At 46.6% G+C, this 115,343-nt stretch carries 100 protein-coding genes and 1 tRNA gene (1 of these 101 running past the window's edge); 57 read left to right on the top strand and 44 right to left on the bottom strand.

All coding sequences use genetic code 11. The features are described 5' to 3' along the window. The 4 genes from BMY60_RS03185 to BMY60_RS03170 form a co-directional block, all read right to left on the bottom strand. A protein-coding gene (locus tag BMY60_RS03185) for a DUF2182 domain-containing protein (RefSeq protein WP_090331152.1) crosses the window boundary here: on the bottom strand, positions 1-509 show its 5' portion. It extends 247 nt beyond the left edge of the window; the window shows 509 of its 756 coding nt (coding positions 1-509); it begins with the start codon at positions 507-509; its stop codon lies beyond the left edge, outside the window. An 88-nt stretch (positions 510-597) separates the two neighbouring features. After that, positions 598-1,206, bottom strand: a complete 609-nt coding sequence (locus BMY60_RS03180; RefSeq protein WP_090331151.1) for a DUF1326 domain-containing protein — start codon at positions 1,204-1,206, stop codon at positions 598-600. Between the two features lie 61 nt (positions 1,207-1,267). Further along, the gene (locus BMY60_RS03175; RefSeq protein WP_090331149.1) at positions 1,268-2,002 is read right to left on the bottom strand and encodes an SDR family NAD(P)-dependent oxidoreductase; all 735 of its coding nucleotides are present in this window, start codon (positions 2,000-2,002) and stop codon (positions 1,268-1,270) included. Between the two features lie 3 nt (positions 2,003-2,005). Next, entirely contained in the window at positions 2,006-2,659 is a 654-nt protein-coding gene (locus tag BMY60_RS03170; protein WP_090331148.1) for a DUF938 domain-containing protein, read from the bottom strand. 553 nt (positions 2,660-3,212) lie between these two features. Between BMY60_RS03170 and BMY60_RS16560 the strand changes: the two genes are divergently transcribed. The 3 genes from BMY60_RS16560 to BMY60_RS03160 are packed head-to-tail and all read left to right on the top strand — an operon-like array spanning position 3,213 to position 4,382. Continuing rightward, the gene (locus tag BMY60_RS16560) at positions 3,213-3,386 is read left to right on the top strand and encodes a CDP-alcohol phosphatidyltransferase family protein (protein WP_371264182.1); all 174 of its coding nucleotides are present in this window, start codon (positions 3,213-3,215) and stop codon (positions 3,384-3,386) included. Beyond that, positions 3,332-3,571, top strand: coding sequence for a hypothetical protein (locus BMY60_RS15945; protein WP_218141607.1), 240 nt, complete (start codon positions 3,332-3,334; stop codon positions 3,569-3,571). Before BMY60_RS16560 ends, BMY60_RS15945 begins: the two co-directional genes overlap by 55 nt. After that, positions 3,564-4,382: a hypothetical protein gene (locus BMY60_RS03160; protein WP_090331145.1), complete on the top strand. Its 819-nt coding sequence runs from the start codon at positions 3,564-3,566 to the stop codon at positions 4,380-4,382. Before BMY60_RS15945 ends, BMY60_RS03160 begins: the two co-directional genes overlap by 8 nt. A 388-nt stretch (positions 4,383-4,770) precedes the next feature. Here BMY60_RS03160 and BMY60_RS03155 read toward each other — a convergent pair whose 3' ends face one another. The 10 genes from BMY60_RS03155 to BMY60_RS03110 all read right to left on the bottom strand — a co-directional run bounded on the left by BMY60_RS03155 (position 4,771) and on the right by BMY60_RS03110 (position 16,015). Continuing rightward, positions 4,771-5,052, bottom strand: a complete 282-nt coding sequence (locus BMY60_RS03155; RefSeq protein ID WP_090331143.1) for a hypothetical protein — start codon at positions 5,050-5,052, stop codon at positions 4,771-4,773. An 18-nt stretch (positions 5,053-5,070) separates the two neighbouring features. Further along, positions 5,071-6,063, bottom strand: a complete 993-nt coding sequence (locus BMY60_RS03150) for a polysaccharide deacetylase family protein (RefSeq protein WP_256250646.1) — start codon at positions 6,061-6,063, stop codon at positions 5,071-5,073. After that, positions 6,056-6,817 carry a class I SAM-dependent methyltransferase gene (locus BMY60_RS03145; protein ID WP_177166558.1) on the bottom strand — a complete coding sequence of 254 codons (762 nt, stop codon included), beginning with the start codon at positions 6,815-6,817 and terminating at the stop codon, positions 6,056-6,058. Before BMY60_RS03145 ends, BMY60_RS03150 begins: the two co-directional genes overlap by 8 nt. A gap of 29 nt (positions 6,818-6,846) precedes the next feature. Beyond that, entirely contained in the window at positions 6,847-8,067 is a 1,221-nt protein-coding gene (locus tag BMY60_RS03140; protein WP_371264181.1) for a TIGR04063 family PEP-CTERM/XrtA system glycosyltransferase, read from the bottom strand. Further along, positions 8,060-9,052, bottom strand: coding sequence for a transglutaminase domain-containing protein (locus BMY60_RS03135; RefSeq protein WP_143057335.1), 993 nt, complete (start codon positions 9,050-9,052; stop codon positions 8,060-8,062). The genes BMY60_RS03140 and BMY60_RS03135 overlap by 8 nt, the downstream gene beginning before the upstream one ends. Then, positions 9,049-10,368: a nucleotide sugar dehydrogenase gene (locus tag BMY60_RS03130; protein ID WP_090331139.1), complete on the bottom strand. Its 1,320-nt coding sequence runs from the start codon at positions 10,366-10,368 to the stop codon at positions 9,049-9,051. The genes BMY60_RS03135 and BMY60_RS03130 overlap by 4 nt, the downstream gene beginning before the upstream one ends. Positions 10,369-10,448: 80 nt before the next feature. Continuing rightward, positions 10,449-11,642, bottom strand: a complete 1,194-nt coding sequence (locus BMY60_RS03125) for a TIGR03087 family PEP-CTERM/XrtA system glycosyltransferase (protein WP_090331138.1) — start codon at positions 11,640-11,642, stop codon at positions 10,449-10,451. After that, positions 11,639-13,570: an asparagine synthase (glutamine-hydrolyzing) gene (gene asnB / locus BMY60_RS03120; RefSeq protein ID WP_090331137.1), complete on the bottom strand. Its 1,932-nt coding sequence runs from the start codon at positions 13,568-13,570 to the stop codon at positions 11,639-11,641. Before asnB ends, BMY60_RS03125 begins: the two co-directional genes overlap by 4 nt. Positions 13,571-13,701: 131 nt before the next feature. Next, on the bottom strand, positions 13,702-15,006 hold the full coding sequence (locus BMY60_RS03115; RefSeq protein ID WP_090331135.1) for a putative O-glycosylation ligase, exosortase A system-associated: 1,305 nt from the start codon (positions 15,004-15,006) through the stop codon (positions 13,702-13,704). A gap of 403 nt (positions 15,007-15,409) precedes the next feature. Next, positions 15,410-16,015 (bottom strand): Maf family protein, encoded by a 606-nt coding sequence (locus tag BMY60_RS03110; protein WP_177166557.1) that lies wholly within the window; start codon positions 16,013-16,015, stop codon positions 15,410-15,412. A 47-nt stretch (positions 16,016-16,062) separates the two neighbouring features. On the opposite strand from BMY60_RS03110, the gene BMY60_RS03105 reads away from it, so the two are divergent. The 31 genes from BMY60_RS03105 (at position 16,063) to BMY60_RS02960 (ending at position 55,665) form a co-directional block, all read left to right on the top strand. After that, the gene (locus tag BMY60_RS03105) at positions 16,063-16,569 is read left to right on the top strand and encodes a YceD family protein (RefSeq protein ID WP_090331134.1); all 507 of its coding nucleotides are present in this window, start codon (positions 16,063-16,065) and stop codon (positions 16,567-16,569) included. Positions 16,570-16,595: 26 nt separating this feature from the next. Then, the gene (rpmF, locus tag BMY60_RS03100; protein ID WP_090331132.1) at positions 16,596-16,778 is read left to right on the top strand and encodes a 50S ribosomal protein L32; all 183 of its coding nucleotides are present in this window, start codon (positions 16,596-16,598) and stop codon (positions 16,776-16,778) included. 66 nt (positions 16,779-16,844) lie between these two features. Next, complete coding sequence (plsX, locus tag BMY60_RS03095) at positions 16,845-17,858, top strand: phosphate acyltransferase PlsX (RefSeq protein ID WP_090331130.1); 1,014 nt, start codon at positions 16,845-16,847, stop codon at positions 17,856-17,858. A 45-nt stretch (positions 17,859-17,903) separates the two neighbouring features. Next, positions 17,904-18,860, top strand: a complete 957-nt coding sequence (locus tag BMY60_RS03090; RefSeq protein WP_090331128.1) for a beta-ketoacyl-ACP synthase III — start codon at positions 17,904-17,906, stop codon at positions 18,858-18,860. Between the two features lie 5 nt (positions 18,861-18,865). Next, the gene (fabD, locus tag BMY60_RS03085) at positions 18,866-19,804 is read left to right on the top strand and encodes an ACP S-malonyltransferase (protein WP_090331180.1); all 939 of its coding nucleotides are present in this window, start codon (positions 18,866-18,868) and stop codon (positions 19,802-19,804) included. A 60-nt stretch (positions 19,805-19,864) separates the two neighbouring features. Then, on the top strand, positions 19,865-20,602 hold the full coding sequence (gene fabG, locus BMY60_RS03080; RefSeq protein WP_090331127.1) for a 3-oxoacyl-ACP reductase FabG: 738 nt from the start codon (positions 19,865-19,867) through the stop codon (positions 20,600-20,602). 158 nt (positions 20,603-20,760) lie between these two features. Further along, entirely contained in the window at positions 20,761-21,000 is a 240-nt protein-coding gene (acpP, locus tag BMY60_RS03075; RefSeq protein WP_090331125.1) for an acyl carrier protein, read from the top strand. Between the two features lie 37 nt (positions 21,001-21,037). Then, entirely contained in the window at positions 21,038-22,279 is a 1,242-nt protein-coding gene (gene fabF / locus BMY60_RS03070) for a beta-ketoacyl-ACP synthase II (protein WP_090331124.1), read from the top strand. Between the two features lie 20 nt (positions 22,280-22,299). After that, on the top strand, positions 22,300-23,319 hold the full coding sequence (gene mltG, locus BMY60_RS03065; protein WP_090331122.1) for an endolytic transglycosylase MltG: 1,020 nt from the start codon (positions 22,300-22,302) through the stop codon (positions 23,317-23,319). Positions 23,320-23,349: 30 nt separating this feature from the next. Next, a complete protein-coding gene (locus BMY60_RS03060) occupies positions 23,350-25,962 on the top strand; it encodes a glycosyltransferase family 39 protein (RefSeq protein ID WP_090331121.1) in 2,613 nt (870 codons plus the stop codon). A gap of 665 nt (positions 25,963-26,627) precedes the next feature. Further along, the gene (gene sucC / locus BMY60_RS03055) at positions 26,628-27,794 is read left to right on the top strand and encodes an ADP-forming succinate--CoA ligase subunit beta (protein ID WP_090331119.1); all 1,167 of its coding nucleotides are present in this window, start codon (positions 26,628-26,630) and stop codon (positions 27,792-27,794) included. Positions 27,795-27,840: 46 nt separating this feature from the next. Next, complete coding sequence (gene sucD, locus BMY60_RS03050) at positions 27,841-28,719, top strand: succinate--CoA ligase subunit alpha (protein WP_090331118.1); 879 nt, start codon at positions 27,841-27,843, stop codon at positions 28,717-28,719. Between the two features lie 53 nt (positions 28,720-28,772). Continuing rightward, positions 28,773-29,096, top strand: coding sequence for a hypothetical protein (locus BMY60_RS03045; RefSeq protein ID WP_090331178.1), 324 nt, complete (start codon positions 28,773-28,775; stop codon positions 29,094-29,096). Between the two features lie 29 nt (positions 29,097-29,125). Then, on the top strand, positions 29,126-30,604 hold the full coding sequence (gene dacB, locus BMY60_RS03040) for a D-alanyl-D-alanine carboxypeptidase/D-alanyl-D-alanine endopeptidase (protein WP_090331116.1): 1,479 nt from the start codon (positions 29,126-29,128) through the stop codon (positions 30,602-30,604). A 34-nt stretch (positions 30,605-30,638) separates the two neighbouring features. Continuing rightward, positions 30,639-31,223, top strand: coding sequence for a Pvc16 family protein (locus BMY60_RS03035; protein WP_090331114.1), 585 nt, complete (start codon positions 30,639-30,641; stop codon positions 31,221-31,223). A gap of 93 nt (positions 31,224-31,316) precedes the next feature. Further along, positions 31,317-32,189 carry a hypothetical protein gene (locus BMY60_RS03030; RefSeq protein ID WP_090331113.1) on the top strand — a complete coding sequence of 291 codons (873 nt, stop codon included), beginning with the start codon at positions 31,317-31,319 and terminating at the stop codon, positions 32,187-32,189. A gap of 127 nt (positions 32,190-32,316) precedes the next feature. Then, positions 32,317-33,819 (top strand): phage tail sheath family protein, encoded by a 1,503-nt coding sequence (locus BMY60_RS03025; protein ID WP_090331111.1) that lies wholly within the window; start codon positions 32,317-32,319, stop codon positions 33,817-33,819. Positions 33,820-33,890: 71 nt separating this feature from the next. Further along, entirely contained in the window at positions 33,891-34,349 is a 459-nt protein-coding gene (locus BMY60_RS03020) for a phage tail protein (RefSeq protein WP_090331110.1), read from the top strand. Positions 34,350-34,403: 54 nt separating this feature from the next. Then, positions 34,404-34,871: a phage tail protein gene (locus BMY60_RS03015; protein ID WP_090331108.1), complete on the top strand. Its 468-nt coding sequence runs from the start codon at positions 34,404-34,406 to the stop codon at positions 34,869-34,871. A 14-nt stretch (positions 34,872-34,885) separates the two neighbouring features. Further along, positions 34,886-35,050 (top strand): DUF5908 family protein, encoded by a 165-nt coding sequence (locus BMY60_RS15620; RefSeq protein ID WP_177166556.1) that lies wholly within the window; start codon positions 34,886-34,888, stop codon positions 35,048-35,050. Beyond that, entirely contained in the window at positions 35,051-35,740 is a 690-nt protein-coding gene (locus BMY60_RS03010) for a CIS tube protein (RefSeq protein WP_090331106.1), read from the top strand. An 8-nt stretch (positions 35,741-35,748) separates the two neighbouring features. Continuing rightward, entirely contained in the window at positions 35,749-37,539 is a 1,791-nt protein-coding gene (gene vgrG / locus BMY60_RS03005; protein ID WP_090331105.1) for a type VI secretion system tip protein VgrG, read from the top strand. 23 nt (positions 37,540-37,562) lie between these two features. Next, positions 37,563-37,862, top strand: coding sequence for a PAAR domain-containing protein (locus tag BMY60_RS03000; RefSeq protein ID WP_090331103.1), 300 nt, complete (start codon positions 37,563-37,565; stop codon positions 37,860-37,862). Positions 37,863-37,947: 85 nt separating this feature from the next. Next, positions 37,948-38,370, top strand: coding sequence for a GPW/gp25 family protein (locus BMY60_RS02995; RefSeq protein WP_090331102.1), 423 nt, complete (start codon positions 37,948-37,950; stop codon positions 38,368-38,370). 278 nt (positions 38,371-38,648) lie between these two features. Further along, complete coding sequence (locus BMY60_RS02990) at positions 38,649-42,536, top strand: hypothetical protein (protein ID WP_177166555.1); 3,888 nt, start codon at positions 38,649-38,651, stop codon at positions 42,534-42,536. Continuing rightward, complete coding sequence (locus BMY60_RS02985; protein WP_090331099.1) at positions 42,520-43,344, top strand: hypothetical protein; 825 nt, start codon at positions 42,520-42,522, stop codon at positions 43,342-43,344. Before BMY60_RS02990 ends, BMY60_RS02985 begins: the two co-directional genes overlap by 17 nt. Before the next feature lie 4 nt (positions 43,345-43,348). Further along, positions 43,349-43,684 (top strand): hypothetical protein, encoded by a 336-nt coding sequence (locus tag BMY60_RS02980; RefSeq protein WP_090331097.1) that lies wholly within the window; start codon positions 43,349-43,351, stop codon positions 43,682-43,684. Continuing rightward, positions 43,671-46,787: a hypothetical protein gene (locus BMY60_RS02975; RefSeq protein ID WP_090331095.1), complete on the top strand. Its 3,117-nt coding sequence runs from the start codon at positions 43,671-43,673 to the stop codon at positions 46,785-46,787. Before BMY60_RS02980 ends, BMY60_RS02975 begins: the two co-directional genes overlap by 14 nt. Continuing rightward, entirely contained in the window at positions 46,768-51,642 is a 4,875-nt protein-coding gene (locus BMY60_RS02970) for a contractile injection system tape measure protein (protein ID WP_090331094.1), read from the top strand. The genes BMY60_RS02975 and BMY60_RS02970 overlap by 20 nt, the downstream gene beginning before the upstream one ends. 1 nt (position 51,643) lies before the next feature. Beyond that, entirely contained in the window at positions 51,644-53,014 is a 1,371-nt protein-coding gene (locus tag BMY60_RS02965) for an ATP-binding protein (protein WP_090331092.1), read from the top strand. Continuing rightward, positions 53,011-55,665 (top strand): hypothetical protein, encoded by a 2,655-nt coding sequence (locus BMY60_RS02960; RefSeq protein WP_090331091.1) that lies wholly within the window; start codon positions 53,011-53,013, stop codon positions 55,663-55,665. The genes BMY60_RS02965 and BMY60_RS02960 overlap by 4 nt, the downstream gene beginning before the upstream one ends. A gap of 49 nt (positions 55,666-55,714) precedes the next feature. On the opposite strand, the gene BMY60_RS16555 is transcribed toward BMY60_RS02960, so the two are convergent. Continuing rightward, positions 55,715-56,101: a hypothetical protein gene (locus BMY60_RS16555; RefSeq protein WP_143057334.1), complete on the bottom strand. Its 387-nt coding sequence runs from the start codon at positions 56,099-56,101 to the stop codon at positions 55,715-55,717. Between the two features lie 233 nt (positions 56,102-56,334). Here BMY60_RS16555 and BMY60_RS02950 point away from each other — a divergent pair, with 233 nt between their 5' ends. Together BMY60_RS02950 and BMY60_RS02945 are read left to right on the top strand one after the other, a co-directional pair. Beyond that, positions 56,335-56,610 carry a type II toxin-antitoxin system RelE/ParE family toxin gene (locus BMY60_RS02950; RefSeq protein WP_090331088.1) on the top strand — a complete coding sequence of 92 codons (276 nt, stop codon included), beginning with the start codon at positions 56,335-56,337 and terminating at the stop codon, positions 56,608-56,610. Between the two features lie 12 nt (positions 56,611-56,622). Further along, positions 56,623-56,952 (top strand): HigA family addiction module antitoxin, encoded by a 330-nt coding sequence (locus BMY60_RS02945; protein ID WP_090331086.1) that lies wholly within the window; start codon positions 56,623-56,625, stop codon positions 56,950-56,952. A gap of 317 nt (positions 56,953-57,269) precedes the next feature. Here BMY60_RS02945 and BMY60_RS02940 read toward each other — a convergent pair whose 3' ends face one another. Then, positions 57,270-57,905, bottom strand: a complete 636-nt coding sequence (locus BMY60_RS02940) for a transposase (protein ID WP_256250648.1) — start codon at positions 57,903-57,905, stop codon at positions 57,270-57,272. Between the two features lie 573 nt (positions 57,906-58,478). Here BMY60_RS02940 and BMY60_RS02930 point away from each other — a divergent pair. From BMY60_RS02930 to BMY60_RS02915, 3 genes are all read left to right on the top strand, one after another. Continuing rightward, positions 58,479-58,670, top strand: coding sequence for a DUF4372 domain-containing protein (locus BMY60_RS02930; protein WP_090331082.1), 192 nt, complete (start codon positions 58,479-58,481; stop codon positions 58,668-58,670). 237 nt (positions 58,671-58,907) lie between these two features. Further along, a tRNA-Val gene (locus tag BMY60_RS02925) sits at positions 58,908-58,984 on the top strand. A gap of 573 nt (positions 58,985-59,557) precedes the next feature. Further along, positions 59,558-61,357: a copper oxidase gene (locus BMY60_RS02915; RefSeq protein WP_090331079.1), complete on the top strand. Its 1,800-nt coding sequence runs from the start codon at positions 59,558-59,560 to the stop codon at positions 61,355-61,357. 266 nt (positions 61,358-61,623) lie between these two features. Here the strand turns inward: BMY60_RS02915 and BMY60_RS02910 are convergent, their stop codons facing one another. Continuing rightward, positions 61,624-62,238, bottom strand: coding sequence for an IS630 family transposase (locus BMY60_RS02910; RefSeq protein ID WP_090331078.1), 615 nt, complete (start codon positions 62,236-62,238; stop codon positions 61,624-61,626). 868 nt (positions 62,239-63,106) lie between these two features. Here BMY60_RS02910 and flhB point away from each other — a divergent pair. The 7 genes from flhB (at position 63,107) to motD (ending at position 71,039) form a co-directional block, all read left to right on the top strand. After that, the gene (flhB, locus tag BMY60_RS02900; protein ID WP_090331076.1) at positions 63,107-64,255 is read left to right on the top strand and encodes a flagellar biosynthesis protein FlhB; all 1,149 of its coding nucleotides are present in this window, start codon (positions 63,107-63,109) and stop codon (positions 64,253-64,255) included. 63 nt (positions 64,256-64,318) lie between these two features. After that, positions 64,319-66,403 (top strand): flagellar biosynthesis protein FlhA, encoded by a 2,085-nt coding sequence (gene flhA / locus BMY60_RS02895; RefSeq protein WP_090331075.1) that lies wholly within the window; start codon positions 64,319-64,321, stop codon positions 66,401-66,403. After that, entirely contained in the window at positions 66,400-67,692 is a 1,293-nt protein-coding gene (gene flhF / locus BMY60_RS02890) for a flagellar biosynthesis GTPase FlhF (RefSeq protein WP_090331073.1), read from the top strand. Before flhA ends, flhF begins: the two co-directional genes overlap by 4 nt. After that, complete coding sequence (locus BMY60_RS02885) at positions 67,685-68,578, top strand: AAA family ATPase (protein ID WP_090331072.1); 894 nt, start codon at positions 67,685-67,687, stop codon at positions 68,576-68,578. The genes flhF and BMY60_RS02885 overlap by 8 nt, the downstream gene beginning before the upstream one ends. Positions 68,579-68,583: 5 nt before the next feature. Beyond that, positions 68,584-69,294 carry an RNA polymerase sigma factor FliA gene (locus BMY60_RS02880; RefSeq protein ID WP_090331071.1) on the top strand — a complete coding sequence of 237 codons (711 nt, stop codon included), beginning with the start codon at positions 68,584-68,586 and terminating at the stop codon, positions 69,292-69,294. 40 nt (positions 69,295-69,334) lie between these two features. Next, entirely contained in the window at positions 69,335-70,099 is a 765-nt protein-coding gene (locus tag BMY60_RS02875) for a flagellar motor protein (RefSeq protein WP_218141606.1), read from the top strand. A 145-nt stretch (positions 70,100-70,244) separates the two neighbouring features. Further along, positions 70,245-71,039, top strand: coding sequence for a flagellar motor protein MotD (motD, locus tag BMY60_RS02870; RefSeq protein ID WP_090331069.1), 795 nt, complete (start codon positions 70,245-70,247; stop codon positions 71,037-71,039). A gap of 155 nt (positions 71,040-71,194) precedes the next feature. Here motD and rng read toward each other — a convergent pair whose 3' ends face one another. The 23 genes from rng to BMY60_RS02755 form a co-directional block, all read right to left on the bottom strand. Beyond that, complete coding sequence (gene rng, locus BMY60_RS02865; RefSeq protein WP_090331068.1) at positions 71,195-72,649, bottom strand: ribonuclease G; 1,455 nt, start codon at positions 72,647-72,649, stop codon at positions 71,195-71,197. An 84-nt stretch (positions 72,650-72,733) separates the two neighbouring features. Beyond that, complete coding sequence (locus BMY60_RS02860; protein ID WP_090331067.1) at positions 72,734-73,357, bottom strand: Maf family protein; 624 nt, start codon at positions 73,355-73,357, stop codon at positions 72,734-72,736. Positions 73,358-73,417: 60 nt separating this feature from the next. Then, on the bottom strand, positions 73,418-73,888 hold the full coding sequence (gene rlmH, locus BMY60_RS02855; protein ID WP_090331065.1) for a 23S rRNA (pseudouridine(1915)-N(3))-methyltransferase RlmH: 471 nt from the start codon (positions 73,886-73,888) through the stop codon (positions 73,418-73,420). Positions 73,889-74,115: 227 nt separating this feature from the next. Beyond that, positions 74,116-75,723, bottom strand: a complete 1,608-nt coding sequence (locus tag BMY60_RS02850; protein ID WP_090331064.1) for a bifunctional aminoglycoside phosphotransferase/ATP-binding protein — start codon at positions 75,721-75,723, stop codon at positions 74,116-74,118. Between the two features lie 444 nt (positions 75,724-76,167). Continuing rightward, positions 76,168-76,482, bottom strand: a complete 315-nt coding sequence (locus BMY60_RS02845) for a DUF4389 domain-containing protein (RefSeq protein ID WP_256250645.1) — start codon at positions 76,480-76,482, stop codon at positions 76,168-76,170. Between the two features lie 33 nt (positions 76,483-76,515). Beyond that, on the bottom strand, positions 76,516-76,959 hold the full coding sequence (locus BMY60_RS02840) for a methyltransferase family protein (protein WP_177166553.1): 444 nt from the start codon (positions 76,957-76,959) through the stop codon (positions 76,516-76,518). A 42-nt stretch (positions 76,960-77,001) separates the two neighbouring features. Next, positions 77,002-77,526 carry an NlpC/P60 family protein gene (locus tag BMY60_RS02835; protein ID WP_090331059.1) on the bottom strand — a complete coding sequence of 175 codons (525 nt, stop codon included), beginning with the start codon at positions 77,524-77,526 and terminating at the stop codon, positions 77,002-77,004. A 225-nt stretch (positions 77,527-77,751) separates the two neighbouring features. Next, on the bottom strand, positions 77,752-79,458 hold the full coding sequence (locus tag BMY60_RS02830; RefSeq protein ID WP_090331058.1) for a methyl-accepting chemotaxis protein: 1,707 nt from the start codon (positions 79,456-79,458) through the stop codon (positions 77,752-77,754). Positions 79,459-79,745: 287 nt separating this feature from the next. Further along, complete coding sequence (locus BMY60_RS02825; RefSeq protein ID WP_090331056.1) at positions 79,746-80,825, bottom strand: protein-glutamate methylesterase/protein-glutamine glutaminase; 1,080 nt, start codon at positions 80,823-80,825, stop codon at positions 79,746-79,748. 35 nt (positions 80,826-80,860) lie between these two features. Then, positions 80,861-81,508: a chemoreceptor glutamine deamidase CheD gene (gene cheD / locus BMY60_RS02820; protein WP_090331055.1), complete on the bottom strand. Its 648-nt coding sequence runs from the start codon at positions 81,506-81,508 to the stop codon at positions 80,861-80,863. Continuing rightward, a complete protein-coding gene (locus tag BMY60_RS02815; RefSeq protein ID WP_090331053.1) occupies positions 81,505-82,431 on the bottom strand; it encodes a CheR family methyltransferase in 927 nt (308 codons plus the stop codon). Before BMY60_RS02815 ends, cheD begins: the two co-directional genes overlap by 4 nt. Before the next feature lie 140 nt (positions 82,432-82,571). Then, positions 82,572-84,296: a methyl-accepting chemotaxis protein gene (locus BMY60_RS02810; RefSeq protein WP_090331052.1), complete on the bottom strand. Its 1,725-nt coding sequence runs from the start codon at positions 84,294-84,296 to the stop codon at positions 82,572-82,574. A 94-nt stretch (positions 84,297-84,390) separates the two neighbouring features. Continuing rightward, complete coding sequence (locus BMY60_RS02805) at positions 84,391-84,900, bottom strand: chemotaxis protein CheW (RefSeq protein WP_090331050.1); 510 nt, start codon at positions 84,898-84,900, stop codon at positions 84,391-84,393. A 59-nt stretch (positions 84,901-84,959) separates the two neighbouring features. Beyond that, positions 84,960-87,161, bottom strand: coding sequence for a chemotaxis protein CheW (locus BMY60_RS02800; RefSeq protein ID WP_090331049.1), 2,202 nt, complete (start codon positions 87,159-87,161; stop codon positions 84,960-84,962). 170 nt (positions 87,162-87,331) lie between these two features. After that, positions 87,332-88,777 (bottom strand): methyl-accepting chemotaxis protein, encoded by a 1,446-nt coding sequence (locus BMY60_RS02795; protein ID WP_090331047.1) that lies wholly within the window; start codon positions 88,775-88,777, stop codon positions 87,332-87,334. A 114-nt stretch (positions 88,778-88,891) separates the two neighbouring features. Next, on the bottom strand, positions 88,892-89,257 hold the full coding sequence (locus BMY60_RS02790; RefSeq protein ID WP_090331045.1) for a response regulator: 366 nt from the start codon (positions 89,255-89,257) through the stop codon (positions 88,892-88,894). Between the two features lie 76 nt (positions 89,258-89,333). Continuing rightward, positions 89,334-89,909, bottom strand: a complete 576-nt coding sequence (locus tag BMY60_RS02785) for a hypothetical protein (protein WP_090331043.1) — start codon at positions 89,907-89,909, stop codon at positions 89,334-89,336. A gap of 59 nt (positions 89,910-89,968) precedes the next feature. Then, positions 89,969-91,213, bottom strand: a complete 1,245-nt coding sequence (locus BMY60_RS02780; protein ID WP_090331042.1) for an EAL and HDOD domain-containing protein — start codon at positions 91,211-91,213, stop codon at positions 89,969-89,971. Positions 91,214-91,530: 317 nt separating this feature from the next. Beyond that, entirely contained in the window at positions 91,531-92,514 is a 984-nt protein-coding gene (locus BMY60_RS02775) for a tetratricopeptide repeat protein (RefSeq protein ID WP_090331040.1), read from the bottom strand. An 84-nt stretch (positions 92,515-92,598) separates the two neighbouring features. Continuing rightward, positions 92,599-93,222, bottom strand: coding sequence for a phage tail protein (locus BMY60_RS02770; RefSeq protein WP_090331039.1), 624 nt, complete (start codon positions 93,220-93,222; stop codon positions 92,599-92,601). 92 nt (positions 93,223-93,314) lie between these two features. After that, positions 93,315-94,247: a PEP-CTERM sorting domain-containing protein gene (locus tag BMY60_RS02765; RefSeq protein ID WP_090331037.1), complete on the bottom strand. Its 933-nt coding sequence runs from the start codon at positions 94,245-94,247 to the stop codon at positions 93,315-93,317. A gap of 468 nt (positions 94,248-94,715) precedes the next feature. Then, entirely contained in the window at positions 94,716-97,109 is a 2,394-nt protein-coding gene (locus BMY60_RS02760) for a spermine/spermidine synthase domain-containing protein (RefSeq protein WP_256250644.1), read from the bottom strand. Between the two features lie 44 nt (positions 97,110-97,153). Beyond that, complete coding sequence (locus BMY60_RS02755) at positions 97,154-97,918, bottom strand: protein-L-isoaspartate(D-aspartate) O-methyltransferase (RefSeq protein WP_256250643.1); 765 nt, start codon at positions 97,916-97,918, stop codon at positions 97,154-97,156. A gap of 400 nt (positions 97,919-98,318) precedes the next feature. Between BMY60_RS02755 and BMY60_RS02750 the strand changes: the two genes are divergently transcribed. From BMY60_RS02750 to BMY60_RS02740, 3 genes are all read left to right on the top strand, one after another. Continuing rightward, on the top strand, positions 98,319-98,714 hold the full coding sequence (locus BMY60_RS02750; protein WP_090331034.1) for a surface-adhesin E family protein: 396 nt from the start codon (positions 98,319-98,321) through the stop codon (positions 98,712-98,714). A 52-nt stretch (positions 98,715-98,766) separates the two neighbouring features. Beyond that, positions 98,767-99,666, top strand: a complete 900-nt coding sequence (locus BMY60_RS02745; RefSeq protein ID WP_090331032.1) for a DUF6279 family lipoprotein — start codon at positions 98,767-98,769, stop codon at positions 99,664-99,666. A 152-nt stretch (positions 99,667-99,818) separates the two neighbouring features. Then, the gene (locus BMY60_RS02740) at positions 99,819-100,211 is read left to right on the top strand and encodes a rhodanese-like domain-containing protein (RefSeq protein WP_090331031.1); all 393 of its coding nucleotides are present in this window, start codon (positions 99,819-99,821) and stop codon (positions 100,209-100,211) included. A gap of 67 nt (positions 100,212-100,278) precedes the next feature. Here the strand turns inward: BMY60_RS02740 and BMY60_RS02735 are convergent, their stop codons facing one another. The 4 genes from BMY60_RS02735 to BMY60_RS02720 all read right to left on the bottom strand — a co-directional run bounded on the left by BMY60_RS02735 (position 100,279) and on the right by BMY60_RS02720 (position 103,002). Then, a complete protein-coding gene (locus BMY60_RS02735; protein WP_143057333.1) occupies positions 100,279-100,671 on the bottom strand; it encodes a hypothetical protein in 393 nt (130 codons plus the stop codon). 195 nt (positions 100,672-100,866) lie between these two features. Next, positions 100,867-101,271: a DoxX family protein gene (locus BMY60_RS02730; protein WP_090331027.1), complete on the bottom strand. Its 405-nt coding sequence runs from the start codon at positions 101,269-101,271 to the stop codon at positions 100,867-100,869. Between the two features lie 419 nt (positions 101,272-101,690). Continuing rightward, positions 101,691-102,530 carry a sulfite exporter TauE/SafE family protein gene (locus BMY60_RS02725; protein ID WP_090331026.1) on the bottom strand — a complete coding sequence of 280 codons (840 nt, stop codon included), beginning with the start codon at positions 102,528-102,530 and terminating at the stop codon, positions 101,691-101,693. A gap of 10 nt (positions 102,531-102,540) precedes the next feature. Then, the gene (locus BMY60_RS02720; RefSeq protein WP_090331024.1) at positions 102,541-103,002 is read right to left on the bottom strand and encodes an EVE domain-containing protein; all 462 of its coding nucleotides are present in this window, start codon (positions 103,000-103,002) and stop codon (positions 102,541-102,543) included. 230 nt (positions 103,003-103,232) lie between these two features. On the opposite strand from BMY60_RS02720, the gene BMY60_RS02715 reads away from it, so the two are divergent. The 8 genes from BMY60_RS02715 (at position 103,233) to BMY60_RS02680 (ending at position 114,092) form a co-directional block, all read left to right on the top strand. Continuing rightward, positions 103,233-104,183 carry a S49 family peptidase gene (locus tag BMY60_RS02715; protein ID WP_090331022.1) on the top strand — a complete coding sequence of 317 codons (951 nt, stop codon included), beginning with the start codon at positions 103,233-103,235 and terminating at the stop codon, positions 104,181-104,183. Between the two features lie 352 nt (positions 104,184-104,535). After that, positions 104,536-104,994 carry a type II 3-dehydroquinate dehydratase gene (gene aroQ / locus BMY60_RS02710; protein WP_090331021.1) on the top strand — a complete coding sequence of 153 codons (459 nt, stop codon included), beginning with the start codon at positions 104,536-104,538 and terminating at the stop codon, positions 104,992-104,994. A gap of 570 nt (positions 104,995-105,564) precedes the next feature. Further along, on the top strand, positions 105,565-106,056 hold the full coding sequence (gene accB, locus BMY60_RS02705; RefSeq protein ID WP_090331019.1) for an acetyl-CoA carboxylase biotin carboxyl carrier protein: 492 nt from the start codon (positions 105,565-105,567) through the stop codon (positions 106,054-106,056). A gap of 72 nt (positions 106,057-106,128) precedes the next feature. Next, positions 106,129-107,487 carry an acetyl-CoA carboxylase biotin carboxylase subunit gene (gene accC, locus BMY60_RS02700; RefSeq protein WP_090331017.1) on the top strand — a complete coding sequence of 453 codons (1,359 nt, stop codon included), beginning with the start codon at positions 106,129-106,131 and terminating at the stop codon, positions 107,485-107,487. Positions 107,488-107,544: 57 nt separating this feature from the next. Next, entirely contained in the window at positions 107,545-108,471 is a 927-nt protein-coding gene (gene prmA, locus BMY60_RS02695) for a 50S ribosomal protein L11 methyltransferase (RefSeq protein WP_090331174.1), read from the top strand. A 149-nt stretch (positions 108,472-108,620) separates the two neighbouring features. Beyond that, the gene (locus tag BMY60_RS02690; RefSeq protein ID WP_090331016.1) at positions 108,621-109,487 is read left to right on the top strand and encodes a zinc-ribbon and DUF3426 domain-containing protein; all 867 of its coding nucleotides are present in this window, start codon (positions 108,621-108,623) and stop codon (positions 109,485-109,487) included. Positions 109,488-110,005: 518 nt separating this feature from the next. Next, positions 110,006-113,716, top strand: a complete 3,711-nt coding sequence (metH, locus tag BMY60_RS02685; RefSeq protein WP_090331014.1) for a methionine synthase — start codon at positions 110,006-110,008, stop codon at positions 113,714-113,716. An 85-nt stretch (positions 113,717-113,801) separates the two neighbouring features. Next, entirely contained in the window at positions 113,802-114,092 is a 291-nt protein-coding gene (locus tag BMY60_RS02680; protein WP_090331013.1) for a hypothetical protein, read from the top strand. Positions 114,093-115,343 lie beyond the last annotated feature (1,251 nt).

Genomic DNA, 115,343 nt, shown 5'->3' with positions numbered 1-115,343 from the left:
TCGGTCAGAACAAATCCCATCGGCGTGCGGCACGATTGTAAAAACTTGTTTTTTTGTGGAGTGAACTGATAAATGCCTGCTATAAAAAAAATGATTGCTGCCAATTGATCATGTTGCATATCCATCATGGGTGACATGATATGCAGACCGTGCATTCGCCATTGTAATGCGGTTAACAAAATGCTGAACATGATCCAGACAACAAGGTAGGCAAGAATGAACAAAAAAGTATAGTGGTGTGCTGTTTGATAATGCTGTTCGCAAATTTTTGCGTACACTAAAATCATTGGTACTGCCGATGGCAGCATCATTGCGGCCATCATGACTGCCCACATGGTAAAAACCAGCCAAAAGTCCGTCCAACGCCAGGAATGAATTCCAGCGGGAGGCATCCACATGTCTGACATGGGTAACGATGTCATCTGCCAGTGCTGGTAGTACAGGTAAAACCAGGCAGCAATAATGACGGCGAGCAGGATTAAGATGACGATCGTCCGGCTTTTCGGCATATCATGTACGAAGCGACTAAATTGTGAGCACATACCGGCCAATCAAAAGGCCGGTAATGTCGGTCGGTAATGCCTTTTGAAAGCAATATCAGGGTTGGTAGATAAACCGGGAGAAGTAGCTGTTCCGGTCTGAGAATTTCCAGGTTTCGCCGAAATCATGATATGTATAATTGGATGAGCGCGCTACGATGGCGGGGTGGCTGGTGACTACGCACAATGGCGGATTTTCAATTGTCGCTTCGCCGCCTTGAATTCCTTGTATGGACTCAACGGCCATATCTGCAATACCGGGTATTGTCATTTCACGCTGATTGCCTTGTGCGTGATAGTCGATTCTGACTTTTCTGATACCCCATACCTCAGTGACGAAACTCATCAGCAAGGCAGGGTGGCCGCCGTGTTTGCCGCTAAAAATCTCCGTGACCGCTTCAAATTGTGCATCGCTGGCACGTTCATCAACATATAATGCCGCCTGCCAGTTGCCATCTTTCATATGTCCGGGAGAAAAACAGGCCAGGGCGACATTCAGGTCATTCAGTGCTTCATCATTCAAGTGTCCGTTATCGATATGCCAGGCTGCCAGTAATTTGCAATTGCCCTCTGAAGGCGGTTGCAGCCAAACGCATGGACATGCGGTTTCGCAATTGCATGCTTCAAAATAACTGCCTTGTAATTTCCAGTCTGTTGACGAGTTCATTGTGAAATTCCAATGTGTATGTGTTAATCAATCAAATGGCTGTCTCAGAAGGGTCACTTTGTCAAAAGGTTTCCTTATAGGGCCGAAGATCAAGTTCATGTGTCCACGCGCTGCGCGGCTGCAGATGTATGGCCCAGTATGTCTGTACGATCGCTTCGAGTTCCAGCAAGCCATCGGCGCCTTTGGCTTTGACATAGTCTGGAAACTGCCGGCGTGCCCGTTCACCGTTGATCACGCCGTCTATAACCGTGTGCACGACATGTATGCCCTGTGGCGAGAATTCACGCGCCAGGCCTTGCGCCAGCGCGCGTAGCCCCGCTTTGGCCGCAGCAAAGGCCGTGAAGGGGGGCCTGGCCCTGAGTGAAGCTGTTGCGCCGGTAAAAAATACCGTCCCCTGTTTTTGCGCCTGCATGATTGCCATCAAATGCTGTGCAAATAAAAAAGCGCCCAGACAATTCTGCTGCCATAAAGTTGTATATGCTTCAGCACTGGTTTCAAGGAAAGGTGATGGTATATTACTGTCGACGTTGTAAGCCGCAACCTGAATAATGTCTCCCCGTGCGCGTATCTGGTCAAACAAGGAACGCACGCTGTTCTCAACAGTTATATCGGCTGCAATGGACGTTACATTTCCACCCGATTGCTGAATAGTGGATGCAACATGATGCAGTTTATCTTCGCTGCGCCCTGATATAAACACATGCAAGCCGTTTTTGGCAAAACAGCGCGCCAGCGCGGCGCCCAGACCTTGTTCTGGCCCGACGCCTGCAACGAGGGCTGAACCGGATGGTGTCATCAATTATTTTTTTCCGAATATTAATGAGAAGTTGTTGCTTGGCATGTCAATGGTCTCTTTCAGTTCCATGCCATGATCGGCAGCCGCTTTTTTTAAATCTGCGGTGTCCTTTAGCCCCCATTCCGATACGTCGGCAGAACTCAAAGTTTCATGGAATTCCTTGTTGGAGTCCGTTGTGAATTTGCCTTCAATCTGGAAGGGACCATAAATCAACAGAAAACCGTCTTCTTTCAACAGATGTGACGCGCATTTCATCATGCCATCCGCAATTGAAATGGGTGCCACCTGAAAAATATTAATACAGAAGATCGCCGCAAACGATTTTTCCGGACCGGGATTGAACCAGGTATCGGGATTGGTCAGATCAAGATGTACAGGATCGGCAATATTGTTGTTGCCCTGCTGTGTGGCCAAATTTTTAATATTGTCGAGAACCTCGATATCTTTATCGGAAGGATGAAAATGTAAATGCGCAAAATGCGGCGCAAAATAATTAATATGCATGCCACTGCCGCTGGCCATTTCCAGTACGCGCTCAGGGTCTTTAGGCAGTTTTTCCTTTAATACGCCAAGTATCGGCTCGCGGTTACGCCCACCTGCCCAAGCAACATATTCGCTCAGGGGATGTGGATCTAATGGAGGAGCTTCCGGATTCATATGATTTGTCCTTTTTAGTGTGTTCAATCGAAAATATATATAAATGGTTACATGTTTTTAAGATTAAAAGCGTATCAGCTTAGACCGTTGTAGCCAATACCTTTTTATTGCCCCGATTCAGGTAATATACGTGCAATAAACCTTAAAAATGCGAATTTGAGTCTGTTTTAACGTCGCAGCAGCAATGCGGATAGTTTTTAACGACCTGCTAATTGGTATTTTTTTAACAGGTAAAATACGCCTCTGATACTATTTCTATTTACGTGAACAGAAAAGTTAAATGCGATGCTTGGGCGTTTTTTGTAATAGATGTGGATATATCCGTAGCTGGAGTTTAATCATGACGGATTTAAACGTCTTTTTTCGTATAATAGTGAGTGGAGATGTTCAAGCATTTGCCGAATTTGTTGACGCTGTTGCGATTGGTTCTGGCCTTCGTATTTCCGTTTGCGCCTGAGCAATACCGATTCATTATTGTTACAATGGCGCTGGCTACCGAGTATTTCGGCGGTGCTTCGGTCGCTGGTTCAATCTGCAAACGTCACTTGGCGCATTGTTGGATCCGATAGCCGACAAATGCTTTGTTTTCTCGGTCGCGATGGTCATGTTTGTTGAAACCGATATAACCTGGTGGCAGTTTCTGTTATTTGGCGCGCGTGAAATTGCAGTATTTTGTGGTGCCTCATTTATCGCCTGGGGAAAAACTGGCGTGCTTTTTTTAATGTAGTTCCCAGAATACCCGGCAAGATGACAACCGTATTCCAGTTTCTGGTTTTTTTAAGCTTTGCCGGTTTGCACATGATTCCACAATGGTTGCTGGTTATTATAATTATTTTGAGTATTCTTTCAGCGCTGGATTATATTTATCTGTTTGTCAAAAATAATTTTTATCGCGGCATGAGGAATGCCTGACCGGATGCAGACGCCTGTTAATCGGATAGTGTTGCTGGGTGCAAGCAACTTGACGTTCTCGTTGCGCATCATTATTCAGTTGTTGCAACAACAATACGGCGCGCCCAGTGAGGTATTGGTCGCAGCTGGACATGGACGCTCGTACGGACAGAATAGCGTGGTATTGGTACGTGAGTTGCCCGGGATTGTGCAATGCGGCTTATGGGAACAGTTGCGTGTAAGCAGGCCACAGCCGGTTTATGCATTTCTGACGGATATTGGCAACGACATACCTTACGGTTATTCGCCTGATCAGATTCTGCGCTGGGTGTCATGGTGTATTCAGCAGCTACAGCAAAACGGTGCGCGCATTGTGATGACAAATTTGCCGATGGCCTCGGTTAGGGCGATGTCCGAACGCCGGTTCTGGATGTTAAAAAATATCTTGTTTCCAACATGCAGATTGTCCCGTGACGAGATAGTCGAACGTGCATGCGCAGTTCATCAGGGACTGTGCGAACTGGCTGCGCAGCATCAGTTGGTCTTGTATGAGCCGCAACCTGAATGGATGAGTGTTGACGGTATTCATGTTTCTTTATGGAAACGGCGGGCATTTTACCGGCAATTGTTTTGCCATTGTACAAATTTGGCAGCATTTTACGCAGATCGCGCGCGGTTGGCATCTGTCGCTGACAGACGCGAGGATGATCTGTCTTGCTTTTCATGGCAGCAACGCCCCCGGTTTGCAGTACGCAGACTGTTCGGGAAAGTTCTCCATGCTGCCCAGCCCAGCGGGCGCCTGGCAGACAACACCACGGTCGCACTATATTAATGTAACTGTGATCCATATAACGACCGTAATAATCAGCCAGAGGGCAAGGTTATACGATTCATTTTGACCGGCAGTCATCAATTATTTGGAACGTGAAATGAATGGCGTGCAATGTCAGCAAATTGGTTGCGGCAGTTAAGTTGTACACTTTATCTTCAGATGGTTTTCCGATCTATTTTGTCACAATGCGCAGCAACTCGATTGGTAGCGTTGAGAATTTACAAGCGTATGGTTTTTTTATTGTTTTGTTACATTGAGCAATTCCCGAGATCCTGCAAATTAAAGCCGGTACGATCTGTTATATAGCTGGCCGCGCGCAAGGATACAGCCTCATTGTGATTAAGTTGACAGAATATTTGGTGCAATATTCAGACTGCGCTTATAAAAATTACGTCAACGATAATATGTCTGAAAATTTGTTACAGGCGATATTTTCCAGGTATTTTCTCGCTTTTTTGCTGACGCCTGCGCCGTGTCGAAGGTAAGCGCAAGCAGCCTGGCTGGGCGGATATTGACAGGCTTCGTAACCTTGTATTTCGAGCTCGGCTGCCGACAATGATGTTACTGTAAGCCTGCCTTTACCTAATTTAATAATTTCATATTTGCTGCCGTGTCTGGCAATTATAATTGCAGTTTGGCGATGGCGATTGACAACAACGGTTGGTTGCATAGTGTTTCTTGAACGAATTCACGATACGGTTTGAACGGGTCTGTACATATTTTGCATCATCTGTAATACAAAACGGTTGCGGCTGATGTTCCACGGCGTAAATCTCGGAAGCTGATAAATATCTGCGTTTTTTGCTGCTGTTCCCCATGCGGTTGATACTGCAGCATTGAAACCGATTTCTTTAAGCATGTCGACATGTTCGGATAAATAATCGCGTCCGGGTTTGCCATTTGGATAGGCAAAATAGCGAACAGGTGCCTGTATGATATTTTCCAGGATTTTTTTACCTTGTTCGATTTCAGTATAAGCAGCTGTCTTATCCAAACGCGTCAGAATCGGATGGTTGACGGTATGTCCGCCTATTTCCATACCAGCTTCGTGCAATTGCCTGATTTGGTCGGCGGTCATCATTAAATTCTCCGGCACTGCCGCGGGGACCAACTGGCGTAAACGGTTTAATTGTTCAAATCTTTCTTCATGGGGTAGATACTTAAATATATCAATCAGTATGAACAGCGTCTCCCGGCGTTTCGTAAGTGTGCTGATATCGTATTTGTCCAAACCGATTTCACCTAGATCGAGAACAGGACCGGGTGCGCGTCGCAGCAGTTCAATTAATTTGTCATTCCACATCATGCCGCCATTAATAAAACCTGCGGCAATAAAAAAAGCTGCCGTGGCATTGTATTTTTGTAGAATAGGTAATGCAACTTCAGCATTGTTGGCGTAACCATCGTCAAAAGTAATACAGGCAGCCCGGCTCGGGAGTGTGTTTTCCTGTAGTTTTTGAATGGCCTGATGCAGCGGAAGTATATTGAAATGCGTGGACAGGTGACGAATCTGTGCTTCAAAGCTATGTGCATCTTCCTGGCCAAACAACAGTTCATCCGGCTCGTGCGGTACTCTGTGATAAAGTACAATGGATAAACGTGCGTGACTTCCCGCTGGCGAAAATAGCGAAGCAACTGCGTTGACAAGTGTTATTTCCATACGGTCTAAAAAATTAGACATTGTGCATATCCTGCTGGCGTTGTCCGCTCATCATGAACGAATGGCAGAAAAGTTGCCCTAAAAACGGGAAATAATGAAACAGCCATCTGGTTAGGCGTGATTCCATGATCCACTGATAGCGATACCAGCGGGCAGGTAGTATGGGTAGCCAGTGTATCTGGATATTAACCAATCCATTTTTTTTCATTAAACGACGCAGATTGTCGGCTGTTTCGTAGCGTAAATGTATGGGTTTGTTTTGAGCACGCCGACTAAACTGTTCCCAGATATGGGGCAAACACCGGCTATTGAGTGCATCCATACAGATGTATCCGCCAGGTTTGATTGTTCTGGACAAGCTGCTGACCGCATGGATTGAATTATTTAATGCCTGTATTACGCCAAAACAAATTGCGCCATCGAAATAACCGGGTTTAAACGGTATCTTGTTGATATCCGCTACACACCAGACAATTGACGACTCGCCTTTTAGTCTGGCTTTCTGCAAAGAAGGTAAAGAATAATCCAGCCCGACAACTTCTTTGCCCTGTTGTACGATAAACCTGGAGTAGGTTCCTGCGCCGCAGCCGGCATCAAGCCATTTTTTTTTATCTAGAACATGATTGCTGTTATGCCATATTTCCTTGAATTTACGCAGCCGCGCATCAAGACCTGTGGGCGACCATCCGGCAATACCTGCATCATCTTCTGCATGTGCGGCAAAGTTTTCGAATCTTTTTCGCCATAGTTTTTCAAAAGAGCGTGGTTTGTTCACTTCTGGATTTATTACGTGAGAATGAGTATTTAGTTTTGTTCGGCCAGTGATAGATAAATTGATTGGTAAGGTGCAACACTGGCTGCCCAGTTACGTTCTTGCCTAACTTTTTCAAGTCCGTTTTTGACAAGGTCGGTAAAATCTGACTGCAAATAAACGGTTTTTAACAGTGTAACCAGGTTATCCAGATTACCGGCATTGAATAACAACCCATCTTTATGGTCGACAATCAGCTCTTGATGACCGCCGACGTCAGACGCGATGCACGGTTTTCCCATAGCCATGGCTTCCAATGGTTTCAGAGGCGTGACCAGATTCGTCAACCGCATGGGCAATCTGGGATAGATCAGTAAATCGATAATGCTGTAATATTTCATCACCTCATTATGGTTGACTCTGCCGGTAAAAGTGATGCGATCGGAAATGCCAAGTTGAAAGACCATTGCTTTTAGCGAACTTTCAGCTTGCCCGCCACCGACCAGTAAAATATGAAAATCCGGACATTCGTCTTTCAAGATGGCTGCTGCTTTTATCAGTAATTCAAGTCCTTCGTATTCGTAAAATGAACCGATAAATCCAAGCACCTTTTTGTCACTCAGGTTTAGCTGATTACATAAACGTGCGTCTTTTTCCTGGATAGGGTAAAACTTATCTGGATTGACGGCATTGGGTATAACTGTAATTTTTTCAGATGGGACGCCGCGCACTTGAATATCTCCTTTCAAACCTTCGCAGATCGTCGTGACATGATCTGCGCGTTTGAGTACATAAGTTTCCAGTGCTCTGGAAATTTTGTAACGTAAGTCATTTTCCTGACAAGTGCCATGACTGACTGCTGCATCTTCCCATGATGCGCGCATCTCATACAATATTGGAATTTTATATTTTCTGCCGATGCGCAAAGCAGCTAATCCGTTAAGACAAGGGGAGTGAACATGAATGATGTCGGGTTGTTCAACAGGTATGATCGATTCGATCCGCCTGATTAGCGTTAGTACGACATCGAGCTGATTGAGCAATGGCAGCTTACTTAGAAACGATGGATAGGTTCGGTAAAATGATAATCCGTCAACGGTTTCGGTTGTATCGGCGCAATCACTGTTTTCAGCATGTTTGCAACTGGTGATTAATGCCGTTCGTATTCCCATTTGGCACTGAATTGACAAGATCGCGCGTGTACGAAAAGTATAACCGCTGTGCAGAGGCAAAGAGTGATCAAGCACGTGTAGTACTTTGATATCTTTATCCATGGCTCATGCGGTTATTGAACATCCGGAAAAGAATCAGTAAAAAAAGTGTACCTAAAGCAGCATTTAATACAATGATAAAGATGACTGTGTATTTAAGCGATAGCAGTTCCTTTTGCTGCTGTGCGCTATCGGGGTCAGGGTACAGCCGGATCTCTTGATTAATACCCAGTAGTATGCCTGTGATCTGCTCCGCCATTCTGGAGAAAGACCCGGTTAGCTGAATAAGGGGATTGGCATCATAACTGAACACATCATTTGCCCATATCAAAAATAATTGCGGCATGCCGCGCTGATAATAATCCAACGCAACCGTATCATTCTGAAAGCCAAATTGCGCCTGACTTATTTTCTGGATGACAAGCTGATTCCGGTCTGTATCAAGTAGCTGCCGAAACTCTAAAACGGACAGTGGCTGGCCTTCCTGGTTAGTAACAAAAAAAGCGTTAAAAGTATCAATAAAAACCCATTTGTCCAACTGTTGATCATAAATTTCATTAAAGGCATGCCCGTCTCCGTTATATCGATCGAAAGACATACCCCATTCCCTGACGGGAATGTTTAATGCATGCGCAATACCATTGAATACCTGGGTATAGTCTGAGCACCATCCGATACCTTCATTCTGAATTTTTTTTAACGCATCAACTGTATTGGACTGAATTGGTCCGCCGCGACGGTTACGGTCAAGAATTTTTTGCGCTGCGAGCAAAAACTTGTCCATTTCAGACATGCCAGGATCTGTGGGCAGGGAGTTGATAAATTGCTGAAAATAGAGTGGGGGTGTTTGGGTTTCAACTTTGAAATCTGCCGGAAAAGTTGATGGACTCCAGCTGAAATCTTCGATCTTTCCTGGCTCATGGACGAGTGAATTGCGTACTCTGGCTGCTTCCTCTGAGGGTGTCGCCAATGTGAATAAATAGGTGCAACTGACAACAATACCTAGTGTCACCAAACCCAATTGTAGAAAATATCGTTTTTTGTTCATTTCCAGCATATTCCTATATATGAAGCACTTAGTCCATCCCTTCCCTTAATATTGACTAAGTCTAAGATAATTTGTTCTTTACGGGAAGATTTAATTAATGTTGCCACCAGGTCCGGGTCTGAAATGCCAACAACTATGATTTCACTTGTGGACAACAGATTTTCATAGTCTGCAGTCATCAATGATCCGATATGCGGAATACTTGTTTCGATAAAATGTTTGTTTGCGCCAATTAATGTTGAAATATTGACCTCAGGATCATAAATTTTCAGTGTGTATCCTTTGCCAATCAGTTTTTCGGCTAGGTCGACAAGCGGACTTTCGCGTAAATCATCCGTTCCGGTTTTAAAGCTGAGTCCGATAAAGCCAATTTTTTTTAGTCCCGATTGTGCGATTTTCTGTAGTGCGCAATCCAGATGCACGCGATTGGAGGGTAATACTGCCTTAAGCATAGGAATATCAACGTCGTTTTGTTTGGCAATATAGTTGATTGCTCTAAGATCTTTGGGAAGACAACTGCCGCCAAACGAGAAACCGGGTTTCATATAGGCGCTGGAAATATTCAGTTGTCTGTCTTTGCAGATCAGCTCCATGACTGCGTGCGGATCGACTTGTATCGACTCGCACAAGCGGGCAACTTCATTGGCAAATGTGATTTTGAGTGCGTGAAAAATATTGCAGAAATATTTCATTGTTTCTGCGGTGGCAATATCGGTGTAAATGATTTCTGCCGGCAGGCTAGAGAATAATTGCTCGAAAACCGCTTTCGGTTCATTGGAAGAAAGACCGGCAACCGTAAATGGCGGCTTATAGTAATCCTTGATGGATGAACCCTCACGCAAAAACTCGGGTTGAAAGCATACGTCAAAATCAACGCCGTTTGTTTTTTTCGAGAATTTTTCCAAAATGGGTATTAACGTGTTCATCACTGTGCCTGGAACTAGTGTCGAACGAAAGACGATTGTGTGACGATCGTTTTTTAATTTAAGCGCTTCTCCCAGCTGTTCGGTTAACCGCACTACCGCTGATTGATCTTGATTGCCATTCGGTTGAGAAGGCGTTCCGACACAGACGAATGACAATTGTGTCTGTGCTATGGCTTCCTGAGTTGATCCGGTAAGTTTTACCCGGCCTGAGGCAGCAACCTCTTGAACGAGTTCAGGCATGCCGGTTTCAATGACTGGGGATTTGCCGGCTTGAAGCAGCGCCAGTTTAGTACTGTCTATATCAACCCCCGTTACATTGTGACCTTCTTTCGCAAGACATGCTAAAGAAACTGCGCCAACATAACCTAAACCAAATACACTAATATCCATTCCAACTCCTAATTTTTGAAATCCAAATTCTGGAAGCGTTTATACTGAACTAATGTCAGTTTGTTCTATTGTGAATTTATTCATGAATTGCTACTTACGCAATTTAAAATAAGCGATTCCATTTTTTTCATACTTTTTTGCCAGGCGTGATTGGCCAACACTCGTGCACGGCCGGCTTCGGCATATTTTTCTCTTGTCGGCGCTGATTTCATAAGATTGACCAGTTTTTCCGCGTATTCTGCCGGGGTGTCCGCGGTTAAAAAATGTTCGTCAGGGACTGCATCAATGCCACCAGCTGCCAGCGTGCTAGATACGACGGGAACGCCCATTGCCATCGCTTCCAGAATTTTGTTCTGCGTGCCGCGGGCGATATTCAAGGGGGCAACCATAGCTGCAGTTCTTAAAATATAAGGGCGCACATCAGTCACGCTGCCGGTAACGACAACACCGTCTATTTTTTCTAGTGCTTTTATTTTCTTGGATGGTTCAGCGCCCACAATATACAGCTTTGTATCGGGTATTTTCTCTTGGATCAGTGGCAGGGTGCGGTGACAGAATTCCAGCATGCATTGCTGGTTGGGGAAGTAATCCATCCGGCCGATGAATGAAATACTGTGCGGATCGTATACGGTGCTATCGGGTTGAAAAAAATCAGCATCCACGCCGTTTGGAAACCAGTCGGTTTTTATTGCCGTACCGTAGTTGTTAAGCGTATCCAGCTCTGCTTTTGTGGTGCATGTGGTTATATCAAATTTTTGCGCCAGGTTTTTTTCGGAGAGTTTCATTTTCGTGCCTTCCCACCAGTAACCCCAATTGAACGGAAAAGGCTTGAAGCTTCGGTAAGTCAGCCATTTCTGGGAATCCATGTCTCCGAAATCAAGGATTTTTGGTATGTGTTTTATGTTTTCAACATATTGGGCAACGGATGAACAATGTACGAAAATCAAGTCGAATTTTTCTTCAGATAGCCAAATGTTGATTTGCTTTTTTAACGTGCTGCTAAAAAAATAGGCGAGCGATGACGGCGTGGGGGTTGGAAGATTGATGATCATTCGGGCCCACTGCACTGTGTCGTTAACCAAGCCAATAGTGTATTGATGGCAGTAATCTTTTATCCCGGAGCACTCATCGAATTCCTGTTGCGATCTCGCCAGTGATGCGACCCATACTTGGTGCCCTTGCTGTGACAGGTGTTTGATCATATTAAACGGACGGATTTTGCCGCCCCGTTTTGGCGGATACGGAAAGCGATGACAAATATATAAAATTTTCATTGGATCAATTGTTTTAATTCATCTTCTAACGTTTCTGGTTGAGTTTGGTCAAGCATTAATCTTGACCAGATTTCAAAATTCAATAAACCAATTAGAATATCCGTGTGATCTTGCTTTCTGTCGAGATGTTCTTTTATCAAAGACTGCACTACAGTTGCGTTAAAGACGCCACGCGCGTTGACGGTATCAGGACTTAACAGGGTTCGCAGCAGCGGTAATAATTCTTTTTTTATCCATGCGCCCATCGGTGCGCCAAAGCCGCGTTTTTTCCGGTATAGGATTTCTCTGGGAAGCAAATCGGATAAGCATTCTTTTAAAATATATTTAAGTTCGCCGCCCTTTATTTTAAGTTCTGGCGGCATGCTGCACGCCAGCTCCACCAGCTCATGGTCCAGTAACGGCACACGGCATTCCAGTGAGGTTGCCATAGTCATTTTGTCTGTCAGCATCAGAAGGTCGTCAGGTAATTGCGTAAGACGGTCGACTTCAAACAGTTTGTGCAACGCAGGTATATCTGCGCAATTCTGAAAAGCGCCAGAAACGACGTTATGGGCATCCCAGTCTATGGCGTTTACCAGCAATTGCCGGCGTAACTGTTCATCAGCAATATCAATATAGGACTGATACCGTTTCTCAAAAGACATATCTGCAGTCAACAGAAAGCTTTTTGCCAGGCGGCTATAGTTCAGCCATTTTGAATGGCGGTCGCTTGGCAGCAAACGTGCCAGTGGCTGGATAGCGTTATTTCGTAGCCATGCGGGAATTTTTTGATAAAACTGATTGTAATATTCTCCTTGATAGCGCCGATAACCCCCAAACAATTCATCGCCGCCAACGCCACTTAGAATGACCGTTACATCCTTTTTGGCAAATTCGGAGACCAGAAAGGTTGTGATAAAAGCGGTGTCTGCAACCGGTTCATCCATATGCCATAACAGTTTAGGCAATAAATGAACGATGTCGGGTTTGACAATAATTTCGTGATGTTCTGTGCCAAATAAATCGGAAACCTGCTTGGCATAAGGAAGTTCGTTATAGATTTGTGCCGGACCCTGCATATCAAAGCCAATGGCATAGGTTTTGACAGGGTGCGAGGTATGCTTTGCCATCAAACCAACAACCAGGCTGGAGTCAATGCCGCCGGATAAAAATGCGCCTATTGGCACATCGCTGACCATTTGCGATGCGACGGACTTTTCCAATTGTTCGCGAATGGCGCTTTTCCACTGGCTGACGGAGTAAATCTGCTGCTTGTAATCGGGTTGCCAGTACTGCTGTATAGTAAAACTACCTTGGGTCGCTTTGATATATGAAGCCACCGGTAATTTTTTTATACCTTCAAAAATTGAATGGGGCGCCGGGACATAGCCGAGCTGTAAGTATAAGCCTGCAGCAATATTATCCAGCTTCGGTGTCAACCCTTGAAATTGAAAAAGCGCTTTCGCTTCCGTTGAGAACAATAAGACATTATCATCCAGATAATAATAAACGGGCTTTATACCAAGCCTGTCGCGGGCAATGATCAGCACTTCTTTATCTGCATCCCACAATGCGAGTGCATACATGCCGTTTAAATGATGTAGAAACGATTCGCCATACTGTTCGTAGAGATGAATAACAACTTCCGAATCGGAGTGCGTGGAGAAACGGTGCCCTTGATTGACAAGCTGTTCCCTAAGCATTCGAAAATTATATATCTCTCCGTTGCACACAGCGGCAATGCGCTTGTTTTCATTGAATAACGGCTGATGACCGCCGGTCAAATCAATAATTGACAGGCGGCGCATACCTATTGCGATATGGCTGGAGACAAAAATCCCCTCATCATCAGGACCGCGGTGAGCGGTAATATTCCCCATTCGGTTCAGTAACGAAGCATCTAGTTTTGCACCTGAACGAAGTGCAATGCCGCCGTATATCCCACACATATCTTGTAGAGGCAGTTATATTGATCGTAAAAACAATGAACTAGACGCTTGCATCAGATCTGCTCCGCTTATGCAAATCTGTGCATGGCTTGATTAGCGCTAACCTTACTGCCGGGAGCGTGATTAATTGATTAATAGACATGTGCTTCATGTTTTTTCGCTGCCGGTATGGTTAAAGGAACTGGGCTATTTTTTTCTTCGAGGATTTTTAATGTCATAACTAAGATGGCCAGATAGTGGTAAAAAAGATCGAAATAGGCCAAACCCAAAAAAGCCCCGCCAACGGCGTATCCGATAAATGAGACTTGCAGCATCGCAGCAAGATCAAGCGCCCATTTGTTTTGATCGGTATTTTTGCTGATTGTAATGATTTTGTTTGCAGTTCGCCAATATTGAACAAATAACATCAAAAAGATAAATAATCCGACAAATCCATGTTCGGCCAGAATTTCAAAGTAAATACTGTGATAATCATGAAATGTTGCAACGCCCTGTTCTATCTGGTGAGGAACATAGCGTTCGTAGTTCTCGACAGAATGACTTTCAAAGCCGCCGCCGGTAAACGGTCGGTCGAGGGCCATGGCATAACCGAATTCCCATGCTTTCAAGCGCGACATGGCGGAGCCGTCCTGTTCATAATCTTGAATGGTTGCCATACGATCATGCCAGGACTGTGGCATGACCATGTAAAAAAACGGAGATAGTAATAGCAATGCCATAAAGATGGCCATTTTACGTGAGCTTTTGAGCCATAGGAATACTGAGACGGCTGAAATTGCCAGGAATGCGCCGCGTGATTGTGTGCCAAGTATTCCAACCGCGATGAAAAACATGGATAGCATCAATCCGTATCGTAGCCATTTGTTTTGAGTGTGTAAGTATAAGTACCACACTAACGGCAGGATCATGACGAGCGCTAAGCCGATTTCTGTATTACCGGCGATAAAACCGCCACGCGGACCTAATACATGAGAGCCGCCGCCTGTGGTAAGTGTAAAAATACCGCCCTTAAAGCCGTAAAAACCGATAGATATGACGATAATCCAGATAAAAATATGTATTTTTTCCCGATCCACCAGTGCAAACAAAGTTAAGAAGATGACCAACTGTATTTTTATAATTTTTTCCCATTGTGGCCACGCTTCTTCCGGATACATTGCGAAGATCGTCGATATAAGTATCCAGATATTGAAGAGAATGAGCCAACTCATTGTGGGTGACCAGAAAAATTTGAGTTTTTTCGAGGAAACAAAAAAGGAAATCAGCGTCACCAAACCGATAACTTGTGCAAAAGGAAAATAGAAAGCGAAGCTCCAGCCCAACCGGTGAGGATTCATATAGCCGATCCATGACCATAGATATATTCCCCAATGCGGCCTTTTGAATACGAAGGGCAGCAGCCCGAAAACGATCAAAAAAACCAGTAGATCTCTCAATTGCTTCCTCCTTTGATGGACCGGTCATTAGATTGTTGTAAAAAACAAGTTGTTGTGTTTAATTGGCGCATGCTCGAAAAGCTCTGATAAATAATTACGGCAACGTAAAGCTGTTAAATCCTCTCAAGTATTGAGTCTATATTGTAATTGGCCACTGTTTTTGTTTAATGATTGATTTGTGCGCATTGTCTGCCGCTTCTCGTACTTTAAAATATTCAATACTGTACCTTGCAGTTAATTTTCGTTTTATTAACTTGCCCTGTCCTGGATTGAACGCATATGCTCCCTGTGCCGCAGAATAACTGCGTCTGTGGCCGCGAGCACGCTCAATTAAAACAGTTCAGCGCTTAAATTCCAGCAACTGATGCAATATTCAGGTTAATCGTTTCGAACTGCGCGGGAGTTAGATAATTTTAATTCCTTCATTGCTAAACATTTCTATGAGCGTAATCAGCGGCAAACCAATGAGTGCATTAGGGTCGTCACCGCGCATGTATTGCATTAATGCAATTCCGAGGCCTTCTGATTTTGCGCTTCCTGCACAGTGAAACGGTTGTTCTTTATCCAAGTAGTTTTTGATCTGCTGGTCGCTCAGTTGCCGAAATTTGACATGGTAAGGTACTACACGAGTCTGTAATTGGCTTGTATGGCTGTTCAGCAAGCACAATGCTGTAAAGAAAGTGACCTCATTGCCACGTATCAGTTGCAGTTGCATGAATGCATTTGCATAGGTCAACGGCTTACCCAGATGTGTGCCGTTGAAAACAGCAACCTGGTCGGAGCCGATAATCAGTGCTTGTTCATATAATTTGGCTACGGCTTGGGCTTTGGCTTCAGCCAGGCGCTGAGCAGTTTGTTCGGGCGCTTCGTCGGGTAGTATCGATTCATCAATTTCAGGGCTGGCCGTTTCAAATGGTATTTGTAATCGCTTCAGTAATTCCTTGCGATAAATGGAGCTGGAGCCCAGTACAATGGTACGTGTAATTTTTTTTTTGTTTAAAACATCCATTTACATTTTTTGACACTTAAAGACAAAGAATATAACATGCGCGCCTTATGTCTGTGCGATTTGTAATCGATGCTCTTGATTTTGTGCGCAAAGCAGGAAAGCGTCATGGTAAAATACTGCTCTCTGATCTGGATCGTGTACAGGATTTTCTTCATGAAAACAGTGGTGAAATCGATTATTGGATCAATGGCGACATTGGCCAGGATAACAAACCGTATCTGTTTTTGCGGATAAAAGGCGAAATGAACCTTAGCTGCCAGCGTTGTTTGGGCAGCTTGACCCAACCGCTGGCGATAGAGAGGTCACTGGTATTGGTGGAAACTGAGGCTGAATTAATACAGGCAGATGAAGGTGAATCTGTAGATGCAATGTTGGCGGTTTCAGATATGGATGTGCAGAATTTAATTGAGGAAGAAATCATATTGAGTCTGGCAATATCCTCACGTCATAAGGAAGGTGAGTGTGATATCTATAATCCAAAGCGGTATAAAACGATAGAAAATACAGATTCTGAAAACCCGTTTGCAGCTCTGAAGAAGCTGAAAAAGGTATAGTTATTTGAATAAGGAGTTATAAATATATGGCTGTTCAACAAAATAAGAAATCACCGTCAAAGCGTGGTATGCACCGATCGCATGATGCGCTGAAAAATCCGCCGTTAGCGATAGAGCCGGGTACCGGCGAAGTACATTTGCGCCACCATATCAGTCCAAATGGTTATTATCGCGGTAAAAAAGTTGTAAACACAAAATCTGACGATTAGTCGATCTTTTGATTCTGTTTTTTCATTTCAAGTGTTGATATACAGTCGGCCAGAAAGGCTACGAAATTGAACACCACCGTTGCGATAGATTGCATGGGGGGAGATCATGGTCCGCATGTGACAGTGCCTTCGGCAATTGGTTTTCTGCGTCATGATCGTGAATCCAATATTATTCTGGTGGGCATCCCGGAAGCTATTGAAGCGGAACTGCAGGCGGAAAAACTTAAATCCGGTCCGCGGATGCGGATTCATCCGGCCAGCGAAGTTGTTGGTATGGATGAATCGCCGGCACTGGCATTACGTAACAAAAAAGACTCATCGATGCGTATCGCGCTCAATCTGGTTAAAACAGGAGAGGCGCAGGCATGCGTCAGTGCCGGTAACACTGGTGCGTTGCTCGCTACATCGCGTTTCGTTTTGAAGACGATTCCGGGAATCGACCGTCCGGCATTGGCGGTGGTTTTGCCGACCATAATCGGACATACGTATGTACTGGATATGGGCGCCAATGTAAATTGTACCGCTGAGCATTTGCTGCAGTTTGGCGTAATGGGCGCGTCCCTGGTGGCTTCCATTGAACATAAAACCGCGCCCAGTGTCGGGTTGCTGAATATTGGCGAAGAAGAAATTAAAGGTAATGATGTTGTAAAACAGGCAGCTGATCTGCTTCGTGGTAGCGGGCTTAATTTTTATGGTAATGTAGAAGGTGATGATATCTATAAAGGAACGACGGATGTTGTCGTCTGTGATGGTTTTGTTGGGAATGTTACGCTAAAAACATCCGAGGGGCTGGCACAAATGCTGGCAACTTATTTGCGGGAAGAATTTAAACGCAACTTATTGACAAAACTGGCGGGTGTTTTTGCCGTGCCGGCAATCAACGCTTTCAAGCGCCGGGTTGATCATCGTCAGTATAATGGCGCAAGTTTTCTTGGACTCAAAGGTATTGTGATAAAAAGTCATGGCTCTGCTGATACCATCGCGTTTACTGCTGCGATAAAACGCGCTGCAGACGAAGTACGGGGAGGAATGTTACGTCGTATCAGCGAACGTGTGGCTGAACTCTCCCAACAACCCTGAATGGATTTGCGGCCGTACGCGTGCACTTAAGATAATTGATAAGCAATGTATTCACAAATTACAGGAACTGGCAGCTATTTACCTGAAAAAATTCTGACCAATCATGACTTGGAAAATATGGTGGAAACCAGTGATGAATGGATCCGGTCACGTACAGGAATAACACAACGTCATATTGCGGAAAAAAATCAGAAGGCAAGCGATCTGGCTTTGTATGCCAGTCAGGAAGCCATCAAAGCAGCGGGCATTACCAACAGGGATATTGATCTGATTATTGTGGCGACGACGACACCGGATATGATTTTTCCGAGTACAGCGTGCATTCTGCAGAACAAGCTCGGTGTGGATAATTGTCCGGCTTTTGATATTCAGGCGGTTTGCAGTGGTTTTGTTTATGCGCTCGCTACTGCCGACCAGTTTGTCAGCTCTGGAAAATGCAGAAATGCGCTGGTGGTCGGCAGTGAGATTTATTCCAAAATACTTGACTGGGATGATCGCAGCACCTGTGTTCTGTTTGGTGATGGTGCTGGCGCCGTTGTGCTATCTCAAAGTGATCGGCCCGGTATTTTATCAAGTCATTTACACGCCAGCGGCAGTTATAAGGATGTGTTATCTGTTCCCGGCAGCATTGAGGGTGGCGCTGTTCAGGGCAACCCGTACATTAATATGGAAGGCAGTACGGTGTTTAAATTTGCTGTAAAAGTTCTGGAAGACGTGGTGCTTGAGGCTGTTGAAGAGAATAAACTGAAACCTTCGGATATCGACTGGTTGATCCCGCATCAGGCCAATATCCGTATCATCCGCTCAACTGCACAAAAACTGGGCATACCCTTGAATAAAGTTGTCGTTACCGTTGATAAGCACGGTAACACTTCTGCTGCGTCCATTCCTTTGGCATTGGATATCGCGGTTAAAGATGGGCGCATTCGTAAGGACCAGCTTGTGCTGTTGGAAGGTGTCGGCGGCGGTTTTACATGGGGTGCGGTGTTACTCCGCTGGTAATGTCAGTGAAATTCGCTTTTGTTTTTCCCGGTCAGGGTTCGCAATCGGTCGGCATGATGGGCAAGTATAAAGAACTGCCGGCTATACATGAAACGTTTTCTGAAGCATCCGATGTCCTTGGGCAGGATTTTTGGTCGCTGGTCAATGAAGGCCCGGCTGATCTTCTGAATCTGACGGTGAATACGCAGCCATTGATGCTGACCGCAGGCATTGCTGTATACCGGAGTTGGCTGGCATTAGGTGGCAGTCGGCCGATACTCCTGGCTGGTCACAGTTTAGGTGAATACACAGCATTGGTTGCGGCAGGATCGCTTGGTTTTGCAGATGCGCTTAAATTAGTGCGCTTCCGTGCGCAGGAGATGCAACGATCGGTTCCGGAAGGCGTCGGCGGTATGGCAGCAATACTGGGCTTGGAAGATGCGGTTATTGAAGCGGTTTGTCATAATGTCACAGCGCGAAGCGCGCAAGAATCTCTGGAAGCCGCGAATTATAACTCGCCGGGTCAAGTGGTTGTTGCCGGACATAAAAGTGCAGTTCTGAAAGGGATTGAAATAGCCAAGGAGAAAGGCGCAAAACGGGCTGTAATGCTGCCGATGAGTATTCCGTCGCACTGCCGGCTAATGAAACCGGCAGCAGAAAAAATGCAACAGCGGCTTGCACAGACTAACCTGCGTTTGCCCGATATTCCTGTATTACATAATGCTGATGTGCAAGTGCATGATGATGTGGATACAATCAGAATGATGCTGACGAATCAGCTGTACAGTCCTGTTCGCTGGGTCGATACGATAAAAGCAATTGCTGCTGAGGGAGTTACGCATATTGTTGAATGCGGCCCTGGAAATGTATTAACCGGACTTAATAAGCGTATTGACCGCAATCTGCAGTATCTGTCGTTTTTCGACGGCGATACAGTCAATCAAGCGCGTACCGTTCTTTCGTAACCAAGATTGGCAAAACTTAGCATATCGAGTGTGTCAGGATGGATTTTATGGAGGCATGATTTGGAAAATAAAATTGCGTTGGTAACAGGCGCCAGTCGCGGTATCGGACAGGCGATCGCACAGAAGCTCGGATCGCAGGGTGCGATTGTGGTTGGTACGGCAACTACACAAAATGGCGCGAAAGCAATTGACTTATATTTGGAAAATGAAGAAATCCGGGGAGCGGGAATTGTTTTAAATGTGAATGATGCCGATCAAATCGACAGTACTGTTGAAACTATCCGTGAGAAATTTGGTGAAATTGAAATTTTGATCAACAATGCGGGTATTACGCGCGATAACCTTCTGGTGCGCATGAAAGACGAAGAATGGGACGATATTATGGAAACTAATCTCAAATCGGCGTTCCGATTAAGCCGAGCAGTACTTCGTGCCATGATGAAGGCGCGTTATGGACGCATTATTAATATTTCTTCTGTAGTGGGCGCCGTCGGTAACATTGGGCAGGCAAATTATGCGGCTGCAAAGGCGGCTATGTTCGGTTTCAGTAAATCACTGGCGCGCGAAGTGGGCAGCCGTAATATTACGGTAAACTGTGTGGCGCCAGGCTTTATCGATACCGATATGACCCGGGCGCTTAGCGACGGGCAACAGCAAAGCCTGGTTCAGCACGTCCCGCTTGGCAGGCTGGGAAAATCTGAAGAGGTTGCGTCGGCAGTTGCTTTTCTAGCCTCTTCTGCAGCAGGTTATATTACTGGTTCAACTTTGCATGTAAATGGTGGTATGTATATGGATTAGCAATCCAATTGAATATCATTGCATGTAATTCTTTTAAGCAGACACTCTGTAGAATTTTTTACTGCCGGCACCGACGCAAGCCATGTTCTAGTTTTGCAGAGTTTTAAAATTTGTTACTATATCAAAAATCTTTTTCTTATTTAGAAGGAAGCATTTAAATGGAAAACGTAGAACAGCGCATTAAAAAAATCGTAGCTGAGCAGCTTGGTGTAAAAGAGGATGAAGTCAAGAATGAATCATCATTTGTAAACGATTTGGGAGCGGATTCACTGGATACAGTGGAGTTAGTAATGGCGCTGGAAGAAGAATTTGAATGCGAAATTCCAGACGAACAAGCCGAAAAAATCAATACCGTGCAGGAAGCAATTGACTACGTCAATAATAACGCAAATAACTAAGAATTAATTCTTATACTTCTTACTTAGCGGAGTCATTTTGTTCAAACGCAGGGTGGTTGTAACCGGGATGGGTATTATCTCACCCGTTGGTAATACAGTTTCTACAGCTTGGAAGAATATCGTAACTGGCAAATCCGGGATTGGCCGTATCACACGATTCGATGCATCAGTTTTTTCCTCACAAATTGCGGGTCAAATCGAAAATTTCGATGTCAGTGAATATCTGCCCGTTAAAGAAGCGCGCCGTATGGATGTGTTCATTCATTATGGTATTGCAGCAGCGATACAATCTATAAAAGACGCGGATATAGAGGATATATCCGATCTGGAAGCCGAACGTATCGGCGTGAATATTGGTTCGGGCATAGGTGGTTTGCCCATGATTGAGAGTACCGATGAAGCATATCATAAGGGTGGACCACGAAAAATTTCACCTTTCTTCATTCCAAGCACAATCATCAACATGATTTCAGGTAATTTATCCATCAAATACGGCTACAAAGGACCCAACCTTGCGATCGTGACCGCTTGTACCACGGCTACGCACAGTATTGGACATTCCGCACGAATGATTGAATATGACGATGCAGATATCATGATTTGCGGAGGGGCTGAATCCTGTGTAACGCCGCTGGCAATTGGTGGATTTGCTGCTGCAAAAGCATTGTCGGTGAGTAATGATAATCCGGCAGCCGCAAGCCGGCCCTGGGATTTGTCACGCGATGGTTTTGTGTTAGGGGAAGGTGCTGGGGTATTGGTATTGGAAGAAATGGAACACGCCAAACGCAGGGGTGCAACTATCTATGCTGAGCTGGCAGGATTTGGTATGAGTGCGGATGCCTACCATATGACAGCGCCAAGTGAAGACGGGGAAGGGGCTGCACGGTGTATGGTGAATGCACTCAAAAATGCCGGAATGAATCCATCCGAGGTTGACTATGTCAATGCGCATGGCACATCGACCCCGTTGGGCGATATTGCAGAGACAATTGCTGTAAAGCGTTGTTTTGGTGAGCACGCCAAGAAGCTGGCAGTAAATTCGACAAAATCCATGACCGGACATTTGCTGGGTGCTGCAGGTGGGGTTGAAGCAATTTTCTCTGCATTGGCCGTTTATCATCAGATATCACCGCCGACCATCAATCTTGACAATCAGGATCCGCAATGCGATCTTGATTATGTGGCGAATGAAGCGCGGGATATGAAGATTAATGTTGCATTATCTAATTCTTTCGGTTTTGGTGGCACCAATGGCACACTAGTATTCCGAAAAGCATAGATTAAACCAGTCGCCGGCGAATGCTTACGCTCAAACGCCTTTTTGTTTTCCTGCTCGGTCTTGTTTTTATGGCCATTCTGATCATAGGGTGGCTCTATTATCATTATCACCGCAATATTTCACTGCCAGTAGTGCCTTATGAGTTTTCAATTGAACCGGGCAGCAACTTAAAACAGATTAGTAAACAACTGGTTGATGAAGGTATTCTGCCCGACAGATGGTCTTTCATTCTATTATCACGTTTACTTAACAAAGAATCGGCAGTTAAGGCGGGCGACTATCATCTGACCGAAGAATTTACCCAGATAGCTTTGCTGAAATATCTGATTAAAGGTGATGTCCGGCAGAATGAAGTCAGATTCATTGAAGGCTGGACCTTCTCTCAATTCAGAGAGGCGCTGTATGCGCATCCGGGCATACGTAATACAACGGTTGGGTTGCGTGATGAGGAAATATTAGCGTTAATCGGTGCCAGTGAAAAGTCGGCAGAAGGTCTTTTTTTTCCCGATACATATTATTTTGTTAAAAACAGTACTGATGTGGAGGTGTTGCAGCGTGCCTATCAAACTATGCAGAATCACTTACAGGCAGCTTGGTCAAAGCGGATGGAATCACTTCCTCTGGAATCGCCTTATGAGGCGCTGATACTGGCATCTATTATCGAAAAAGAGACTGGAATGGATAGCGACAGGGCGGAAATTGCAGGCGTTTTTATCAATCGGTTACGGATTGGCATGCGTTTGCAAACGGATCCGACCGTGATTTACGGTCTTGGGGACCAATTTGACGGCAATTTGCGTAAGAGAGATCTGCAGACGGATCATGATTACAATACCTATACGCGCTCCGGCCTGCCGCCGGCTCCGATTGCCATGCCCGGTCTTGCATCAATCTATGCGGCAGTCAATCCTGCAACGACCGATTCGCTCTATTTTGTGGCAAAAGGGAATGGCGAGTCACAGTTTTCCACCAATCTTGCAGATCACAACCGCGCTGTGAACAAGTATCAGAGGCGGCAAATAATTAGAGATGTTAAATAAAAAGTATAAATTTGTGTTCAGTAAATCTGTATGACGCAATTTTCGATCGTTGTGCCTACACTGAATGAAGTTGAAAATATCGATTTACTGCTGGCTCGTCTTTTCGCATTAAACATTCCACCCAACACTTTTGAAGTTATTTTTGTCGACGATAATTCAGACGATGGCACGCCGGAAAAAATACGCGCTTGGCAGAACCATACAAACGTATATTTGATTGAAAGGTCTGGCAAGCCCGATTTGACGGCATCGGTTCTGGCCGGAACGGATGCGGCGCGGAGCGATATTATTGTTGTTATGGATGCCGATTTGAGCCATCCGTATGAGCAGTTAAAAACTTTGGTAGTCCCTTTGTTACATGGTCAATACGATGTGGTGATTGGCAGCCGTTATATAAACGGTGGCGGTATTCAGGGATGGACTTTTTACAGACATATGCTGTCCCGGATAGGTGGTTGGCTGGCCCGTCCTTTTTGTGATGTCAGTGATGCGACTTCAGGTTTTTTTGCATTCCGGCGTGAACTTGCCGCGACTGTTTCAAAACGGGCTCACGGCTACAAACTTTTGCTTGAAATTCTGATGGCCAACGACGGTAATCTGCGGGTCAAAGAAATTCCAATCTGTTTTCGTGATAGGGCGCATGGTGCGTCCAAGCTGTCATTTTCGCATCAGCTGGTTTATTTGCAGCGTCTAATGACGTTGGCCGGCGGGTCGGTATCGATTGGCACTGCCGGGCGTTTTGCAGTGGTCGGGTTGCTCGGCATGGTGGCGGACATCCTTGTATTTCAGTGGATGATCAGTCGTGAAGCCGGACTCGCTCTGGCCCACATCGTCAGTTTCTTTATTGCGGTAGGGGTGAACTATGCGATGAACGCAACCTGGTCATTCCGTTCCTGCAATACACACCATCTGCAATGGGCACAGTTCTTACGTTTTTTTACAGTAGGTACGCTCGCGCTTTTGCTGCGCGGCGGTGTGTTGGCGCTGTTTGTCTATATGCTGCACGCGCCACCGCCTCTGGCCATATTTCCGGCTATTGCTGTAACTGCGCTGGTTAATTACTTAGGTTCCGCTTTTTACGTTTTTCCAAACAAGCAGCATTTGCCATCACAAAATATGCGTTGGCGTGTCGCTGCCATCGGTGTCGTAGCATTTTGTATTCTGTTACGACTGATCTATCTGGGGCTCGTGCAACTTATTCCGGATGAGGCTTACTATTGGCAGTACGCGCAGCATATGGATCTGAGTTTTTATGATCATCCGCCCATGGTGGCCTGGCTGATCTGGCTGGGTACTGCTGTTTTCGGCGATAACGAGGCGGGTGTTCGCGCAGGGGCTTTCGTTTGCAGTCTGACCGCTATGGGTTTTCTTTATGCTTATGCAAAAAATCTATACGATAAATCAACCGCATTGCGGGCGATATTGCTGTTTTCTGTACTGCCGATGGGCTTTGCATCCGGATTTTTAATGACGCCGGATGCGCCGCTGGCTGCTGCCTGGATGGCAACGCTTTTTTTTATGGAACGCGCATTGGTCGCAGGCCAGCAGACGGCATGGCTGGGTATGGGCGTTGCATTTGGTCTCGGATTACTGTCTAAATATACGCTGGGTTTGCTGGGGCTGGCCGCGCTGGTTTTTGTGCTGATCGATCCGGTTGCGCGCCGGTGGATGGTGCGGCCGCACCCTTATTTGACCGTTATTCTTGCATTATCTGTTTTTTCACCAGTGCTGATCTGGAATTACCAGCATGACTGGGTATCTTTTGTATTTCAATCAACCCGGCATACAGCAAACAGTAATCAGTTTTCGGTGCACTTCCTACTGATTTATATCATGATTCTGTTAACGCCTACAGGCTTCATTGCTGCAGTTCTGGCACTGATTCAAAATAGCGGCTGTAATCAGGAGGTGGATCAATGCATGATACGGAACAGAAAGCGCTTGTTTATACAAATCATGACCGGGGTGCCGTTTTTGATATTTCTGGTATTCAGCACGTTCGATCATCCGAAGTTTCATTGGACAGGCCCTATCTGGCTGGCAGTGTTGCCGGCTATTGCCTGGATGCTTGGCCAGACGGAAGGCGTGAACCAATTTGCTCGCTGGTTGCAACGTGCCTGGCAACATACAATCACGATTTGCTTGCTGGTTTATGCGTTTATACTGCATTATCTTGTCCTGGGAATACCCGGCATACCGTATCATTTGTTTACTGAACATTATTTCTGGCGTGAAACAACACAAGTGGTTGAACAGATTGCTGAAGAAGTCAGGCAGCAGACCGGAATGGAACCAATAGTCGTTGGAATGAGTAAATGGTCGGTTGCAAGCAGTTTGTATTTTTATAATCATACGCGTGGCAATCTCGATATTCGTTCACGTAATCTGTTTGGTGACAGCGGTGCGATGTACAGCTATTGGTTTCCATCACAGCCGCGCACAAATCGGCCGATTATTCAGATTGGCATGAAGCCGGATCATCTTGAGCAAATCAGGGCGGGTGATGATTTAAAACAAATGTTGATTCGACCCGATGAAATTCAGTGCCGTACGATTCGCGGCAATGGCGTATTCTTAAGGCGGGTCTACTTTCGCGTGGCTGAAGGATTCAAGGGTTCGACCACTAGTGCTCTATCAATATGATATTGCCTGGTACAGCGTTACCGTGCTGTTATGCAACAAGGCGCAGCACGCAGGAAAGGGCTGCTCCCTTTTCAAGTACTGTAACGCAGTTGCAGAGCACTACGGTAGCGCCCTGTGGGTGAGCTTGTCAGCGTCCATGGTCTGCGTTGCGCCTTTTGACAATAGAATGACTATTGCCTGCAAGGCACGTCTTGTCATGTACGCTGACAAACTCACTGAACCCGGCAATATCATATTGATAGAGCACTAGATAAAAAATATTTTATTAGGGACCGCTGCCCCAGTCATCAATGACTTTCAGTTGATGCCCGGCCAGCAGTTTTAGTGGCTTGATAAGAACCATCGGCTTTGGTTGGCCAGCATTGGCAGCGAATCGCGACAGGCGCTAACCCAATATTGCACCAGTACGCTGGATTTTGGCCTGTCATTATGATGCCTGCTGGTTTTCATGGGTTCTAACGAAAGTACGGTTTGTACTCATGGAATAAGTTTTACCGAAGTTCTGGCTGGTGCAGTTGTTGTATAAGTCTGTGTATGGGTCATAATATAAAACGCATCATTACTATTACTTTTAGCTTAGGTTAATAGCAGAGGGATTACCGTCAAATTATTGTGCGTTATACTGACGGACATCAAAACAATTAATTCATTCAATTATCCATGTTATGAAAATTCATGAATATCAGGCCAAGGAAATTTTGCGGCAATATGGTGTGACGACGCCTCGCGGTATTGCCAGTTTCAGTGTTGATGAAGCGGTGAAAGCTGCCCGGGAACTGGGTGGTGATACCTGGGTTGTGAAGGCGCAGATCTATGCCGGCGGGCGTGGCAAGGGTGGTGGCGTCAAGATTGCGAAGTCGTTGCAAGCAGTGCGAGAACTGGCTGGGAACATGCTCGGCATGCAATTGGTAACGCATCAGACCGGACCGGAAGGACAGACTGTGCGGCGGTTGTTTATCGAGGAAGGTGTCAATATCGCCAATGAGTATTATGCCGGTATGGTGGTCGACCGCGGCAGCCAGCGTGTGTGCCTGATGGCAAGCGCCGAAGGCGGCATGGATATCGAACAGGTAGCTGCCGAAACACCAGAAAAAATCCACAAGCTGTTGATTGATCCGATTGCAGGCCTGACTGATGGTGAGGCGCTGGAGATCGCGGTGAAAACAGGCATTCCTGATACAAGCCACAGCGAAGCGGTAGCGCTGTTCAAAGCGTTGTACAAAGCGTTTGACGACAAAGACGCATCGCTGGTGGAAATCAATCCGCTGGTGCTGACGGCTGACAGTCGTGTATTTGCGCTGGATGCGAAAATGAATTTTGACGATAATGCACTGTTCCGTCATCCCGATATAATCGCGTTACGCGATCTTGATGAGGAAGACCCGCTCGAAGTCAAGGCATCGGAACATGATTTGTCGTATATTCCACTCGACGGCAATATCGGCTGCCTTGTCAATGGCGCCGGACTTGCGATGGCAACGATGGATATCATTAAACTCTATGGCGGTAATCCGGCGAATTTTCTCGATGTCGGCGGCGGCGCGACGGCGGATAAAGTGACTGAAGCGTTCAAGCTGATGTTGAAAAACCCCAGGCTAGAAGCAATTCTGGTCAATATTTTTGGCGGTATTATGCGCTGCGATGTGATCGCGGAAGGCGTAGTACAGGCGGCACGTGAAGTGCGGTTAACAGTGCCGCTGGTAGTGCGTTTGGAAGGCACCAATGTGAGGCTTGGCAAGCAGATTCTGGCGGATTCCGGTCTGGCCGTCATTGCGGCCGAAAATATGGCGGATGCGGCGCAAAAAGCAGTCAGGGCGGCTGAAGGTGTCTGAACTGTTACTTGATCATTCGATTTATTCATTGAAGGAGTTGTGATTCATGTCCATCCTCATCAATCAGAACAGCCGCGTGATAACGCAGGGAATAACCGGAAAAACGGGCCGGTTTCATACCCGCATGTGCCGGGAGTACGCCAATGGCGGGTCGTGTTTTGTAGCCGGCGTCAATCCGCGCAAACCGGGTGAAAATTTTGAAGGTGTTCCGGTCTATGGCACGGTCGAGGAAGCCAAGGATGCTACGGGGGGCAACGTGTCGGTAATTTATGTGCCGCCGCCGTATGCCGCCGCGGCGATTGATGAAGCAGTTGAAGCGGAGCTCGATCTGGTCATCTGTATTACTGAAGGTATTCCGGTACGCGATATGATCCGTACGCGTTATAAAATGCAGGGTAAGAAAACGCGCCTGATCGGCCCGAACTGTCCCGGCATTATTACGCCCGATGAAATCAAAATCGGCATCATGCCTGGCTACATCCATAAAAAAGGGCGTATCGGCGTGGTTTCACGCTCGGGTACGTTGACGTATGAAGCGGTCGCGCAATTGATGGAACAGGGGCTCGGACAGTCGACCTGTATCGGGATCGGTGGCGATCCGGTCAATGGCTTGAAACACCTTGATGTGATGCAATTATTCAATGACGATGAAGAAACCGAAGCGGTGCTGATGGTCGGCGAAATCGGCGGCACAGACGAAGAGGATTGTGCGCGCTGGGTAAAAGAGCATATGCGCAAGCCCGTCGTCGGTTTTATCGCCGGTGTGACCGCGCCGCCCGGCAAGCGCATGGGCCATGCCGGCGCAATCATTTCCGGTGGCAAGGGAACGGCGCAAGAGAAACTTGCGGTGATGGAGGAATGCGGGATACGGGTGACGCGTAATCCCGCAGAGATGGGGAAACTGCTGAAGTCGGCGTTGAATTGATATTGTCCGAAACACTTCAAACAATTTTTTGTGTATGAGGGTTGAAAATGCACATGAATTACCGTATTAAATGTTGTGTTTCCGGGCTGGCGTTTCTGGCCGTTTCAAGTTGTGCGCTATTTGAAACGGCTTCGTATCCGCCTCGTCCAGCAGTAAAACCGATCATAGAGCGTCCGGCGGGTCCGCTGCCGCCAAGCACCAGACCAACATATAATCTGATGGGTTATCCGCCTATCTCCCGTGAGGGTTATATTGACGGATGCGAAACCGCTAAAAAATCCGAATGGGGCTTCAAGGACTACGAACGCTATGAAAGCGACGGCCAGTACCGCACCGGCTGGGATGATGGCTATTCGATATGCGGTAAACAGAAATAGCCTGCATCTCGTGTACATGTGACGCAGCCATGGTGAGACGCATACATTCCGGCATATTGAAGTGGTTTTTTTTGCTGCTGATTTGTTTGCCGCTGCGTTTGCCGGCTGGCCAGGTAGCCAGTCCGCAGATCACTCGACAATTGCCTGCTTCAGTTCAACAAAAACTGGACAGAACCGGTATTCCAACATCAGCGCTGGGTGTTTACGTGCAAGAGGTCGGCGCATCGCAACCCATGCTGGCATTGAATGCCGATACCGCCATGAATCCCGCTTCGGCAATGAAACTGGTTACAACTTATGCCGGACTTGAAATTCTCGGCCCGGCTTATGCCTGGCAGACGGTTATCTCCGCGCACGGTAAAATTCTCAATGGTATTCTGCATGGCGATCTGGTGATTAAAGGCTATGGCGACCCAAAACTCGATCTGGAACATTTCTGGCTGCTGATCCACCGCCTGCGCCAGACCGGGTTGACGCAGATTACTGGCAATCTAATTCTGGATCATAGCTATTACGATATTCCGCCAAGCGACCCCGGTGCGTTTGACGGTCAGCCCTATCGGACCTATAACATCCTGCCGGAAGCGTTGCTGGTCAACTACCGTTCCACTGCCCTGCATCTTATGCCGGATTTGGAAAAGAAGGGAGTCAGAGTGACTGCCGATCCGATACCTGACTCACTGCGCGTCGTAAACAATCTGAAACTCAGTGACAAGCCATGTGGCGGCTGGCGTAATTTTCTGGATGTGGAAATTGAAGCTGGTGAGAAAGGAAATGATTCACCGCAGGTTATTTTGAACGGCAGTTTTTCCGCGCGATGCGGCAGACAGTCTCTTTTGCTTGGCCTGCATGATAGCGCAATTTACACGCGGGAATTGTTTAAACGGTTCTGGTCGCAGCAGGGCGGCGTGTTTGATGGCGACGTTATTATTGCTGAAGCGCCTGCGGATCTGTCGCATCTAAAGACTTATTATTCGCCGCCATTGGCAGAAGTGATTCGCGGTATTAACAAATTCAGTAATAATATTGCGGCACGCCAGTTGTTTTTGACGCTTGGAACCGCCGGTTCAACAAGCTCAGCACGTTCTCCGGCGACGCTTGAAAAATCCGAGCATGCCTTGAAGCAGTGGCTGGCAGCCAAGCAATTGTTCTTTCCAGAGTTGGTTATCGAGAATGGTTCAGGATTATCGCGGATCGAACGTATCAGTGCCAGGCATATGGGGCAGCTGCTGCTGACGGCGTTTAACAGTCCTGTGATGCCGGAGTTTATCGCGTCTTTACCGATCGCGGCGGTTGACGGTACCATGAGGGGGCGGCTGGCCGGAACGGCGGTCAGCGGTCTTGCGCACATGAAGACAGGGGCGCTAAACAATGTCAGCGCGCTGGCCGGTTATATGCTCGATCAGTCGGGACGGCGCGTTGTAGTGGTTGTTTTTGTCAATCATTCGCAGGCAGCTCGTTCCCGCGAGGCAACGGATACGCTGTTGCAGTGGATTTATGAACGTTAGCAGGTATCGAAGCATGCCAAATTGAGGAAATAAGATGATTAACCTGGCAATACAGCTGTTGGCAGGTCAGCTCAATCAATATTTGAGACGGACCTACGCGCTGAATGAAGATATGGTAGTTGTTTCCAATCTGCTGGATATGGATGGCAGCGTTGCGCCGAATATTCACAACAAACTGGTGGTTTTTCTAACCAATATTGAAAAGGACTCCGTGCTGGGGCCATCGGCCGGCGCGCAGGGGTTTGGCGAGCGGGTCTTGCAACGTAACACCGCGCTGCATTTCAATCTGTATGTCATGATAACAGCAAATTTCACCGGCAACAATTATGTCGAAGCATTAAAATTTTTATCCAGTACGATCAGTTTTTTTCAGCGCAATCCATTGTTTAGCCATCATACAGCGCCCGAGATGGACAAGAGAATTGAAAAACTGGCTCTGGATATAGAGAATCTTTCGGTACAGGACCTGAGCAACTTATGGAGCGCATTAGGCGGGAAATACATGCCTTCGATTTTGTATCGTGTGCGCATGGTTACCTTTGATTCGGACGAAATCGTCGGGCGTCAGCCGGTTGTAACTATGCCCAAGCCTTCGGTCCCGCCGTTTGGTAACAATTGACAGCCGGTAACATTTGCATTTACAGTGTCGGTTAGCGTATTTAAATGGACGGGCCAAACTTGCCGTGGTTACGATGGAGCTTGAATCAAGCCAATGAATGCCTATCAGTTACTGTTTAATGTTACTGTCGAACATAGGTATTTTACCAATCATGCCTGTAAGTCGCTTGTTTTTGTTCCGACGCCCGGGACATCCCGCTTATTCAACCGTCCGGGTCTGTTGTTTAAAACCGCAGCCAATCGTCTTTCAGTTTTTTTCGAGACAAGCAAGCAGGATCGCCTGCATATGTATGCAGAAGACGGATTGACACTGATCTTTAAGGTGTTCTCGAACGATGCGAATTTTTTTCTGTATACAGCGCCCGCCGGACGATCTCAAGACGTCTTGCTGTGTTTTGACAATCAACAGCCAACCGGAGATGCAGTGGGCAGACAGTTGCTGCATGGTGACACCTTCGTATCCGACATGGACTATAAATATTTGAATTCGGATCGGATCAGGCGTTGCCTGCAGCCACGGGATTATCACGTGCCGCCTTGTTTTATCATTCAATTCACGATACACAGCGATTCTCATTTATTGTCCCTGGATCAAGAAACCGGCGACGCGCGTATTTTTTTTATTTCATTTGCGAGTAACCGAACATTCTGGAAGTACTATCTGATGGACGATTTGTCCCGGCGCAGTCTGTATATCAAGGATCTGGACAGCAGCGTTGTATTTGAAGAAATCGGTGAAGCCATATTGCCAGGAAATCATTCGGCCAAGATATTGCAATCGACGCAGGCCATCGAGATGCATGAGCGTCCGCACCAGCGGTTGCAGCTTAAAGAATCGCTTAAAGAATCACAGAATCCAAGAGATAGAGTATTGATCAACCGGTTACCCAATGCTTCAGTCAGTCACATGCATTCAGACTGGGTGGGTGGAAAAATGGAAAAAATTTCGGAGATTTACGTAAATTAGATTAATAATACCAGTTCTGGAGATAATCCAATCTCACAGGTGAAAACGGCCAATTTATTCATTGTTGTATTGTGGCAAGGGTGACAAAGGAAACAAGGCGTAATAATCCAATCTAAAGGAGCAAATCATGGGGCAGTACAAAACACCGGGTGTTTACATTGTTGAAAAAAATGCGTTTCCAAATTCCGTGGTTGAAGTTGCAACTGCGGTGCCGGCCTTTATCGGGTATACGGAACGCGCCGATAATCAGGGTAAAACGCTGTTAAACAAAGCATGGCGCATTTCGTCGATGGCAGAGTTCATCAGTTTTTTCGGTGGTGCGCCCAAATCGCAGTTTGAAATTCAGGATAAAAAGCCTGAAGATGCGTCATCGGCGGAAGCGGATTTCTCCAGCGATGGAAAAGAGTACTACCTGATACACCAGAATCAACGGTTTCTGCTCTACTACAGTATGATACTGTTCTTCCAGAATGGCGGCGGGGCATGTTATGTGATCTCGGTCGGCAAATATAACGAAGGCGCTATTGATAAGGCAAAACTTGAAGGCGGCATCAAAGTACTGCTGAAAGAACAGGAACCCACCATGGTGGTGATTCCGGATGCCATGTCCATCGACAAAGAAGACGATTGCATTGCATTGCAGCAAGCTGCATTAAAACATTGCGGTTACGTGATGAAAAACCGTTTTGCCATTCTCGACCTGTACAATGGTTACAGAGATCAACATGATCCGGACGGTAACTGTATCGAAAGCTTCCGCAATAAGCTCGGCACCAGTTTTCTGGATTTTGCTGCAGCGTACTATCCCTGGTTGAACACATCGGTCGTGCAGGCTGGTGAACTGAGTTTCTCCAACATAACCAACCTGGATACCTTAAAAGAGCTGCTGGACGCCGAAGTCGACAACAGCCAGTTGACCGATGCAAAGAAAGATGAAATAAAGGCGCAGACAAAAAAAATATCGGATGCGGACGATCCGGAATTGCATAAAACGCTGAATGTGGTCAGCCCGTTATACGGAATGATCCTGCTGGCCGTCAGAAGCCGCTTGAATTTACTTCCGCCGGCGGCCGCTATGGCCGGCATTTATTCAATGGTCGACAATACCCGTGGCGTCTGGAAGGCACCAGCCAATGTCAGCCTCAACAGTGTGGTTTCGCCGTCGATCGAAATTACACATGATGAACAGGAAGATTTGAACGTAACCACGGCCGGTAAGTCGATCAATGCCATACGTTCGTTTATCGGGGAAGGAACACTGGTATGGGGAGCGCGTACGCTGGATGGAAATAGTCTGGACTGGCGGTATATCAATGTGCGCAGAACCATGATCATGCTTGAGGAATCCATCAAGCTGGCCGCCAAGGCTTATGTGTTTGAGCCCAATGTTTCCAATACCTGGGTGACGATCAAAAGTATGATTAACAATTTTTTGATCAGTATCTGGAAGCGCGGCGGATTGGCGGGTACTACACCCGAAGATGCATTTGGTGTGTATGTGGGACTTGGTGAGACCATGACGCCACAGGATATTCTCGATGGTATTTTGCGCGTTACAGTACTGGTTGCCTTAAGCCGTCCGGCAGAATTTATCGAGATTACATTCCAGCAGCAAATGCAGAAATCATGATATGTATAGTGTTTTGAATGACCGGCTAAATCGGCGTACGCAATTTTAAACTATTGAGACAGAGGTGAATTATGGCAGATGATGGATCAAGTCAATCAGCATCCGTATGGCCCATGCCGAAATTTTATTTTCAGGTTAAATGGGATTCGCAGGTTATGTCGTTTCAGGAGGTCAGCGGCCTCGACATTCAATCCGAAGAAATAAAGTACCGGCATGGTGACAGCCCGGAATTCGCAGTCATTAAAATGCCCGGCATGAAAAAGGTTGGCAATGTCACCATGAAAAAAGGTGTATTTAAAGGCGATAATAAATTCTGGGACTGGTTTACGCAAATCAAAATGAATACCATCAAACGGCTGCCGGTAACTATCAGTTTGCTGGATGAGGGCGGCAACGCCACTATGGTATGGACGCTGACGAATGCGTGGCCCAGCAAAATTACCGGTACCGATTTGAAGTCTGAGGGAAATGAAGTTGCGATCGAAACTATCGAGATCGTTCATGAAGGATTGACGATTGCCAATGGCTAATAGGGCAAGCTAGCTAAAATATGAATTGAAAGACGGAAGGTATTGAATTGACAGATGCCGGATGCACAAAAAGATACAATTTACCCGCCTTCGGCTTTTTACTTCAAAGTGATGTTTGGCGGTACCCATGAGAATACGGATACTTCTTTTCAGGAAGTGTCCGGCATTGCTTCTGAAGTGGAGATTGAAACGGTTGTTGAAGGTGGTGAAAACCGTTTTGTGCATCAATTGCCCAAAGGGATCAAGCATCCCAATCTTGAACTAAAGCGCGGCGTTGCATCCAAAGATTCACCGCTGGTGAAGTGGTGTATTGCCGTCATGGAAGGTGACTTTGTGACAGCTATTGAGACACAAGCCATACGGGTTTTTTTAATGAACGAAAATAAAAAGCCGATACGCGGCTGGTTGTTCGATTCTGCTTACCCTGTGAAATGGGAAATTGAAAGCTTTGGCTCGACTAAAAACGAGGTGGCTATCGAAAAAATAGTGTTGAACTATAATTATTCGAAACGTATTGTGTAACGCGCATCATAAAAATGCCTATAGAGATTAAAGAATTACTGATTAAATCAAATATTGTTCAGCGTGCCGTGGACGAACCACAGGATGTTTACGAAGATCGCAATGCTTTAAAACAAGAATTGTTGGCGGAGTGCCGGCATATGATTCGGGACATCATGCGCGAAAAAGAGGAGCGTTAAGTGGCGAATCAGAAAAAGGCGCTGTTGACCATTTCCCGCTGCACAGTCAGTTCAGACGGTAAAATCAGCATTGACAGTTCCAAAAAAAAATTTGAGGCGACGATCAATCCATCCGGATATGAACATGTACTAAGTCTGAGATATGCAAAAAACAAAGTATTGGGGCAACCTGGCACCGAGACCAAATATGATGTAAGTCATCCGGAAAAAATAGTTCTGAAGGAGCTGATATTTGACGGTACCGGCGTTATCCGGTCTTCGAATAATCAACCTGTTTCAGTCAAGAATCAGATCGAACTGCTGCGCAATGTTGTGTATACCTATGATGGCAGCAAGCATGAAGCGCCAATTGTGCAGCTAAAGTGGGGCAGTTTTCTGTTTTACGGCCGCGTGGAATCACTCAAGTTTGATTACACGCTTTTCAAGCCCAGTGGTGTTCCATTGCGCGCCAAAGTAACTTTGGCGTTTGTCGAATATCAAAGCAGTGAAGAAATTGCCAAGGAAGCGGATAATCAGTCCCCGGATTTGACGCATCAGGTTGAAGTAAAGGCAGGCGATACGCTGCCATTGCTTTGCTACCGGATTTACCAGAATAGTGCGTATTACCCGGAAGTCGCGCGTGCCAATAACCTGACCCATTTCCGTGATTTGAAACCGGGAATGCTGCTGCGATTTCCACCGCTCAACTAAGATTTGTCATGGCCGACTCCCCATTAACGGATAGCACCGGTATTGTATCGTTAACCCTGACCAGCAACGGCCAGGCAGTCGCAGATACGGTCCAGATAGTTTCGGTGGAAATAGAGTATTGTGTTAATAAAATTCCCTCGGCCAGAATTGTTATCCTGGATGGGGATATGCCAAATAATGACTTTCCCGTCAGCAGCCAGAATGTTTTCAAACCCGGCGCTGTGATCGAATTATCCTGCGGATACGACAATCAGGAAACCAGTCTGTTTAAAGGCATAGTGATCAGGCACAGTATCAAGATCGATGGCGATAATTATTCGCGCCTAATCGTTTATTGCAAAGATCATGCCGTTGCAATGACGGTCGGACGCAAGAACGCCAACTTTGTCGATGCAAAAGACAGCGATATTATGACGCAGCTGATCAACAGCTATAGCAACGTGTCGGCAGATGTTGCCGTAACCAAAACCCAGTTTAAGGAGCTGGTCCAGTATTACTGTACCGACTGGGATTTTTTGCTGACGCGGGCCGAAGTGAACGGTTGCCTGGTGACGGTCGATGCGGGAACCATCAGTATCAGGGCACCGCAGGTGACGGGAGAAGCGCAATTGACGGTAACTTACGGTATCGATTTAATGGCGTTTGACGCCGATCTTGATGCGTTTGCACAGTACGGTACGGTGAAAGCAACAGCGTGGGACCCATCCACACAGGCAGTTTCGGAAGCACAGGCCGGACCGGTCAGCCTGAACAGCCAGGGAAATATCGACAGCGCAGAACTGGCCAGAGTCATCGGGCCGGACTATTTCCGTTTACAGACCGATATTCCGCTCGATAATACTGCGCTATCAGACTGGGTCAATGGTCAACAGATCAAATCCGGCCTGGCGAGGATTCGCGGCAGCGCGGCATTTCAGGGCAGCGCCAGAGCTAAAATCGGCACATTGATTGAGATAAAAGGTATTAATGACCGGTTTAATGGCAATGTGCTGGTGACTCAGGTCAGGCACCGGATCGTTAGTGGAAACTGGGTGAGCGAAATTGAATTTGGTCTTTCGGAAAAATGGTTCACTGAGCAGCATGCTATCGAGGCGCCACTGGCTTCAGGTTTTGTACCCGGGATTCGCGGTTTGCAAATCGGTGTTGTGAAAAAGCTGGATGCCGACCCGGACGGCCAGTATAGAATACAGGTATCGATACCGGTGATGCAGGCGGACGCTGAAGGTGTGTGGGCCCGTTTGGCCGGCTTTTATGCATCCGGCGATGTTGGTGCATTTTTTATTCCGGAGGTTGGCGATGAAGTCATAATTGGCTATTTGAACAGTGATCCGGCCTATCCAATTATCCTGGGCAGCCTGTACAGCAGTAATCGGAAGCCGCCCTATGAAATAACGGCGGAAAACAATACCAAGGCGATTGTGACGCGCGGCAAGCTGAAAGTCGAGTTTGATGAAGAAAAAAAAGTAATTACACTGATAACGCCGAATAACAATCAGATTGTAATCAATGATGATCAGAAATCGCTGTTCCTGCAGGACCAGAATAATAACAAAGTGGAGCTGAGTCCCGGCGGTATTACACTTGACAGCCCCAAAGACATAAAAATCAGCGCAAAAGGCAAGGTTACCATTGACGCCGTCGACAATGTTGAAGTGACTTCACAGGCGGATATTAACGGCAGCGGGCTAAATGTTAACCTTCAGGCCAACGTCGGTCTGACAGCTAAAGGCAATGCTACGGCAGAGTTGTCGGCAAGCGGGCAGACGACGGTCAAGGGCGCGATGGTTATGATTAATTAATTCGGGTTGTCCGGTCCATTAAAATGCCGCCCGCCGCAAGAATCACCGACATGCATACCTGCCCGATGCAAACACCGGGTGTTCCGCCCATTCCGCATGTGGGCGGGCCGGTGAGCGGCCCGTGCGTGGCGAATGTGTTGATTGGCAATTTGCCGGCGGCGGTGGTAGGCGATATGTGCGTTTGTGTAGGACCGCTGGACAGCATCGTCAAAGGTTCGGCAACGGTGATGATCAGTGGCAGGCCGGCTGCCAGAATGGGCGATACAACTGCACATGGCGGCAGTATCGTGGCGGGTTTGCCCACAGTGATGATAGGCGGCTAACAGACTGCGCTATAACGCGGTGCGGTATCGGCAGCTTTGTGTCTGTTAATGCTGAACAATATATATAATGTAGCAATGGATAAACATGGCGACAGATAAATCCTTTCTGGGTACAGGTTGGGCTTTTCCACCACAGTTTAATCAAAACGGCACGGTCAAACGGGTGTCTGCCGAAGAAGATATTCGTGAAAGCCTGTATATCTTATTGTCGACGTATCCCGGCGAACGAATTATGCAGCCCACTTACGGCTGTGGATTAAAAGCGCATGTATTTGAGGAAATCGATGAGGCCGAAATCACAGTCATAACGGATTTAGTCAGGCGTGCGATCTTGTTTTTTGAACCACGTATCATCGTTGAACGCATTGATGTGGATACGGAAAATGAAACTGATCGTTTAAACGGTCTGATCAAGATTCATATCACCTATGTCGTTCGATCTACCAACAACCGTCATAATATTGTCTATCCGTTTTATTTCATCGAAGGCACCAATGTGCGTACCTAAGGAGCCGTTCATAAATAACTGTAACATTTGGATCGCATCTGGCGGGCACACTGCGGCGTTGTTCGCCGCCGCCATAGCTTGTGCTATGGCTCATCCTCCCGCCTTGCATTGTATCCCGCCAGACGCGCCCAATTGTCACGCTTATTTATTCGCGGCTTCTAAGTGCACAGCGCCGGGCCGGTCTGCAATACTTGGTATTACTGCTGGCCTGCATCCTGATCACACCAGTGTGTTTCGGTTACGCCTGGTTTATCCGGACGGACAGGATACTCGGCAACATGAAATATTGTTCTGACTTGATTGCCGGCAGGCGTTTACGTATTCGTGACGGTACAGGGCAGGCAGACCGTATACTGCCCGCACTGGATCAGGATTATTTTCATTTGATTGATTTGCGTTTTCACGCATTAATGGCCATGGCCGTCGATTATGCCGAAATGATGAAGTTTTATCATTTAAACAATGAAGCAGACGGCAACTGGAGAACATATTTTACGGCCGATGAAACCGTGATCATCGCGATGATACTGTCAACCGATACGAGTAAACTGGCGGCAATGTATGGCTCAGGTCAGTTATTTACAAAACAGAAGCATAGTCACACAATAAATATCCTGCAAACGGCATTGCCAGCCGAGTACCGGCAACAGCTTACAGCTGCTTATTATGCCGCCGGTTTGCTGGATTATTGGCTGGTGTCGCTCAAGCCGGCACAAAGCCGGGCCGGTCATGAACTGCATCAGCTGGTTGAAAGCATCGCCGCCGGACTCAAGGATGACTTGCAGTTGCTGTTACAGCACTTCGCGTATTTTTTGCCCGGTAAACCGTTCAATAGCTACTTTTCCAGCGACCTGATTAAACTGCTGGGTAATCCGGATGTTGAGCAATACACTGAACAATCGGGCTATACGGTCAGACTGGCCGATCCCGCTCTGCTGCGTTCAGGCTTTTTTTCCGTCACCAAGGCGATCGAAATGGTGCAAACCAGAGCTGCCGGTTTGCTGCCGGCCACGTTGTATAGTCAGCGTCACGATCCGGCTACCGGTCTGCTGATTGCTTTTTTACAGCTGTTTCAAAGGCTGCATGAAAAAATCAACCGGTTCACATCGAATTATATTGATTTTTATTATGAGCAAGTACTCGGTGCGCAGGCGCATCCGTTCAAACCGGATTATGCCTATGTGGTCGCCCGTTTGAACAATCCCAAACACACGGCGTTGATTGCCAAAAATACCGTTTTCCTTGCCGGTCTTGATCAGGATAACCGGGAAATCCTTTACGCCAGCAGTAATGATGTGCGCGTTCACGGTGCCAGAATCAGCGCCGTTTATACACTTTTTTTTGACAGGGACCCTCTCAATTCACCTGAAAATCTCCTGCAGGAAACCATTGTACTTCCGTACGCCAGCGAACAAAAAACCAGGCAACTTGCGACGGCAAGCTGGTTAAATACGATTCCCGTGCGCGACGAAGATGCCGTCGCATCTTACACGGATGAAATCGCTTATCCGATTTTCGGTGCGCCAAAAATAACTGAAACGGAAGTTGTTACTGCAACACATGCACGTATCGGTTTTGTGCTCGCCAGTAAAACGCTGTTGCTAAAAGAAGGAAGAAGAACCGTCTGTATCACCTTCAAATTCGCCAAAACGGATACCGAGACAGGTCAACACACACTCGGATACTGGATCAAGCATATTGCCATGACACTGAAATCATCCGCTGCTGGCAATGTCGATACCGGTTACAGTGATGAAGAAACGCAGGATATCTTTTTCAAGGTATTCGGCAATCTCTTTATGATCGATGTTTCTGGTGAAGAGGGGTGGCTGCCTGTCGAGGAATATGTACCGGTTTTTTCAGGTGTCGACAATGCATTGGATGAAAACAGCTTGCGGATTATCTTTACGTTGTCCGCAGATACCCCGGCTGCGGCGCCTTATTCTTCGGCGGTGCACGGTGAAAATTATGGCACGGAACTGCCCGTGTTCAGGCTGTTGTTGAATTCGCACGGTTATCTGTATCCCTACAGTATTCTGAACAAACTGGCGATTGAATTGATCGATATCGACGTGTCGGTCAGCGGCAATCGCAGCCTGACGCTGCATAATCAGCTTGGGCAGTTGTCTGCACTGGCGTCGTTCAACCCGTTTGGACCGCTGCCGGAGGTCGGTTCGTTTTGGGTGATGGGATGTGCCGAGGCTTCAGTCAAGCAATTGACGCATTTCAGCATCGAGATCAAGTGGAGCGGGCTGCCGGCAGGAGTCGGCGGCTTCGAATCATACTACCAGGGTTATGACGGTCCGAACGGTCATGCTGATTTTAAGATCGACATGACCGTGCTGACAGACGGTCAGTGGCTTCCGGGAAGAAGCGCCCCCGTTATTGCCGCACCACTTTTCGCGGTTCAGGAAGTGCATCAGGCGTCAAATGCACTGGATGAGTCCAGGCGGATTTCCTGCGACCCTTTAATGCCGTACTGGAGTCCGTTAGACTACCGTCAGGTATTAACGCAATTCAGCTACACGCCTTCCAGTAAAAAAGGTTTTTTTAAATTTACACTGAGCTCTCCCGTGGATGCTTTCGGTCATAAGAAATATCCACAGGTGCTGGCGCGTGTATTGACGCACAATACCAGGCAACGTATTCCCAAAATGCTAAAAAAAGAACCCAACATACCTTATACGCCAGTCGTTACATCCATCCTGGCCAATTACCGGGCAACGACGCGGTTGACCGTGGGTAAAACGGATGGCGACGCTTTACCAATTCATCAGGACAAGCTGATTCATTTGCATCCCTTGGGCTGGGAAGACGCCGGTGCGGTGGCGGCGCAATACGTATCGCTGCTGCCGCACTATACCTGTTCGGGCAATCTGTTGATCGGGCTGGAAGGATTCGAGCAAGGCGGTTCGCTGACGCTTTATTTTCATTTGCGCGAAAACTCGTTGCCAATGGAAAGCAATTCAATCAATCGGCTGCAATGGTATTGTCTGTCATCGAACCAATGGATTCCATTGACAGTCAAGGAGATTGTTTCGGATACGACGTATGGCTTTATGACTTCCGGAATTGTTACATTAAACGTGCCTGTTGATATCAACCCCGACAATACGATACTTCCTGCCGGTCTGCATTGGTTATGCGTATCTGCAGATCATGATTTGGAAAAATTCTGCAGTCTGTATTCAATTTATGCACAGGCGATTGAGGTAAACCGGCAGATTGATGACATTACCGCAAAAAAACTGATGACATTCAGCCCCCTTCCAGCCGGCAGTATCAAACAGAGTAAACAGTCTATTCCCGGGCTTGACCGTGTCTGGCAAATTCAGCCGTCGGTAAACGGGCGCTCAACAGAAAGCAAATTCGATCTGCGTATCCGCCTGAGCGAGCGGCTGCGCCATAAAAACCGCGCTTTGCTGCCTATGGATTATGAGCAACTTATACTGGCACATTTTCCACAGATATTTAAAGTAAAGTGTTTTGCCAATCTGATACCGGAATATGATCCGTTGTATCGGCGGCTCCGTCCCTGCCTAAAAGCCGGGCATCTGACGATTGTCGCACTGCCTTTTCCGGTCAAACAGATGCGCTATGGCAAGCAGTTGTGGCTTAGCGGGCACCGCGTCAATGAAGTGAAGCAGTTCGTCAAGCAGAATATATCCCCATTTGCCAGCGTTCATTGCGTCAATCCGGTGTATGAAACCATCCAGGTCCGGTGTACAGTTAAATTCAAGGAAGGGTGCACAAGCGGAATGTATCTTGCTAAACTGAATGAAGCAATATCTGATTATATTTCCCCGTGGCATGATACAGTCGGCTACACCAAGCATTTTGGATGGCGTATCAGCAAACATGATATGCAAGCGTATATACAGCAGCTTGCATACATCGACCGGGTAACGAATTTTTCCATGTTACGGATCGCGCCTGATGGCGAGGCATTGTTTGATTTATTCGATAGCGCCGTTGCGACTGAGCCGCAAGATGAATCAGGCGAAATTACACCGGAATATCCCTGGAGCGTTGCCGAACCGATGCGGCAGCATTTTATTGAAGTCGATGACAGTTTCGTAACCATAGCACCGGAAGTTACCGGTATTGGCGAATTGGAAATTGGCAGTACATTCATTGTTCTGAGCAGAGATGGCGAAACGAAATAGAAAAACGCTTGAAGCCAAATTCAAAAACGGCAGTATGCCTGCAGAGACTGCATTTGCCGACTTGATAGATTCGACGCTGAATCTGATCGATGACGGTTTTGATAAAACGGTCAGGGATGGTCTGAGAATTTTTCAGCTCGGAGACGGAAAATTAATGAGTTTTTACCAGAAAATGGAAACGTTGAGTCCGTTATGGTTTGTGGGGCTGGATAAGGCAACGTCCAATCTTAGGATCGGCAATCAGTTCAATCCGAATGTGCTGACGCTGCGCAGCATTGGCGAAACGGATGAAACCGCCGGAGCGGCTCGCGTGGGTGTCGGTATTAATACTGAGCGCCCGCGCTGTGAACTGGATGTGGCCGGAACAGTCGCTGCATATGGCAGGGCTGGAAAAAAGGACGAATTTTCAGTGCCCGCCAATGGTGAATGGTACGATATCAGCAACGTGCTGACTGGGTGCCAGGCATTTGAGGTTGTCGCGGGTGTCGGCGGCCGGGATGCCGATGGCAAATATGCCCTGATGCACGCATTTGCGCTTTGCGCATATCATGCAAAAAATCATATCAGTTACCATCAGGCACATTACGGCGCCAAGTGCAATCAACTGGAATTGCGCTGGGAGCCGGTATCCACAGAAAGCGACAATTTTGAATATGTTTTGCAATTGCGCACGGGTATTTCCTATGGCGACGATATCTGGGTCAGATATCATTTAACCCGGTTATGGGCGGATACGGCGATGTACGAAAGTGAAATAGAGCCGGAAAAGCCGCCTGTATCTACATCCAGAAAGAAACGCACTCCCTAACAAGATGACTGAACGGATAGTGGCGGTAGAAATAAATCTGGAAGAAGGGAGTCTGATACTGACTGCGCTGGCCGAATGTCCGTTCAAGACAGTTTTTGAATTAATCGGCAAACTAAACCAGCAGGCGCATCATCAGTTTGCCGACGCCGCCGATCAGTCAATACAAAAACCGTTTACTTTTTCCGAGCAGGAAATGCTGCTGACTATCGAGGCGCTTGGAAAACTGCCATACGAACAGGTCCATCAGCTGCTGGCCAAGTTAACAATACAAACGGAAAGTCAACTCCAGACGTGTAAGGATGGCGCGGACTTCGTTACACAATCCAATGCCGGCCACTGATCAGATTAACCGTATCCGCAACGATCCGGATGCGCTTGATTTTGAAACGCTTAGAGAAGACGCACTTTCAATTATTCAGAATTTATGCGGCGACAACTGGACCGATTATAACCTTCACGATCCTGGCGTCACTATCCTGGAGCAGCTGTGTTATGCGCTGACCGATTTATCCTACCGCTCTGAATTTCCGGTTGCGGATTACCTGACCGGACACGATGGAACGATTGATTATGCCCGGCAATCACTTTATCCGCCGCATGAAATCTTCCCAAGCTCGGCTGTCACCCAAACCGACTATGAAAAAATTTTATATGATGCGGTGCCTGAGATCGACCGCATCTGGTTCAGACCGGAACAATCCGAACATGAACGCACATCCGAGCTGACCGGGCTGTATACCGTTTATGTCAAAATTGACCAGGACCTGCTGCAAGCGCAGACAGGCGGCGCTGTTAAACCGCTAAAACTTGAGCCGGTCATAGCGCTGATCGTGCGGTTGGAAAATGGTGTTTCGCACTGGCATACGCTCACAGGAAAAATCAGCGCATGCCTGCAAACAAGGCAGAGTCTTCTGAAACGGTGGCATGACCGGCTGAGCCGTGCCGGTCAGCCTTTTACTTCCGGGCAAAGTGCATCATTCGTCCGTCATCTTGCAAAGTCCGGCGAATTATTGGTACGGCTGGAAAAGCAGTTGTCCAGCTGCCGCGATATTGGTGATGAACTGGCTGCCATTCGTGGACTGCTGTCCAAACAGATGCTCAATCCGGAAGGCATTGAAGGGCTCGCAGAACAGTTGTCCAGGCTGGAACAGCAATTTGCCGCGCCGCTGCCAAGCGGGGAATATGAACAGATTCTCGCAACGCTGGATATGCCGTTGAATAAACCGGACGATTTGATTCCCGCTCTGGAAAACGTGCTGCCGCGCCTGACCGTCTCGCTCGGTGAAACGGAACATATTCTGCATGCCACAAAAAATAGTTTGATAACCGCACAAACTGACGCAAAGTCATTGTATGAGGCAGCGGTAATGAAAAAAATCCGCGCGGTGTACTGTGCGCATCGCAGTCTATGTGAGGATATTGACAAAATCCGCATGGTTGAAACCAAACCCTTTTTTTTAACAGGAGAGATTGAGATTCATCCTTCGCACCATGCAGCCAAAATCTATGCGGAAATTTTTTTCAAATGCTCGCGTTATATTTCGTCAAATATCCAAATCGACCATTACGGCGCGGTACTGGCCGGCAAACAAAATTATGAACAGGTGTTTTCCGGACCATTGACGCACCGCGGATATATCCGCGATGAATCGTTAGCAGCGTCACGCAAAATCATCACGGCTGTCGATTTAATGACCTGTATTCGGGCAATCAGCGGCGTTGTACAAATCAGGAATCTTAATCTGACGGACGAAGCCGGAAACCGGCTCGTACACCTGAATGACCATTTGTCCCAGCATGTTTTCCCAGTGCTGCGTTTTTCTCATGCCGACACTGCCGCTCAGGTTTTGCGTCTGGTATTACCATTCGGAAAGACTTCAACGCGCGCTTCCGGGGCTGGTGCCGCCAATACAGTTTTTTTTGATGAATTCCGGCGGGAACTGAAAAAACTGGTTTTTGAATACCAGGCATTCAGACGCAATGTGCAGTCAGTGGCGAAATTTATCGCATCGCCCAATGGCCGGTCGAGGCCGCTGGACGATTATTATTCCATTCAGAATCATTTTCCGGTCATATACGGCATAAACAAAGCAGGTGTGCCGCGTTCAAAACCACTGAATGTGCGCGCAAAAGCCAAACAACTCAAAGCCTATCTTTTCCCATTCGAACAGCTTATGGCCAATTACCTGGCGGGCCTGCAGCAGATACCGGCTTTGTTTTCTTCTGGCCAGAGCCCTGCAAAAACCTATTTCTCGCAGTTTCTGGATAACGCCAGGATACCGGATATCGAACCGCTTTATGCCGGACACGAAGACGAAGCGGCCTGCGCAGCATCATTACCGTCCATCATGGATGATATTCTGCGGCAATATGATGAATACACCGCGCGCAAGAACCGCATACTCGATGTACTGCTAGCACTTTATGGCGAAGTCTATGAGCAACAGCCATTGCTGCGATTCAATTACTACCGGCGTGAAGATGCCTCCAACTGGATCCTGGAACAGAAAGCCAGTTATCTCAAGCTGATTCGCCAAATCAGCAGAGACCGGTGCAAAGGTCAGGATTATTCACATTTCAATTTGACGGCATGTGCGGAAAACGTCCTGGAAAAACCCTCGGGACTGCACGCGAAAATCAGCCTGTTGCTGGGTTTACAGTTTGCAACAACGCCGGCATGGATTGCCAATATCCTGATTAAAAGAAAAAGCCGGCTGGTTGCAGACCGGATACTGGCGGACAGAATTAAATCGGTAGCCGATACCAGCCAAAGTGAAGCCATACCTGGCATGTCAGATAGTAAGTCTGCAGAGTCGCCGGATGTAACGATACCCGCCCAATTGCCCGTTTTCAGCTACGCAATTTTCAGGCAGGGTATACAGCTGGAAAATTTCCGCCTGCTCCGCTCTGAACAGAAAGAGACTGCCGTCTGCTTTAAGCCCAGCCAGGATGCACGGCTCTGGATTCTTACAAAAGAGCCGTCATTCGATGAGGCGGCTAGGTATGCGCGCCGGTTTTGCCGTACCTTGAGTACGCTGAACCGGCAATGTGAAAATTTTCATTTGATCGAACACATACTGCTGCGTCCGCGCGGTAAAGAATCATACGGACAGCCGGATATCGATGCGGCTTTTTTTAATGGCCGTGTCAGTTTTGTGTTTCCATCCTGGACGGCGTGCTTTGCCGACACCGCATTCAGGCACTTTGCCGAAGAAATCATACAAAAAAACCTGCCAGCGCATGTGCTTGCAGATTTTTACTGGCTGGATTTTCCGCGCATACACAATTTCGAGGAGCGTTGCAAAACATGGCTGCAGTGTCTGCAGCAGTTTAATCAGGACCATGATACGGAAATCCTGCCTCAATTAGACCAGGCATCGGAAGCAATGATTACTTTCCTGCTGAAATACAAACGGGGAAAAGATGGCGACTATTGGCTCTGACAGTGCGTCAGCACATATTATCGAACAGGTTACTTTCGATTTTTCGTTTGTGTCTGATGCCATTGCGTATGAGCATGAATCGCAGCTGAGTACCTGGGTTGTAAACGCGTTACTGCCGATTGTGGAAACCATACTGAACGAACATGACGAGACAGGCAGCGTATTGTACATTGAGCAGATAACGCTGGACCTGGGGGAAGTTTCCGGTGCCGATTATCCCTTGCAGGTAATGCAAAAACTCAAGGAGCAGTTCAGCCGTCAGTTAAATGAGATCATGCGCTCCGTATATCGTCAACCGGTCGTGCTGCCGTTTTCGCAATTGTCTGCTGTGACGGCACCCAATGCTACTGATACTGCGCTGCATGTCAACATGCTGCAATCCGGTTTTGACCGTTTAAAGCAGTTTCTGCTGACGGGAAATTTGCCCTGGCATATCGACGCGTCGGGTGCGCATGAACATGAAAAATTGTTGGAACAGGTGCTGCAGGAGGCGCAGACAACGGCGGCATTAAGGGCGTTGTTGACACAAATGCCGCAAACCAGCCGTGCAGTATTTATCTGGCGTATGGTCAATCAGTTCCCCGCCGGCATGCTTGAAACAATGCTGCGTCATGTAGAGCCGCAGCATCACAGGCTGTTGCTTGATCTGATCAAGGCGTTTCAATCGGTATTGTCTGCGTCAGCCTTGCCGGCCGTCAAATACAGTAACGCGATGGCAGTGTTGTGGGCGCGTATCATTGACAGTGTTGCACGCCATGCGCATTTGCCGCATTCGGCGCATTTTTCGACAGTGATTATTCAACTTCTGCAAACGATGGCAGCCCAGGTTCTGCATGAAGAAAAGGACGCGTTGCTTGGCAGGCTGATTAACGCGGCGCGGATAATTCAAGGGACTGACGGGCAGTTGCCGAAAATTTTGTCGGCTATTGCAAAACGCAATTTCCAGGCGTTTGCGCAGACAAACCGCTTTGGGAACATCGCGCAGCAATCGTCCCTGCCGGTGTATGCCGGAACAACACAAACCGGCACGGTCCTGGAACCGGTTAACAGCATCAGGCGCGCGGAAAATAAAGCCATTGCGAGAAACCTGCCATTTTCCATATGGTTGTACCGGCGCATTGTCACGGCAATACAACAAGCCGGTGTGCGTGCAGCGGCACATTATTCAGAAACTGAGCAACCGGCAGATACACAAGCCTTGCAAATACGGCTGCTGGGTATGCTGCAGGATGCTGCAATACGTGCGCAGCTCATAGCCAGGTTATCCAGGCCGGTTCTGATGGATATTGTGTTTACGTTGTCGCCGCAAGCCGCGTTTATTATCGAACAACTCGATTCGAACGCCAGCCGGTTATATCGGCTGACAGCGCACCGGCGCGGGACCATCCGCGTACCGTTTGACGACTGGGTAAGCGGATTCTGGGACAATGCCTTGCGTGTTGTTGCTGCAACTTCCTTGACAGGCGAATTTGCCGCATCCGGATTTGTCCGCGCACTGACACAGCAACTGTACGCAGATACGGACAGTTCAACGTTACTGCAGTTTTGGTACGAAAGTCTGGAACAGATTCATTACCGCAATAACGATTACGAATCCCGCATCCTGCGAAACATCATTGCTGAGGCAATTGCGTATCCGCTTTTTAGCAAGCCCGAACCGTCAATAGCCCGGGCCGGACTGGCGGCAGCATGCATTGCACCGGCGGATGCAACTGAAACAGAACATTATTTTGATCACATCACCTGGCGTATTGTTTCCGCACTGCAACATGCTGCAATTGCCGGAACGGAACAGTTTGCCGCACAATCTGGCATCTTCGGTGCGCAGGCAAACCGGCAATGGTTGCCTGTAATGCTTGCCGATACGGCGATGCGTAACCGGTTGATTGCGAGACTGCCCGAATCCGTTCTGATTGACATCGTTTACAGGCTGTCACCGCAGGCCGCCGATCTATTGACACAGATACTGGCGCACGCCGAAGTGCTTTATCAATCGGTGATTGACCGCCGGAGTCGGAATACAGACATCGATACTGATCTTTCAATCTGGAGGCGGCGTGTGATCGCTAATGCGCTGGACTTTTTGTCTTCAAAGCAGGGCGGAAGCTTGTCTAACGGTGCATGGAATGCAACGGATTTTGTTCTGGCTATGACGCAGGGTTTGTCTGCAAGTCATGGTGATACAGCGATATTACAACTCTGGCATGACGGGCTACGCAGCCAGCCTCAACAGAAAGCGGAGCACAATACGGACAGGATACTGGTATACAGTATCGGTGAAGCTGTTCCGGCCGCAGCGACAGAGGATGCATCCGCTGTAGTTATCGAGGAAATGCGTCAAATTGCTACAGGTTTGGAAGTTGACTTTGCACGGCAGCTGTTGCGGCTTAAAACGGCCTTTGAAAACGGCAGATTGCTTCCCGGCGCAATACCCGAACCCGAACTTGAATCCATGATACACGGCATATTGAAACAGTATCCGGGGTCTACCGATACCAACCGCAGTGCGCTCGTTGATGCGATCGGCAATCATGCCCGGCATACCGTTAACAGAACCGGATACTATTACCGCGTACTGAAACAACTGGTTTATGGTGAGAATATCGATCTGGAAGCAATTGTTTCTGACCTTGAACCGCAGCAGGCGCATCCGCTGGATGCTTCAACTCAGACAGCGGCAACAGCGGAGAAGCCGTTCACATCTGTACCGCAAAGTAATTCAATAATGCAGCATCTGCAGATTGCGTTAAGACAAGCCGGGATCACCGGTTTTCCTGCCGAATTGCTGGAAACAAATCCAATTGCATCAGTCAGCGCACTGTGGGCTGATTACCTGCTTGATCAAAACAAACGGCGGCAATTGATAACCTGGTTGCCACAGTCGGCACTGCTGGACATCAGTTATGTGCTGTCACCGCAGGCCGCGCTTATTCTTGTGCGGCTGCTGCAGCATGCTGAAGAGTTGTTGCAGCATACTGAGAATACGCGTCACACAACGCGTACAGCATGGCAACAGCAGGTATGGGACAATGCATTGCGCTTTCTTGCTGACGCGACTTTGACCGGTACATTTAATATGTCTTTATTTATTCAGACGCTGACACAAAAGCTATCGGACAACGATGACGTAGAATCGGTATTGCGGTCCTGGCTGGCGGCGTTACAGGCGTTACAGGATAAACAGTACGGATATGAAACGAATGTATTGCAAAACCGCATACTGGACGCCATCTCGGCGCTTCCGGCTTTGAGGCGACAGGCTGTGCTGTCCGGTGAACAGACTGGCCTGATTGCAGAAACGCGGACAGCCGATTACCACACCTTGAAACAGCGTTTGAGATCCGCGCTGGATGATGGCCAATTGGTGCTTGCGACATTATCAGAAACCACGGCCAGAGCGCTGGTCCAGGTTATGCTGGAGCGCGACGCCCAGCTAACTGAAAGCGATCGCCGCCTGTTTATCGAGGCGATTGCGTCGCATACGCCGAAATCCGGCAGCAGCGCTGCATATTTCCAGTTGATACTTAGACAGCTGTTGCTTGAGAAAACGATTGATCTGGACGCAATCGCTGCGCAGGCAGAAACTACCGGCAGTTCTGCGTCTGCAGAGCAGGCCGATGCCACAGAGGCTGGGTTTTTCAACGAGGATATCAGTCAACGCATTAGCTTGGCTTTGCGCCGGGCCGCGATTGACGGAACAGAACAATATCTCGAACAGTTCATGCAATCGGGTGATGCCGCTGATGCTCTGGTGTTGCTGGACAATACGGCATTGCGCAAACAGCTGATTGAACAATTGCCGGAATCCATTTTGCTCGATATAACCTACATGGTTTCGCCGCAGTCGGCCTTTATATTGTCGCACTGGCTGTCGCACGCCGAATTTTTTCGGCGGCATGCGGGAAGCACGGGACATGTGACGCCTGACGTGTGGATAAAACAAATATGGGAAAGCGGTCTGAAAGCGCTGCTCACAGCACCGGCTAGCGGCGCAGTGGACGATGTATCCGCTGCAGTCAACTTTGTTCGTGTTTTGATACAGGATCTGGCCGGCAGTGAAGGCGCGTCACGATTGACACGGTTGTGGCATTATGCATTGACACAGGCGCTGGAGAATGCGTATAAGCGCACGCAAAAAAATGCAAATGAAACAGCCGGGGGAATAATCGTACTCGCGCATTTACTGCATGGCGTATTGATAGAGCATAGCGACGATTTCAGTGCGCAATCAGAAAAATCCATAAAGATGCGTGATTCGTCAGCCAGTTTTACGTCAGATATTACATCTGATTTACAGTTTAGCCGGCTAACAGCGTTTGAACTGAACACGGACGAATTCGAGGAACAGACCGGCGATGCGTATTATCTTCACAACGCCGGTCTGATACTGGCGGCGCCTTATTTGCCGCGCCTTTTCAGGATGCTGGGGTGGCTTGATACCGAAGGATTTATCGGCACGCCGGCGGCAGAGCGCGCCGTGCATTTATTGCAGTACATGGTCAGTCAGGAACCGCGCCCGCCTGAATATCAACTGGTGCTGAACAAAATTTTGTGCGGCCTGCCACTAGCCATGCCAGTCGGCCGTGAAATTGAGCTGAGCGTACATGAGCTGGAGACAGTGGAAGATTTGCTGCATGGCATGATCCGGAACTGGAAAGTACTGGGAAAAACTTCCATTAGTGGTTTACAAGAGACTTTTCTGCAACGTAAAGGACAGTTGCTGCTTCAGGAAGAAATATGGTTTCTGACGATAGCGCCCGGACCGTTCGATATGTTGCTGGATCAATTGCCCTGGAGTTTTTCAGTGATTAAGCACAACTGGATGCCGCGGGCGGTTCACGTTACCTGGCGATAGTATGGATGCGGTTTTGTCAAAATCGGATTCGGACAAGGAACTGAATGCCGCGGCGCTTGAAAAAGAAGTTGCTTGGTTCCAGGCAGTCGTGAAAGCGCGCTTTGACCTTTATTTTGAACGCGAAACCGACGTCGGCGAAATTTACGCGGTCAGTGCGCCCGACCTGTCGTCGGACCGATCCGAATATGCGCAGATTGTCAGGGAATCCGGCATGCGCTTTGATGAACGCCTGATTGTGATCCTGGCTTTGCTGCCACATGTGCAGCCGCAGACACTCGATCTGTTTTTGATGAATAATCGGGATCTGACACGCGGATTTACCGAATTCGGCGGATGGCGCGGCAAACATCACAGCGGCTTTCTGCCAACTTGCGAGACCGCGGTTTTTATACTTGCCGGCGACGATTTATCAACAAGGTTTCAGGTATTGCGGTTGTTTCAGGCGGACCACAGTCTGTCAAAGCATGGAATCATTAAAGTTGCGCAAGCGGCGAATGGCGAGCCTTTTTTAAGCGCCGCGTTGACTATCACGGCCGAATATCTGGGACGGATGACAACGGGAAAAAGCCAGAAACCCGATTACACCATGCATTTTCCGGCAAAACTGATTACCACATCATTAACCTGGCAGGATTTGGTGTTAAGCGGCGACGTCATGGACGAAATCGAGAATATTAACGCCTGGCTGAGGCATTCAGCAAAAATACTGCATCAGTGGGGTCTCGGCAAAAACATCAAGCCAGGTTATCGCGCGTTGTTTTACGGCCCCCCGGGCACCGGTAAAACGCTGACCGCAACACTTGTCGGCGCGGCTGCAGATATCGATGTGTACCGTATCGATTTGTCAATGGTTGTATCCAAGTATATCGGCGAGACGGAAAAGAATCTGGCCAATGTATTTGACCAGGCAATCAACAAACGCTGGATTCTTTTTTTTGACGAGGCGGATGCCTTATTCGGCAAGCGAACCCAAACCAGTAACGCAAACGACCGTTATGCCAACCAGGAAATCGCCTATCTGTTGCAGCGCATTGAAGATTATCCCGGCGTTGTGATTCTGGCAACTAATCAGAAAGTGAACATAGACGAAGCCTTTGCCCGCCGTTTTCAGACTTCAGTACATTTTGCGCTGCCGGACGCCGAACAGCGTCTGCGCTTATGGCAGGGCATGTTGGCTGACAGCAGGCTGTTATCGAAAAATGTGGATTTAACTGAACTGGCCGAGAAATACGCGCTTTCCGGCGGGGCCATCACCAATGCCGTACGCTACGCCGCAATCCGGGCAATACGAATGAACCGGGAAACAATGGCCCATGACGATCTGCTGAATGGTGTCACAAGGGAACTGTTAAAAGAAGGACGGACGCAATGAAAATGCAACGCACAAGAATGATACTTTTCTGGTTAATCTGGATAACCGGCAGTGTCAGTGTCAGTACCAGTGCCATGTCATACGGCGATCATGTACCCTATGTGCTGGATCACGACCAGCACTTTGCTCGACTGCTGAACAAATCTGAATTCAGCCGGCTCGACCAGCCCGCCGTCCATCGCATTCAACAAAATCTTGCCACCGTTTATCGACAGGATCTGAACTGGAAGAGAGATGTCCGGCTAAGCAGCCAACCGTTGACGGACAGTGTTATGGGCCCGGTAACATTATTCTGGCTGCAGCGCTTTGCCTATGATTTTAAAATTGAACCGATTGGTAATTATGGAGACGCCTTGATCGATCGTCTGGAAACCATCGCCGAATTCGCCAGTTTGTTTCCACAGGAAACGGCAATCCTGTTAAGCGCTGAATTTGCCGACTGGAACGACAGGCTGCCCGGTTTTCAAAGAGATCTGGATTATCATATCAGGCAGCAGGGTTCACATCAGGCATTGCTGGATCTGGTCTACCGCTACCGGTCGCTGAACGAGCCGTTCTCGATTGGCGCGGCCATTGATTTTTCAATATCGCCGATGTATTACTATCAATTGACAGCGGATGACTTTAAATTGCTGCAAAGTAAGGAGCAGATCATGGCAGCGCTGCTCAAGCTGGAGAATAAACAGTTCGAAAATTATGCATTGCTGAAGGGAGCGGTCTCAGGTGTGCTGAAAGCCTATCCGGATTTGTTTCAACGGTTGTCACCTGCGATTAAACGCTATTACCGCAACAGGACGCTGATGGTTACAAAGGATTTTATCGGGTTCCTGAATCAGGCCATGATCGGCGATCCGTTCATGGCTTCCTTGAATCCGGTACTTGCTGAGTTGCTTGAAAAAGAATTAGCGGATACCGCCTATCCGCACCCGATACTGTTCGATAAAGCAGTGCAAGCTAAAATTCTCGCCGGTATCGGCGTGTGCCAGGAAACATCGCTGCATAATCAGTATATTCTGGGGATTAAAATCAGCGACGAAGCGTTTCTGGCGCTGGAAACCGATTTGTTAAACAACCAGAGCTATCACGGCATGCCCGAAATTCGTAAACATCTGAAATTGATCAATGCGCTGCGGCAGCGTTCCGGAGCGTGCGATGAAACAGAGCAGCGCGATGTCAATGCCTTTGTCGGCAATCTGTATACACATGCCGTGCGTCCCGCAGTGGCGTTGTTATATAAAAAAAGACCGGGGTATGATTCATCCGCGACGCCAGAATGGGACGGTGGTAATTGCGGGTGTGTACTGGATGACTTGTCGGGCACTGTATACGGCTTTTATCCTTACTGGCTTGCCAGCGATGCGCCGCAGACAGTCGATTTCAGCGTGTTGTCACGGGTGGCTTATTACGGATTGTCGTTTGATGCCGGCGGGGCGATTAATCACGTCAACGACGACAAAAATAAATTCAATCTCATGCAGTTTCTTAATGATAACAGCGCATTTATTCAGACGGCGCGAAAGCACGACAGCAGGGTGGACTGGGTGATACATAAGGACCGGTCGTATTGGGTAAAGGAATGGAAATCGCTCGATTCCAACCAAAAGGCGAATGTTTTTGCTTCGCTGGCAGACAGTATATATCAGTTACTCACGCAGCCGCTGAGCGACCTGTATGCGAGATTAACATTTGGCGCCGTACAGCTAGCGACACAAGGCGACGGCGTTACACTCGATTTCAGGGGGTTCCCCGATGATACCGTATCGATCGACCTGTTTAACAACTTTTATGATGCGCTGACGGAACGGTTAAAAGCCACGGGAGGCGATTACTTTGTCAATATCATGGTGCTGCAGTCTGAACTGGGCAAAGGGCTATATCAGCATTTTAATCTGCTTGAGCGCATTTCAGGCATTCAGGCCGGTGATGCTGCCAGTTCCTATCAGCAAATGGATATCCGCGATGATTTTAACGGCAAGATCCTGGTATTGCTTGAAGAGCCAACGACAAAAACGAAAAAAACATTAAGATTCGATATTGAGAATAATGGTCTGTATGGTATCTTACGCGAGCTGCTGCTGCGCAATATTATCCCCGTGATCGAATTTGGCGATCGCAACTGGGAACAGCTGGAAGATGATATTGTGTATTTCAAAGATAATTTTGGCGGTATGGGATTCTGGCCGCTGCCGTTGAACGAACCGCCGCTGACAGCGGAAATGTCAGGACGCTGTGAGGAGATACAGGCTGTCAGTGGTTGTCTGGTACGGCATTTTCAGCATCCCGACCGCAACAGCCAGCCGGATTCCGCGCTTGACCGCTTTGTTTGCGAAAACCGCAGCTTTTTCTGGGTAGGACTGGTTGCCCTGACATTGCTGTCGCTGGTGTTGCTGACCAGTTATCTGCAATCATGCCGTTTCCAGGGAAAGTATAAAAATATTTTTATCATCAGTCTGTTCGCAACGATTGTCCCCGCACTGACCGTTGCCTTATTGCTGCTATTGTTCGATCCAAACCTGGAAGCCATTGCAGAAGGAAATATTCCGTTGATTGCAGTCATATCGATAGGCATTCTGGTCAGTATTATCGCCTACCGCAGGCGGCAGTCAGCCGCAAAAAAACCGTCGCGGCCAACGCGAAGAATCGCAGTTTGAATTTGACGGGGCGGTATAAAGCAAAAATAGTTTAAACCAGGGCTTACTTCTACTTTGTCAGATTACCCAAAAGCCACACTTTCCGTCTGGCAGAAGACTTTTTAGCGCTGAGCCGTCGTCGGTGCCGCTTATGAATAATATCAGCCAGATCCTCGGTGGTAAGTTGTCTTTGCGGCAGCATGTGCACTAATACGGTCACCAGGTCACTGAAGGATAACATCGGCCATCGTTTGCGCCCGAGCATCTTTTGCTTGACCGAGAATAGCGTTGCCAGCATGACCAGCGCCATGTGATGATGCCATGCATCCCATCGGCGCACTTGATAATCGGCCATGCCGCATTCGCTTTTCGCCTCATGAAAGCTGTGTTCAATGAAGAAACGCTGGGTCTGTATCTGAGCCAGTCTTCTTTTAGTGGTTAAGGGTTGCTCATGCAACCTTGACTCGCTGGCGAAGCGTGGGGGTGCAACTGCAAGAGCAGATTTAAAAAGTTTTGCTGCGCGAGGAATGGCCGGAAGGCAGGGGAAAAGTTTTTAAATATGGGCAAAGCCTTCACCCTTGCGGGCGCGGGGGGCGAAGCCCCTTAGTCTTCTTTAAGAAACAACTCTATTTACAACAGCAATATTTATAGTTACTCTTGACGTAACTCATAACCAATGCTATCATTGAAATGATAAGAAGTTTTAAATACAAATATACGGAAAAACTCTATAACGGCGAGTTCGTAAGGCGTTTTTCCGGTATTGGACGGCAGGCCGAGCGACGTTTAAGATTGCTGGATGAAGCTGAAACACTAAGAGAACTGGAAAACTTCCCCAGCAACCGCTTTGAAAAACTGATTCGCGACAGGAAGGACCAATACAGCATTAGCATCAATATGCAATGGCGTATTTGCTTTAAATGGGATGATGAACCGTATGACGTTGAAATCGTCGATTATCATTAGGAAGTACAAGGCATGACAAGGAAAATAGGCGAACCCATACACCCCGGTGAAATTCTGGCCGATGAACTTGAATTTATTGGCATCAACGCGGCTGAACTGGCCAAAAAAATTGGCGTGCCCAAGAACCGCGTCTATCAGATAGTGAGTGGTAAGCGCAGCGTTACGGCTGATACTGCTTTGCGTCTTGGCAAATTCTTTGGAACAGGCCCCAGAATTTGGCTTAACCTGCAGAAAGCATATGAGTTAGATGCTGCGTCAAAACAAATTGGCAATACACTTAATGGTATTGTCCCGTACGATCACAAAGCCACACAAACTACAGCAAGCCACCCACATACTTAACGTGATCTACCGCCTCTATCCCTGGATCGGGTAATAATACTTTGGAAAATACACAAAGTTGTGAATATCACCAATGGTTCAGAAATAAAATATACACGTTCTGTCACATTACATTTACACTGATAACAACGCTCAGGAACACACTTCAAATACGGGTGGTTTTCATGAATCTTACCGAACATTTTCATAAAGCCCACGTTCCACAACGACGCTATGGGGCAAATTCTCATCGCCTAAATTCAAACCTGTTTTTCGGCCCCTGCACAGATTTCTACCGCGCCCGAAATGGACGCGGTAACAAGTGATTCCTCATAAAATTAAAAAAACCCGCGCATGATCCTGCGAAAAAAGGCTCCCCGGTGCGCCGGATCAGCCGCATATTTACACACGGGCAGCGCCTTGAAGTAGGATTCATTCTTAAGCTTTAAGGCCCGCATGCCTGCCCGCGTAACAATAAGATTGTCACTGCCGGGACTTAGGAAGCGCTTGACCTGATCGGCATCCATGACATGCCAGCATCCCTCAGGTATTGCCGCCTTCTTGCAACGACCCGAATCGCTCACCCAATGTTCCGGCAAATACAAGCGTACATCAACCAAACCGGCCATGCTGTTCTGGCACAAGCTGGCAAACACACCAACCTGACAATTGTCTACCTTACCAAGACGGCCATTCCATTGCCGGGAAACACCCGCTGATGACTCTCCTTTCTTCGCAAAAGCGCTTTCATCGATAATCAAAACAGCAGCAGAACCACCCAACAACGCATCCGTTTCACACGCAGTTTGCTCGCCAAACCCATGCCAGTCAATCGTCTCCGATGTCAGCATGTGCTGCATCGCCTGGTGACCAACTTCATTGACTTCTCCCATGCGCAGCATATTCGCCCGTTCTGACTGGAAAAGTCCGCGCAAATAACCGTAAAACGTCGCTGTCGCATCCGCGTCGAGGATACGAAAAATGATGAAAATGACGATAAATGCGTGTTAAGCGCTTCTGGAAGCCCCTGAAGGGCATATTTGAGAGACTGTTTGGTATTTTCACGACATGGTCGTGATTAATAGTTATTAAACAAAGTGTTATTATATATCAGCTTGATACAATTTTGGGATCATTTGAATCTGACAAAGTAGAATTAGTTGCAGATTATATTGTATGCCGACATCACTGACACTCAAAAATATTCCCGATGACGTTTATATGACCGACTTAAAACATCTGCACAAAGAAACGACCATCGCAGCCTGAACAGCGAAGTGATTGTATGTCTGGAAACCGTATTGCTGTCGACAAAGGTGTCGCCTGAAGAACGATTGTCGCGTGCGCGTATAGCTGCGGCGCAGTTTGTCCGATGATCGGTTCAATATGTGTGTGCGGTATAGATTCGCTCAAGTGAGGAGACCACGCATGATTGTGGTTGATACCACTGCTGTCCCGTTAACTGATAAACAAGAAGGCCTGATTCGACCAAAGTTGTTACAATAGGGTTTTCTCTAACTTCTTGAATAAGATTGGAGAATCAGGCCATGGCCCATTGTAATACAATCCTGTCACAAATTCTAAGATTTGTTCCGGGACATGAATTTGAGCCTCTGGCCAATCGTCATCATTCGGTCCGGGCATTCCGTACAGAAACCCGCTGGCCGCAGTTTGTCACCATGGCAATGGACAAGTTGTCTGGCCGTATCAGCTTGCGCGGTATTGTGTTGGCAGCGTGAGCGCACAAGCACACCGTCTATATCATCTGGGCAGTGCGAAACTGACACGCTCTAATCTTGCGCGCATGAATGAGCACAAGCCTTATAGCTTGATGAAGCGTTGTTTGGAAAACTGTTAAACCTAAATTAATTTGTATCTTAAGCATGTTTCAGATAGAATTTTATACTTGCAGTTGCGGTCCAAACAGGGCTTGTTATTAAAGCTCATCTTTCGGCTGTAGTCTGTGCAATTTCAATAGGCGTGTAGCTCAGTTGGTTAGAGCACCACCTTGACATGGTGGGGGTCGTTGGTTCGAATCCAGTCGCGCCTACCATATAATCTTCCGTACCCATCCGAATCAATCCGCAAGACAATATAAATAAAGGGTTTTCCAAGTTTTTCTTTCCGTGCTAGTCCGTATTTGTCCGCTTGCAACCGGTAAAAGAAAGGATATAAATGGGGGTAGATGTTTCTGCTTCTGAAGCGTTTGCGCTACTCTTCGCAGGTGAATTACCCAATTTTATCTTAGTGACTGATTGACAGATAAAATTCGCTGAACAACTACTTCGACTTTTACTAAATTTTTAGTAAGCTTTTTTTTGTTGTAATTTTGCGGCGAACAATTCACGTCCCTTGTTTTTTGGCCGGTCAAGTTGAACTGGATGACTATTATCTTTAATATTCATCTTGTTATCATTGCAATTCTTTTCAGAATCAGCCGACGATTGGCCGGACAATACTCGACTTTTTGCGTAATTTTGGCTGATTTCTCCCGAAAATGCCGCGCGGAAATTTATCTGTTGTACCAACTAATAGCGGAAAAATCATTTATGATTATAAATGCGAATTATTAGCGTTTTCAATTTTTGCACTAATTGTTTATAAAATCTCAAAAGGAGTGAATTGAATGAAGAAGTGGTTGCTTATCTCAGTTTTTTTATTGATTCCAAACCTGGTTTGGGCCGGTGGAGGGGACCGAATTCGTTTCGAGCTCAATGACGGTCCGGGTAATTGGTTTAGAAACTCGAGCGGTCCAATAGCAGGGTCTGGTTCTCTTGCGGTGGGCAGGCCTGGCGTCGAAGTTGATTTCAGACGGGATGATTCTAATACCGTACATACGATGACTAGCTTGCTTTATCCAACTGGCGCAAAAAATATGCCTTTTGATACGCCGCCGCAAAAGGGAAGTGAAAGGGTTAGATTAACAACGCCTGGATTGTACGTTTTTTTCTGCCAAGTGCACCCATTCATGTTGGGTGCAGTGATTGTGGATGATCCCGATACACCTGGGCTTGATTTGGGCGATAGCATTACGTTGGTCAATGGAATAACCGTACCTACTAGCAGCGATCTGGCAACCCGTTTACTGCGTGGATTCCTGGTCTTGACCGAACCATCAAATTGGCAGAATTTTGCATCAAGCGCACCATGGCACATTAACTATCCCGATGTAGACGTTCGAATTGATATTGGAACTGTAAATCTGGCCACAGTATTGAATGCGCGTTACGGCAATGATATCTCGTTGCCTTCGTTGTTGACGCCGCCTCCAGGTGTTGGTGAAGTTTGGATAAACACACAATTCGAGAAAACAGCCAATAAACGTAAACCGGGGGCTGCCGCCGTAGTAGATGCGTCTACTTGGGAAGTAAAACGCAAGGTATTTTTTCCGGATGTGGAAATGAACAATCCGCACAATATGTGGACAGACCGGGACCAGAGCCTAATCTATGTTACCGAATGGTTTGATAGCAAATTGACAGTTTTCGACCGTATGACAGGCCAATTTATAGATCGTATTGATGTTGGCGAAGCACCCGCACATGTTATGACTCGCGTGGATACCGATCAACTGCATGTCTCCATCAATGGTTCGGATGATGAAGAATCTGTGGTTGAATTATCGCCACTAGCTGGAGGAGTAGAAAGGCGCATTGATATCGGTCGCCCTGGTCCACATGCGCACTGGATGGGACATGATGGTGAAATTATGGTTACACCAAATGTTTTTACTGGTGACTCAACGATCTATGATTTCGTTCAGGACGACATTCAAAACATCGTAAGCACCGGTGGTGTTGAATCTCATCCTATTGCCACGGGCATGATGCCCGATTCCAGCAAGTATTATGTAGCGAATTTTCTGGACAGTACTTTTACCGTTATTGAAACTGCAACGGGCAATGTACTAAAAACAATCAATCTGTTAGAAAACTACAATCCTATAACAGGAGAAATCACAGGCCCGATTGGTGGTCTGCCGATTCAAACACCGGTTAGCCCAGATGGTATAGCTATGGTTACAGCAAATATCCTGTCGGATACGATAACGATTCTGGATACACGCACAGATGAATTGGTGGCTGCCTTGCCGTGCGCGGCGGGTTGCCATGGCGTACAGTTTGGAGCCAAAGCGGGCGGCGGATATTATGCATATATCAGCAGCCAGTCATCCAACGTATTGCAGGTTGTCGATATCGATCCGAATGGCGATGGCAATCCTGTAGATGCAAAAATAGTTGGCAGAGTATTGCTGACGTCAACGGAAAATACAATAATGGATGATAGAATTCGTGCGTATGACGGGATGGGCGGGCAGGGCTTGCTACCCATACCAGTTATTTATAATGGTTGGGTGCAAAATCTTCCACAAGCCTGGCAAAACAAGCTGACGGAACAACAGCGTAATCCGTTGCAATCGTTCTAATTGTCATCTCTGCTATAAATCGTTCTGATACGGTTTATAGGCTATGCTTTGCCATTAACTAAGTTTCACGTTTTTCGGAAGTTTCGATCTAATTAATAATAGGTAAAACCCCGGCTATGCCGGGGGACTTCTAAAGGCTTGGCCGTTACGGCAATCGCTGTAACGTTCTCGCCCCAACCACGAGACGAGGAGTTAAAAATGAAGGAGTACCAAAGTTTGAATCATACACGCGGGGATTATACTCACCGCACTTCAAATTTCGGCACTCAGGTACAATCGATAATCTGAAAATTATCGTTCAGCAAGGAACGTAGCGATTCTTTATAGCGCTCGGGTGAGGCAAAAAAATCATCACAGGCCTGTTTGCACAGAGAAAAGGTTTCATAGTACTTGCCATACAGGATTTCTTTCTTGAAAAACCGCCAATAACGTTCAATCAGGTTTGGATTGGGCGCATATGGCGGCAGGAAGATTAATCCGGTTTTTGAATCCGGCAAGTAATCGGTAACGATCTGTGAACGGTAATAACGGGCATTATCGCAGATGACATAAATACGGGCAGCAGCAGGGTGCTGTTGCCCGATCTGTTGTAACAACGCTACCGTAGATTGTGCATTGATAGTGTCATCATAACGGACGATTGGATAAAGCCCTGCGCAATCGACGGCGCCATTGATGTTGATGCGTTGCCGCCCCGTGCTGCTGCGGATTCCATGTTTCCGGCCACGCCTGATCCAGCCATATCCAGCGATCGGGTTATGATGCGGATGCGTGGCATCCATGAAATAAACTGGATCATCCGGTGCTTTTTCTGCTTTCAGATTTTGATAGCGTTCAACAAAATCCTTTTGCTGATCAGCATTGGCCTTGCCCGGAATCAACTTGGGCTTTTACCCGGTCAGCATAACGCTTGTCAGCGGCATGACGATGCTCAAACCCCAAACTATCGAGTTCTTGGTTGGTCAGATTGTAGCATGAAGACATAAAGCAATTTTATTCTATTCATGACTTTATTGCACTAAGCTAAACCAAATTTTCATTCACGATTAGTATATTTTATCAGCAGTCTGAATGCCAATAATCCTGCCAAGCTGGAGCATGCCGTCCGTGCTCACTGGGCTATTGAAAACAATTTGCACTGGGTTCTGGATATTGCTTTTGACGGAGCAGCAATCGCACACGCAAAGGCCATGGCGTAGCCAATCTTGCCATTATCAGACATATTGCATTGAATCTGATAAAAAAAGAAAAAACATCGAGGGTTGGCGTAAAAACAAAACGGCCAAAGGCTGGTTGGAGCAATGATTACTTGCTAAAAATTACTGGTGCAATTTAAGCCTGATTGCCCTAGCTGATCGCGTTTATGAAATTCCAGTCAAAAATTCAGATCGGCACGCAGCAGATATTACGATTATTGCACCTCAACCTATTTGAAAAACGTGATCTTATGGCACTGTTGCGAGACGATCCTCCTGTCAGTCATTGCAAATATGATTGTCAGCTTACTCTATTTTGAAAGTTAACAGAACAGCAGTGATAAAAACTATATTTTTTCTGCTCGCAATGCGTGCATGACTGGCAGATTCATGATTAATCGTTTAAGTTGGATCTGCGTATTTACTCGCTGCATAACATCAATAACCGTTTCATTTTAAATCCCGGCTAAATAACGGGCAGAAACTTCTTTTTTTCTGACATCGGACTGAAATCGGCGCACGCATAATGCGTGTGTCGAAATTTGGAGGTGTGATGGCTGAAGACAGCGATTTGGAACGTACGGAAGACGCGACGCCTCAGCGCATACAAAAAGCGCGGGAAGAAGGTCAGGTTGCACGTTCGCAAGAGTTAACCACGTTCACATTATTACTGGCTGCAGCCGCAGGTCTGGTTTTTATGGGTGGAGGCCTGATCGAGCATTTGTCAAACATCATGCGTGAAGGAATGCAAATGGAACGGGATATAGCGTTTCAAACGGATCTCATGATAAATCGTCTGTATTTATTGGCTATCGAAGGTCTTAGGTCATTGGTGCCAATATTGGTTTTGTTAGTTATTGCGGCATTTCTTGCACCTATGCTGCTTAGTGGCTGGTTATTCAGCACTAAGGCGCTCATCCCGGATTTCAAACGTTTAAACCCGGCTTCAGGATTCGGTAGAATTTTTTCTGTACATGGACTGACAGAGCTGCTGAAAGCCATCGCTAAAACACTGATCGTTGGCAGTGTTGCCACATTGGTAATTTGGGGTAACAAAGAATCGGTGTTGGCGTTGATCGCGATACCGGTGAATTCGGGGGTTACCCGGACAGGTGAGTTGTTGATACTGAGCTTTTTGCTGATTACAGGCGCGATGATTCTGATTGTGGCGATTGATGTGCCATTTCAGTTATGGAGTCATGCTAAAAAATTACGCATGACGAAAGAAGAAATTCGGCGAGAGGCTAAAGAAAGTGAAGGAGATCCTTTGATCAAAGGGCGTATTCGAAGCTTGCAGCGTGAGGCAGCGCGGCGAAGAATGATGTCCGAAGTCCCTGAAGCGGACGTAATTGTTACAAACCCGACGCACTATGCGGTTGCGTTGCGTTACAAAAGCAATTCGATGCGCGCGCCGAAAGTAGTTGCCAAAGGGGTGCACTTGCTTGCAGCACGTATACGTGAGTTGGGTGAAACACATCATGTTCCGATATTGGAAGCGCCGCCACTTGCTCGCGCACTGTATCACCATGCAGAACTGGATGCCGAGATACCTGAAAAACTTTACACCGCTGTAGCGGAGGTTTTGGCCTATGTTTTCCAGCTCAAACGATATCAGGATTATGGCGGTGATAAACCTAGGCCGCTTGAAGAAATACATGTGCCGCACGAATTGGATGTGCCTGTTCCTGATAGCGCGGAATAAACAAGCATATTTATGTCTTTATTTGAGTGATGCCTTTATCAGATTTTAATGTAATTTAGCATAATGAATACAACATTGACATTTTCCAGCTTGATGTCTGGAAGCAACTTGAAAGCGCTGGCCGGTCCGATTCTGATCATTATGATTCTGGGAATGATGGTGCTGCCTCTGCCGCCATTCATTCTGGATGTTTTGTTTACCTTTAACATTGCGCTGGCCATTATCGTTTTGATGGTGAGCCTGTATACCAAGAATCCGCTTGAGTTTGCAGTATTTCCAACTGTTTTATTGATAACGACACTGTTGCGTTTATCTTTAAATGTTGCATCTACACGGGTTGTTTTATTGGAAGGGCATACCGGCCCTGATGCAGCTGGAAAAGTCATAGAGGCTTTTGGACACTTTCTCGTTGGCGGTAATTATGCGGTTGGCATGGTCGTTTTCATCATTCTGGTAGTGATCAATTTTGTTGTGATTACCAAGGGTGCGGGACGAATTGCCGAAGTGAGCGCCCGCTTCACATTAGATGCAATGCCGGGTAAACAAATGGCGATTGATGCTGATTTGAACGCAGGCCTGATAGGCGAGGAAGAAGCGCGCAATCGCCGTGCGGCTATATCCAAAGAAGCCGATTTTTTCGGCTCGATGGATGGTGCCAGTAAGTTTGTCCGCGGTGATGCGATTGCAGGTGTAATGGTTATGCTGATTACCATTATTGGTGGCCTGGTCGTGGGAATGCTACAGCATGATCTGGATCTGGATACCGCAGCACGGAATTACACCCTGTTAACTATTGGTGACGGTCTGGTGGCACAAATTCCAGCACTGGTTATTTCAACTGCTGCCGGCTTGGTGGTTAGTCGAGTAACGACCGAAGAAGATCTGAGCGAACAAGTTTTGGGCCAGCTGTTTACTCAACCACAAGTGCTAGTGATAACTGCGAGTATTCTGGCGATAATGGGCTTTGTGCCGGGCATGCCGCATTTTGTATTTCTACTATTAGCGAGCACGCTGGGACTGGGTGCTTATTTTATGAGAATAAGCGCTGCGGCAAAGGAAACGGAACAGACAGAAACAGAAGCTGTTCCTGTTATCGAACAACAGGACGCCAGCTGGGATGATGTTACACCGATTGATACACTGGGACTGGAAGTAGGTTACCGGCTGATTCCACTTGTAGATAAGGCGCAGCAGGGAGATCTGCTTAAACGGATTAACGGTATACGGCGTAAATTTGCCCAGGATATTGGTTTCCTTCCGCCTGTAGTACATATTCGTGACAATCTTGAACTGCGTCCAAACGCTTATCGGATTACTCTGAAAGGTTCTGTGATCGGACAAGGAGAATCGTATAACGGCATGTATCTTGCGATTAATCCAGGAAGAGTAACCATAACTTTACCTGGAACGCCAACAAGTGATCCTGCATTTGGACTGCCAGCTGTATGGATTGAAGCCGGGCTTAGAGAACAAGCGCAGGCGAACGGTTATACCGTTGTCGATGCAAGTACTGTTGTAACAACACACATCAATCACTTGATTCACGCGCATGCTTCCGAATTATTAGGCCGGCAAGAGCTTCAGCTGTTACTGGATCATTTAAGCACCAAGGTGCCTAAGCTAATTGAAGATCTGGTGCCAAAACTGCTGCCGTTGTCTTCGGTGCAGAAAATTCTTCAGAACTTGCTGGTTGAGAATGTGCATATTCGAGATATGCGTACCATTATTGATGTGCTGACCGAACATTCTCCCGATACACAAGACGCCGCTCAGTTGACTGCATTTGTTCGGACCGCACTGGGGCGTGCGATTGTCGAACAGTTTTTTCCCGCCAACGCTGAAATGCAGGTAATTGGCTTGCATCACGAACTGGAAAGTATTCTGATGCAAGTTGTGCAAACGGGTGGCAAAGAAGGTGGCGGGATAGAACCAGGGTTGGCGGATATGCTGTTAAATGAAGCCGCCGCTGCCGCCAGCCAGCAGGAAAAATTAGGTCTGCCGGCTGTTTTATTGGTATCCGGTCCAATTCGCAGTCTGCTATCGCATTTTTTACGCAGAGCAGTGCCGCAGATCAATGTGATTGCGCATACTGAAGTGCCTGATACCCGGAAAATTAAAGTCACTTCCTTAATTGGAGGTAAGTCATGAAAGTAAAGCGCTATCTGGCGGCAACATCGCGTGAAGCACTGCGTAAAGTCAAAGCAGATCTCGGTGCCGAAGCCATTATTTTATCCAACAGGCAAACCGATGCGGGTGTTGAGATTATGGCATTGGCCGATACGGACATGACCAGTCTGGTGGATACTCAACAAACTGGCCATTTAAAGACCCAAGAAAAGAACAAACCAACAGCCAGCGAAACCAATTCCGCTCATCATTCATCTGTTCACGGCGCTCAAAATATTTTGCCTAAGACTGAAAATGAAACGGCGGTACGTATTCCGGAAAACATCGTTTCCGAAGAATTTGTACAAACCGTGATGAAAGAAATTCATGCGATGAAATGTACGCTTGAAGATCAGCTGGCGACCGTTGCCTGGGGAAATAACGCGCAGCGTAATCCTGAAAAAATGAAGGTGTTGCGCACGCTATTAAACGCTGGATTCAGCCCGTTATTGTCACGCCGTTTAGTTGACAAATTATCAGCAGGCCTTGACTACACACAAAGCATGAAGCAGGCAGTTTCTGCGTTAACGTTTAATTTACATACAGCATCTGATGATGAAATGATTAAAAAAGGCGGTGTATACGCGTTGGTAGGCGCAACAGGTGTTGGTAAAACGACGACTATAGCCAAGCTCGCGGCAAGAAGCGTTATCAGACATGGTGCTGAAAAAGTTGCGTTGCTTACAACGGACAGTTACCGGATTGGAGGGCATGAGCAGCTACGAGTTTATGGCAGATTATTGGGCCTGTCGGTGAGAAATATTCAAGATGCGGATGATCTTCAGCTTACCTTATCTGAATTGAGAAACAAGCATATCGTTTTTATTGATACCGTGGGGATGAGTCATCGCGACCAGATGATGGCTGAACAGATTGCAATGCTGGGCAATCCGGAGACGGTCATTAACAAAATACTGGTGATAAGCGCAGCTTCAAGTGATAGAACGCTTGACGAAATTATTACAGCTTACCGTAAATATGTCATTCATGGATGCATCGTAACCAAGGTGGATGAAGCAGCAGGTCTTGGTGTGGCACTTGACGCGGTCATCAGGCGGAAGCTGGTGCTGCATTATGTAACTAATGGACAAAAGGTGCCAGAGGATATTCATGCGGCGAATCCCAGATATCTGCTGCATCGAATATTTAACGCAAAATCAGGCGATTCGGCATTTACGCTTCAAGATGCGGAATTTGCACTGGTCATGGCGGGAAATAACAATCCGGATGATTCGGAATCGAAAATATACGCAGGCAGTAAACATGAATAAATTTTCTCGTGATCAGGCAGCAGGGCTGCGCAATCTGGTTTCCTTGCAGACAGATAGCTCAATGCGCGTAATCACTGTTACGGGTGGTGCGAAAGGCATTGGAAAAACGGAAGTGACCATTAATCTGGCTGCCGCATTAGCTGAAAAAGGCAAACGGGTATTGTTGATTGATGAGAATGCATGCCCGAATAACATTTGTGCAAGGCTCGGACTAAAAGCGCGCTTCGATCTGATACATGCGATACAACAAGACAGAAGACTGGATCAGATTATTTTACAGGGCGCGCAGAATCTATTCGTTTTGTCGGCACAAAGAGGCATTCACGCGCTGTCTAAACTGGACATGACCGGTCAAAAAAGACTTGTTAAAAGCTTCGGTCAGATTTCTGCGCTAATCGATGTCATATTAATCGATACCGCTATGAAAGGTGAAACGCATGTGCTGCCGTTGAGTCTTGCATCGGAACAGGTTCTGGTTGTGATTTCGGGCTCGGCTGTTTCGCTGACAGGTGCTTATGCATTAATCAAAATAATGAGCAGGGAATATGCGAAAAAACATTTTCTAATATTTGTCAATAAAGCGGAAACAAAATTGGCAGCACAGACTGTATTTGAAAATTTTTCACGCGTTGTTCGCAGGTATCTGGAAATATCGCCTGAATTTGCCGGATTTACAGAAACGGATGAAAAAATATTTCAGTCAAATCGACTATGTCGGCCAGTGCTTAATTTATTTCCAAATTCTCATGCCGGCAATAACTTCAGATTTCTCGCTGATAATGTTTTGTATGCCCCTGGCATGGATTATTTTGAGGGGCTGGTAGATGGTTTTATGCAGCGTCTCATTCACACAAGCCATTTGAGTATGGCAAATTTAACGGTTTGATAACTATGTATACTGCGACTGGAATTAAAAGTAAGGAAGACTTTGTTGATGAATTTTCGCCACTGGTCAAGCGTATCGCTTACCATATGATGGCTAAACTTCCCGCTAGCGTTCAGGTGGATGATCTGATTCAAGTAGGAATGATCGGTCTTCTCGATGCAGTAAGCCGCTATGAAGGTTCTTATGGCCGGCAATTTGAGAGTTACGCGGCGCAGCGGATTCGAGGTTCAATTCTGGATGAATTGCGCGATGCAGATTGGCTGCCGCGCAGCGTTCGAAAAAAAATGCGGCAAATAGAAGCTGCGGTTAATACGCTTGAACAACGAAACGGTTGCGCACCCAATGAGCAAGATCTGGCCGATGAATTGAAAATATCACTCGATGAATATCATTCGACACTCCAGAGCGCGCGGGGTGCTCAGTTAATTTATTATGAGGATTTTCAACAGGATGACGAAGAACCATTTTTAGATCGATTACTTGCGGATGATAAGAACAATCCATTGGACGCATTGGTTGATGAGAATCTCAGGACCCTCCTGGTTCAAGCTATCGAGAATCTGCCGCCGCGCGAGAAAATGGTGATGGGTATGCACTATGAGCAGGAAATGAATCTGCGGGAAATCGGAGAAGTTTTAGGTGTAAGTGAGTCGCGTGTATGTCAATTACATACCCAGGCCGTCGCGCGCTTGCGCAGCCGCCTGAGAAATCTTTAACGCTTAAAATTATTAATCGTAGATGAATTCAAGAAATACGATGGATAATAAAGCTAAGATAGATTTAAACAGTTTAGCCGGAATTATCCTGGCGCTAGCCGCAATTATGGGCGGGCAGATGCTCGAAGGCGGTCATCTGGGCGCGTTATTGCAATTTGCCGCTTTCTTTATTGTCATGGGTGGTACAGTCGGCGCTGTTTTATTACAGAGTCCTGTAAGAATTCTAATCAATGGCGTAAAGATGTCAAAATGGGTTCTTTTTCCGCCGGGAAGCCCGACTCAAGCTCTGATCAAACAAGTAGTCGGCTGGTCGTATCTTTCACGCAAAGAAGGTTTGCTGGTTCTTGAAAAACATGCAGAATCTGCAACAGATCCGCTAACCAAAAAAGGATTGTTGTTACTTGCAGACGGTAGCAAAGCAGAAAAACTGCGTGAAATACTGGAAATCGAGGTGGAAGCGGAAGTTTCATTCCAACGTCAATCTGCAAAAATATGGGAAGCAGCCGGCGGTTATGCGCCGACCATCGGTATTCTCGGTGCGGTACTCGGATTAATTCATGTCATGGAAAACCTGACTGAACCGAGTCTTTTAGGTAGCGGAATTGCAGTTGCATTTGTCGCCACAATTTATGGTGTAGGTCTGGCAAATTTATTTTTTCTGCCGATAGCGAACAAACTGAAAAGCATTATTAATGAACAGCTTGTGATGCGTGAAATGTTGATTGATGGATTGGTTGCCATTGCGTACGGAGAAAATCCACGGTTAATAGAGAATCGCCTGATGAGTTACTGTACAGAAAAGTAAACTAGTGCGCTATCCATATGATATTGCCGGGTTCAGCGGGTTTGTCACGTACATGGCAAGGCGTGCCTTTTGACAATAGCTGTTCTGTTGTCAAAAGGCATAATATGGATAGAGCACTACAGCTACAAAGAATTGATAACTAATTATGACAAGAAAAAAGTTCTACACTAATGAAGAAATTCATGAAAATCATGAACGCTGGCTGGTTTCATATGCTGATTTTATTACTTTGTTATTTGCTTTTTTTGTAGTTATGTACGCGGTTTCTTCCATCAATGAAGGTAAATACAAAGTGTTAAGCGGCTCTCTGGTAAATGCTTTTAAAAATCCTGTTGTAAATGCCGGGACGACACAACCGGTTCATGCGTCTCCAATGATTAATAAAGAGCCTGAGCAGGAAAACCTTATTAAGATTATGGAAGAAAAGAAGGTGCAGCAGCGTATTAAAAAGCAGAAAGTAATGCAATCGATGGCCAAAAATGTGTTGAGAGTGCTGGCGCCACTGGTTGACAATGGAAAAGTCAGAGTGACGCAGAGCAATTTGGGCATTACCGTAGAAATTAATGCGAGTGTGCTTTTTTCTCCCGGCGAAGCGCAGTTATCCAATGATTCAATTGAGACATTGCAGGCGGTGGCGCATGTGTTAAAACACCATGATCATGAAATTCAGGTTGAAGGACATACAGATAATCTGCCGATTTATACCGCCTTTTTTCCATCTAACTGGGAATTGTCGACTGCGCGGGCAAGCAGCGTTATTCGATTATTCATTAACAGTGGCTTGAATGGACAGAGGCTGACAGCAATTGGTTATGGTGAAAATAGACCTGTAGATACCAACGACACCATCGAAGGCAGAATGCGCAATCGACGTGTAACCATCATGATCATGTCCAATGAACAAGAGAAAGTGACAGAGATTCCTGTCAGTTTGAATTAATCTATATCTTGTTTATAGATCAATGCGTTACTGTTAAAAATAGAAATATACAAATCATGCAGGCAAGTTTTGGAGTTATTACGCCGATTTTACATGTTGATTTATCAAATACAGCTATTCAGTTTAATCAATCGATTATAATTTCTGAGCGGATGCTACATTATGATCACGTCGTACTGCTCCTGTGAATAAGTTTCTTCAACCTGAAGGCTGATCGGTTTGGCAATAAAGTCGCCTAGTTGTGCAAGGCTTTGAGACTCTTCATCGAGAAACAAATCAATCACCTGTTGAGAGGCGAGAATACGAAATTCATTTGCATCAAACTGGCGAGATTCACGCAGTAATTCGCGAAGAATTTCATAACATACTGTTTGTGCGGTTTTAATCTCGCCACGCCCGCTACAGGTCGGGCAGGATTCGCAGAGAATATGCGAAAGGCTTTCTCGCATGCGCTTGCGTGTCATTTCGACGAGACCCAGTGAACTGAAATCGTTGACGGTCATACGTGTACGATCTTTTGACAATGTTTTTTTGAATTCGGTTAATACTGCTTTTTTATGATCTTCCGAATCCATATCAATAAAATCAATCACAATAATACCGCCAATATTACGTAAACGCAGTTGTCTGGCGATTACTTGCGCGGCTTCCAGGTTGGTTTTAAAAACTGTGTCATCGAAGTTGCGTACGCCGATAAAACCGCCTGTATTGACATCCATGGTAGTTAGCGCTTCTGTTTGATCAATGATGAGGTATCCACCTGATTTTAGATTGACACGCTTTGCCAAGGATTTCTGAATCTCATCATCGACGCCATAAAGATCGAACAGGGGACGTTCTCCGGTATATACCGTAATTCGATCCGCTATGTTCGGCATATAGTTGCGCGCAAATGCAACCAGTCGCTGATGGTTTTCCCGTGAGTCGACCTGTATACATGATGTATTTTCATTAACAAAATCGCGCAGAACTCTATGGCTTAAATCCAGATCCTGATAGAGCAGTACGGGTGTTGAAGCTGTTAAGGCGGTTTCTTGAATATTATTCCAAAGTTTATGCAGATACTCGATATCCGCTCGCAGATCGTCCTCATCCGCAGTTTCAGCCATTGTGCGAATAATATAGCCGCCAGACTCTTCGTTTGGCAATACCTGCAGTAATTTCTGACGTAAAAACTCGCGTTCAGCATCATCTTCGATACGCTGCGATATACCGATATGTGATTCTTGCGGTAGATAAACCAGCATTCGGCCTGCCAGACTGATTTGGGTGGATAAACGCGCACCTTTCATGCCTATGGCGTCCTTAATAACCTGGACGAGAATGTAATTGCCTTCAAACAATAATTTTTCGATGGGTTGAGCTAACCGGCCGTTATGACTTGATTCCCAGATGTCAGCCACATGCAAGAAAGCAGCGCGTCCTAGCCCGATATCGATAAAAGCGGACTGCATACCAGGCAAAACACGGCTAACACGTCCGTGATAAATGTTGCCAACAATACCGCAATTGCTAGTGCGTTCAATATGCAATTCTTGTGTAACTGCCTGTTCCAGGATGGCAACACGGGTTTCCTGGGGTGTGATATTTATTAGAATTTCATTATCCATAGACGAGGAGGGCAAATCAAAGTACAGCAACTGGAGGAAGCCATGAATTGATGCGCAATAAGTTCACGATTAACACAACTGAAATTATTTGAATATTTCTATTCCTACTTCTTCCAGCAGTTGCGATGTTTCAAATAATGGCAGCCCTTTAACGCCGCTGTAACTTCCGCTGATTTCGGTTATAAAGACCGCGGCCAATCCCTGAATTGCATAAGCGCCGGCTTTGTCATATACATTGTCATATTCAATACAGTAGCGGATTTCTTGTGACGTGATATCGCGGAGGCGTACAGTCGTAGTCGACAATTTAATTTGTGTTTTATTTTTATAAACAACGCCGATAGCTGTCAATACTTGATGAGAACGACCCGACAGGGTAGCCAGCATTTCTTCGGCATGTGCCTGATTTTTCGGTTTTCCCAGAATGCAGCCGTCTAGTGAAACCACCGTGTCCGCCACCAGAACCGGCAATAATGGCAACTGTCGCTGAGTTAGTCGCAGCCAGCCTGCTTCTGCCTTAGTGCTGGTAATGCGGTATATATAATCATTCGGCGATTCATTCTGAAGTGGTGTTTCATCAATATCGCTGGGTCGGCTCAAGGTTTCACGCATGAGCAGAATTTTAAATTTCACGCCGATCTGCTTTAGCAATTCGCGTCTGCGCAGACTGCGTGAAGCAAGGTAAATCTGGTTTTCCGGAAAAGCCATAATGGTAATTTATCTCGATTATGAATTATAGTCATATAGTCATCAATTGTTGATTCGTTATTATATGCGATGATAGGGATGATTCTTGATCAATGATACAGCGCGATACAGTTGTTCAATGAGCATCACACGCACCAGTCCATGCGGAAAAGTAAGCTTTGACAGTGCCCATGAATACTGGCTGCCTGATTTGATTTCATTATGCAAACCATCGGCGCCACCAATGATAAATGCTGAATCTCCGCCTTCCAGCAACCATTGTTCAATGGTGCCGGCCAGTTGAACAGTCGTTTTTTGCTTGCCATGCTCGTCAAGTATAATGATGCGGCATCCTGCGGGTATTGCGGATTTGATGCGCTGACATTCCGCCTGCAATATATGTTCTCTTTGCTTGCTACCGGCGCGTTTCTCCGGTTTGATTTCATATAAGTGTACCGTAATGTCTTGGCTAAAGCGTTTGGCATATTCTGTGAAAGCAGTATTGATCCATTCAGGCATTCTGTTTCCTACGGCAAAGATAAAGAACTTCATGTGTAATCGTTTGATAAGTGATCAACTTGCAGCCGACTGTTTCCGGGCCAATCACGGTTGTTATAAATGGATTATAGAGCCAAAAAGGAATTATGGGATAACATTACGATCCGGTTGACCACTCGATAGTAAACAAACATAAGATTTGTAACAGAACGAATGCATGAAAGGGTAGATGCGCAATCAATCGTGAATATGCTGTCCGGTGGACGCTTAAAATGATGGCGTTAGCAGCTCTTTTGCAAAATCGCCATGGCCAGTTCATCCAAATTTAAATTTTGTTCGGTATCGACGGTTATAACATAAGGCAGCTCATCTTCGTGTAGAGGCTCGGATGTCTTCAGTTGATGTTCGAGAACTGAAATATCAGCATCTGAGATACCTTTTGGCCTGGCACGTATGCGGCGGCGCAATGTATCAGGGCTTGCATTTACTGACAGTATAATAAACGGTAACTGTCTGTTTTGCGCCAATTCTTGAAAGGAGAGTCGCTCCTTATGCTTGAGAAAAGCCGCGTCAAGAATCACTGGAAAACCGGCTTCGAGTATGTCCTCAGCCAGTATGCTGAGTTTTGCATATGCCTTTGTGCTGGCTTCAGGTGAATAAATGTGTGGAGGGGTGCCGTAATGTGCATTAGCACGGTCTGTATTTGACCTGCTATTTGTTGTGCTCGTGTTGTCAAGCAGGCCGAATATACGCTTTCGTTCTACATCGGAGCGAACGCGTATGGCACCGATACGTTCAAGCAAAAGTTGTGATAACGTACTTTTCCCTGAAGCGGAGAAGCCGTGTGCAATAACCAAAACCGGTTTTTGAGGACAGATATATGACTTTGCGAGAGTCATATAAGTATGGCAGTCTTTTTCTGCTTTGTACTTTTCCGCTGTCGAGATACCGGCTTGCCCGGCTCTGATTGCTTCAACCATGGCGCGGATGATTGCACGGTAAACCAGATAAAAACGGAATACCTGAAGTCCAGAGTAATCTCCGCAATACGCCAAGTATGCATTCAGGAGACGATAAGCCAATTGTGGTTTTTTTTTGTCCTGCAAATCCATAACTAGAAACGCAATGTCGGATAGCGTATCTATCCAGCGTAAATTCGGATCGAATTCCAGACAGTCAAAGGCGAGTGGCTTGTCATGCAACCATAAAAGATTGCGTAAATGCAGATCACCATGACATTCACGAATAAATCCGTCCCGTTTGCGTTGTTCAAACAGATGTTTTCGTGTTGAGAAAAAAGAACTGCTCCAATTCTCCAATTCAGTCAACTTTGCGCCGTGTTGCTGCGCTTCCTGGCTGGAACGGATATTTTCAAATGTTTGTGTAACAGATTGTTTGACATGCTCGGGACTGCCGTAGCAGATGTCTGGCGCGGCTATTGCGGCGTTTTGATGGAACACTGCCAAACGATGCGCGAATGCATCAATGTGTGTATTTCCGAGTTTGCCGTCTTCAAGCATAATGTCAAGCTGGGCACTCTGCGGAAACTGAACCATTTTAAGCGCATACTCAATGACTTCTCCGGTTCCCTGTAAAACGGGGTGTGCCGGGCTGCCTGTAATAGTAATTATGTCCAGGTAAATAGGTGCGGCGAGTCGTTTATTCAAACGTAATTCTTCATGGCAAAAATACCTGCGTTGAGACAACGATGAGAAATCGAGGAATCCGAGATTACACGGCTTTTTGATTTTGTAAGCATAGGTGCCGGTCAGAATCACCCAGGAAATATGCGTTTCGATGAGTTTGATGGCTTTGACCGGATGGTCATATACCTCGGCCTGCATGAGTGAACGGATAAGTTCACTGGACGGTTTGCTGTCTGCTTGCATATGAAATCGGCTTTGAATTAATTTCTATTAATGTTTTTACCGAAAATTCTCAGCACCGCAATGCAGGATTGAAACTGTGATTTAAATTTCCGCATTCGTTTTTATTCAGAAATTCCGGTCAATATTGTCATTTTCTCTACAGTGATGAACAGATTGCTGTTGATGTCTTGTAAGACAGCTCAGTTAGCGACTGATCATCCATGGATCACCGCCAGCGAGACTATTGGTTTGAGTTCCGGTGAATGATTTCTGCGTTTTTTGCGCACTTTATTTTTTCTGTATTTATCTTCTTTATAAAAGTAACCCTACAGAAAATAACTCCTTATTTTCGGCGCTTCAGTGCCCAAACCTGCCGGGTCCGATTCAATAGGGGCAAGGTTGGTCGAATCCGAATTAACCAGCATCTAAAAACGCGTTAAAATCTACAATGCAGAGTAAGTTTGGTTATTGGCCTGATATCTGATCCGATGTATTGTTTTTAATATGAGTTTGAGTGCCATCCGGCCACTTGCTAAAAGGAAACGGGCGCTGTTCGCTGTTGAATGACAGAAATTGAATAATTTGATAAATATAGGCGCCAAGGCCATATGAAAATTTGAGGATTTGTTCGTTTGGTTTTTCCGTCAGTAAAATCGTAACAAACTGAAATAACATAACACCAATAATAAGAAATTTTGAGATGCTGTAAATCACGATAAAAAATAACATAAAGAGTCCGCGGATCAGAATCTCGTTTTTTTGTATGGATTTTTCAGTCATTTTTCTATTAAACTCCATTAAGCGGATGTGTGTTTATAGCCAACGTCGTACGGTTCGTTTGTATAATTCAAATTCGGCCCCAAAGATTCGACTCAGTGATCTTTCTTCTGGTTCAATCTGAAATCGATTCATGTAGAAAATAAAGCCTGCAATCAGGATGAATGCGGGTACATTATTTAAGTACACACTCCAACCTGTCAACATAATGACGAATCCCAGATAAATTGGGTTGCGGCTATATTGGTACAAGCCGGTTTTTATTAAAGCTGTGGCAAGTTCCGGCTTCATTGGATTTAAAGTTGTTTTTTTGCGCATAAACGTAACAGCGCACGATAAAATAATGAATGCGCCAATCGCGGTCATGATTACTGGGAAAACAATATTGGGCCCGGTTTTTAGTAATAAAACTGGCACCGAAACAGAAAGAAACCACATTGCTAACGCAAAAACAACCCACACCAGTACAGGTGGAATCAATGGTGGCTGCTGGTGCATTTTTGCCCCGCTATTGACAAACGCTCATACCCGGATGGATTTCCAGTATTTAGCATTCCAGTAGATATTATCTAGGCGCGAAATCGTAACGCCTTTTTTTTGGGAAACATGGAGGAATTTATTTTTTTCTAAATAAATGCCGACGTGTCTCGATGTTGGCCCGGTGCGAAAGAACACCAAATCGCCCGCACTCAATTCATGCTTTTTAATCTCTCTGCCCAGCCTGGACTGCTGGCGTGTCGTCCTCGGTAAATGCACGCCCATTTTTGATTTGTACGTCAGATAAACGAAGCCCGAGCAATCAATACCGTTTTTACTTAACCCTCCCAGTCTGTAGCGGACACCTGCCCATTCCTGATGTTGGTGATACAGGCTGTGAATAACTGACTTGTGTGAAGACTGTTTAACGAGCGTCGCGGATTTGAATTTATAGCTTCCTGCCTGCCTTTCAGGAAGCGCGCCACATCCAGCAATCAACCATATGAACAAAAGGCCTGCGCCAAATAAGCAAGATTTCTTTGTATGTCGTTTTGCGTCTTGATAATACATGGTTTGTGTTTTTTATAACAAAACGCGTGTCATCTTATCAAAATAGCCCGGAAAATCAACCTGAGCGGCGATAAATCAAGGCTTGCGTGTTTTTTGTATCTTTTTCAAACAATGCCTAATATGGTGCGTGAAAAAATCACATGCTCCCTTTCAGAGTAAAAAGATCAGCTGATGACTGTTTATGCGCGCCCCTTCTAATGATGTGGAACGCACATGTTTTTGTTGTTATCCAGCAGCGTTGTTTTTGCGTTCTGGAATGCGGTGAATATTAGCCGGGCGTTGGCCGCTCCTTCTATCGGCAGTATTTTGTTGTCGTACTCTTGATGCAATTCTTGTTTTGTTACGCCGGTCAAATTTTACCTCGGGGCTTGCAGTATTATTTAGTTTTAACACAGTAAACGCTTCTGTGACATTATCTGTTTGTTTTTGCAGTATTTCAGTTGATTCTGCAATATCCTGCACTAAAGCAGTGTTCTGCTGAGTAACTGTATCCAGACTGATCATGGCTTCATTAATCTGCTCAATACCGGAATTTTGCTCGCGGGATGCATTGGTAATATCGGCCATAATTTCGGTTACTTTTTGCACGGCATTCACGACTTCAGTCATTGTCTGTCCCGCTTTGTCGGCCAGTTCTGTGCCGGCCTCGATCTGATTAACCGAATTGTTAATCAACGCGGCTATTTCTTTTGCCGCGGTTGCCGAGCGCTGCGCAAGCATGCGCACTTCCGAAGCGACGACTGCAAATCCCCGGCCATGTTCTCCTGCGCGCGCCGACTCAACGCCTGCATTTAATGCCAGAATATTGGTCTGAAACGCAATTTCGTCAATGACACTGATGATATTAACAACCTTTTTGGCGCTTTCATGAATCAAATTCATGGTATGCACAACGTCATTGACAATTTCGCCGCCCTTGGAGGCTACAGTACTGGCCTGTATTCCAAGCTTATTGACTTCCTGCACGTTTTCGTCATTCTGCGCCACGGTTGAAGTCAATTCTTCCATGGATGCCGCTGTTTTTTCAAGATTTGCTGTCTGTTCAGTCGTGCGCCGGCTTAATTCGTCATTTCCAGTAACCAAATCCTCCGAAGTGCGTGAGACGATGTCGGTACTGATAGAAATATTCAGCAAGATACGGCGCATGTTTCTGTTCATGAGCTTTAACAATTCCTGCAACCGTCCCAATTCGCCATTTGCAGGCGGATAGTTTAAAGGAGAAAAGTCACCGGATGCCGCGCGAATAATTGCATCCGAAAGATCTTTTAACGGCCGCGAAATGGATGAAACACTGTAGTAACCCAGTATTACTGAAACCAGAAAACCAAACCCTATGGTTGTCGCATAGCCGGTTGGGTATTGCGCCGCCAGCCCAATTACAGCGCCGGTCACCGCCAGAAGAAGCGTCATGCATGGGATAGCGAATGCCAGACTTAATTTGGCCTTTACCGATGGATTCATCATGCCTGTCAATTTGCCTGCAATACCCTTTTTGACAATCCTGCCTTCTTTAAGGACGGCTTTTTCCGCTTTAATATCGCAAAACAATGCTTCGGCAGATTTTATCTGTTCGCTTGTCGGTTTGTTGCGGATCGAAATATAGCCGGTAATTTGATTGCCTTCGCGCAGCGGCGACACATTGGCTTCTACCCAATAATAATCCCCGTTTTTACATCTGTTCTTGATGACTCCCGTCCATGGCTTTCCGGATTTGATTGTTTTCCATAAGTCATCAAACGCTTCTTCCGGCATATCCGGATGGCGAACGATATTATGCGCCTTGCCGTGCAGTTCTTCACGCGAAAAACCGCTGACTTGAACAAATGCATCGTTCACGAAAGTTATCCGGCCTTTTGGATCTGTTTTGGATATCAATCCATCCGATTCGCGGAAGTCTTTTTCGATTGTGGTGATTGGCATGTTTACGCGCATAATTTATTTCCTCCATTAAGTGCATGGTTAGTTTGATCGACTGGTTTTTGCGGCAATATATACTTTGTCGGAATCCTGAATGTTCTCTTTTTTAAACAAACCCCAAATTCCGTGACGAGATGATTTTAGGAGTCGCGAATAAATAAGTGTGACAATCGGGCGCGTCTGGCGGGATGCAATGCAAGGCGGGAGGATGAGTCATAGCACAAGCTATGGCGACGACGAACGACGCCGCAGTGTGCCCGCCAGATGTGATCCGGGTGTTACAGTTATTTATGAACGACTCCTTAGACACGGACAGCGTGCGTACCCATACCGGCGATCTTTGTCAGCACTTTTCTTGCCATATCCCGCAGTGGAACAATTTCATCAACACCACCTGCGGTAACCGCCTCTTTGGGCATGCCATAGACAACACAGCTGGCTTCATCCTGCGCAAAATTATAGGTGCCAGCGTCATGCATGGCTAACATACCGGCAGCACCATCCTTACCCATGCCGGTCATAATGACGCCGACCGCATTCTTGCCCGCAGTTTTTGCTGCTGAGTAAAAGAGCACGTCAACCGAAGGACAGTGACGGTTAACCGGTTCTCCCTGATTCAGTTCAGTGATATAGTTCGCGCCGCTGCGCTGCAGTAAAAGATGGGAATGTCCTGGCGCGATAAATGCGTGACCAGGCAGGACGCGCTCACCACCTTGCGCTTCAACGACTCTGATTTTACATAACTTGTCCAGCCGATCCGCAAACGATTTTGTAAACAGTTCAGGCATATGCTGCGCGATCAGAATACCCGGGCAATTGGACGGCAATTGTATGAGAAAATCCTTGAGTGCTTCGGTACCGCCTGTCGAGGCGCCAATAATAATGAGTTTTTCTGTTGAGGCGACACGGCTGGTTAACGCTGGCAGGGTTTGTGTCTTCATCTGTGATTCCGCGCTAGTGCCGGGTGCAATACGTTTGATGCGCGCACGTCTGGCGATACGCAGTTTGTGCGCAATTTGATCGGAGTATTCCTGCAAACCTGATGCAATCTCAATTTTCGGTTTTGCGATAAAATCCACCGCGCCAAGTTCAAGTGCGCGCAATGTGATCTCTGAATCTCTTTCAGTTAAAGTGGAAATCATTAAAACAGGCATCGGTCTTAGCCGCATTAATCGCTCGAGAAAGTCGAGACCATCCATTTTCGGCATTTCAACATCCAGCGTTAACACATCGGGGTTCATTTCGCGAATCATTTCCCGGGCAACCAGTGGGTCGGGCGCCGCGCCAATTACTTCCATATCCGCCTGACTGCTGATAATTTCAGTTAACATTTTCCGGACAAGTGCGGAATCGTCAATGATTAAAACTCTAGTTTTGCGCATAAACCAATCCTAAACAAAGATGCAATATTTTGATGTCAGGAAAAAAGCTCAATCGTTCCACTCGTTTCACCTGAGTGATTTAATTGATTAACTTGCTGAATGTAATTTTTCTCATATTCCGAAATATTTTTCAGATAGCTGTCTTTCAGTTTCTTGACCAAAACCTTGCCGGTTTTCGGAAAGAAAAAAACTTTCCGTGGATAGATGTCGACTAAATCCTTTGCAACTATCCGAATATTTTCAGTAGCCAAAAACCTGAGTACGAAATCAGCGTTACGTTGCCCTACATTGGATGTTGCAAGCTCTTTCATCACATTGCCGCCGCCAAATACTTTTGCTTCCAGGTTTGCGCGCCGCGCACCGAGCTTTAATAATCGATTAATCAGTATTTCCATTGCATAAGTCCCATAACGCGCAGATGCGCCGAGCTGTGTATTGGCATCCGATGGCCCACCGTCAGGCAGCATAAAATGATTCATGCCGCCGATACCGCTTTGTTTGTCGCGCAAACAAGCGGCAATACATGAGCCAAGGGTAGTCACCAGTAACTTGTCGCTGTCTGTTATAAAGTACTCGCCGGGCAATAATTTAACTGCTTGTATTTTGAAATCATTAGCGTAATAAAAATTTGTTGCTATTTGTTTGTCAATCGATGTGATTTTTTTATTCTCAATCTCGATCATGATTTATTCCTGTTATCTGCAACTTCATACACCGTATTTGACCGTAGTTTGAAAAGGTCTGAAGCATGCTGCAAACTTTCAGAATGACCTGCAAACAGCAGCCCGCCTTCATCGAGTAATGGCGCGAATTTTTTCAAAATCTTGTATTGCGTTTGTTTATCAAAATAAATCATGACATTGCGGCAGAAAATAGCCTGAAAAGCGCCTCGAATAGACCAGTTGTTTTCGAGTAAATTGATTTTCCGGAATGTCACTAAATTACGTACTTCATCCCGCACTTTGACGGTGCCTGCATTACGTCCTTTGCCCTTGTAAAAAAATGCCTGCAGCACGTTTTGCGGTAATTTTTCCACGCGATCCATTGTATAGATGCCTTCACGCGCTTTTTGCAGCACTTGCGTATCGATGTCTGTCGCCAGGATATGGACCGGTGGTGTCAGCGAATTGAATGCCCTGATAGCTGTAATCGCCATGGAATAGGGTTCTTCTCCGGTTGAAGAAGCAGTGCACCAGAGGTGGATCTTGTGTTGATTCCCCCGCATTTGATGGTAATCATCTGAACTGGAAAAATCATTCGTATGCAGCGAACGCGGCTTTTTGCATGTTTTGAGGTGCTGTTCCAGAATCGGAAAATGATGGTTTTCTCGAAAAAAAGCAGTCAGGTTGGTCGTCAGTGCGTTGACAAATTCCTGTTGCTCTGTCGAGCCGGCGCTATCCAGCAGACTGAGATATTCTTTAAAGCTTGTTAAGCCATAGACACGTAAGCGCCGGGCCAATCGGCTGTACACCATATTATGCTTGGATTCCGATAAGGAAATACCGGTATATGCATAGATTGTTTCTTTGACTTTTTCGAAATCTGCTTGCGTATAGGTATATTCACGGGATGCGCTTTCCGTTTTTTTTATCTGAGTTTCCCACATAGTTTATGCACTCCGGTCGTAAATTTTATACTTATACTTTTTGATCCGGCCTGCTGGTTTTTTGAGTTCAAGCAAAATTTATTTGCCGGAAACTCAAAAAACCTGGTTGGCCAGATCATGATGTGAAGCGTCTGGACTGGCTAGAATTCTTCCCAGTGATCATTGCCGCCACCTATCGCAACCTTTTTCGGTTTAGATACAGCCTGGGCTGCGGCACTCTCATTGCTACTGCTCATAACGTGTTTAGCTGATGTGGCGCGGTTTGGTAGCTGCGTCACATTTTCCGGTTTCCTGCTGCTTGCAGCCGATTTTTTCAACATACTGTCGGATAGCGTAAACGATGCTATTGCCCGGGCCAGTTCTTCTGCCTGCTCTTTCATTGATTCGGCAGCGGCGGCAGCTTCTTCGACCAGCGCGGCATTTTGCTGCGTTACTTCATCCATCTGGGTAACCGCCTGGTTGACCTGCTCGATACCTGAGCTTTGCTCCTGCGACGCCGCTGAGATTTCAGCCATAATGTCTGTCACACGCTTGACGGCGTTGACGATTTCATCCATGGTCGTGCCCGCTTCATCAACCAGTCTGGTGCCATCCTCAACCTTATTGACGGAATTGCTGATCAATTCCTTGATTTCTTTGGCGGCCGCTGCGGATCGCTGCGCCAGTGTGCGTACTTCGGTCGCCACCACAGCAAATCCGCGCCCCTGCTCACCGGCACGTGCCGCTTCAACTGCCGCATTCAATGCCAAAATATTCGTTTGAAATGCAATACCATCGATAACGCTGATAATGTCGACAATTTTTTTGGAACTGTCGTTGATCGCACTCATGGTCTGTACCACTTGTCCGACTACAGCTCCACCTTTAACGGCTACTTCAGAAGCACCCGAAGCCAGTTGATTGGCCTGACGCGCATTGTCTGCATTTTGTTTGACGGTAGATGTCAATTCTTCCATGGAAGCGGCGGTCTCTTCCAGACTGGATGCCTGTTCTTCGGTGCGCTGGCTCAAATCCAAATTACCCGACGCAATTTCACCCGAGGAAGTAAAGATAGAATCGGTACCGGAGCGAATCTTGCCCACCAGGTCAACCAGGTTGCCGTTCATTTGTTTCAATGCCTGCATCAAACGGCCTGTTTCATTGGTTGAATTGACTTCGATACGGCTGGTCAGATCGCCGGAAGCAACGGCTTTGGCGACCGCAACGGCGTTATTTAACGGCCCGATAATCGAGCGTATCAACATCATACCAATCACAATTGCCAGAATGACGCCTGTAACAATCGCGACAGAAATAATCATGAGAATAGTGTTAAAACTATTCTGGGCCTGCGCAAATTCCTGTTCGGCGACACGCCCCTGCAGTGAAATTAAATTAAACATGGTTTCATCCACTGCGTCAAACTTGGCTTGGGCATCATTCCGTCTGGTTTGCACAGCCGCCGCAAAATCTCCCGCCACGGAAAGGCGCATAATCCGGTCGCGCACTTCTTTGTACGCATCCCATTGACGCACCCAGGTATTTGCAAGCTGTTCCTCTTCAGGAGTCAGAGTTGTGACGATGTATTTTGCCCAGATCTCGGCGATTTCCGCATCGCGTTCGACTATCAATTGAGTGCGTGTTTTGGCCACTTCTATATCGTTCAAGTTGGCAGCGAAAATCATGTTAATGCGGCTGCGCTGCATCCGGTCAAGTATAAAGCCTAAATCGACGGCGGGTACGGTGCGGTCTTCATACACTGTTTTTAATCCCTGATTAGATTCGTAAATACCATACAATCCTAGCCCGCCAATAGCTATCAGCAAGGATGACAGCATACCGATCAGTATCACCAGTTTTGATTTAATCGTCATATTGTTTACCATGTTTTATTACCTCACTTAATTTACTAGTTAGTGCTTCTTTCTGGGATGGTTAAAACTCTTCGTCTTATAGGCGAAGATAGTTCAGTTGCTAAAATTAATTCAGCGCGTGGTCGATCAATCCCATATCATCACTGGCCATTAGTTTTTCGATATTAACCAGAATTAACATGCGTTCATCGATGGTACCCAGGCCCATAATGTATTTGGTGTCAATGACAGAGCCGAATTCCGGTGTGGCGCGCACCTGCTCCATGTCAAGTCTGATGACATCGGAAACACCATCGACAACGATGCCCATCACACGATCTGAAACATTCAGAATAATCACTACTGTAAATTGATCGTATTCAACAGTTCCTAATTTAAATTTGATACGCATATCGATAATGGGTACGATTACACCACGCAGATTAACAACACCTTTGATAAATTCGGGTGAATTGGCAATTTGCGTAATGGCGTCATAACCGCGGATTTCCTGTACTTTCAGAATATCGATACCATATTCTTCATTACCTAGTCTGAACGTCAAAAATTCACTCGCATTCACAGCAGGGGGATTGCCTGCTGTATCAGTCGGTGTTATGGTCTGTTGTTGTGACATGCGGTTTTCTCCTATTTTAAAAATTACAGGGACATTAATTCAGAATACCGAGTATCCTGTTACATGGATATATTTTGTGAAGCCATGACCAAACCGGCAGAATCTAGAATAAGTGCCACTTTTCCATCGCCCATGATTGTGGCGCCGGAAACGCCCACCACCCTGCGGTAGTTTTTTTCCAGGCTTTTGATGACAACCTGATGCTGGCCAATCAGTGCATCGACAAACATTGCGGCCTTATGCCCTTCCGTATCCAGTATGACAAGAATGCCATCCTCGATATTGGTTGAATCAGGTTTGATATTGAAGACTTCGTGCAGCGCGATTACCGGTAAATAGTCGCCGCGTACATGGACGACACGTCCAACGCCACCAACGGTTTTGATGTCCGTGCTTCTAGCCTGGAGAGATTCGGTGATGTAAGTCAGGGGAACAATAAACATCTGATCACCGACAGCAACGGATAACCCGTCGAGTATGGCCAGTGTGAGCGGCAAGCGAATGGTGATGCGTGTTCCCACACCAAAAACCGAATCAATTTCCACACGTCCGCCCATGCTCTGAATGTTGCGTTTTACAACGTCCATGCCAACGCCGCGGCCAGAAACATCGGTAACCTGTTCTGCGGTTGAGAAACCCGGTTCGAAAATAAGCATCCAAACTTCCTGGTCCGACATGCCTTCGTGAACTGCAATGCTGCGTTCTTTCGCCTTTGTCATGATTTTTTCACGATTCAATCCCGCACCATCATCGCCCACCTCAATAACGATGTTGCCGCCCTGGTGGAAGGCGCGTAATGTAATGGTTCCCTTCGCCATTTTTCCGGCGGCAATTCTTTTTTCAGGGGATTCAATGCCATGATCCAGACTGTTTCTAACCAGGTGTGTCAACGGATCCGCTATTTTTTCAATGAGTCCTTTGTCCAGTTCAGTGCCTTCACCAACTGTTTTCAGTTCAACTTTTTTGTCGAGTTTCGCTGCCACATCACGCACAACCCTGGGATATCGGCTGAATACGAAGTTAATTGGCAGCATTCGAATAGACATAACGGCTTCCTGCAGATCGCGTGTGTTACGTTCCAGCTGATTCATACCGCTATTCAGTTTTTCGTAAAGCACCGGATCGACTTCTGAAGCGGTTTGTGTAAGCATTGCCTGCGTTATCACAAGCTCGCCTACCAGGTTGATCATCTGGTCGACTTTTTCAATACTGACACGGATTGAGGATGATTCACTGGATGGTGTATTCGATTTAGGCTGTTTTGAACCGGGTTGTGGATTATTTGGTTTTGCTGATGTGTTGCAATCCGCGGGCAGCTGTGAAACTGTTTCATTTTTTTCCGTATTTTCTGCGTCACCTGGAGCAGCCGGTGCGCCCGGAAAGAATCCATATGGCGCCTCAGATTGTTTTAACTGCGCCGGGTTGTCAATGGTTGCTTTCTCTGAATTTTCAGAAACTGTGCTGTTAATTGGTTCGGTGGCAATATTATTTCCAACCGCCGGGCTTGAGGGTTCATGCTGCAAGTCTTTTTCAATGGTTAGTTGAGACGGATCAACGACAAATGCGAGTGCTTCCCATACATCTTCTTCGCATGCGCCGGTTGTCAGACGCAATTTACACAGTTGTTCTTCATCCGATAGTAATAGCTTTTCCAGTTTTCCGAATGCCTCGAGGCTGGAAAACAGGTTTTCCATTGATTTTGGATTAACGCCATTACTGGAAAATGCGATGATGAAACGCGCCGCTTCGGTTTTTGAGGCCATCGATGGTGTTTCTTCAGCAACGGGTATCGTGTTGTTGGTTGCCTGTATCTGGTGTTCCTCGGACCGCGGCGGTTTAGACGCTTCTTTTTGTTCGGCAGAAGCTATATCAGCTTGTTCAGAAAACAGCTTTAATTCGTTACCGACTTCAGCCGCGACAGCCACATCGGCCTCACCATCGCCTCTGTGGGCGCCCAACTGTCCCTTGATTACATCACCTGCTCTAAGAAAGGCGTCAATCATTTCAGGGCGAATTTCTATTTCGCCCTTGCGCAGCTTGTCAAGTAACGATTCCAGCATATGCGTCATCTCCGTCATGTCCGTAAATCCAAATGTGCCTGCTCCACCCTTGATGGAATGTGCAGCGCGGAAGATGGCATTTAAGTCTTCCGGATCTGGCGAACTGATATCCAGTCCCAGCAAACAAGTTTCCATCTCTGCGAGTAATTCTGAGGATTCTTCGAAAAACACCTCATAAAATTGTTCAAGGTCTGCACTCATTTTTTATCCTAGATTTCAAAAAGTGATTCGCTCACTGCCGATAATTTTATCGAACCGCCTGCGAACACAGTATTCAAATGTTTGACTGCCAATTCTTGCCGGCTGCGTGTTTGATGCGTGTTCACAGGTATGTTTGCAATAAAATGAATCATGCTGGTGGTTGTTGACGATTAAAACTCATCCCAGTTATTTTTGGCGTTAGCGATCTTGGATCTGATCGCAGCAGTTTTCTTAACTTCCGAGCCAGCCGCTTTAGCGGCTTCAACATCCTGGCCAGGCGCTTTTCTTTCAGTAAACGGCCTTGATGCAAAGTCGCGCCGCTCGGGCCGGTGTGCTTTGGCTGGTTTTGCTTGTGATGCATGTAAGCTGAATGCGTCGATTACCTGTATCAAATGCCACTGAGCCCGGGTTTGCATTTCCTCAGCAGTTGCTGTCTTTTTCTCAACCAGTGCGGCGTCTTGCTGCGCGCCTTCATCGACCTGGCTGATCGCATCATTCACTTGTTCGATTCCAGAACTCTGTTCGTGAGATACCGTAGTGATTTCATCGATAATGTCGGCTACATGTTTGATGGATTGAACGAATTCGTCCATCGTTGTGCCGGCTTCGTCAGCCAGCTTCGCACCGTTCTCTATGCCGTTTGTTCGAAAGATTCTGGTTTTTATGTATTCCAGCTCTTTTATTTTATTGAAAAATAATAAATATGACTGTCGAAGCTTGATGAGTAAAGGATATGCTTTTTCAACCGAACCGTTGGCCGGCGCTTTGATTTCTTTGGCCGCAGTAGAGCTGCGTTGAGCCAGATTACGTATTTCTGACGCAACAACTGCAAAGCCGCGGCCTTGTTCATCGGTGCGTGCGGCTTCAACCGCGGCATTAAGTGCCAGAATATTGGTTTGGAATGCAATGCCATCGATAACGCTGACGATATCGACAATTTTTTTGGAACTGCCGTTGATGGATGACATGGCTATGACGGCCTGGCTGACGACACTACCACCTTTTTCCGCAACGTCTGATGCGCCTATTGCCAACTGGCTCGTTTGCTGAACATTTTTGGCATTTTGACATGCGGTGCTGGTCGATTGCTCAATACTTGCGGCAGCTTCTTCCAGATTCGCAGCATGTTTTTTTGTGCGTCCGGATAAATCGCTGTTATCTGAAGCGATTTCTGTAACGGCATTTAATATCGCATTCGCCGAATCTTTTTTTACGGCTGTTACATCTGTTATCAGGCCCATAACCTTTGACAGTTTGCCGCTTTCATCTCTGATCGGATTAAAAGTGGCACGGCCCCAGACTTCTTTGCCGTCGCGATTATGATAGAGGAAATCATCGGATACACATTCGCCACTATTGAGTTGTTGCCAGAATTTATGGTAGTTGGTGCTGCCGCGAAATTCCGGACTGACTAGTAAGCCATAATCCATATTGGTAATCTCGCTCTGAGAGTAGCCCAGCATGTTAAGAAAAACGCCATTCGCCGTAATAATTCTTCGGTCCAGAGCGAGTTCAACAAAACCCTGATACCGCCCGATGTCGCCCAGAGAACAGTCCCGGAATGGAGCAAATTTTTTTGCGAACTTGTTTGCAAAAGTTTTAAGTGCTTTTAGCATCTCAGATCATTCTTGCGATTAATTATCGGTACAAGATTTTTATATGAATACATTAGCAATAATTAATTAAAATTAAACGCTTAATTAAAGAGTTTTTTTGATGCCAATTTAATTTTAGTTTATGACTTTTTTAATGACTTCCAGCAGGCTCTCTGGATTGAATGGTTTGACCAGCCATCCCGTAGCACCCGCGGCTCTGCCTTTGGCCTTCATTTGCTCGTCGGATTCTGTGGTCAGCATCAAAATCGGTATGTTTTTGTAATGCGCCAAATCTCTCAGTCTCTCAAGCAGCTTTAAACCGTCCATACGGGGCATGTTGATATCTGTCAGGACAAGATTAAATGCCTGGTGATTGGCTTTATCCAGTGCATCCTGACCATCAACAGCTTCAATAACTTCGTATCCTGCACCTTTTAAGGTGAATGTGACCATTTGGCGAATAGATGCGGAATCGTCCACAGTTAAAATTGTTTTACCCATCTCCATTTGTTTACCCCTGGTGTTGATTTGATAAATATAGCCTGAAATTTGAGAATCAAAGTCTTTATGTAAACAACTAAAATAGTTCTATTTTTCCTTTCTGCATCGCATCTTGAACGACAGGTTTGTTTGATTTTTTTGATTTGGCCTGTTGTATTGCCTGGACGATTGGCGATGATGTATCTATTTGATTAATATTATCGCTTCCCGGAATGTCCTGAAGGCCTACGCGTTGCAATGCAAGGTTTAACGTTTCGATTTGTTTTGTTGTGTGTACGAGTAATTGAGCGACCAGATCGCCAAATTGTAGAGAAATCATGGCGTGGCCCAGTTCTCGTTCGATGCTGTCAGCAATCGCCATTTGCTTTTGCAGTAATTCCAGAACCGGTTTGTTTTCTTTGGGAATCGACAGCTTTTCAATTGTCAGGACCATTTCGTGGTGTGATTTTGATAATTTTTTGATGTATTTGAAATTGATGACCAGATTGGTGACAGCATCATTGACTAATCGCTCGATTTGGTTCAGGTCGCTTTTAATGTTTATGAAATATTCGGCGACTTCTTCATTGTAAGGATTGGTAGAAACATCACGTACATGTCCGGTATCGTCGTACTGATTTTGCATGTCTTTCTCATAATTATCTTTTGGCATTGGCTTTCCTATTGGTTTTCCTTTTAGTCCGTGAGAAGCATGAAAATTATTGCGAGCCGTTAGTTGACGGCTTCACCGATTCCGTTTACCCAGCTTAACGATTCAAGTTCAAAACGCGCCAATTCTTCAAGGCTTAAGAATCCGAGTGCTTTTAACAGGCATTGAATTGTTTTTACCTCACCGGCTTCAGTGGCTTCTATTAATTTAAGCTCCTGACCCAGGCGTCCTTCACGTGCAAGCAACGCCTGACTCATGTCTTCAGGTATGCCCAGTTTGTCGATAATTTTTTGCATTTCGATACCAAGTACGGCATCCAGCAAGGATAAAATGCCTACCATAAAGGCTCTTTCATGATAATTTTTGTCATGCGGACGTTCTGCCATGGCAACAAGCTCCATCAGCTTGCCGCGTGCCGCTGCCGTTTTGAGTAATGCATTGTCCATGCCTTCGCTGTTTCCCGGGTTTTCTGTTGTATACAACAGCAATTGAATCCAGCGCTGCAGCTGCTTTCTTCCCAGCAACATAATTGATTGTTTAATCGAATTTACTTTTTGCGGCAAGCCGCAAGCAACAGAATTCACCATACGCATCAGGTTATAACTTAGCCCTGGTTGCCGCTTGAATTCTTTGTCGATCTCTTCTATGTCGCTGTCACTCATAACCAGGGTGAGTAGTTGCAGTAGCGATAGCTTCGCCGGGTCAGCCCGTTTTCCTGAAATGTTTTCCGGTTTGGCGTAAAAGTAACCCTGAAACATCTCAAAACCGATTCCCATACATTGGTTTGCCAGTTCGTGGCTTTCAACTTTTTCAGCGAGCAGGAGAACCGGCCAGGGTTTTATCTGGTGAACCAGATTGGCAAGTTCTTCTTTAGGCAAACTGGAAACATCAATTTTTACGATATTGATCAGAGGCAGGATGCGCCGTATGTTTTCATTCACTGCAGTTACACTTGCAATTGCAAATTGATAACCCGATTTTTTCAGTTCCGAACAAAGTGTGATGAATTCATCATCTATTACTTCAGAACTGCTGATTTCCAGAACAACATGTTTATTTGGCAGCAGTTTTACCAGATCGCTTTTTATCAGTTCTTTATTGATATTGATAAATCCGCGCTGTTGACCCAGTACGTTTTGTATTCCCAGATTCCCGTATGCATTTACGATAACATTCGCCGTAGCGGAAAGACCGTTCTCAAAATCGGCTGATTCTTCCAGTGCATGTGATCTAAAAAACAGCTCGTATGCGACCAGGTCTTTGTTTCGATCAAGTATGGGTTGTTTGGCAAGGTAAATATTTTCCATTCAGTTCTCCGCATAACAATCAGTTATAACTCTGCAATTTCTGGTATTGACTATCGACTGCGAGGCCTGATTCTTAAATTTTTCTCGCCCGTTTGACCGGAATGAGAACGCTCAGCAAAATGGAACTGTGAATCTATACGAGTCGTGATCGATTCGAGCGCTTGCCAGGTAGTTTTTCAGCAGTTTGTTGGCGCGATGACTGTCGCTTGGAAAAACATGCGTGAATAAGCGATTAATTCAGAGATTTGAAAGGAATTGGTATATTCAAGTCACCCAAGGGGTGTTGTATGACGAATCGGGGTGTATAAGAATGGCATTTAAGGATGAAAAGCCGAAAGGTGCTGGTTAATTTTCTGATCGAGATCTTTTTTCCAGTTTTTCGGCATAATTTGCTCGACTTTTTTCAGCATTCTTGCAATTTTATTCAGTTCATTTTCATTTTCAGACACTTGGTCAGCCGTGGATAGCCACAGATATGCCTTTGCCAGGTTTTCAGCAGTTGGCATTTGTGTTTCTTCAGATACCGGTGCGTTGAAATAAAGTTGGGCGGTAGGTAAATAGGCGGGCAAGAATCCCCGGCTTGCTGCGGTTTCAAACCAGTTAAGCGCCATAACATGGTGATCGAGATAGTTTAAATAGACGTTGCCAAGATGATAGCAGGCTTCCACAGAACCGCTTTCAGCCGCATAATTGAACCAGACGATGGCCTGATGGATATCGCGAATTGATTCATCACCAGATAAATAAAACTCTCCCATTTTTAACTGCGCAGGTGCCGAGCCTGCCAAAGCGGCTTGTCGGCATTGATCCAGTGCATGTCGAGGATTTTTTTCTGTGCCTTTGCCCTGCATGATTAATTCGGCGATTGAACACAAGGAAATGTAATGACCGAGTTCAGCTGCTCTCCGGTACCAGTGCAGGGCGGCAGTGTAATCGACCGGTTGATGCGTACCATGTTGCAGGCATTCGGCCAGAAAATGACTGGCTGCTGGAATATCAGCTTTAGCTGCTTTATGGTGCCAGTGGCAGGCAGTTTTGGGGTCGATTGTTATTCCCCAGCCGTATTGATGGAAAAGTCCCAGCGTAAATTGTGCCAATGCACTGTTGTAATGCTGTGCGTGGGATAAAAATACCTGATAAGCGCTGTTGTATTTTCCCTCTGCCAGCCATTGTTGAGCTTTTGCCAGTTCCGTGTGAGCGTCAGGGGGATGTTGGGCAAACAGTGCGGGCAGCCAGAGAAACCCGACGAAAACTTTAAGAACTGAATTCCAAAAAAATGTTTTTTTTGAGGCTTGAAGCATTATATGTCGACTGCCTTAGAGCATCGATGGCAAAAACTGCCGGTGCCGAGAACCGGCAGTCGGATTTTGATATACCGTTATCACTTAATTGCGGGAAGGATATTCGCCTTGTAATGCAATAATCCAGTTCATCGCGATATAGGGCGGTCTGTTTTCATGGCTTTCCCCGCCGCCAAAAGGATTAACCGTAACAGCTCCCGGGTTCATAGTCACATCGGGTGCGACATTTGAATATAGATTTTGACGGCCATCCGTTGCCCAGACATTATTACCTGGAGAACCGGTGCTCACGTTGCCGCTTTGTGCGTGAACAGTTGCGGTAGGTGTGATGACCGGAAGTTGCGGCTGGGTTAATGTGACAGTCTCAGCACCACCTTTTGCTCCAAGCGTATAATTAGACAGTCCCGTTCCATGTCCTGCACCGATGATTGCGCGCCCCCTTGTATCCGGCAGGGCGAAAGTGGTTCTCCCGTCACCACCGTATGTCGTTCCCAGTAGTGAAAAGAGCGCCTGATTCTCAGATATGGACATTAACTGACCATTTGCCAGAGCCCATTTGCGTGGCGCGAAATTTCCGGCAAAAACACACATGCTGCCAAGCATAGGGTCGCTGCTGCAGGCTTGCACTTTGTTACTGGCCAGTATTCCCAGAAACAGCGAAACAGACACTGTAAACAATAAGGCGGAACGACGGATATGGAATATCATGAAAAACTCCTTTCTAGTTATACACAAAAAAGTGTTCTTACCTTGGTAGTAAAAAGCCGGCATCCAATGCTGGCAGGTTATACAGACGATGATTAATTTTTGGTTTTGCGTTTAAACATAAAACCAAGTACACCTGCGCTGATTAAAAACAGTATGGTAGGTTCTGTTACCGGGGTGGGCAGGGGATTAGTATTATTTGTGGCATCAAAAGAAATGAGTGCATCCAGTGAAGCGGAATAACTGGAACCGGCTGCAAAAGCGCCTCCTTCGATCAAGTGAAAAATATGGAAATCAAAAATGTCGCCGGGGTTAAGTGTGACGACGTGCTGAAAAATGCCGGTATCATTCAGCGGGCCACCGAAGTTTCCCGTGCGGTTGCCACTGTTAAACCGGTTGCCTACAACAGTATCGGATTCGATATCTGAGAAAAATAATTCGTTGGTGGCTATAGAAGGGCCGTCGTAAAGGATAATTTCTGATGCCGCAAAAGCATCTGCACCGCCGGCGTTCACGCGGTTATCGAAATCCAGCATGATGGTAACCTGTATGCTATCCGCAGCTGATTGATTTTCCAAGCCGAAAAAAAGGTCATAGATGTTTTCGGGTGTTTCGGCGCTTGTACCGGCATAGCTTCCACCGACGTTTGAATGTATTTCCCAGCCGTCGTTGGTGTCTGTAAGCATGCCTTCAAGCGGATTAGCGCCTGATGTTATGGTGATGTCGTCAATCGTGGTCGTTGCGGAGGTTCCGCCTATTGTCTGCACCATGCTGCCGGTATGCGTTGCGTTGCCGATGGCCGCATCTGAATTGGCCTCATCAAAGCTGAGTCCATTGGCGAAAGCGTTGGTATCAAGCGCATTGGTGCGGGTTGTAATTTTCAGATCCGGCGGCAATAGCGCAGCGGTTGCAGTACTGACAGTATACGCTAACACCAACAAACAGGCGGTAACTACCAGAGCTAGACGGGGTGCGAACGGAAATATACTGTGTCTTCGCTGATTAAGCGGATTGAACCGGTTGGACATGGCTGACCTCCCTTTCCAAAATTTCGAGGAAATGTTTGCTAACGTAAGTTTATGTAAAACAAACTGTACGGTTCGATTATAGTGATTCAATGAATGCTATGCAAATTTCATTGAAAAAAATAAAGTTTTTATAAAAAACACAATCTATATCGTTTTTATTATTGCTGCGGTCCGAATATTATGTAAGACGGCATATGAATAATTTGGCACGCTGTGTTATTGGCGTTGAATTTAACAGGCTGCTGGAAAACTATCTGCATTGCTGCGGCAACGTTAAAAACAGATTCAACATGTACGCTTATTGCATGAATTCAAGTTCTTACACGGCATATTCTGTGTATCGTCCTTCGGGCCTGCACTATGGCTGTTTGCTGCGTTTTGCTTGCGTCCCCCGTTTTTGTTTTAACCGGTTATATCGAAAACGTTTTTCCACGGCCTGTTAAAGAACCGGATTCCGGTTAATCGCGCTCACTTGCGCTGTGCCGGGAAGCTTGCCCAGGCCAATATATATAACAATAAAGCAAGCACAATCACTGCATTAAATCCAATTGAGATAGCCAGCAAAGTTGCCAAAACGGCACTTATAACCGAAGCGCAGCCATTGATTCCCCATGCCCAGGGAATCATATCCTGCGCAATGGTACCGAGCCTTGCCAGTGCTAACGGAAAAGGCATTCCCATGCAAAAGGCCAACGGTGCAATCAGGCTGATTGTCAGAATAATCTTGTATGGCATGGCTAAAGCCAGGCTCGCCGCAAAAATTGACTGTAAAGAAAGCATATATAAGAAGCCAAGTACGACAATGCCGGTCACTGAGAAGGTAATGGCGCGCAGATAAAGCCCCGGCTGGGCCAATCGTTGTGAAAATCTACTGCCTAGGCCGGCAAAAATCAAAAAGGCAGTCAGTACCAGCGCTACTGCATACAGCGGATGATGAAGAAACAAAATGAATTTTTGTATAAATGCGATTTCAATGAATAAAAATGCCAGTCCGATGGCTGAAAAGTATGTTGCTATCCGTTTCCTGCTGACTGTAACCGCAGGCGATGCGGTTACAGTCGTTTTAGACGTAAACAACAAAGGCAGCAGTATTAGAATAATACTGGCGACAATCGCCTGAATGAATGTGGCTGCCAGTACCAGGTATCCGCCCTCAAGCAGCGGCAAACCGCCGCTGTTACGCAGCGAGATAATTTCAGGCAATACTGACCATTTAAAAAAATGGAAAAAGTAAGGGCGGTCATCGGTTGCAGGTTCCAGCGCAAATTTGTAACGGTCGAAAAAATCTTTGCGTTCATTGCTTAAAATTGCTGTTGCAGCTTGAAAAAAATAAGATTCTGCCAACTGATTAAACCGGTTGGTTTCTTCGGACGTAATGCCCGGATACCAGTCAAGATCAAATGCACGTGCGTTACAAAATGTCTTAAGTGCATCAATTTCATCAAATGTGAACGGGCTGTTTTTAATCAGTAGTGTGCCGGTTTGCCAGCTGCGCAAAAATATTAACTGTTGGCCCGGATTATCACTGCCGGTGTTTTTTAAAGCATCAGCAGCGGTGGCGAACAGCTTAAGATTGTCGCGAAGCGGCAGTTTTATCCAGCGTGTAATGGCCAGATAACCCCCGGGCCGCAGCTTCTTCAACATATCCTGCAGCGCCTCGACAGTATAAAGATAGCTTTCGTTTAATGCATATAAACCCGCAGAAGAAGCCGCGAACGAATCCAACAATGCGATTTCAATCAGGTCATAGCGCTTTTTTGTTTCGCTGATGAATCCACGTGCCTCTCCCTGATAAAGCTGTACCGTATCGGTATTCAGCAAGTTGCCGGTAAATTTGGTGTAGTCTTCACGCAGCAGTTTGATAAGCTGTGGATTTAATTCCACAGCATCTATTTGCCGTGTCTCATGATATCGCGCCTGTAAAATGCTGCTGCCGCCGCCAGCACCCAATACCAGTACCCGTTCAGGCTGGGCAAGGTGATAGGGCGCTGCTGATGTGACCTGGTCAAGATAGGCATAGTCAGCCGGATTTCCAGTTCCGCGGGTGATAGCCGTCATGCCGCCGCCATCGGTAAAAACACCGATTTGCTCAGGCGGTTCGTTTCTGGCATTCAGACTTAATCCGGGCGCATGCCGCAACGGTATGATATGACTTTGCACGATTGAAAGCAGGCCCAACGGACTGGAATACTCGCCAATGACTTCCGTTCCTTGAATACGCTGCATTTGGACGAGTTCTTTGTAGGGTGACAGGCGCAGCTCGCTGTGATGCTGCAAGATAGTCATTGCGATGCCTGTCAATAACAGTAAAAAATAAACTTTGTTGCGTTGTTGCAGGTTTAACTCCCACACGGCCAAAGCCAATGCCGTCAATCCGATGCAACCGATAATGAACAGTGCTTGTAATGGCATCGCAATGAACAGCAACAAAACAATTCCCAGGCAGCCAATACCGGCGCCCACTAAATCAAATGCATAAAGACGGGCTATATGTTGATGGAAACAGGTTAACGCCAGCGCAATCGCGTTGGCGGCAAAGAAGAAAGGCAGAGATAGTAACAGGTAAATGCCCAGCAGCCGCAGCGGTTGCCGATGGTCCCAGAGAATTTCGTCGGGATTGAATGATACCGATTGCGCCAATAAGAAACTGCCGATGCTGCTAATTGAAAACAGCATGATGTTGATAAGAAAAGCAAGGGAGAAACGTTTGCTGAAAGCGCGTTGAAAAATGGAGACAAATGTGCCGCTGGCACCAAATCCCAGCAACGCAAGACTGATGATCATATAGGCAAAATGATGCCATTGAATAATTGAGAAAAGCCGCATCAGCAGAATCTCATACGCAAGGATGGCTGATGACAAAAGAGCAATTGTAAAAAACGGCGGCCGGGATTCCATGAAGCGGTTTAGTGTTTTCCCGTGAGCGGCACAAAGGCAACAGGCAGTAGTTGCTGAGTGCTGATCTTGCCTTCTTCCGTTTTTTCAACCAGTAACAGCTCCTGTACCATAAAACGTGAACCCACTGGAATCAGCATGCGGCCACCGGGTCTGAGCTGCTGAATCAGTGGAGGCGGAATGTGACTCGCGGCGGCCGTGACGATAATCGCGTCAAAGGGGGCATGTTCTTCCCAGCCGTAATATCCATCACCGATTTTAAGCGAAATATTATCGTAACCGAGCCGTTGCAGCCGTGCCTTGGCCTCCTTGCCCAGCGGTTCGATAATTTCAATGCTGTAAGCTTTGTTCACCAATTCAGCAAGTACCGCAATTTGATATCCTGAACCAGTGCCGATTTCCAATATCCTGTCATTTTTACCAACACCCAGTAAATTGGTCATAATTGCTACGATGTATGGCTGTGAGATCGTTTGTCCATGGCCAATTGGCAATGGCCGGTTGTCGTAAGCGCTTTGCTGCAATTTCTTCGGCACAAATTCATGGCGCGGTACAGTATTCAGGGCTTTAATGACATTTTCATCCAGTTCTTTCTTTGCCAGATTGCCATATCCAGTCCGGACATCCGCCTCTATTGCCTTAATCATTTGTGCTCTTTTTACCGCATAGAAGTCTTCTGCGCGGACTGCAGATGAAATAAAGAATGCATTAAAAAGTACTATCCATAATAAAAAGAACTGTTTGAAAATAAAGTGATTCATTAAATTTTCTTTCATGGTTTGATATTTTTTTCTATATGGGGTTGTTTGGATTTTATACAATTGAAACTTGTAAGGGCTATTAATAGTCACTTGCAGGCAGCTGCCCGATTTTCAGTAAAAAAATGATAGTTGCAGGGTCGAGGGCACGGTGCGATAAGTGTTTGTCCTGACCTTTTGTTGCGATATACCGAAAGAAGTTAAAAATAATCATGATAATCAATCTATTAATATAAATTTATGGCATCTAATCTTTTTTGGAAAAACATGTTATGCGCTGATAATTTGCGTTAGTGTGATGATAATGTGAAAATCCCTGCATATAGTGATATATCGATTTGTCAGCTTGATCAAATCAGTAAAATAAGTTTTTGTATTCAAGTAGAAAAATGACATCCGTTCCGAACATAAAACGACTATGAAAAAAATATTAATAATCTTAACGCTGATACTAATAAGTTTACCTGCATGGGCTGATTGGACGCAGATCGGCGAAAACGACAGTGATGACGGCTATATTGTTTACGCTGATTTGATTTCTGCTCAAAGCGCCGGTGGCAGAGTCAAAATGTGGGTTTTGTACGATTATAAAACTGAACAGAAAGCCTCCGGCACTAATTTTTTATCCAAAAAAATACGTCGAGACTACAATTGCAGAGAAGCAGGCATAAGAACGCTCGCCTTCTCTTTATTCAGCTGGAATATGGAGAAAGGAGAATTGCTGCGTTCTTATAATCAGCCGCAACAATGGGAGCGAGTCCAGCCCGGCAGTATGAAAGCGGTTGAATGGAAAACGGCCTGTGAAAAGCCTTAACCGGATACTAGTGCTCTATCAATATGATATTGCCGGGAAATGAGCCGGATATATGCAAAAAAAGTTCGTATTCTTGATGCTGGCTATACTATTACTGCTGTCGAGCGGCTGCAGCATCGTGCGGTTCGGTTACGATCGTGGACCATATCTGGCGTGGTGGTGGCTTGACGGTTATGTCGATTTCGATCGGGACCAAAAGCCGCTTGCAAAGCAGGCCATCCACGACTGGTTTGACTGGCACCGCAGTGCTCAGCTGCCGGCCTACGCCGCCTGGCTATCCGGCGTTCGCAGCCGGCTCGATAACCCGTTGACCGCAGAACAGGTTTGCCGATGGTCGGAAGATTTGCAGAATATTATCGCACCAGCATTCGATTATGCTGCGCAACTGGGAACGCCGGTGGTATTAAGCCTTGGCGAAGCGCAGTGGCAGTATTTGGAACAGCGTTACGCAAAAAGCAACGACAAATTGCGCAGCAAATACCTGCAGCCCGATCCCGATGACCGGTTGAATGCTGCGGTAAAACGGACCGTCAGGCGTATTGAGAATTTGTATGGCACAATTGATGAAGAACAACGGGTGCTGATCGTTTCCAGTATAGAAGCTTCTCCGTTTGATCCGGAAGCGTGGCTGCTTGAACGTCAACGCCGGCAGCGGGTAACAATATCCGTCTTGCAGCGGATCGCTACAGAATCCATTCCAGCCGCAGATGTGGTAACCGAACTGCGTCAATTGATCGAACATATGCACCGTTCTGACGATGCTGACTACCGGACATATCAGCGGAAATTGTCAGAATATACATGTGGTTTCATCGCCCGCCTGCACAACAGCGCCACGTCAACGCAGCGTCTCCATGTGCATGACAAGCTAAATAAATGGGAAAATGATTTGCGTATATTGATTAACCATAATCGTCGTGCAGCAAAGCGCATGCAAATCGCTAAAGGATGACTGCACAGCGACAATGTTTTTTTGAGCATCAGTTATTTTTTCCGGAGCCAAAAAATTTTGAGCAGGCACATTGCGCACTGCGTTCTGTTTTCAATACTGAGCTATGCCGCATCGCGACATAGTACGAAGTTCGATAAACAAGAGGAATTACCATGCAACATAATCGGGGCTTTCTGAAATTGGTTGAGAGCGCAAAACAGCGAATACAAGAATGTACTGTGGCTGATGTGCGATCCCGCCAGAAAAAAAATGAGCCGTTTCATTTTATTGATGTGCGTGAAGATCACGAATATCAGAGCGACCATGCGGCAGGCGCCCGCCATCTGGGAAAAGGTGTTATCGAACGCGATATTGAAACACTGATACCTGACAGGCAGGCGTCGATCATATTGTATTGCGGCGGCGGATATCGTTCTGCTTTGGCGGCAGATGCATTACAGCGAATGGGTTATACCCGTGTTTTATCCATGGCAGGCGGCGTTCAGGCCTGGCGTGAAGCGGGGTATCCGCTTGAATGCGGCAAAGTGAATGAAGGAATGGATTGATAGACGCATGCTTATAATGACTCTACACAGCATGCCGGTCTTTTCTGCAGGGCTCGTGCGCGCCTAATCATTGCGCCTGTTCTTTCAGCCGATTGCCCTCAGTTTCCAGCATTTTTCTCTCTTTTTCCAATTCAACGATAGCGTTTCTGAGTTCTTCTTTGTTTATGGAATCCGGCTCGGCGTCAAGTAGTTGCTGAAGATCCTGATTTTTTCGGTCCCATTCGTTTTTTCTCTGGTTCCAGCTTTCAATTTCTTCAGGAAATTCATCTCCCTGCTCCTTGAGCCTGTTCAAGAAATGGCTGATATTATCAAGTGCATCGTCATATTTGCCATGCTGATATTTTTCATATTCGGATTTCAACAGGTCCGCTCCGGCCCCGACAACTTCGGCCCCTTTGCTGAATATTTCCTGCGCCTGTTTTTTTTCTTCCGCTGTGCCAAAGAAATAGTTGTAGCTCAAAAGAGCGATGACGAGAAAAAACGCTGTTGTGAGAATGAACCGAATCATGGTGATGCTATTATCAGGTAATATTGTTGCCGCCGTGTGCGTAACAGTACCGATATTATTACATAGCGCGTAAGGATATTGATCATTATTCGTAATTGAATATACCGGCGTTTCGCTTCTAACGCTATCAATATGATATTGGTAGCATTAGTCTGGTTTGACTGCAATTCTGCCGCTACCGAGAAAGAAGACCGCAAGACCGGTCAATAAAAAAAACAGCTGCAATTCCAGTGCCAGTCCGCCGTGGTCGGTTAACGAAAATAATTGATTACGGTGTGCCAGTACGATTGCAACGATCATGTTGCAGAAAATCAACACGCCACCCAACCGCGTAAACACACCGAAAATAACCATCAATGGTGCAACGATCTCTCCCACATAGACTCCGTACGCCAGTACTTGCGGCATATCGATGCCGGCAAGCTGGATGCTGATAAAATCGATCGAACCAGGGTTCAACAGTTTATGCACACCATGAAACAACATCAGTACGCCAACAGTCAGACGCAGCAGCAATTTGCCCAGTGCGTCGCTTTGAAATGGAAGGCTCATTGCGGTTTCTCCTTATAGCATGGTTATAAGCCTGGGAATATACCATCAAAGCCAGAGTCCATTGTCAAAAATGAGGTCATTTCAGCGCTGTCCGGAATAGTAGACAATATTCGCCCGTCACTGTTTCTGTCATTTTTGTCTGATGTACACTTCGTCTTTTCGTTAACTTTTGAACAAGAAAACCTGCCCGGCCAAAATTGTAATCATAGGATTTTAAGTAATGAGTTGCATGCGATGGGAAAAATCCGGCTACCCTGAAGGTTAATATAATTCTTTCACAAATTTTAAAATGTATTCCGAGACAAGAATTTGAATTTTGGACTAATCCACCACCCGGAGCAGATTCTGCGAGTCGCACCGCGATGGTCGCAGTTTGTCGTCACTAACGCACGGTGCCCGAGCGAATCCCTTAAATGCGATTACGCGAACAGGTCAAACAGCATTTTTCCGGCCAGTCCGTACAGTAAGGCGACGAATAGTTTTTTTAACGTGTCTGTTTGTGCCGAATGCGTGGTTTTTGCGCCAAGCGGTGCCGTGAGCATGCTGGCCAGTATTAACCAGCCCAAGGCGGGCAGGTAGACATAGCCCAGGCTGTAAGGCGGCAGTTGCTGAACCTGCATAAAACCGTTTACGATGTAGCCGGTTGTTCCCGTTAGTGCGATCGGGAATCCGATGGCGGCAGCTGTGCCAATAGCGTGCTGGAGTCTGATATTGCAAAGCGTCAGGAAGGGGACCGTGAGAATACCGCCGCCGATGGCGACCAGGCTGGATATTGCGCCAATGACACCGCCGGCGGCCTGAAATTCCGTTTTTTTTGAAAACATCCGGCGGTTCTGGTTTGAATTTGTGTTTGACCCCATACCGGGCCTGGATTTAGAAAAGAGTTTCAGCAACATATTGGTCGCGGCATAACAAATAAACAGCGTGAAAATAATGCTCAGAAACTGGGTTGCCAGCGCGCTGGCCAGCACTGTCCCGGCGAGCGTGCCAATGATGATGCCAGGCGTCATGTATCTGAAAATGATCCAGTTAACGGCAGCATGTTTATGATGTGTGTATAAACTGACGGCAGAGGTGAAAATAATGGTCGCCATGGTGGTTCCCAGCGCGAGATGCAGAATTCGGTCAGGGGGGAAATTCTGAGCCGTGAACATAAATGTAAGCGCCGGTACGGTTATCAGCCCGCCACCGATGCCTAACAATCCGGCAAAAAAGCCGACCACGGCACCGAGCAGTAAATACATCAACCACCATTCCATCGCGCCGGAATCAAACCTTCAGTAGTTGTAGGATGAATTTCCATTCATCCGGATCAACCGGGGTGATGGATAACCGGTTGCCGGTCTGCAATACGCGCATGCGCTCAAGGTCCGGATATTGCCGTAATTCTCTGATGGTCAGCAAGCGTGTTTTTTTCTTGAGAGTGATTTCAACGTTAAACCAGCGTGGGCTATCTTGACTGGCTTTGGGATCATAATACCTGCTTTGCGGGTCAAATTGCGTGCCGTCCGGATATGCGGGTGTGGAAATTTCGGCGATGCCGGTGATGCCGGGTTCAGCGCAGCAGGAATGGTAAAAAAAAGCCTGGTCGCCGAGACGCATCTGTTTCCACATGAAATTGCGCGCCTGATAATTGCGCACCCCGTCCCACGCTGTCGTCTGACCGGGTGAGGCTGCCAAGTCGTCAATACTGAATTTGTAGGGTTCCGATTTCATCAGCCAATAGCGCATTTGAATTTTATGTGCGTTAAGAGAATAATCCCAGAATGGAAAAGTATATCGTTTATACGATGCTGATTGCAGGCATTGCCGGGTGTGTAGATGCCGAAAGGCAAAATAAAGCGCAAAAGCCGGGTAAAAAATAAATTTAAATTATTTGTTTGTTTTTATAATAGTGCTTTATACAGTATTTAAGCGAATAGAAATTTAATAACCGATTGAAAATGGATGGATGAGATTATATGACTGATGAGGAGAAAAAACCTGTAAATCCAGGGTGGGAGAGGCAGTTAATCGAGGGGCTTGCTTTTGCGGCATTGCGTGAACAAAGGCGAAGCCGTGTTTGGGGTATTTTTTTCAAGTCGCTTACCTTGATATATCTTTTTTTGCTGCTTTTCGCTTTTACAGATTGGTTTGGCGATTCAGCTGCGCGGGTTTCGGATAAACATACTGCTTTGGTTAATCTGGACGGTATGATAATGCCCGATACGATTAATAGCGCCGATAATATTAACGCAAGCCTAAGATCTGCGTTCGAGGATAAAGGTACGCAGGGCGTTATTTTGCGAATTAACAGCACGGGGGGCAGTCCTGTCCAAGCGGGATACGTCAATGACGAAATACACCGCTTGCGTACAGAGTATCCTGAAATTCCGTTGTATGTGGTTATTGGCGATGTATGTGCATCAGGTGGATATTATATAGCGTCTGCGGCTGACAAGATTTTTGTTGATAAAGCAAGCCTGGTCGGCTCAATTGGTGTACTGATGGATGGTTTTGGCTTTGCAGGCACTCTGGAGAAGCTGGGTATAGAACGCCGATTACTGACTGCGGGCGAGCATAAAGGTTTTTTGGATCCATTCACGCCCTTGGATCCAAAACAACGTGAACATGCGACCGGTTTGTTAAAAGAAATACACGAACAGTTTAAACATGTTGTTCAAATGGGCAGGGGTGATCGTTTGAAAGACACAGCGGAAATATTCAGCGGGGTAATATGGACGGGACAAAAAAGTATCGAACTTGGCCTGGCTGACGCCATGGGCAGCGCCGAATATGTTGCGCGCGAAGTGATTAATGCCGAAGATATCGTCAACTATTCAACGCGCGAAAGCCTGATTGATCTTTTTGCCAAACGGGTCAGTACAACGATGTTGGGAATACTGACAAATAATGGCTGGGGGTTTAGGTAAACGGTTCTGGAGAAGCCTGCGCGCGATAGGCATATCCATATAACAAGCTTCAGTTAACTAAAAATCATTGACGTGTCGATACAAGCAATTTTGAGGCGGCAAGATAAATACAGGCGCAGAAGTGGGTTGTATGTGTAATAAATGCCATTCTGGGTCTGTTTTTAATGGTATATAACATATATGGTAGCGCTGACATCAGTAGTATTGTTCTTAAAAGACTGAAACTACAGCCTGTTGGTTTTAATCATTGCAAACGGATCCTTAAACGGAACTTAAATTTTTGAATGTTGTTAAGTTCTGCTAATTTCGCCAATAAACTGTACTTTTAGACAATAAAATGCAATAATTCTTCATGAGTACGGAAAATATCGGCGCAAGAAATATTCTGGTTATTCATGGCCCGAATTTGAATCTTCTCGGTATGCGGGAACCGGAGATCTATGGTTGTGAAACGCTGCAGGATATTAACAAGAATTTGGCCCGGATCGCGGAAAAGGTAACGTCAGACATTGTTTTTTTTCAAAGCAATGCAGAATCTGCGTTGATTGACAGAATCCAGCAGGCCATGAGTGATGGCACTGATTTTATTATTATCAATCCGGCGGCTTATACGCATACCAGCGTTGCTATGCGTGATGCGCTGACGGCGGCGCGGCTACCTTTCATAGAGATTCATTTGTCCAATATTTTTTCTCGCGAAACTTTCCGCCACCATTCCTATTTTTCAGACATGGCCTTGGGTGTAATCAGCGGTTTGGGTTCAAAAGGCTATGAATTGGCATTGGAATATGCCTTGACGGTTCATCGGTAAAAATGCTGTGCACTTGTTTATTTTACTTAAGCATTTTGCCAGGCTAGTACTCTATAAGGCGCGCCTTGCGGGCAATAGTCTAATGTCAAAAGACACAACGCAGGCTATGGCTATGAATGCTGACAAGCTCACCCGCAGGACGTTACCATGGTGTCCTGCAGCCGCGTTACAGTATTTGAAAAGAGGGCGACCCTTTTGATAAAGCTGTATGCGTTTAGTTGATAGCTGTTTGTAAACTGTTCGGTTAATCATTAGGGGGTGTTAACAATTGTGAATTATTTTTGTTGTTTCTGAACGCGAAGCGTCGTTTGGTTATTCCAAGTAATCGGCGAATAACGCGGCATCGCGCCATTTCAGGAACAACCCATAGGGCTGAGAGCCCGTTTTAGTCCTTCGTTGCGGTATCATTCGCCCATGTAGCGTGGCTACACCAGGCTCACGCCGCCTTGCTGAGGACTAAAACGGGTATCGGCAGCAACAGTTCACAATTGTAAACACCCCCCAGGTACACATGTTGATGTAATTTATTTTCAACGGCCCCGGATTGTTTGGGGTGATGCAGGGGGTGTTATGGATTTAAGAAAGCTAAAGAAGCTCATTGAACTGGTTGAGGAGTCCGGTATTACTGAGTTGGAGATTACTGAAGGTGAAGAAAAGGTTCGTATCAGTAAATCAGGCGCATCAATACCTGGATATGCCTTGTTGCCGCCCATGCAGCAAACTGTCGTGCCTTTGCATCAGGATCAAACCCAACCGGGACAAGCCGTAGCATCCAACGATACTAAGGCGGTTAATTCCGTTGATGGGAAAAAGGATGTACAACCCGACGGACATATCGTCAAATCACCGATGGTAGGTACTTTTTACCGTTCACCGTCGCCCGGCGCCATCCCTTTTGTCGAAGTTGGCCAAGCTGTAAAAACGGGTGAAACATTGTGCATTATTGAGGCTATGAAACTGCTGAATGAGATTGAAGCCGACAAAGATGGTGTAATTAAGTCAATACTGGTCGAGAACGGTCAGCCGGTTGAATATGGCGAACACCTGTTCGTCATCCGGTAGTACATTGATGATCGCATGGAAGCTGCGTGTTCGATGATTCCGGGCGGTTAAGCTAAACACATGTGAGTATATATGTTTGAAAAAATCCTTATCGCAAACCGCGGTGAAATAGCTTTGCGTATCCAGAGAGCCTGCCGTGCTATGGGAATTAAGACCGTTATAGTTTATTCCGAGGCGGATTCTGAGGCCAAATATGTCAAGCTTGCCGATGAATCGGTTTGTATCGGCCCTGCACCCGTTGCCCAAAGTTATTTGAATATTCCAGCAATTATCAGTGCCGCTGAAGTGACAGATGCTGAAGCCATCCATCCCGGTTACGGGTTTCTCTCGGAAAACGCCGATTTTGCTGAGCGGGTAGAGAAAAGCGGTTTTGTTTTTATTGGTCCGCGTCCGGAAACGATACGTTTGATGGGCGATAAAGTGAGTGCGAAAAACGCTATGAAAGTGGCCGGCGTTCCCTGTGTACCAGGCTCGGATGGTGCACTGCCGGAAGACATAGACACAATTAAAAAGGTGACCAGGAAAATTGGTTATCCGGTGATCATCAAGGCTGCCGGCGGTGGTGGCGGGCGCGGTATGCGTGTAGTACATACCGAAGCCGCGTTACCAAACGCAGTAATTATGACACGCAACGAAGCGCAAGCAGCTTTTGGCAATCCTGTGGTGTATGCTGAAAAGTATCTGGAAAATCCGCGCCACATTGAATTTCAATTGCTGATCGACGGGCAGGGCAACGCCGTGCATCTGGGTGAACGTGAGTGTTCGTTGCAGCGCAGGCACCAGAAAATCCTTGAAGAAGCCCCTGCGCAGGGTATTTCCGAAGCACTGCGCAATAAAATCGGCGTGCGTTGCGCCGAGGCCTGCCGACAAATCAAATATCGCGGGGTTGGGACATTTGAATTTCTCTTTGAGAAGGATGAATTTTATTTCATAGAGATGAATACACGGCTGCAGGTTGAGCATCCTGTGACAGAAGCCGTTACCGGCATTGATCTTGTGCAGGCGCAGATCAACATAGCTGCTGGAGAAATATTACCATTTAAACAAAATGATATCGCAATTAAAGGTCACGCGATTGAGTGCCGCATTAATGCCGAGGATGCGTACAAACTGACCCCTTCTGCCGGCCGCATCACCCAATACCATGCGCCAGGTGGCCCCGGGGTACGCGTTGATACGCATGTATATCACAATTATATGGTGCCACCTTATTACGATTCGATGATTGGCAAGATTATTACCTATGGCGACACCCGCGAGCAGGCGATAGCACGTATGCGCATCGCGCTCTCTGAAACGGTGGTGCAGGGTATTAAAACCAATATTCCGTTGCATCTTGACTTACTGACGGACGCCTCTTTTCTGAATGGGCAATTTTCAATTCATTACCTGGAACGCAAGCTTGCCTTGCACAATCAACAGGCAGACTGATTGAATTCGTCCGGATTTTCTGTGGTTGCGGCAAGATTCACTTTACAGGTGCCGAGTATGTCCTGGAAAACGATTTTTATTAAAACAGATAGCGCCTCAGCTGAACTGCTGGGTGACGCATTACTGGAACAAGGGGCTTTGTCGGTAGATATACATGATGCTGCCGCAGACACTGATCAGGAGCAGCCGATATACGGCGAACCCGGTCTGCCTGCAGACGAAGTATGGCAGAAAGCTGAAGTCAGCGGCATGTTCGATCCTGATACCGACATCAATGCCGTGATGCAGTCGATCACAAAAGCGCTAGCGTTACCAGATTTGCCGGCTTTTCGGATAGAAGCAATTGAAGCGCAGGACTGGGTGCGATTGACACAATCGCAGTTTAGTCCCATTTGTATTTCGTCGCGTTTGTGGATAGTACCTACATGGCATCAGCCTCCCGACCCGTCCGCGATTAATTTAATTCTTGATCCGGGACTGGCATTCGGAACGGGCAGTCATCCAACAACGCAGTTGTGCCTTGCCTGGCTTGATCAGAATCTAAAACAGGGAGAGACGCTTCTTGATTATGGTTGCGGCTCGGGAGTGCTCGCCATTGCGGCATTAAAGCTGGGTGCGGGCCGCGTAATCGGTATCGATATCGACCCGCATGCTGTCAAGGCAAGTCACGCCAATGCATTGTTGAATGCATGCGAACCAACAGATTGTACGTTTGCAACGCAATATCCGGTAGAAAACGCAGAGACCTGCAAAGCTGGACAGGTCGACGTTGTTGTGGCGAATATCTTATCCAATCCCTTGATCGTGCTGGCGCCAATCCTCGCCCGGGCGACTCGCCCAGGTGGGCGGATTGTGTTATCGGGCGTACTCGAGCCGCAGGCAATGGGAGCAATGTCGGCTTACAGCCAGTGGTTTGAGATGCAGATTAATGCTGCACAGGAAGACTGGGTATTGTTGACTGGAGTCAAAAACTCGGATCAGTAAATCAGCGGAGGGTATACTTCGGTCTTTACAAAATAAGTTGGCCAGATTGGTAAAAACGATCATCGATCATTTAAATCACGTGAAGCGGCAAGTGTTTTTACAACATTCATTTGCTTCAAAATTTGACGGACTGTTGAACGGGGTAGCCGATGGCGCTGGTGACATTGTGTCCGGGTTGTGGCACAACTTACAAAATTTATCCTGAACAGTTGCAGGCCCAGAACGGCTTGGTGCGGTGCGGGAAATGTCAAGTTATTTTTAACGGATTCTCCACGTTGATCACGATTGACGAGACTGAAATTGAATATTTACCGGCACCTGCTGACAATTCGACCGCACTGCATGACGATGTAAATGTACGGCAGATGGATGTGAAAGCCATGCATACTCACAGGAGCGAATATGCGGCGGCAGCACAGCAGGCTGGAACAGCGACTGCCGTTACTGCGATGGTACCGGAAGCGTTTGCAGAAAATGCCGAATCCGATGTGTCGACAAGTGATTTTCTATCTGACGCGGCACCCGAAAATCTGACCCGGCATCGTTTGTGGCAAACCGCCAGCGTGGTATTATTTTTTGTGCTGATGGTACAGGTGATAATGATATTCCGGTCTGATTTGGCGATACAGCTGCCGCAGACCAGATCTTATTTGGAGCAGTTATGCGATATTTTCGGTTGCTCGGTGCCTCTGCCGGCAAACATACAGTTGCTTAGCATCGTGTCGTCGGATTTACAGGTAAGCGATCCCGAGAATCAACCCGATGTAGCAACGCTGACCGCGATCATCCGTAATCATGCAGCGCAGGCGCAAGCATTACCTGCACTGAAATTGTCTTTGACGGATATGCATGGCCAGATGCTGGCCAGCCGTATTTTCACCGCAGCAGACTATCTATCTGCAGTGGATTGGAGAAAAACAACCATCCTGCCAAACCATGAAATAACCGTTCGACTTTATCTGGATAACAGCCAGCTCAATCCTATTGGTTATCGGCTGCAGATACTCTATATCTAGCGCTCTATCCAATGCGATACTGTCAGGCAGCAGTGCTGCAGTGATGTTAATTAATACATCAAGGTGCGCCTTGCCTTGTAAGCTGGCAAGTTTACTAACCAATATTGCATCAGTACGCTGGATTTTGACCTGTCATTAGTTGTGCCTGTTGTTGTGCCTGTTGTTGTGCCTGTTGGTTTTCATGGATTCCAGCGAAAGTACTACAGTTTGTACTCACTGATCCACTTGCCGGTTTTTAACTTGCCCTGTCCTGAATTGAGCGCACATGCCCCTATGGCGCAAAATAACTGCGTCTGCGGTCGCGGGCACGATCAATTCAACACAATTCAGCGTTTAAATTCCAGCGACTGATGCAATATCCAGACCAAACCCGACAATATCGTATGGATAGAAAATACTATTATTCTTCAAAAAGTTATGGATACTTTAACGTATCCTGACCGAATGGCTTTAGGTTTAGGGTGGCTGGTAAGGTATAATCAATCGCTTTATTTTAAATTTAAAAAGCAAGCAAAGTAATGAAAAAAAATCTTCGCACGAACCTGTTGGAAAACTTAATTACCCAGAGAATTGCGATCCTGGATGGCGCAATGGGTACAATGATTCAGACATTTAAACTCGAAGAGGCCGATTTTCGCGGCGAACGGTTTGCCGATTTTCCGCATGATCTGAAAGGCAATAATGATTTGCTGACATTGACGCGTCCGGACGTGATTCGCTCGATTCATACGGATTATCTTGAAGCCGGCGCCGATATTATCGAAACCAATACTTTCAACGCTAATGCGGTTTCCATGGCGGACTATCACATGGAGGACGTGGTTTATGAACTGAATGTCGCTGCAGCAAAGCTGGCCAGTGAAGCCGCACAGGCGATAGAAGCAAAAACCCCGGACAAACCCCGTTTTGTTGCCGGCGTTATCGGTCCGACAACAAAAACAGCCTCCATTTCGCCGGATGTCAATGATCCCGGATTTCGCAATATTTCCTTTGATCAGCTGGTCGATGCCTATACCGAATCCATACGCGGATTGGTTGACGGGGGTGCAGATATTCTGCTGGTTGAGACAATTTTTGATACGCTGAACGCCAAGGCGGCGCTGTTTGCTATCGATCAGTTTTTTGAAACGACTGCATTACGTTTGCCTGTCATGATTTCGGTGACGATTACCGATGCATCAGGCCGCACCCTTTCGGGACAAACGCCTGAGGCCTTCTGGAATTCGGTGCAGCACGCAAAACCTTTATCTGTTGGCATAAACTGTGCGCTGGGTGCCGAACTGATGCGGCCTTATATCGAGGAGCTGTCCGATATAGCGGAAGTCTATGTCAGCGTTCATCCCAATGCCGGGTTGCCAAATCCGCTATCGGATACCGGCTACGATGAAACCCCCGACTATACCGCGCGCCAGTTGAAAGATTTTGCAGAGTCTGGCTTTGTCAATATCGTTGGCGGTTGCTGCGGCACTACACCTGCGCATATTAAAGCTATTGCCGAAGCCGTTGCGCCGTTGCCGCCCAGAGTAGTGCCGGAATTGCCCGGAAAGTTACGGTTGTCAGGCCTGGAACCGCTGAATATCGGCGATGATTCGCTTTTTGTAAACGTTGGAGAGCGCACCAATGTGACGGGCTCGCGCGCCTTTGCGCGCCTGATTCTGAGCGACCAGTATGCCGAAGCGCTGGATGTTGCGCGCAGTCAGGTTGAAAATGGTGCGCAGATCATCGATATCAATATGGATGAAGCCATGCTGGATTCCTTACAGGCAATGGTGAAATTCCTGAAGCTGATCGCAACCGAGCCAGATATCTGCCGCGTACCGATTATGCTCGATTCGAGTAAATGGACGGTGATAGAGGCAGGGCTTAAATGCATACAGGGTAAATCTGTTATTAATTCCATCAGCCTTAAGGAAGGCGAAGCGGAATTTATTGAACAGGCCAAACTGGCGCGCCGCTACGGAGCGGCGGTGATCGTGATGGCGTTCGACGAATCAGGCCAGGCGGATACACTGGCGCGCAAGGTGGATATCTGTACCCGCAGCTACCGCGTGCTGGTGGATAAAGTGGGTTTTCCACCCGAAGATATTATTTTCGATCCAAATATTTTCGCCATCGCAACCGGAATAGATGAACACAATAATTACGGTGTGGATTTCATTGAAGCCACACGTGAGATTAAAAGAACGCTGCCATATGCAAAAATCAGCGGCGGCGTATCTAATGTATCGTTTTCTTTTCGCGGTAATGAACCCATCCGTGAAGCAATTCATACTGCCTTTCTTTATCATGCCATCAAAGCCGGTATGACCATGGGTATCGTTAATGCCGGGCAATTAGGTGTGTATTCGGATATTCCTGCCGATGTGCTTGAGTATATCGAAGACGTTATCCTGAACCGCCGTGATGATGCCACGGAGCGTCTGGTTGATTTTGCAGAAAATTTCAAAGGGAAGAAAAAAGAGCAGGTTGAAGATTTGAGCTGGCGCGAAGAACCGTTGCAGTCGCGTCTGACGCATGCGTTGGTCAGGGGCATTTCCACGTACATTGTAGAGGATACTGAAGAGGCTAGGCAGGAAATCAAAACAAAGGGTGGACGGCCGATTCAGGTCATCGAAGGCCCGTTGATGGATGGCATGAGCGTTGTCGGTGATTTATTCGGCGCCGGAAAAATGTTTCTTCCGCAGGTTGTGAAATCGGCGCGCGTAATGAAACAGGCGGTAGCGCACCTGTTGCCGTTTATCGAGGAAGAAAAGAAGCTGCTCGGCGATTCGAAACCGAAAGGCAAAATCGTGGTGGCGACCGTCAAAGGTGACGTACATGACATTGGCAAGAATATTGTTGCAGTGGTGCTGCAGTGCAACAATTACGAAGTAATCAACATGGGCGTCATGGTGCCCAGTACGCAAATTCTGGATATGGCCAGAAAAGAAAATGCCGATATCATCGGACTGTCAGGATTGATTACTCCTTCGCTTGAAGAAATGACGCATGTGGCCAAGGAAATGCAGCGCGAAGACTTCAGCATACCGTTATTGATTGGTGGCGCGACTACATCCCGCGTGCATACCGCCGTCAAAATCGCGCCGTACTATGAGGGGCCGGTGGTATGGGTGCCTGATGCCAGCCGTGCCGTGGGCGTATGCAGCAACTTAATGTCCGAAAGCTTGAAAGCAGATTATGTACAGGGCGTCCAGAATGAGTATGATAGGGTGCGCACGCAGCATAAAAACAAGAAGGGTCCGTCAAAGCTCTTGTCGATTGAAGATGCCCGCGCCAATGCTTATAAGCCGGAATGGGCTGCTTATCAGCCGCAGCAGCCGGAATTACTGGGTATTCGTACCTTGAAAAATTACCCACTGGAAAAAATCGTTCCGTTTATCGACTGGACGCCTTTTTTTCAGGCATGGGAACTAGCCGGGCGCTACCCGGCCATTCTGGATGACGATGTCGTGGGTGAAACCGCCAGTAATCTGTTCCGCGACGCGCAAACAATGTTGAAGAAAATTGTGGAGCAGAAATGGCTTTCGGCAAATGCCGTGTTTGGTCTGTTTCCGGCCAATGCAGTCGGTGACGATATCGAGATCTACACCAACGAGAACCGGGATAAGATCGCCATGACCTGGCATTGCTTGCGTCAACAAACCCAAAAACCATCCGGTAAACCCAACCGCTGTCTGTCCGACTTTATTGCACCGAAGGAGACGGGGCTCAAGGATTATATCGGCCTGTTTGCCGTTGGTGCGGGTTTTGGCATTGAGGAGCGCATCAAAGCGTTTGAAGATGTTAACGACGATTACAGTGCAATTGTACTCAAGGCGCTGGCTGACCGTCTGGCAGAAGCGTTTGCAGAGCATATGCATATGCGTGTCAGGCGTGAATTCTGGGGGTATGCCAGCGATGAGGAATTGAGTAACGAACAATTGATTAAAGAAGAATATCTCGGCATTCGCCCGGCGCCGGGTTATCCGGCATGTCCTGATCACACCGAAAAAGGTCCATTGTTCGAATTACTTGGCGCTACCGAGAAAGCAGACATAATCATCACAGAATCTTTTGCCATGGTGCCTACAGCTGCGGTATCCGGTTTTTATATTGCCCATCCGGAATCGACTTTCTTTGCTGTTGGAAAAATCGGCAAGGATCAGGTGGAGGATTACGCAAAGCGCAAGGGATGGACGGTGGAAAAAACGGAACAGTGGCTGGCCCCCGTGCTGGCTTATGAACGTTAAATGCTATTGTACATGCACGCGTCCGTAATGGATTTAAGCAGTTTATCAATGGCTCTATATCCTGTGTTTTATGGAAAGAGTGAAAATGAGTATTCTGGACAAGGCAAAAGAACTGTCGAACCGTGTGGCCGACAAAACTGTTGAATTCAGCAGCGACGAGGTGATCGCCAGCACGATTATCAAAGCGGTGGAGAAGCAGGAGAAAGTCAATGCCATTCTGAAAGCGCGCGGCTCGAACTACCGCATCGGCAGTCTCAATCTAGGCATGGGCATTCCACCAAGCGTGACATTCGGTATCTGGCGGTTATCGGATACCGGGGCGGAAGAATCGAGTAAGGTGGAAACAATGGTTAAAAAAGGACCGATTGCTGAATAGTGTTTGACAATGTTTTTGTGCGAAAAATCAGAAACGCCACCGAAAGTAAAGTCATTGTGCAGAACTAATTCAGTTGGTTCGCAGAGGTATATCTCACAGGATAAAACATGCAGTTTGTATCCGGGCTGGCTGTCAAGATTATTGTGTACCGGAACGCAATTTGAGTCGAAAATTTCTATTTCAAAACAGATTGACAGGTAATTTGCAAACTGACACAGAATTTTGGGCACTCTTTTAGCTTTAACATAATGCTTCATTTCCAGGTTAGCAACCTATGGATAGAGTGTTACGACAAAGTCCCCTGATAACCAGCTTGGATATTGCATCGGTTGCTGGAGTTTAAACACCGAACTGTTTTGAATTGAGCGTGCTCGCGACCGGAAACGCGGTTATTCCACGGCATGGGGAGCATGTGCGTTCAACCTAAAAAAATCAGTTAAACGAATCCCTGCCGGCAAATTCCAGAATAAAGTTAATACGAGATTCTGAGATTTGATTGTCAATTAGCATTCATTGATAACTCATCAGGCGGTCTCAGGATAGCTCCATGGAGATATTTTTTCATTGCTTCGCTCAAAATATGGCACCAACACTGCAAGGGTGTTAACTGCGGCGCATTAGCTTTGAGTTTACAAAAGAAGTTGCTGATACGTTGATAGGCCTGCATAGCATAAGCAGCTCTTCCATGCGTACTGGTAATGGTTAAGGTTTTTTGGCACGGCATGTGTCGTTTGTTTACCGATGCTATGTAACAATAGCGGCCTTGAAGTAATCGCATCAAAATGTTTATTTGGTTCTGCCAGGCGAACAAACAGTGTCTGCCAGTTATCATAGAAGTGGCCGCGGTTATTTGGACACTGTAATGGGTAAGTTAAGGAGTTGTTTTCTGTTTCAACGCTCATTGAAATGCGATTGTACGAAGATGCCAAGTTTGCGTTTTAAAATCGTCATTGCCAGAAAAGCCGGCAAGCTTATCCAACACTGATGCGCTGCCCTATAATTATGGCGCCGGTAATTTTTTGGCGATGATGTACCTGCAAAGGCTGTATTTGCTTGTTTGTGGCAGCGTAAACGGTTTCTTGCTTTTTCAGCCTTCTTCCCTGGAAGAGGGCTTTTTAACCTAAATTCCTCAGTTAGCTGGAATCAAATGCCAACGTAGCGGGAAATGAATCAAGAAATTGTGATTTCTGGGGTTTGCTGGCAATAATTTTACTGATGATATAACGCACCAAGGCTGGCCAGCGACCTGCT

The organism is Nitrosomonas sp. Nm51 (assembly GCF_900111165.1).
GTDB lineage: Bacteria > Pseudomonadota > Gammaproteobacteria > Burkholderiales > Nitrosomonadaceae > Nitrosomonas.
The sequence above is the reverse complement of the archived record's forward strand: the minus strand, read 5'-3'. Positions and strand labels throughout refer to the sequence as shown.

What these genes read in the sequence shown, in the direction of transcription:
- BMY60_RS03180 (WP_090331151.1), bottom strand. Translation starts at nt 1,206, where the DNA reads ATGAACTCGTCAACAGACTGGAAATTACAAGGCAGTTATTTTGAAGCA.
- BMY60_RS03175 (WP_090331149.1), bottom strand. Translation starts at nt 2,002, where the DNA reads ATGACACCATCCGGTTCAGCCCTCGTTGCAGGCGTCGGGCCAGAACAA.
- BMY60_RS03170 (WP_090331148.1), bottom strand. Translation starts at nt 2,659, where the DNA reads ATGAATCCGGAAGCTCCTCCATTAGATCCACATCCCCTGAGCGAATAT.
- BMY60_RS03160 (WP_090331145.1), top strand. Translation starts at nt 3,564, where the DNA reads ATGCCTGACCGGATGCAGACGCCTGTTAATCGGATAGTGTTGCTGGGT.
- BMY60_RS03155 (WP_090331143.1), bottom strand. Translation starts at nt 5,052, where the DNA reads ATGCAACCAACCGTTGTTGTCAATCGCCATCGCCAAACTGCAATTATA.
- BMY60_RS03150 (WP_256250646.1), bottom strand. Translation starts at nt 6,063, where the DNA reads ATGTCTAATTTTTTAGACCGTATGGAAATAACACTTGTCAACGCAGTT.
- BMY60_RS03140 (WP_371264181.1), bottom strand. Translation starts at nt 8,067, where the DNA reads ATGGATAAAGATATCAAAGTACTACACGTGCTTGATCACTCTTTGCCT.
- BMY60_RS03135 (WP_143057335.1), bottom strand. Translation starts at nt 9,052, where the DNA reads ATGAACAAAAAACGATATTTTCTACAATTGGGTTTGGTGACACTAGGT.
- BMY60_RS03130 (WP_090331139.1), bottom strand. Translation starts at nt 10,368, where the DNA reads ATGGATATTAGTGTATTTGGTTTAGGTTATGTTGGCGCAGTTTCTTTA.
- BMY60_RS03125 (WP_090331138.1), bottom strand. Translation starts at nt 11,642, where the DNA reads ATGAAAATTTTATATATTTGTCATCGCTTTCCGTATCCGCCAAAACGG.
- asnB (WP_090331137.1), bottom strand. Translation starts at nt 13,570, where the DNA reads ATGTGTGGGATATACGGCGGCATTGCACTTCGTTCAGGTGCAAAACTA.
- BMY60_RS03110 (WP_177166557.1), bottom strand. Translation starts at nt 16,015, where the DNA reads ATGGATGTTTTAAACAAAAAAAAAATTACACGTACCATTGTACTGGGC.
- BMY60_RS03105 (WP_090331134.1), top strand. Translation starts at nt 16,063, where the DNA reads ATGTCTGTGCGATTTGTAATCGATGCTCTTGATTTTGTGCGCAAAGCA.
- rpmF (WP_090331132.1), top strand. Translation starts at nt 16,596, where the DNA reads ATGGCTGTTCAACAAAATAAGAAATCACCGTCAAAGCGTGGTATGCAC.
- BMY60_RS03090 (WP_090331128.1), top strand. Translation starts at nt 17,904, where the DNA reads ATGTATTCACAAATTACAGGAACTGGCAGCTATTTACCTGAAAAAATT.
- acpP (WP_090331125.1), top strand. Translation starts at nt 20,761, where the DNA reads ATGGAAAACGTAGAACAGCGCATTAAAAAAATCGTAGCTGAGCAGCTT.
- mltG (WP_090331122.1), top strand. Translation starts at nt 22,300, where the DNA reads ATGCTTACGCTCAAACGCCTTTTTGTTTTCCTGCTCGGTCTTGTTTTT.
- BMY60_RS03060 (WP_090331121.1), top strand. Translation starts at nt 23,350, where the DNA reads ATGACGCAATTTTCGATCGTTGTGCCTACACTGAATGAAGTTGAAAAT.
- sucC (WP_090331119.1), top strand. Translation starts at nt 26,628, where the DNA reads ATGAAAATTCATGAATATCAGGCCAAGGAAATTTTGCGGCAATATGGT.
- sucD (WP_090331118.1), top strand. Translation starts at nt 27,841, where the DNA reads ATGTCCATCCTCATCAATCAGAACAGCCGCGTGATAACGCAGGGAATA.
- BMY60_RS03045 (WP_090331178.1), top strand. Translation starts at nt 28,773, where the DNA reads ATGAATTACCGTATTAAATGTTGTGTTTCCGGGCTGGCGTTTCTGGCC.
- dacB (WP_090331116.1), top strand. Translation starts at nt 29,126, where the DNA reads ATGGTGAGACGCATACATTCCGGCATATTGAAGTGGTTTTTTTTGCTG.
- BMY60_RS03035 (WP_090331114.1), top strand. Translation starts at nt 30,639, where the DNA reads ATGATTAACCTGGCAATACAGCTGTTGGCAGGTCAGCTCAATCAATAT.
- BMY60_RS03030 (WP_090331113.1), top strand. Translation starts at nt 31,317, where the DNA reads ATGAATGCCTATCAGTTACTGTTTAATGTTACTGTCGAACATAGGTAT.
- BMY60_RS03025 (WP_090331111.1), top strand. Translation starts at nt 32,317, where the DNA reads ATGGGGCAGTACAAAACACCGGGTGTTTACATTGTTGAAAAAAATGCG.
- BMY60_RS03020 (WP_090331110.1), top strand. Translation starts at nt 33,891, where the DNA reads ATGGCAGATGATGGATCAAGTCAATCAGCATCCGTATGGCCCATGCCG.
- BMY60_RS03015 (WP_090331108.1), top strand. Translation starts at nt 34,404, where the DNA reads ATGCCGGATGCACAAAAAGATACAATTTACCCGCCTTCGGCTTTTTAC.
- BMY60_RS15620 (WP_177166556.1), top strand. Translation starts at nt 34,886, where the DNA reads ATGCCTATAGAGATTAAAGAATTACTGATTAAATCAAATATTGTTCAG.
- vgrG (WP_090331105.1), top strand. Translation starts at nt 35,749, where the DNA reads ATGGCCGACTCCCCATTAACGGATAGCACCGGTATTGTATCGTTAACC.
- BMY60_RS03000 (WP_090331103.1), top strand. Translation starts at nt 37,563, where the DNA reads ATGCCGCCCGCCGCAAGAATCACCGACATGCATACCTGCCCGATGCAA.
- BMY60_RS02995 (WP_090331102.1), top strand. Translation starts at nt 37,948, where the DNA reads ATGGCGACAGATAAATCCTTTCTGGGTACAGGTTGGGCTTTTCCACCA.
- BMY60_RS02990 (WP_177166555.1), top strand. Translation starts at nt 38,649, where the DNA reads ATGAAATATTGTTCTGACTTGATTGCCGGCAGGCGTTTACGTATTCGT.
- BMY60_RS02985 (WP_090331099.1), top strand. Translation starts at nt 42,520, where the DNA reads ATGGCGAAACGAAATAGAAAAACGCTTGAAGCCAAATTCAAAAACGGC.
- BMY60_RS02980 (WP_090331097.1), top strand. Translation starts at nt 43,349, where the DNA reads ATGACTGAACGGATAGTGGCGGTAGAAATAAATCTGGAAGAAGGGAGT.
- BMY60_RS02975 (WP_090331095.1), top strand. Translation starts at nt 43,671, where the DNA reads ATGCCGGCCACTGATCAGATTAACCGTATCCGCAACGATCCGGATGCG.
- BMY60_RS02970 (WP_090331094.1), top strand. Translation starts at nt 46,768, where the DNA reads ATGGCGACTATTGGCTCTGACAGTGCGTCAGCACATATTATCGAACAG.
- BMY60_RS02965 (WP_090331092.1), top strand. Translation starts at nt 51,644, where the DNA reads ATGGATGCGGTTTTGTCAAAATCGGATTCGGACAAGGAACTGAATGCC.
- BMY60_RS02960 (WP_090331091.1), top strand. Translation starts at nt 53,011, where the DNA reads ATGAAAATGCAACGCACAAGAATGATACTTTTCTGGTTAATCTGGATA.
- BMY60_RS02950 (WP_090331088.1), top strand. Translation starts at nt 56,335, where the DNA reads ATGATAAGAAGTTTTAAATACAAATATACGGAAAAACTCTATAACGGC.
- BMY60_RS02945 (WP_090331086.1), top strand. Translation starts at nt 56,623, where the DNA reads ATGACAAGGAAAATAGGCGAACCCATACACCCCGGTGAAATTCTGGCC.
- BMY60_RS02930 (WP_090331082.1), top strand. Translation starts at nt 58,479, where the DNA reads ATGGCCCATTGTAATACAATCCTGTCACAAATTCTAAGATTTGTTCCG.
- BMY60_RS02915 (WP_090331079.1), top strand. Translation starts at nt 59,558, where the DNA reads ATGAAGAAGTGGTTGCTTATCTCAGTTTTTTTATTGATTCCAAACCTG.
- flhB (WP_090331076.1), top strand. Translation starts at nt 63,107, where the DNA reads ATGGCTGAAGACAGCGATTTGGAACGTACGGAAGACGCGACGCCTCAG.
- flhA (WP_090331075.1), top strand. Translation starts at nt 64,319, where the DNA reads ATGAATACAACATTGACATTTTCCAGCTTGATGTCTGGAAGCAACTTG.
- flhF (WP_090331073.1), top strand. Translation starts at nt 66,400, where the DNA reads ATGAAAGTAAAGCGCTATCTGGCGGCAACATCGCGTGAAGCACTGCGT.
- BMY60_RS02885 (WP_090331072.1), top strand. Translation starts at nt 67,685, where the DNA reads ATGAATAAATTTTCTCGTGATCAGGCAGCAGGGCTGCGCAATCTGGTT.
- BMY60_RS02880 (WP_090331071.1), top strand. Translation starts at nt 68,584, where the DNA reads ATGTATACTGCGACTGGAATTAAAAGTAAGGAAGACTTTGTTGATGAA.
- BMY60_RS02875 (WP_218141606.1), top strand. Translation starts at nt 69,335, where the DNA reads ATGGATAATAAAGCTAAGATAGATTTAAACAGTTTAGCCGGAATTATC.
- motD (WP_090331069.1), top strand. Translation starts at nt 70,245, where the DNA reads ATGACAAGAAAAAAGTTCTACACTAATGAAGAAATTCATGAAAATCAT.
- rng (WP_090331068.1), bottom strand. Translation starts at nt 72,649, where the DNA reads ATGGATAATGAAATTCTAATAAATATCACACCCCAGGAAACCCGTGTT.
- BMY60_RS02860 (WP_090331067.1), bottom strand. Translation starts at nt 73,357, where the DNA reads ATGGCTTTTCCGGAAAACCAGATTTACCTTGCTTCACGCAGTCTGCGC.
- rlmH (WP_090331065.1), bottom strand. Translation starts at nt 73,888, where the DNA reads ATGAAGTTCTTTATCTTTGCCGTAGGAAACAGAATGCCTGAATGGATC.
- BMY60_RS02850 (WP_090331064.1), bottom strand. Translation starts at nt 75,723, where the DNA reads ATGCAAGCAGACAGCAAACCGTCCAGTGAACTTATCCGTTCACTCATG.
- BMY60_RS02845 (WP_256250645.1), bottom strand. Translation starts at nt 76,482, where the DNA reads ATGACTGAAAAATCCATACAAAAAAACGAGATTCTGATCCGCGGACTC.
- BMY60_RS02835 (WP_090331059.1), bottom strand. Translation starts at nt 77,526, where the DNA reads ATGTATTATCAAGACGCAAAACGACATACAAAGAAATCTTGCTTATTT.
- BMY60_RS02830 (WP_090331058.1), bottom strand. Translation starts at nt 79,458, where the DNA reads ATGCGCGTAAACATGCCAATCACCACAATCGAAAAAGACTTCCGCGAA.
- BMY60_RS02825 (WP_090331056.1), bottom strand. Translation starts at nt 80,825, where the DNA reads ATGCGCAAAACTAGAGTTTTAATCATTGACGATTCCGCACTTGTCCGG.
- cheD (WP_090331055.1), bottom strand. Translation starts at nt 81,508, where the DNA reads ATGATCGAGATTGAGAATAAAAAAATCACATCGATTGACAAACAAATA.
- BMY60_RS02815 (WP_090331053.1), bottom strand. Translation starts at nt 82,431, where the DNA reads ATGTGGGAAACTCAGATAAAAAAAACGGAAAGCGCATCCCGTGAATAT.
- BMY60_RS02810 (WP_090331052.1), bottom strand. Translation starts at nt 84,296, where the DNA reads ATGGTAAACAATATGACGATTAAATCAAAACTGGTGATACTGATCGGT.
- BMY60_RS02805 (WP_090331050.1), bottom strand. Translation starts at nt 84,900, where the DNA reads ATGTCACAACAACAGACCATAACACCGACTGATACAGCAGGCAATCCC.
- BMY60_RS02800 (WP_090331049.1), bottom strand. Translation starts at nt 87,161, where the DNA reads ATGAGTGCAGACCTTGAACAATTTTATGAGGTGTTTTTCGAAGAATCC.
- BMY60_RS02795 (WP_090331047.1), bottom strand. Translation starts at nt 88,777, where the DNA reads ATGCTAAAAGCACTTAAAACTTTTGCAAACAAGTTCGCAAAAAAATTT.
- BMY60_RS02790 (WP_090331045.1), bottom strand. Translation starts at nt 89,257, where the DNA reads ATGGGTAAAACAATTTTAACTGTGGACGATTCCGCATCTATTCGCCAA.
- BMY60_RS02785 (WP_090331043.1), bottom strand. Translation starts at nt 89,909, where the DNA reads ATGCCAAAAGATAATTATGAGAAAGACATGCAAAATCAGTACGACGAT.
- BMY60_RS02780 (WP_090331042.1), bottom strand. Translation starts at nt 91,213, where the DNA reads ATGGAAAATATTTACCTTGCCAAACAACCCATACTTGATCGAAACAAA.
- BMY60_RS02775 (WP_090331040.1), bottom strand. Translation starts at nt 92,514, where the DNA reads ATGCTTCAAGCCTCAAAAAAAACATTTTTTTGGAATTCAGTTCTTAAA.
- BMY60_RS02770 (WP_090331039.1), bottom strand. Translation starts at nt 93,222, where the DNA reads ATGATATTCCATATCCGTCGTTCCGCCTTATTGTTTACAGTGTCTGTT.
- BMY60_RS02765 (WP_090331037.1), bottom strand. Translation starts at nt 94,247, where the DNA reads ATGTCCAACCGGTTCAATCCGCTTAATCAGCGAAGACACAGTATATTT.
- BMY60_RS02755 (WP_256250643.1), bottom strand. Translation starts at nt 97,918, where the DNA reads ATGAAAGAAAATTTAATGAATCACTTTATTTTCAAACAGTTCTTTTTA.
- BMY60_RS02750 (WP_090331034.1), top strand. Translation starts at nt 98,319, where the DNA reads ATGAAAAAAATATTAATAATCTTAACGCTGATACTAATAAGTTTACCT.
- BMY60_RS02745 (WP_090331032.1), top strand. Translation starts at nt 98,767, where the DNA reads ATGCAAAAAAAGTTCGTATTCTTGATGCTGGCTATACTATTACTGCTG.
- BMY60_RS02740 (WP_090331031.1), top strand. Translation starts at nt 99,819, where the DNA reads ATGCAACATAATCGGGGCTTTCTGAAATTGGTTGAGAGCGCAAAACAG.
- BMY60_RS02730 (WP_090331027.1), bottom strand. Translation starts at nt 101,271, where the DNA reads ATGAGCCTTCCATTTCAAAGCGACGCACTGGGCAAATTGCTGCTGCGT.
- BMY60_RS02725 (WP_090331026.1), bottom strand. Translation starts at nt 102,530, where the DNA reads ATGGAATGGTGGTTGATGTATTTACTGCTCGGTGCCGTGGTCGGCTTT.
- BMY60_RS02720 (WP_090331024.1), bottom strand. Translation starts at nt 103,002, where the DNA reads ATGCGCTATTGGCTGATGAAATCGGAACCCTACAAATTCAGTATTGAC.
- BMY60_RS02715 (WP_090331022.1), top strand. Translation starts at nt 103,233, where the DNA reads ATGACTGATGAGGAGAAAAAACCTGTAAATCCAGGGTGGGAGAGGCAG.
- aroQ (WP_090331021.1), top strand. Translation starts at nt 104,536, where the DNA reads ATGAGTACGGAAAATATCGGCGCAAGAAATATTCTGGTTATTCATGGC.
- accB (WP_090331019.1), top strand. Translation starts at nt 105,565, where the DNA reads ATGGATTTAAGAAAGCTAAAGAAGCTCATTGAACTGGTTGAGGAGTCC.
- accC (WP_090331017.1), top strand. Translation starts at nt 106,129, where the DNA reads ATGTTTGAAAAAATCCTTATCGCAAACCGCGGTGAAATAGCTTTGCGT.
- prmA (WP_090331174.1), top strand. Translation starts at nt 107,545, where the DNA reads ATGTCCTGGAAAACGATTTTTATTAAAACAGATAGCGCCTCAGCTGAA.
- BMY60_RS02690 (WP_090331016.1), top strand. Translation starts at nt 108,621, where the DNA reads ATGGCGCTGGTGACATTGTGTCCGGGTTGTGGCACAACTTACAAAATT.
- metH (WP_090331014.1), top strand. Translation starts at nt 110,006, where the DNA reads ATGAAAAAAAATCTTCGCACGAACCTGTTGGAAAACTTAATTACCCAG.
- BMY60_RS02680 (WP_090331013.1), top strand. Translation starts at nt 113,802, where the DNA reads ATGAGTATTCTGGACAAGGCAAAAGAACTGTCGAACCGTGTGGCCGAC.